Origin of the sequence: Planctomonas sp. JC2975, from assembly GCF_012985205.1 — a bacterium.
GTDB lineage: Bacteria > Actinomycetota > Actinomycetes > Actinomycetales > Microbacteriaceae > Humibacter.
Map to the genome: position 1 here is coordinate 974,117 of NZ_JABEKS010000001.1, position 115,343 is coordinate 1,089,459.

The window sequence follows — 115,343 nt, forward strand, 5'->3', positions numbered from 1 at the left end:
GGCGCTGCATCGTCGCCCTCGTCGACAACGCGGTCGGGCACTCGCCTGCAGGCGGAACGGTCCGCGTGGCCGTCGCGCCGGCCAGGGATCGCGCATCCTTCGCCGTATCGGTGCGGGACGAAGGATCGGGCATCATCGGGATCGACAGCCGTCGCCTGTTCGACAGGTTCGCACGAGGCGCCGACGCGACGTCCGGCGGCGAGCGCAGCGGCTTCGGCATCGGACTCGCGCTCGTGCGCGACATCGCCGATCGCTATGACGGACGCATCGAGGTGACGGACACGTCGTCTGCCGGGACCACGTTCACCCTGACCCTCCCGCGCCTCTGAGGACCTCTCCGCAGCCACGTGCGGTCGAAATCGCATCCGTCACGGGTGAGAACTCGAGACGACGACCCCACTGCACCCTCGCGCGTCTGAGACTGCAGACAGGGACCGGCGTTCTGGGACGAATCTGGGAGCCCGGCGCCGACCGTTGACTGCAAGAACGCGGATTGGAGCCGGCTATGCAGGCGAAATGGGCCACCGGTGTCGGAGTGGTGAGCGCATCCGTCCTCGCCACCGCACTCTTCTGCGGACTCGCTCTGCTCGGCAACGAGGCGAGGCTGCGCAACGACGAGTGGTCGCCAGACGAACCGGACGGCGCCGACGACTAGGTCGTGTCCGACCGGACTTACGCGGATCCGCGCGTGCGTCGCACCCTGCCGCGGATGGCCGGCAGCACGACATTGAGCGCGAGCGGGTAATAGATCGCGGCGACGGCGATGGCGACGACCACGCCTGCGACGGCATCCGACGGATACCCGACCGCAAGACGCAGCCGCGACCAGATGAGCACGGCCAGTGATGCCGTCGCGATTCCGGTGACCCCCCACCGCCATGGCCCGCGGCGGGCGACCACGACGAAGCCGATGATCATGGCGGCGCCGAACACCGTCGGGGTGCTCGGGAAGCTGAGCGGGCCCGACCCGGCGAGCGGATGCGCCGCGTCCAGATCGAGCAGCGGTCGGTCGACGAGGTGCGCGAGTCCGACGGAGACGGCCCAGCTCACTCCGACGAAGCCGAGGAAGACCGCTGCGGTGACGGAATCCGCGAGGAGATAGATCATGAGCCCGGCGATCGACAGCAGCACGAGCGCTGCGACGGTGCTCACCATCATGTCGAACACCAGTGCTGTGACATCCACGAGGGCGAACGAGTGCGCGTCGAGCATCCGATCGAGTGCGAACTCGGCGCGGGACCACGCCGGGTGGGCCGTCAGAAGCAACCCCGCGACGACGACGGCCGCGAGGACGAGGACGCCGGTGACGATCCACACGGCGGGGTGACCGATCGCCGTCAGGGCACGCTCGGCCCGACGCGACTCGTCGTCGGCGTCGCGCTGCGCCAACGGCCGATCGATTGCTTCCAGGTCCACGGCGCCATGCTTTCGCCGGCGCACCCATGCGCGTCTAAGAATCGATCGCCGCCCCGGTCAGAGGGGGTCCTGGGAATGCTGACAGGCTGGGCTTCGGGACACCCCGTCTTAGCCGGTTCTGGGAGTCTCGCGCCTTGACTGCGAAACATGCTCGAGTACGCCACGACACCGCTTGCACCCGCCGTGCAGGTGACGCCGAAGCGCCACCTCGGAGTCGTGGCGATCGCCACGGGGGCGTTCGCGATGGCCGTCAGTCTGCTCGGGTCATGGGTGCCCTCGCTATGGGGCGACGAGGCCGCGAGCCTGCTCTCCGCGAAGCGTCCGCTCGACAGCCTCTTCGCGATGCTCACCCACGTGGACGCCGTGCATGGCAGCTACTACGTGATGCTGCACTTCTGGGTGCAGCTGGCGGGCACGAGTCCCCTCGCGATCCGCTTGCCGAGTGCTGTCGCGGTCGGTGTGGCCGCCGCCGCCGTTGCCTGGCTGTGCGGACGGATGCGCTCGACCCGCCTCGCGGTCCTTGCGGGTCTCATCGTCGCGGTGCTCCCCCGGCTCACGGATGTCGGCGAAGAGGCCCGCCCGTACGCCTTCGACGCAGCAGTCTGCGCCGTGCTGTGCGTCGTCGTCGCCGAGGCGGTGCTGCGCGGCGGACGCGCGACACGGCTCTGGATCGCCTACGGCGCGCTGCTCGCGGTCGGCACCTACCTGTTCCTGTACGACTTCCTGATGGCGGTCGCCGTCGGCGCGTTCCTCGCGTTCACCCCGACGGAGAGGCGGCATCTTCGTGCTTGGGTGATAGCGACGGGATCCGCGGTCCTCGCCGCGTCTCCGGTGATCGTCTTCGCCTTCCTGGAACGCAATCAGGTGTCGTACCTCGAGAACCGCACACAGGTGACGCCCTCGACGGTGTTCGTGCAGATGTGGTTCGGCGAGACGGCGATCGCCATCGTGGCGTGGCTGCTCATCCTCGTCGCCCTCGGCGACCTGGTGTACCGCGTCGTGCAGCAACGCCGGATCAGCGGCTCAGCGGTGACGGCTTCCCGCCCGGACGTGGTCGTGTTCGCCGCGTGCTGGCTGTTCCTTCCGGCGGGTCTGCTCATCGCCTCGAATACCGTGATGGCGGATTACACGGCGCGCTACGGAGCGTTCGCCGCACCTGCGGCGGCCGTGCTCATGGCGGCCGGCATCGATCGGCTCGCGCGCCGCACGTGGATCGCGGTCGGACTCGCCGCCGTCGTCCTCGTGGCCGCCGCTCCGGTGTGGATCTCGCAGCGCACGGCCTATGCCATGAACAACTCGGACTGGAACGAGATCGCGGCGACGGTACAGGCGCAGGCGCATCCCGGCGACGGGATCGTGTTCGACGGGAGCGTGCGCCCGTCGCGCCGCACCCGCCTCGCTCTGGACACCGATCCGGCGGCGTTCGCCAACGTGAAGGACCTCACGCTGAACGTGCCGTATGCCCAGAACAGGACCTGGTACGACTCCACCTACTCCGTCCCCCATGCCGCTGCGCTCGGCAGGTTCACCGGAGTCGATCGCGTGTGGGTGGTCGAGTACGCCGTCCCCGGACACACTGACGCGTGGGGCATCGCCTCACTCGAGCAGTTGGGCTTCCACAAGACCGCCCACTACTCCTCCAATCGCAGCGTGACGTATCTGTTCACGCGGTGACGCCGGCCGCATCCCTCTTTCCGTCCGTACACCGACCGCGCGGTATCCGCCGTTGCAGAGAGCCCCGATGACACGAACAGCCACAGCCGCGGTGCGCACCAGAGCGCAGCGGGTACCCGATCCCACTCCCCTCTTCTGGATCACCAAAGCCGTCTCGACCGCGATGGGCGAGGCCGTTTCCGACTTCTCGATCCACGTGCTGCCGCCCGTGGTCGCCGTGCTCTGCGGATTCGCCCTGTTCGTGATCGCGCTGCTCATCCAGCTGACTCGCCGTCGATACATCCCGTGGGCGTATTGGACCGCCGTCGGCATGGTCGGCGTGTTCGGAACCATGGCCGCCGACGTGATGCACGTCGCGCTCGGCGTGCCGTACGCCGTCAGCTCGGCGTTCTACGCCGTCGTGCTCGCCCTGGTCTTCCTCGTCTGGTGGCGCCTCGAGCGCACCCTCTCGGTGCACGACATCACGACCACGCGACGCGAACTGCTCTACTGGGCAGCCGTCGTCGCCACCTTCGCGATGGGCACCGCGCTCGGCGACCTCGCCGCGGTAGGACTCGGGCTCGGCTACCTCGCCTCCATCGTGGTCTTCGCCGTCGTGATCCTCATCCCGGCGCTCGGATACCGCTTCGCGCACTGGAACTCCGTGTTCTGCTTCTGGTTCGCGTACGTCGTGACCAGACCGCTCGGGGCATCCGTTGCGGACTGGTTCGGCAAGGAGCGCGTCGACGGCGGTCTCGGGTTCGGCGAGGGATGGGTGTCCCTCGTGCTCGTGCTGCTGATGGTGGTGCTGGTCTGCGCCATGTACCTGCGCTCGCCGAGACGGACGCAGGCGATCGACGTGCAGTCCTAAGGGTGCTGAGGCCGTGACTCCGTCCCTGACCGGGAGCGGGCGATCGTGAGCCGCTGCGGGCGCTGGGACACGGGCATCCGTAGGCTCCTGCCATGACCACTGTGCTGCTCGACAGCCTCATCGGCGTGGGCGTGCTGATCGTGCTGACCACGGCGGTTCTCTGGTTCTACGGCGCACCCAAGCGCTGGGCGCCGGCTCTGGCCGTCTTGCGCGGCATGCTGCAGCTGGCGGTCGTGAGCGTCATCCTGGCCGGCGTCATCACGAGCGGATACTGGGTGGCCGTCGCGCTCCTGGTGATGTTCGGCGTGGCGAGCTTCACGGCCATCCGGCGCATCGGCTGGAGCAGGGACCACGCCTTCATGATCCTCACGGCGATGGCCACCGGCATCGCCGTCACGCTCACGGTGGTCTTCGTGACGGGCACGATCGAGTTCTCAGCGCGCTACGTGCTCGCGATCGGCGGCATCGTGATCGGCAACTCCATGACGATCGCCACGCTGGCGGGGCGTCGCTTCGTCGAGTTGGTGCGGGATCGCTGGGACCAGGTGGAGGCGTGGATGTCGCTGGGCGCCACCCCGCGCCAGTCCACGCACGACCTGGCCCGTGACGCCGTCTATGCCGCGCTGATCCCTTCGACGGATCAGACCAAGACGACGGGGCTCGTCACGCTTCCTGGTGCCTTCGTCGGAGCCATCTTCGGTGGCGTTTCACCGCTGGAGGCCGGACGATTCCAGATCGTCGTGCTCGCGTCCATCATGGCTGCGGGGGCCATCACCGCGGTGATCGTCGCGACCTGGATGTCACCGGTGCGCGTGAAGCCGGAGCCGGTGAAATGAACGGGCGGCGGGCATCCGTCCTCCTGGCTTCTCTGGCCACGACCGTCTGCCTTCTCCTGGCCGGATGCACAGCTGTGCCATCGGTCGCTGGCCGCGCCGAGGTCGGCGCCGAGGTCACGACGCCGCCGATGGGCTGGAACAGCTGGAACCATTTCGGATGCTCGGTCACCGAGGCCGACGTGCGGGCGGCCGCCGACGCCATCGCTGCGGACGGGCTGCGTGCTGCCGGCTACACGTTCGTCAACGTGGACGACTGCTGGCAGGATCCGACCCGTGACTCGAGCGGACGGCTCCGCGCGAACCGGGAGCGCTTCCCGCACGGCATAGCCGCCCTCGCCGCCTATGTGCACTCGAAGGGCCTGCACTTCGGTCTCTACGCTGCGCCGGGCCGGCAGACGTGCGCCGAGCGCTACCAGGGATATCCGGGCAGCGTCGGCAGCTTCGGACACGTCGAGCAAGATGCCAGGATCTTCGCCGCGTGGGGCGTCGACTACCTGAAGTACGACTGGTGCGCGGCGGATCGCGACGGCGTCGGTCACGAACAGGCTTTCGCGCAGATGCGAGCGGCGCTCGACGCGACGGGCAGGCGGATCGTGTTCAGCATCCACGACAAGCCGGAACAGCCAGCGCCGGCCTGGCGGCACTGGGTGGCCGATCTGTCTCGCACCACGCCCGACATCCAGGATTCCTGGTCGTCCGTCGTGTCCATCGTGCGCAGCACGCTCGCGAGCGGCACCACGCATGTCTCCGGCTACTGGAACGATCCGGACATGCTCGAGGTGGGCAACAGCGGCATGTCCGATACCGAGCAGCGCAGCCACTTCGCACTGTGGGCCGAGCTCTCTGCGCCGCTCCTGATGGGCAACGACCTCTCGAAGGCCTCGCGCGCCACGCGCGACATCCTCGGCAACACGAGAATCATCGCTGTCGACCAGGATGTGCTCGGCGCGCATCCTGTCACGGTCGCGGCTTCCTCCGACCACGCGCTCGTGCTCGCCAAGCCGCTCGCGGACGGCGGGATCGCGGTGACGATCACCGCGCTGGACGCGACCACGTCCAGCATCTCGGTGTCGAGCCGAGCGCTGGGCTTGGGCGGTGCGTCATCCGGCGACGATCTGGAGACCGGCGAGCGCGTGACATTCGGGTCGACGATCACCGTCAACCTCGACGGTCACGCCACAGCGATGTACACGCTACTGCCGCACACCTCTGTCCCGTCTTCTTGAGCGTCCGGCGCCGAGCGGCTCGACCCGGCTCAGTCGCTGAGCTCGTCGACGGCGAGTTCGCGGTGAGCGCTGTGCTCGTCGGCCGAACCGACGACCGCCACGGTGTAGAGCGCGCCGAGCCCCACGGCGGCCACGACGAAACCGACCGTCACCAGCGTCCAGATCATGTCGCTCCCCTTCCTCGGATCGTCAGCTTCGCGCGGCTGTTCACAGAAACCGCCCATCTGGGCGACGGCGACGCGGCCGGAGAGCGGATGACGTTCCGCCTCCGCCGGTCCGGTCACCGAACGCATAGCCGCCGTCGCGTAAGACTGGGGTGTGGACTCACCGGAAACCGTGAAGCGCCCGACCAGACGGCGCAAGCTCTACGAGTTGGAGGTCGTGCGCGTCCTCACGTTCGCGTGCGTCATCGGGGTGCACGTGGTGAGCCACACGGCACAGGGCAGCGCGCCGATCGTGGGAAGCCTGATCCTGCTGCACTTCACCCGCGAGGTGTTCTTCGCACTGACCGGGTTCGTGCTCACCCTCAGCTACCTTCGCAAGCCGAAACCGATGCGCGAATTCTGGCCGCGGCGGTTCCTGCTCGTCGGTGTTCCCTACCTGGTGTGGTCGCTGATCTACTGCATCATCAGCGCCATCGGCAAGCCGTTCGACCTCTGGCAGTTCCTGCAGCACTACTTCTGGGCCTCGCTCACCGGCACGGCGTACTACCACATGTATTTCCTGCTGGTCACGATGCAGATCTACCTGTTGTTCCCGCTGCTCGTCTGGCTGGTGAAGGCCACCCGCCGCTGGCACTGGTTGCTCGTTTCGCTGTCGTTCGCGCTGCAGCTGACCATCAGCGCCTTCGACCAGTACAAGCCGGGGTCGATGCACTGGATCAACCTGTTCAGCAACGTCATCAACTACCAGGCGTTCATCATCGCGGGAGCCGTCGGCGCGTACCACTCGACCGCCGTGCTGCAGTGGGTTCGGGTGCACCGCCGTCTCATCGCCGTCATCACGCCGATCGCCGCCGCCCTCACCATCGGGGCGTACCTGCTGCAGCTCTCCTGGGGGTACAGCGTGTACGCGGCGTCCACCGCGTACCAGCCGGCCGTTCTCGTGTGGTCGGCCGTGGTCGCCGTGGCGCTTCTCGCGATCGGGGCGTGGTGGGTCGACCGTCGGCCGGAGGATCCGCACCGCACCCTCGACTACCTCTCGGACCGTTCGTTCGGCGTCTTCCTGGCGCATCCGCTCGTGCTCTGGCTGCTGCTCCTGGTGGCCGGCGGGCTGCTGAACTCGTGGCCGCCGTTGGTCTCGACGATCGTGGCGTACCCGATCGTGGCGCTCGGAGCGCTCGGAATCGCGGATGTCGCGCGGCGGAGCATCCTGAGCCTCCCCTTGGCCGGGCGGCCGCGTTCCACCCGCCGCAAGAACATCCCCTGAGGCGGTGGTCGAGCTTCACCCTCGCGGATGCTCGTCTCGGTCGTTCCGCCAACCTGGCCGCCTGCCTCGAACCCTATGGATCGTCCCCGAGGTCTCTGAGCGGAGCGGATTCTTGCATCTTCCTCATAATCGCGTGAGCAGCATCGAACCATGACCACCTTCGGACAGGAGCGGGCGTCGCTGACGCCGGATGCGCCGGTGACGCACGCCTCCTGGACCGCAGCGGACGTCGAGCGCCGGCCGCCGACGGACTGGTGGCGTCTGGGCGCCGTCGCCGTTGTCTGGCTGACCAGCCTGTTCGTCGTCGCGCTGTGGGTGTCCGGCGGCGGCCTCGAGGATCTCGTGCGGTTCGACGCCGACACGCTCAACACCCTCGGACGCATCACGGGTCTCGTCGCCGCGAACCTGCTGCTGTACCAGGTGCTGCTCATGGCGCGAATCCCGCTGTTCGAGCGCGGATTCGGTCGCGACGGCATGACGCGCATGCACCGCCTCGTCGGCTTCTGGTCGTTCTGGCTGATGCTCGCGCATATCGTGCTCATCACCATCGGATACGCGGCGGAGAGCGGTACGAATGTCATCGTGCAGGCCTGGCAGTTCGTCTGGGACTACCCGGGGATGCTCCTCGCCACGGCGGGGACGCTCCTGCTGATCCTGGTCGTCATCACGTCGATGCGGCGAGCGCGCAAGCGCCTTCGCTACGAGTCGTGGCACCTGCTCCATCTGTACGCGTATGTCGGGGTCGGCCTGTCCATTCCGCACATGCTGTGGACGGGCGCCGACTTCCTGACCTCTCTGCCCGCGACCGTGTACTGGTGGGCCCTCTGGGTGGTCTCCGCGGTGAGCCTTGTGATGTTCAGGGTGCTCGTGCCCGTCATCCGCTCGCTCAGGCACAGCGTGCGCGTCGCCTCGGTCGAGCCGGACGGCGGCCGCGGCGTCGTCGTGCGCATGCGCGGTCGCGCGCTGGAGCGGCTCCGAGCCGAGTCCGGACAGTTCTTCCTGTGGCGCTTCCTGGACGGGCCGGGATGGATGCGCGGGCATCCGTTCTCGCTCGCGGCCGCTCCGCAGGGCGACGAGCTCGTCATCTCCGCCAGGGTGCTCGGTGACGGCACGCAGAGGTTGCTCGGCCTGCGCTCAGGGACGCGCGTGGCGTTCGAGGGTCCGTTCGGAAGGCTGACGGGCCGCGAGCGCCGCGGCCGCAAGCTGCTCATGATCGGCGCGGGCGCGGGCGTCACGCCGCTCGTCTCGCTGCTGGAGTCGGAGGAGTATGCCGACGGCGAGGCGGCACTCATCGTGCGGGACCACGAAGCACGCGATGCACTCCGAAGCGAGGCGATCGGCGATCTGGTGCAGAACCGGGGTGTGCGCTACGCGAGGCTCGACGGGCATCGCTCGCACGGCGCATCGCCGTGGCTGCCGCAGACACACGCGGAGTGGGCGGGCGATGACCTGATCCGCTACGTCGCGCCCGACCTCGAGCTCTACGACGCGTACGTCTGCGGACCCGAGCCGTGGATGGACAGCGTGACCAAGGATCTGCGCGCCGCCGGGCTGAGCCCATCCCGCATCCACACCGAGCGATTCTCGATCTGACGACAGCTGCAGAAGGCACCCATGAAGAAGATCATCTACGGACTGCTGGCGACGATCACCGGCATCGTGCTGCTGTTCAGTTATCGAACGTCGCTCGACGCGGTGAGTCCGACCGCCTCGACTTCCGGCACCGGTGGTGCCACCAATGGAACGGGCTCGACCGGATCGTCCAACTCGACCGGATCGGATACGACGGGTTCGGGTTCGTCCTCGGGCTCCAGCTCGAGTGGGTCGTCGTCGACAGGCTCGTCCGCGTCCGCTTCGCCTTCGGCTTCCGCATCCGCTTCATCCAACGGCCTGAAGGACGGCACGTTCACGGGCGCGTCCGCCGACACGCGTTACGGACCGGTGCAGGTTGCCGTCACCGTCTCCGGCGGCAAGATCACCAAGGTCGACGTTCCGGTATATCCGACGGAGAGCTTCCGCGACGAGGAGATCAACCGTCAGGCGGTGCCCGAGCTCGTCTCAGAGACGCTCAACGCTCAGAGCTCGAACATCGACATGGTCTCCGGCGCCACGTTCACCAGCGAGGGATACCTCAAGTCGCTGCAGAGCGCACTCGACGAGGCGCACGCGTGATGGAGCCTTCTGGGTCTGATCGCACCGGGCCGGATAGATCGGTGCGGGATCGCGCAAGGCTCGTCCGCACGGCGCCCATCATGGGAACCGTTGCGAGCATCCACGTTCTCGGGGACGCAGGAGGCGGCCCGGTCGACGAGCGCGAGGTGCAGCCGGCGATCGATGCCTGCTTCCAGGAGCTCGCCGACCTCGAGCGGATCTTCTCTCCATTCCGCGCCGACTCCGACATCTCCCGGATTCGTGCCGGCGTCCTCGCTCCGGCCGATGCGGATTGCCGTGTGGCGGTCGTCCGCGGCGAATGCGAGGAGGCGAAGCGTCTCACGCACGGCCTCTTCGACGCCTGGCATCAGGGTTGGTTCGACCCGACCGGATACGTCAAAGGCTGGGCGACCGAGACGGCCGCCCGCCACCGTCTCGAGCCGCTGCTGGAGATGGACGGCGTGGATGCGGTGGGCATCGGTGTGGGCGGCGACGTGCAGCTCTTCACTGCTCAGGGATCCGACTGGCGCTGGCACGTCGGCATCGCGGATCCGGCCGCTCCCGGCAGCGTCGCCGCCACGATCGAGGTTCGCACCGGCGCGGTGGCGACCTCGGGCATCGCTGAACGCGGATCCCACATCATCGATCCGCGGACCGGATCCCCGGCGACCACGGTCGCCAGCGCGACCGTCGTGGCCGACGGCCTCGCCACCGCGGACCTCTGGGCGACGACCGCGGTGATCGCCGGCTTCGACGACCTCTCGTGGACCGGTGCCGAGGGTGTGAGATCCGGAATCCTCATCTCACCCTCGGGCGAGATCAGGCGCTGGGCGGGCAGCATCGAGCTCGCCCGTTGGCAGGACCCGGCTCTCACCCGGCCGTCGCGTTGAACAGACGACCGATCAGGAATGTCGCGGCGAGCGCGATCGCGCCGCCGATCACGACGCGCAGCGCGGCTTTGCCGCGGGAGCTTCCGCCGATGGCCGCCGCGACGTAGCCGGTCACGGCGAGCGCCACGATCACGGCCACGAAGGTCACGGGCACTCGCCACGCAGACGGCAGCAGGATGGTCAGCATCGGAAGAGCGCCGCCGATGAGGAACGACAGCGCCGACGCGAGCGCGGCGTGCCACGGGCTCACGACGTCGTCGGGATCGATGTCCAGCTCGGCGGAGAGGTGTGCCCGCAGCGCGTCGTGGGCGGTGAGCTCTTCTGCCACCTTGTAGGCGGTCGCCTCAGAGAGGCCCTTCGCCCGGTAGAGCCCGGCGAGCTCCTCGAACTCCTCCTCCGGCATGGTGGCGAGCTCTTCGGTCTCCTTCGCGATGAGTGCCCGCTCGCTGTCGCGCTGACTGCTCACGGAGACGTACTCCCCGAGCGCCATCGACACCGCGCCGCCGACCAGGGCGGCCAGCCCTGCGACGACGATCGCGTCAACACTCGACGTCGCTCCCGCGACGCCGACCACGATGGCCGCCACCGAGACGATGCCGTCGTTGGCGCCCAGAACTCCGGCGCGCAGCCAGTTCAGGCGCTGCGCGAGTCCCGCACGATGCGGCTCATCCGGATGCTGGCCCGGCGCGGGCTCCGATTCCTCAGACATACCAGAAGCACACCACACGAGCCCCTGGCGGTCGAGGAAGGTGAGGCGTCCCTCAGCCGGCGGCGCGGCAACGGTCAGAGCACCGAGCCGAGCCAGAGGCCGCCGAATCCGACGGCGACCGTTGCGACGAGCACGAGGATGCCGTTGCTGAAGGCCATCACCCACTCGCGTTCCTGAATCAGCCGCACCGTCTCGATGCTCGCCGTGCTGAACGTCGTGTAGCCGCCCATCAGGCCAGTGCCGAGCACAAGCACCCATTGCGGCGTCAGCAGCGCGCTCGCAGCGAGTCCGGTGAGGAACCCGAGGATGAACGAGCCGGACACGTTGATCACGGCGGTCCCCCAGGGGAACGGTGAGCGCACCCGCGAGCGCACCAGCCCGTCCACCACGAACCTCATCGCTGCGCCGACTCCGCCGGCGAGGCAGAGCGCGACGAAGACTCCCGGACTCACCCGTCCCGCCTTCCCGCACCAGGCTTCGGCCCGGAGCTCCTCAGCTTGGCCGCACGCGTCAGCCGGGCACCGACCAGGATGCCCGCGACGGATGCCGCGGCGCCGGCCACCACACTCGCCAGGCCGTACCCGATGCCCACCAGCTCCTGGCCGCTGCCGAAGGTCACGGCGATCCCGACGGCCAGGGTGCTGTAGGTCGTGTAGCCGCCCATGAAGCCGGTGCCTACCAGCAGTCGCAGGGCGCGGCGTCGACCTTCGTCCGGTCCGAGTCGCAGCAGGAACTCCAGCACGACGCCGAGGGCGAAGGCACCGGTGAGGTTGATCATGAAGATCGCGGTCGGGAAAGCGCCCGCCGCCGGGATGACGAGGCTCAGCGCCTCGCGGGTTCCCGTGCCGATCGCCCCGCCGAGCGCGACCAGACCGACGAACCGCCACGTGAGGTGCACAGGACGCGGACGCGCGGGAGGGCGGGCATCGGCGACCTCGATGTCGCTGTCGACGGGGAGCGACTCGAATGCGGCGCGCGAACCGGCGTGCTGCACCTCGGCGGCGGCTTCCGCTGATCCGGGCGGCGTGCGGGGCGCGTCCTGGTCGGGGGACGTGCTGGGCATGGTTCACCTACCTTGCTCTCGATGAGTGCGGTAGGAGTCATCAGCCGTCGTGGCGGTTCGGGCGCGGCCTTCACGTGCGCCGTCCCGGGTGGATACCCCATCACCCAGGGTTAGAGGATACCGGGGCCCTCGCATCCTGGGCAAAGTCGGAGCATCCTGGTGGAGGGGGCGATGACGATGTCGGACACCGGCGAGCACGGGAACTGCCTGGTCGTCGGAGTCGCCCCGTCGCAGGCAGCCGAGGTGATCCACGAGGCCGCACGGTTCGCCAGCATGCTCGGCGCCTCCCTCGTGCTCGCCGCTGTTGACCCCACCAGATACACGACCGGACGCAACCAGGACGGGACGGTCACCGCGTTCTCCGTCGATCCTGATGCGAGCGACGTCATCACGGAGCACGTCGATCCTGAACTCGAGGAGCGGCTGCGCTCGATGCTGGCTCCGACCCGCGTGCCGTGGTCGCTGCGCGCGATGGCCGGCGATCCGGCTCAGGAACTCGCGCTGCTGGCCGACGAGCTCGATGCGATCGCGATCGTCGTCGGCACACGCAAGCCGGGGCTGCGCACCACGGCGCACGAGTTCTTCAGCGGCTCCGTCGCCGTGCACCTCGCCCATCGCCAACGCCGACCGGTGATCGTCGTTCCGATCGCGCCCGTCTCGCACGGTCAGCGCCTGCCGTGGGAGATCTGAGTCTCACGTGGGACGTCTGACCGGAGACGTTCCGTCCCTCTCGCTGCGTACTGTTACGGCCGACTCACCCCTCACGGCAGCGGCCGACAGCGGTGCGCTACCGTGAAGCCGATGTCGATTCAGGAGCAGGCCGCCACTCCCCCGGCGAGCAGGTGGCGTCCGTTGGCGTGGATCGTCCCCGTCGTGGTGGTCGGAGCCGCGATCATTGTGCTCGTCACCCGCTGGTTCATCGCGCTCCCCGCGGTCGCGGACTTCATCCGCACGTACCCGGGCACCAGCGCGCTCCCGGTATGGGCGCCCGTCGGTTTCCCCCTGTGGCTCGCGATCCTGCACTTCCTGAGCGGTGCCTTCCTCTTCTTCATCGTGTTCTCCGGCTGGTCCGTTCGGCGCACCAGGCGAGGAGGCGTTCGGCCGCGAGAGTTCTGGATCCGGGACAACGACCGTCTCGTGCGCACGAAGAATCCGCCGGTGCGGATCACCCTCACCTCGTGGTGGCATCTCACCCTCGACGCACTCTGGGTGCTCACCGGAGTTCTCTTCGTGGTGCTCCTGTTCAGCACGGGCCAGTGGGTGCGGATCGTCCCCACCAGCTGGGACGTGATTCCGAATGCCGTCTCGGCGGCTCTGCAGTACGCGTCGTTGGACTGGCCCGTCACCAACGGCTGGGTCGACTACAACGCGCTGCAACTCCTGACCTACTTCGCCACCGTGTTCCTCGCGGCTCCGCTCGCGGTCCTCACGGGCATCCGCCTCGCACCAGGGCTGTCAGTGCGGCTGCGCAGGTTCGACAAGGCGTTCCCGCTGCCGAGAGTGCGGGTCGTTCACTACGTCGTGATGATCTGGTTCGTCGCCTTCACCATCGTGCACGTGGCGCTCGTGCTGCTCACCGGTCCGCTGCGCAACCTCAACCACATGTACGGGCTGAGGGATGACTCCAGCTGGGTCGGGCTCATCGTGTGGGTCGCCTCGCTCGTCGTCATCGCGATCGCCGCGGCGCTCCTGCGGCCGCCGCGCCTCGATGCCCTGGCCGAGCTCACCGGCAGCGTCAAGCGCCGCTGAGCATCTTCGGGCTGAACGTCCTCGGGCTCGCGCTTCTTTAGGCTTGAGGGGTGTCCGCCGACCTCGCCTTCGCACGCATCGCGTTGCGCCGTTTCGCGCGCGCGACGAATCTGCTCGTGCCAGGGCGATCGTTCACCGTGCTCGGCGACGAGGGACGAGCGGATGCTCTCCGCGGGCTCCTGAGATCGTGCGGCGGCCGGGAGTCGGTCGCCTCGCCCGACTACCTGTTCGCCACGACGGAGACGTCGTGGCAGCGCGCGGCGGGGTTCGGGTCTCCGATCGTCGTCGACGTGGCGGGATCGCTGACCGCGGAGATCTCCGGCCGCGCCGCCCCTTCCACCAGGGACGGCATCCTCCGTCTCGACGGGATCGACGTCGTGCCCGCGTTCCCGTCGCTTCCCGCCCAGGCTCCGCTCCCGGCGGCACCCGGCCGGATCGCCTGGGCGGGCGCACACATGCCGCTCACCGCGTCCTTCGCGGCGGATCTGAAGCGCGACGAGCTGCTCAACGGGCGGCGGATCGCGGTCTCCATGGTGCTGGAGCCGAAGACGGCCGTCCTGGCGCTCGCGCTGCGCGACGCCGGCGCCGACGTGCACGTCTTCTCGCATCGCTACGAGACGGACGAACCCGTTGCCGCCCACCTGGGTGAACTGGGCATCCCGGTGTTCGCGGATGCGCGCGGTGACGCCGCAACGGACCGCACCCTCGCACTTCGACTGCTCGACACGGATCCCGACGTGCTCATCGACGACGGCGCGCACGTCATCCGGCTCGCGCACAAGGCCCGGCCGGAACTCGTCACCCGCATGATCGGTGCAGCGGAGGAGACGACCAGCGGGGTGCGCGCGATCCGCGCGCTCGGCGACGGACTCCGCATGCCCGTCGTCGCGGTGAACGACGCCGTCACCAAGACCCGCTTCGACAACCGTTACGGAACAGGGCAGTCCTGCGTGTTCGCGCTCGCCGACACCCTCGAATCCGTTGCGGGTCTCGTTCCTGCGACGGACTCGTTCGACGACGCCGTGGTGGCGGTGCTCGGCTTCGGACCCGTCGGGCAGGGCGTCGCGCAATTCGCGAGGGCGCTGGGCGCACGGGTGCGTGTGGCCGACGTGGACCCCCGCGCGGAACTCGAGGCTCGGTACGCGGGATATTCGACGGGTGCGGCAGCGGAGATCCTGCCCGGCGCCGACATCGTCTTCTCCGCGACGGGGGTCGCCCGCACGATCACGGCCGAGCTCGTGCGGCTGCTGGACGAGGCCGTCCTGGCCGTCGCCGGAGGCGTGGATGACGAGATCGAGGTGGACCGCCTTCGCCGGTCGGCGCACACGGCGCGAGCCGGGGATCACGTCGAGACCTTCACGTTCGACGACGGGCGCGTCGTGACCGTCGTCGACGATGGCGAGTGCGTGAACATCACGGCAGGCGAAGGCAACCCGATCGAGATCATGGATCTTTCGTTCGCCGCGCAGTTGCAGGCGCTGCGCACACTGCTCACGGGCCGTGACCTGCCGCCGGAGCTGATGCCGCTCCCGGTCGAAGCCGACCGCGAGATCGCGCGGCGTGCCCTGCCGCACCGGCGCGCCGGTCAGCTGCCCGCCGGTCCGTGCGGTGAAGGAGCGGCCTCGTGAGCAGCATCCACGTCTTCTCGGCATCCCTGGTGCTGCCGGTGACCGCCCCGCCCATCCTGGACGGCGCGATTGCGGTGCGCGACGGGCGCATCCTGCACGTCGGCGATCGACCATGGGTGCTCGGCGCACTGAGGGAACGCGGCGAGGAGTTCCGCGAGACGCACGCGGACGGCATCCTCGCGCCCGGCCTGGTCAATGCGCACACCCACCTGCAGTACACCGGCATGGCCGACGTCGGCCAGGGCAGGTATCGCGGCTTCGAGGACTGGGCCCGCGCATTCGACGCGCTCTACGAGCATCCGCACGACTGGCGGGCGGATGCTGTGGCCGGCGCGGGCCGCCTCCTCGCCTCCGGCGTCACCGCCGCCGCCGACGTGGTCACCGACCTCGAAGCCGCCGCCGTGCTCCACGACACTGGCCTGCACGGCATCGCGTACTGGGAGGTGATGAGCTGGGAGGACCAGCAGTGGCGCGACTACGGACGCGACCAGGTGCAGGCCGAGCTCGACCGGATCCCCACGACGCCTGGATCCGGACTCTCGCCGCACGCACCGTACTCGCTCGACACCGTTCCGCTGCACGAGATCCCCGACATCGTTCGCGAGCGCGGGCTGCGACTGCACATCCATCTCGGGGAATCGCAGTTCGAGGGCGAGCGGATCGCCGACGACGACGGTGAGCGTCACGAGAACTGGCGCTTCGCCGGCGTGCAGAGCTTCCGTGCCCTCCGCGAGCTCGGGTTCGGCACGAGTGCGACCGAGTTCGTCGACCAGCTCGGCGTGCTCGGGCCGGACTGCCATATCGCGCACGGCGTTTACATGACCGAACAGGATCGCCGCCTCCTGCGCCTGCGCGGTACGAGCGTCGCTCTGTGCCCTCGGTCGAACGACGTCATCGGGCTGGAGCCGCCACCCGTCGCCGACTACCTCGCCGAGGGCAACGCCATCGCCGTCGGAACGGACTCGCTCTCGTCGAGTCCTTCGCTCGATCTCATGGCCGACGTCGCCGCGTTGCACCGGCTGGCCAGGGCGCAGGGCTACCGTGGCGACGACCTGCACGCCCGGCTGCTGGGTGCGGCGACGTTGGGCGGTGCCCGCGCGCTCGGCCTCGACGTCGGCCCCCGCCGCCTCGGACAGTTCGGCGTCGGCGCCGTGGCCGACCTCGCGTTCTTCGACGTGCCCGTCACGACCGTTCCGGATGCCACGGCCGAGCTCATCGAGGCCGGCACCGGGCGTTGCGCGGCCACCTACGTCGACGGACGCCATCGATGGTCCAGGCCGGAGCTGCACGAGGCGCCCGCCGATGAGGATTCCGACGAAGTGAGGCGACGATGAGCAGTTCCGACGTTCAGAGGTCCGTATCCGAAGACCGGATCCGGCCGGCACTCGCGGAGCGGCTCGACCTCGAGCGGCACCCCGAGGGCGGATGGTTCCGCCGCACCTGGACATCGCCCGTCTCGGTCGAGCTGCCGAGAGGCGAGCGGGCTGCGGCATCCCTCATCCACTACCTGCTCGAGGACGGCGAGTCGTCGGCGTGGCACGTTGTGCAGTCCGACGAGATCTGGCTCTGGCACGGGCCGGGCAGGCTCGGCCTCCGGCTCGGCGGAACCGGTGATGCGCCGGTCGAAGGCACGACCTCGATGCTCGGCCCCGACATCCTCGCCGGCGACCGGGCGCAGGCCGTCGTCCCGGCCGGGGTGTGGCAGCGAACGCTGCCCGCGGCGGGCGAGACTCTCGTCAGCTGCCTGGTCTCGCCCGAGTTCAGCTTCGACGACTGGAAGCTGAGTTCGACCGCTGGTTGAGTCGGTCGGAACGAACCCGCGCACCCCGGCCTCCGTCGGCCCGGCTTCACCCGGCGTAACCGATTCCCGGTCTCCCAGGTGACTCTCGTAAAATCGCCGTGCATCAGAGAGGAGCGCGACAGCACGCGGCCCCTCTCTTCTCCTTTTCCCGGAAGGCCACCCGTGTCCCGCACCCCTCGTTCCCCGCGCGCTCCGCGCCGCATCGTCCTCGGCGCGGTCGTCGCCGCGGCAGCGCTCGTCGCACTGAGCGCCTGCAGCTCGGCCACCACCACGACCACGCACGGCCTGGAAACCATCACTGCGGGCAAGCTCACGGTCGCGACCGGCCAGCCCGCGTACTCCCCGTGGGTCATCGACAACAAGCCGCAGTCGGGTCAAGGCTTCGAATCGGCGGTCGCGTACGCGGTGGCGAAGAAGCTCGGCTTCTCGAAGGACGAGGTCACCTGGACGCGCACCGGTTTCGATCAGGCGGTCGCCCCTGGCCCGAAGGACTTCGACTTCAACCTGCAGCAGTTCAGCATCACCGACCAGCGCAAGAAGGCCGTTGACTTCTCCTCGCCGTACTACACGACGACGCAGGCGGTCGTTGCGTACAAGGGCACCCCGGTGGCGTCAGCGACCAGCGCCGCCGACCTCAAGCCGTACAAGATCGGCGTGCCTGCCGGAACCACCAGCTACGACGTGCTCATCAAGGAGGTTGGCGGATCACCCGCCGTGTTCAACTCCGAAGATGACGCCGTTCAGGCGCTCAAGAGCAAGCAGATCGACGCGATCGCCGTCGACCTGCCTGCCGCGTTCTACATCACGAGCGCCCAGCTGAAGAACGCCACGATCGTCGGACAGTTCTCCGACACCGACGGCGGTGACGACTACGGCCTCGTGCTGGCGAAGAACTCGCCGATCACGAAGAAGGTCACCGCCGCGGTCGACGCGCTGCGCGAGGACGGCACCCTGGCCGCGCTCGAAAAGAAGTGGCTGTCCGACTCCGTGAACGTGCCCACGTTCAAGTAGGCGATACCGTCCCAGCTGTGCCTGCTTCGCCATCTGCACCCGATCCATCGACGATGAATCCCACGTCGGTGTCCGATGCGACCCTCGGCGGGGACGGATCGGCCACGGTCGCGCATGCGCCGAGCGCCGTCGCGCTCGACCGCTCGAGGTTCCGCAAACGGCAGTCGACCCGATCCGTGGTCATCGCCCTGGTGAGCACCGTGGCGTTCGCGGTCGTCGTCTGGTTCGCCGTGGTCAACACGCCCGGCTGGGCGCTCGTGCAACAGTCCTTCTTCGATCCGAAGACGGCGTGGCAGGCGCTGCCGAGCGTGTTGCTGGGTCTGTGGACGAACATCCAGGTGCTGTTCTTCGCCGCGATCGGCGTGGCGATCTTCGCAACGCTGCTCGCTGCCATCCGCTCGCTGCGTGCGCCGGTCTGGTTCCCACTCCGGTTCCTCGCAACGGCGTACACCGACCTGTTCCGTGGGCTTCCGGTCCTCATCGTGCTGTACCTCGTGGGATTCGGGATCCCTGCGCTTGGGGTGTTCCCGCGAGTGCCGGCGGAGGTGTGGGGCACGATCGCGCTGGTGCTGTGCTACTCCGCGTATGTGGCAGAGGTGCTCCGCGCAGGCATGGAGGCAGTGCATCCGTCTCAGCGCTTCGCGGCGCGCTCGCTCGGGCTCACGCACACGCAGACGCTGCGGCTCGTGGTGTTCCCGCAGGGCATCCGCAAGGTGACGCCTGCGCTCATGAACGACTTCGTGTCGATGCAGAAGGACGTAGGCCTCATCTCCGTACTGGGCGCCGTGGATGCCGTGCGCGCGGCGCAGATCAACGTCGCCGAGACCTACAACTTCACCGCGTACGTCGTGGCAGGCCTTCTCTTCGTGTTGATCAGCTGGCCCATGATCCGTCTCACGGACTGGTACACGGCACGAGCGCAGAGGCGCGAGCAGACGGGCGGTGTGGTGTGAGCGAGCGGATGACGACTCCCTCAGCGAGCTTCGCGGACGACGCATCCGCTGCCTCGGTGCTCAGCATGCGTCGCGTGTACAAGGCGTTCGGTGAGAACGTCGTGCTGCGCGGCATCGACCTCGACGTGAACAGGCACGAGGTGGTGGTGCTCATCGGTGCGAGCGGATCCGGCAAATCCACGCTGCTGAAGACCGCGAACCTCCTGGAGCAGATCGACGACGGCCAGATCTTCCTGCACGGTGAGGACATCAGCGATCCACGTGTCGACGTGGACAAGACGCGCGCGCGCATCGGCGTCGTCTTCCAGCAGTTCAACCTCTTTCCGCATCTCACCGTTCTCGACAACGTGACCCTGGCGAATCGCAAGGTGCACAAGATGGCGAAGGACCAGGCGGAGCAGGTCGCCGTCGAGCTCCTCGGTCGCATCGGTCTCGGCGACAAGCTCAAGGCCTATCCTGACCGGCTCTCCGGTGGGCAGCAGCAGCGGGTCGCCATCGTGCGCGCCATCGCCAGCAATCCCGAGCTGCTGCTCCTGGACGAGATCACCAGCGCCCTCGACCCTCAGCTCGTCGGCGAGGTGCTCGATCTCGTGACGGAGCTGAAGGCATCAGGATCCACGATGGTCATGGCCACGCACGAGATGTCGTTCGCGCGACGTGCAGCAGATCTCGTCGTGTTCCTCAAGGGCGGCGTGCTGATCGAGCAGGGGCCGCCGGAGCAGGTGTTCGACGATCCGCAGCACCCGGAGACCCGCGAGTTCCTCGCCCGCGTGCACACGGTCGCCTGAGGCGAGAGCCGCGCGAGCTCGCTCGCATGGCCGAGCCGAGGAAGAACCGTTGAGCGACGCGAACACGGTTGCCTAAGGCAAGAGCCGTGCGAGGAAGGTCACCGTGCGGTCCATCCGCCGTCTATGGCCAGCGTCTGCCCTGTGACGAGGGATGCCGCGGGCGAGGCCAGGAAGACCGCCGCGCCCGACACCTCCCGCGGAACCCCGATGCGGTGGAGCCCGGCGATCCGCTCGAGGGTGTCGGCTCGGAACTCGGGGTCCGACAGTGCCGCCTGCGTGCCGTCGGTCTCGATGAAGGTCGGGGCCAGCGCGTTGACGCGGATCCCGTATCCGCCCCACTCCACGGCATGGCATCGGGTCATGTGCACGACAGCCGCCTTCGCCACGCAGTACGCCGACTCGCCGGGAAGGGCGACCAGCCCCGCCTGCGACGCGACGTTGACGATGGAGCCGCCGCCGGCATCCCGCATGTGCCGAGCGGCGTGCTGAGACAGGAAGTAGGTGGACTTCGTGTTCAGCGCCCAGACCCGGTCGAAGTCGTACTCCGTCACGTCGATCGCCGCGCCCATGATCCCGCCGCCGGCATTGTTGACGAGCGTGTCGAGCCGCCCGAACTCCTCGACCGCCCTGTCGATGGCGGTCCGTCCGCCTTCGAGGTCCGTCGCGTCGAGTCGCACGGGCAGCGCACGGCGCCCGAGCGCCTCGATCTCGGATGCCAGCCCCGCGTCATCCGAGACGTCGCGCAGCCCGATCGCGACGTCGGCACCGGCCCGCGCGAACTCGAGCGCGATGGCTCGACCAAGGCCCCGTCGGGCGCCGGTGACGAGCACGGCCGAGCCCGTCAGGTCGAACGGCGATGAGAAGTGGGACACGGACGTCGTCGCGTCCGGCAGCGAAGCGGTCATGCCGCCAGGCTACCGAGCGCGGGGCGGCGTCAGCCCGTTACTTGGAGCCGCCGGTCGATGAGCCGCTCTGTGCGGCGATCGCCTGCGAAGCCGCCAGGGCGTCGGCCAGGTCCTTCTTCAGCCGGGTGTCCTCGGCGCCGTACGTCGCCCAGTCCCCCGCCTTGAGCGCCGCGTCCCTGTTGGCCAGCGCCACCTTCGCGTCGTTCAAGGCGTTCTGCAGGGTCTGCTCCTCGTCCGAGGTGCCACCGCCCGTCGCAGGCGACCCGGATCCCGTTCCGGGCGACGTGGCGCCCGTCGCGCCGCTCGTTCCGTTGTCCGTGGTTCCCGTGTCACCGGCCGGCGCGCCGGAATTGCCGCCGAACAGCACGTCGAGCGCGCCGTCGAGCGTGTCCTCGAACGCGATCTTGTCGCCGAACGACACGAGCACCTTCTGCAGGAGCGGGTAGCTGGTCGAGCCGCTCGACTGGATGTAGACGGGTTCCACGTACAGAAGGCCGCCGCCGACGGGCAGCGTCAGCAGATTGCCGTTGATCACCTTCGTGGATCCGGTGCGCAGCAGGTTGAGCGCCTGCGACACGCTCGTGTCCGAGTCGAAGCTGTTCTGGACAGAGCCCGGCCCCGGAATCGTGTCTTGCGATGGCAGACGCAGAAGTCTCAGGGTGCCGTAGTCGGAGGCCTTCGAGCCAGTCTTGTTCCCCGCGTTCGAGTCGACGGCGAGATAGCCCTTGAGGATGCTGCGGTTCGACGCACTGGTCGACTGCGGGATGAACGTGGTGTACAGCGAGAACTGCGGATCCGACTGCCCCGGCATCTGCATCGTCAGGTAGTACGGGGGTTGCAGGGCTGTCGCCTCTGAGCTGTTCGGATCCGGCGGCACCTGCCAGGCATCCGTGCCGGAGAAGAATGCGCCGGGATCAGTCACGTGGTACTGAGCGAGCACGTCGCGCTGCACCTTGAAGAGGTCGGCCGGGTAGCGGACGTGGCTCATAAGAGCGCCGCTCATCTGGCTCATCGGCTTCACCGTGTTCGGGAACACCTTCTGCCACGTCTTCAGCACCGGGTCCGACGCATCCCACGCGTAGAGCGTGACCTTGCCGGTGTACGCGTCGACCGTCGCCTTCACCGAGTTGCGGATGTAGTTGACGTTGTCCATGCCGTACGTGTTGGCTGTGGCGGTCTGGGAATCCGAGGTCGCGCTGCTGTAGGAGACCTCCTGCGAGTACGGATACTGGTCGCTCGTCGTGTAGCCGTCGATGATCCAAACGATGTGCCCGTCCACGACGGACGGATACGGATCGCTGTCCAGCGTGAGGTACGGCGCAACCTGCTGCACCCGCGAGATCGGGTTGCGGTTGTACAGGATCTGCGAGTCGTTGTTGACGGCATCCGAGAGCACGATCTGCTCGTCCTGGAACTTGATCGCGTACGCCAGACGGGTGAACAGGTTGTCCAGCTTCGGGCCGCCGTTGCCGTTGTACGTGGTGTACGTCGCCTGCTGTCCTCCGGATCCGGCCGGGTAGTCGAGCTCGACGGGCTTCGATCCGGACGGGGCGCCAACGATCGAGTACTTGGGCGACTCCTCGCCGAAGTAGACCCGAGGCTGATAGTCGCCGAGCTTCCCGGAGGTGGGGATGCCCGACTCGAAGAAGTCGGGCTCGCCATCCGATTGCCGCTGGTTGCCGTACGCGGCGACCAGGCCGTATCCGTGCGTGTAGACGAACGTCTCGTTGTACTTGCCGGAGTTGCCGAGTCCGGACTGGCGCAGCTCGCGCACGGCAACGACGCTGTCCTGCTCCTTGCCATCGATCGTGTAGCGGTCGACGTCGAGATCGGACGCGAATCCGTAGTACTGGCGGAACTGCTGCAGCTGGGCGAACGCATCCGACACCACGGCCGGGTCGAGTATGCGGATGCTCGCCGTCGTCTCCGCGTCGTTGCGCAGCGCACCCTGCTTCGCATCGGTCTTCGCGTCGTACGTACTGGTCTTCACCTTGTCGATGCCGAACGCCTGCCGCGTCGAATCGATGGACCGCTGGATGTAGCTGGACTCGAGCGTCTTCTCGCTCGGGGCGACGACCAGCTTCTGCACGCCCCACGGGTAGATGACGCCGACGATGATGGCCGAAACGATGAGCAGCGCCGTGCCGACCAACGGATACCGCCAGCGGCCGACGAACGCCGTCAGCACGAAGAGCAGAGCGACCAGCACGGCGATACCGGCCAGGATGGCGCGCCCGGGGATGGTGGCCGTGACGTCGGTGTATGCGGCGCCGTTCACGCGGCCGCCGACGGAGGAATCCGTGAGCGAGGCGTAGCGATCCAGCCAGATGCTGACCGCCTGCAGCAGCAGGTACACGGCGGCGAGCACGGCGATCTGCACGCGGGCGGCCCTGGAGATGCGCACCTCGCGGCCGTTCACGCGCACCGACCCGTAGAGGTAGGCGGTCGCGATGGTCGCGAGCAGGGAGATGATGACGACCGCCGACATGAACGCGACGACGCTGCGGTACCAGGGCAGCGCGAACATGTAGAACGACGTGTCCAGGTGGAACTGCGGATCCTTCGTGCCGGATGGCACCCCATTCAGCCAGAGGGCCGCGGTCTGCCAGCGGCTCGCCGCCGCGGCCCCGGCGAAGAGTCCGAAGACGATCGGGATGCCGTAGGTCGCCAGCCTGCGCAGCGGCTCGACCACCTGCTGGTAGCGGCCAACACCCGAGTCGAGCTTCGCGTAGACCGGACGCAGCCGGTAGGCGAGGAACATGCAGAGCCAGAGCGGCACCGCCATGGCCAGGAACCCGATCAGGAACATCGCCCCACCGGCGAGCCACTGAGTGGTCAGCACGTTGAGGTAGCCGGCCTGCTGGAACCACAGCACATCGGTGTAGAGGCTCGCGAAGATGAAGAACGCGATGACGAGCACGGCCACGATGCCGATGGTGATCCAGATCGCCGCGCGGCGACGTCGGCCGGGGTGGCGTACTTCAGCGGATGTCACGAATGATCCTCTTCGGGGGGCGTTGCGGACGTGGCATCGTCCGCTCGGGCGCTAGGAACCCATCCTAGGGCGGCTAACTCGGGTGTCTGTCGAACGCCACCTGGGAGGGCGCTGCGCGCTGGAGCTATGAGCGAAGGCCCTGTCGGCCCATGCCGCGAAGCCAGCGTCGCGGCAGGTGCACTGGCGGGGTAGGTAGTGGCCACTTCGGTCTTTCACGACGCCGGGCAGGTCGGCAAGTCGGCCGTACTGCCGCCGGTCCGCACGGCATCCAGGACCTTCAGCGAATCGTCGAGCGTCGTGACGGAATAGACGTGCAGGCCGGATGGGACGTGGCCCGTCACCTCGTCGCAGTTCGACGTGGGTGCGAGGAAGACCGTCGCACCCGCCGCTCGAGCGGCGTACATCTTCTGCCGGATGCCGCCGATAGCGCCGATGTTGCCCTCGTTGTCGATCGTTCCCGTGCCTGCGACGCGTGCGCCGCCGTTGAGCGATCCGGGGGTGAGCTTGTCCATGATGCCCAGGGCGAACATCTGCCCGGCGCTGGGACCGCCGACGTTGTCCAGCTGGATCGTGACCTTGAACGGGAAGTCGTAGTCCATCGACGCGCCGATGCCGATCACCACAGCACCTGCCTCCTTCTCCGGCGTCACCGAGACGACCTGCTGCTTCTTGTCCCGCTCGATCGTGATCGATGCCGGCGTTCCCGCGCCGTTCTTCTCGAGCTGATCGCGCAGGGACTGCACGCCCTTCACGTCGATGCCGTTGACGGCCACGATCACGTCGCCGACCTCGAGGATCCCCTTCGCCGGTCCGTCCACCACCTGCTGCACGACGATGCGCTGCGGGAAGTCGTAGCCGAGCTCGTTGAGGGCGGCCGCCACGGCGTCCTTCTGCGAGTCCGTCATGAGCTGCGCGTTCTCGGCATCCTGCTGCTGCACGTTCTGCCCGGGCGGATACGCCACGTCGACCGGGAGGACAGCTCTCGAGGCCGAGAACCACGCCGTGATCACCTCGCCCCAGTTGGGCAGCTGGTCGGGGTTGCCGATCTCCGACACGGTGAGCAGGTCGAGCGACCCCTTGGTGGGATACGTCTTGTGGCCGCTCACGACGATGAGCGGCTTCTTCTCGTCCGCGTTGGTCGGGGTCGTGCCGACCGGGTGGTTGTACCCGAGCGTGTTGAAGACGGGTCCTGGCGCCTGGATCACGTAGGGCACTGGCGACAGAGCCATGACGAGGAGCAGCACGAACGAGACGACCACGAGCGCGGCGCCGATGCGACGCGACCGAGGGACGCGGGATTCGGATGCGACCGTGCCGCCGTCATCCGCTCCGCCACCGTTCGCGCGATCGCCTTCCGACCGGGAACCCGACGCGGAAGCGTCATCGGAGAAAAGCGACACCCTGAAGGCTCCTGTTCGCGACAGGCGGACGGCGGACGAGCCCAGCGTAGGCGATTTCCCACCTACGACCGCTGTGCGCCGGGCTAGCGTTGAATGTGCGTCGGCGCCATGACCGCATTCACTGCCGTCGACGACTCATAGACGCACTCCGACGACACAGCGGATCGACGAGAAGAGGCATCGCATGTCCGATGACGACCGGGACGACTCCGACGATGAGCTGCGGGACATGCTGCGCCAGTTCCTCTCCGGCAACGGCGCGTCGTTCGACCCCAGCCAGCTCGCCGGCGCGGCGGGCCTGCCCGGCGACGCCGCGAGCATCCAGGCGCTGATGGGTCAGTTGCAGAGCGCTCTGCACTCCCCGTCGGACGGCATCAACTGGGACATCGCTCTCGAGCAGGGCACGACTCTCGCCTCGAAGGAGTCCGTCGACACGACGCCCGCTGAGCGCGCCTCTCTCGACCAGGCGTTCAACGTTGCGGCCCTCTGGCTCGACGAGGTGACCAGCATCTCCGAACTGACGACGACTCCCGTGCTGTTGAGCCGTCGTCAGTGGGTCAAAGACACGATGCCGGTGTGGACCCAGCTGGCCGAGCCCGTTGCGACGAGCATCTCGGATGCCCTCACCCAGGTCATGCAGGAGCAGGCGCCCGACGAGATGCGCGGCATGCTCCAGAACGCAGGCCACGTGGTGCGTGCCGTCGGTGGCACCCTGTTCGCCATCCAGCTCGGGCAGGTCGTCGGTCAGCTGTCGGCCGAGGTGGTCTCCGGTGGAGACATCGGAATCCCACTGCTCAAGGACGGCACGGCCGCACTCCTGCCGCAGAACGTCGCCGCGTTCGGAGAAGGGCTCGACATCCCGACCGATCAGGTCGCGATCTACCTCGCCGTGCGCGAGCTGGCGCACGCCAGGCTGTCCCGTCACGCCAAGTGGCTGCGACTGCGGCTCATCACCGCGATCACCGAATTCGCCCGCGGCGTCACGATCGACACCGACCGCATGCAGGAGCTCGCCGAGAGCTTCGATCCCTCGAATCCTGAGGAGCTCCGCGAGGCCATGGTGAGCGGTGCGCTCATCCCTCCGAAGACGGAGGCCCAGCAGGCCGCGCTGAGCCGGCTCGAGACGCTGCTCGCCCTCATCGAGGGATGGGTCGACGTGGTGACCGCCAAGGCCACTGCTCGGCTTCCGAAGTCCGACGCCGTCGCCGAAACCGTGCGTCGCCGCCGCGCAGCCGGCGGTCCGGCGGAGTCGGCGTTCGCCACACTGGTCGGCCTGGAACTGCGTCCCCGACGGCTGCGGGAGGCCGCAGCGATGTGGTCTCAGGTGACGGATGCCGTCGGCGACGACGAGCGGGACCGCCTGTGGTCGCACCCCGACCTGCTGCCGACGTCGGAGGACGTCGACGACCCGAGCGCTCTCGTGGCGCGGCTGACGGCATCCGCTGCCGGTCAGGAACCGGAGTTCGACGAGCTCGACGAGGCGATCGCCGCCATGCTGAGCGGCGAGGACTTCGGAGGCACGGGGGAATCGTCCGGCGGTGACGACGGTGACGATCCGGACAGCGGTCGGGACGACGAAGGGCCTCGCCCCGTCTGACCGAGCGGCTTCCGGTCGAGGCCCGCCGAGTCGGCCACCCAGGCTGACCTAGCCCACCCTGTCGCGCATCGGGCTCAGGCCTGGTGCGCTGTGGACAACGCCGTCGCGACGTCGGTCGTCGCGAGCATGATGGCGCGCATGATCCGTCGTCTCGATCCTGCGGTACCTCTCGTCTGGCGCGACACGAGCACACTGCAGCTCGGTGTGGATCGCGTGGTGTGCGTGTTCCACGAGCCGACCCTGTCGACCCAGCGGATGCTCGCGACGCTTGTCACAGGAGCGCCGCGATCCGCTCTCGAGGTGGACGCCGTATCGACCCGAGAGGTCGACGAGCTGCTCTCCGCCGTCAGCGACGCACTGCTTCCCCCGTCACGATCGTCGGCGACTGCGGTCGCGATCGACGGCGATGGACCGACGGCCGAGCGCCTGCACCGACTGCTCCGCGAGGCGGGCCATCGGGTCGTGACCGCGGATGTCGTCGCCGCCGGTAGCGACGCCACCGCAGGCGATCTCGCCGCTGTCGTGGTGTTCGGCTCCTACGTGATCCCTCCGTGGCGTCACGGACCGTGGTTGCGACGCGACGTGCCGCACCTGCCGGTGGTGTTCGGCGACGACGGAGCGGAGCTCGGTCCCTTCGTGGACTCCGAGGGACCATGTCTGCGCTGCGTGTCGCTGGCACGCACGGATGCCGACCCGGCCTGGCCGGCGATCGCTGCGCAACTCGCCGTGCATCCGACGGCCCCCGAGCCGCCTCTGCTGGCCGCGCAGGTGGCGGCTCAGGCTGCGCGCTGGGTGGACGACCGCGTGCGCACGGGAACTCGCGCGCACGCTGCAACGAGCATCCGCATGCGCCCCGACGGCGAGGTCACGACACGGACGCATGCTCGGCACGCTCTGTGCGGATGCCGAGCTCTTCCAGAAAACGTGACGGCTCTCGTGGCCCGGCAGCGTTCGCGGACCAGCTCAGAGCCAGTCGGCGCCTCGCACGCGTGACGCCCACGTAGAGCAGTCGGCGCTCCTCGTCGACGGCGGTGGGCGTTCGGGCGTATCCGATGGGCACCAGGCCGTCGCCGAGGCCGACGATGTGCACGTCGTCCCACTCGAGCCCCTTCGCGGCATGGAGGGTGCACAGTGTGACCGCCGCGATCGTGGGCTCGTGCTGCGCGGCCTGACGCGCCAGAAGATCCTCGGTGAACTGCCGGAACGTCGTGCCAGGCGGCACGTCGTCGAGAAGCCCCATGATCGCGTTGAGCGACTCCCAGCGATCCCGCACGCTTCCTGCCGCCTGCGGCGGCTCCAGGGTCCAGCCGAGGGATCGCAGCACGTCGCTCACCGACTGGAACAGAGGCTCGTCCGTCACCGTGAGCGATGCGGCCCGCAGCGTCATGACGGCTTGCCGCACCTCCGGCAGGTCGAAGAAGCGAGCTCCGCCGCGCACCTGGTACGCGACGCCCGCAGCGTTCAGAGCGGCCTCCAGCGGTGCGGCCTGGGCGTTCACGCGGTACAGGAGCGCGAACTGCTGCGGCTTCGCGCCCTGCTGGATGCGCGCGCTCAGCTCGGCGGCGACCGCTGCGGCCTCTGCTGCGTCCGTCTCGTAGCCCGCGACAGTCGGCTGGGGATCCGGCGCGACCCCCGCCGCACTCGCCGAACCGCCCGTGCGCGCATCGTTGGAGCGCGCGGGCACGTCGTCGTGCGGATCCCTCGTGCGCAGCGTGAGCGCGCCGGGACGCCCGCGCATCAGCCGATTGGCCGTCTCGACGATGGGCGCACTCGAACGGTAGTTGTGCTCGAGACGCACGACGGCGGCATCCGGATAGCGACGCGGGAAGTCGAGGAGGAAATCGCTGGTGGCGCCGGCGAACGAGTAGATCGTCTGGCTCGCGTCGCCGACGACGCAGAGGTCCGAACGGTCGCCGAGCCAGAGGTCGAGCAGGCGCTGCTGCAGAGGCGAGACGTCCTGGTACTCGTCCACCACGAAGAAGCGGTACTGCTCGCGCACGTGCATCGCTACGGACGGCTCGGCCTCGATCATGCCGGCGCACGCGAGCAGCACATCCTCGAAATCGAGCTGCCGGCGCTCATCCTTCAGCGCCTCGTAGGCCCTGTGCAGGTCGAGAGCCTGCTGCGGCTTCAGCGAGCCGGGCGGCGTGCGGGGGGCGGCTCCCGTCGGGCCTGGGGTGAGCATCCGCTCGTAGTCGTCGATCGCGAGCTCGCTCACTTTGCGCCACTCGATGTCGGCCGCCACATCGCGCAGCGTGGCCGTGTCGATGCGGAGACGGATGCGCTCGGCCGCCTGAGCGAGCAGCCTCCCCTTGCCGTCGAGCACGCCGGGCAGCCCACCGCCGACGACGATCGGCCAGAAGTAGTTCAGCTGGCTGAGCGCCGCCGCATGGAACGTCCGTGCTGCAACTCCTGTCGTTCCCAGCTGGCGCAGTCGCGTTCGCAGCTCGGATGCGGCGCGTGTGGTGAACGTCAGTGCCATGACACGGTTCGGTGCGTACACCCCCGCGGCGACTCCGTACGCGATGCGGTGGGTGATGGCCCGCGTCTTGCCCGTTCCGGCTCCCGCCAGAACGCACACGGGACCGAGCAGCGCTTCGGCGGCGACGCGCTGGGCATCGTCCAGACCGTCGAGGAGCGCTGCTGCGGAATCCGTCACGCGGCATCCGATCGGTCGCCGCTGTCGCCACGATCGACGGGCGGCTCGTCGAGCGGTCCGCCGTACCAGTCGCGCACGATGGAGTGCGCGATGGACGATCCGCCGGGCAGCAGGATGTCGTTCCGCTCCCGCCAGATGTCGTCGCGGCTGAACCAGCGCAGGGCGAGGATCTCCTCCCCGTCCGGACGCGGTTCGGTGCGTCCGGGCACTGCCCGTGCCTCCATGCCGATCATGACGGATGCCGGGAACGGCCACGGCTGCGACCCGAGGTACACGGGATCCGCGACGATCACGCCCGATTCCTCCTCGACCTCGCGCGCGACGGCCGCCTCGAACGACTCGCCGGCCTCGACGAATCCGGCCAGCAGCGACCATCGGTTGTTCTCCCAGAGTGCGTTGGAGCCCAGCAGCAACCGGTCCTCGTCGTCGAGCACGCGCACGATCACGGCGGGGTCGGTGCGCGGGAAGATCTCGTTGTTGTCCACGAAGCAGCGGCGCATCCATCCGCCGTGCTCCACGACGGTGGGCGTCCCACAACGCGGGCAGTGCGTGTGCGACGCATGCCAGTTCGCGATGGCGACGGACTCGGTGAAGAGGCCGGCATCGCGGTCGCTGAGCCGCGTGGCCAGCTCGCGAAGCCCCCGCCAGCGCGACTCGTCCGGCTGCAGTTCGCCGGCCGCCGCATCCGTCAGCACGGCGAGGATGACGGCGGTGCCGGCCGGCTCGTCGGCTGCAGCCTCGAGAGTGCGGCCCAGGTAGACGCGGGTCAGCGCGGCGGTCACCTCGTCGGTGCGGAAGAGGGAGAGCCGGGAGCGCTCGCTCGCACCCTCTCCGGCTTCGACGGGGTCGACCGTCAGGGTGCGGCCGTTCCAGAGCGGAAGGATGCGCGTTCCCTCGTCCGCTGCCAGCTCGTCGAAGAGCGACTCCCTGGTCCGGTTGACGCCGTCACGGTCGACGGCGGATCTCGACAGCGGAAGGGGGCCGAGCGGACGGGTCATGGACGAATTCCTCACGATCGACTCGGGTTGGGCGCTCGGACGGGTCTCGACCGCGCGCATCCGTGCCGCCTCACCGGACCGGATGCCCGACCGGGCTGGCCGCGAACGCGTGGCGCAGGGCCTCGACTCCGAGGGGCGAGCCTAACCTTGACGGTATGGCCAGATCCCACCTCACTCTAGCCGCGCTGGCCACGTCGGCCGTGCCCGACCTGGACATCGCCGGAACGCGGAGCTACAGCTACGACCTGCACGGCGATTTCGAATCAGCGCTGCTCACGAGCCGCGACGGAACGGAGCTGATCATCCGCGTTCCGGCGTCGCAGGACGCTGAGACGGAGCAGAGCGCCGACCTGATCGCGCTGCAGGCGCTGACCGCTGGCGTGCGCGCCAGGCTGCCCTTCGACGTGCCCGACTATGTCGGCCAGACGCCCATCGGTGGCACACGGGCCGTGCTCTACACGTTCCTGCCGGGCAGCAAGGTGGCCCTGGAGAACGTGCAGCCGGGCGACGGGCTCGCCGCGTCCATCGGCCGCGCGGTCGCGGCCGTCCACTCGCTGCCGACCTCCTTCGCCACGGGGGCCGGACTGCCCGCCCTGAGCGCATCGGACTGCCTCGCGGCCACGAAGACCCTCATCGCGTCCGCCAACGGCACGGGCCTCGTCCCTGCCGCTCTCGCGAAGCGCTGGAAGGAAGCGGTCGACGACGACGATCTGTGGCGGTTCCAGCCGACGGTCATCAACGGTGCGCTCACGATCGACTCGTTCATCGTGCGCGAGGAGTCCGTCGTCGGGGTCATCGGCTGGTCGGCGCTGCGCGTAGGCGATCCGGCCCGCGATCTGCACTGGGTGCTCGGAATGAACGCGGATGCCGCGGAGAGCGCCATCGAGGCGTATTCGGTCGCGCGCGGGGCGGCATCCGATCCGAACCTGCTGTTCCGGGCCACGCTGTACGCCGAGCTGGAGCTCGCGCGCTGGCTGATGCACGGACGCCAGCTGCACGATCAGGTGATCGTGGACGACGCGGTGTCGATGCTCGACAGCCTGGTGGAGCGCGTGCACGAGGACGACGTGGATCCGCTCGCCCCGCACACCGGACCGATCATGGCCGTCGACGATGTGGAGGCCCTCCTCGACGCCACGCCCGTCAGCCGGGATCCGGACGACGCCTCGCGCGGCCTTCCGCCGGTGGCCGAGGAGCGCCCGCCGTCGAACGACGAGTTCGACGACCGCGACGACTGAGGCTGTCCAGCGCGGCCGCGCGAACCGCTACCGCTGGCAGCTCGTGACGGCTGGCTCGGCCGTCGGTGGCGGCCGGCTCGGCCGGCGATGGCGACCAGCGGTGAGACTCAGGCGGCGGCGAAGCCGCTTCCGTCGGCGCGCGTGCTGGACCGCCAAAGTCGGAGCAGCACGTCCTCGTCGACGAGCTCCGTCGGACGGATGATCTGGTCGTCCGCCACGTAGTAGAAGGCCGCGTCCACGAGCCGCGCATCGATGCCCCTCCAGCGGGAGAACGCCAGCCGGTAGAGCGCCAGCTGGAGCTGCTTGCTGGCGAGGTCGTCGGCATCCTTCGGCGGCTTGCCCGTCTTCCAGTCGACGATCTCGTATCGGCCGTCGCGCTCGAAGACCGCATCGATCTTGCAGATCACCAGATGGCCGTCGAACGGCAGATGGATCTCCCGTTCCACTTCCACCGGCTGCCGGTCCGCCCACGGCGACCGCTCGAACGTGCGCTGGAGTGCAAGGAGACGCTCGCGTTCCACGCGGTCCGCATCCGTCGAGACATCGCCGAATAAGGCGGTGCTCCCAGCGGCGTCGAACGCGGGTGCGTCGGACACGTCGACGTCGGCTGCAGCGATGCGGGAGGGCGCAGCGCCGGACGAAGCCGCGTCCGCGGCTCCCCCGCCGAGCCCGCCGAAGGCGCCGTCGTCGAGCTCGGTGTCGAAGGCGTCGATCACCTCCGTGCCGCCGCCGATCCCTGCCCGGCGCTCCACCCAGGCGTGGAACAGCGTGCCGAGACGCGTCGCCCGGTACGGGCGTTCCGGCATCGGGCGCCGGAGTTCCTCTGCGACCTCGGACGGGGCGTCCACGTAATCCTTGAACCGAGACGCGGGGACTCTGGTGGGCACGGCGACGTCTGTGGAGGCGCGCAGCATCCGCTCGCGTTCGGCGAGCAGAAGCTCGACGTCGCGTGCCCAGCGTCCGAGCGAGCTGCTCCGCGGTGCGGCGTCACCGCCGGAGCCGCGCACCGCAGTCGCCTCGCGCACGAGCTCGGCCGCTCGCTCGACGCGGACCCGCCTGCCGCCAAGCGGGTCGAACGGCCAGGTGATGGGTTCGTCGCCGTCGCCGAGCGGGTTCTCGTCGTAGCTCGTGGCACCCGGAAGAGCTCGGACGATGCCGACGTCGGCGAGTTCGGTGAAGTAGCGACTGGGACGCCGCGGCTTCTTCTGCGTCGACCAGAAGGATCCGGTCAGAAGCAAACGGTGCCTGGCGCGCGTGACGGCCACGTAGGCCAGCCGTCGCTCCTCGCGCTCGTAGTGCTCGCCGACCTCGGCCTTGAAGACATCGCGAGCCGCCTTCACCTCTTTGCGCGTCGTCGCCGTGCGCCACGCGAACGCGGGGAGCTCGTCGGCGTCTCCGCGGAACTCCCACGGCAGTCGTCCGAATCCGAGCCACGCGTTCGTTCCCTCGTTCGGCGACGACGGGAGTTCCTCCTCGACCATGCGCGGCACGACGACGTGGTCCCATTCCAGGCCCTTCGATCCGTGAATCGTGAGGAGCTGCACGCAGCCCGGCTCCGGCTTCTCGGGCCGTGGCGCCAGCGAATCGCGCCGTTCCGCCTCACGCAGCCAGCCGAGGAATCCGGGAAGGCCGGACGACTCGCTCACCGACAGGTAGTCGCCGAGCGCGTCGAAGAAGGCGTCCATCGCACCGCGGCCGCCGCGCGTCTCGTTGGCGGCGATCTCGATGTCGAGGCCGAGTTCGTGCTCCACGAGTGTGACGAAGTCCAGCAGGTCGAGACCGCTGCGAGCGCGAAGGCGGGCGAACAGGCGGCCTGCGTCGCGCATCCGGATCAGGCCCTCGTCGGAGATTCCCACCAGCATGCGGTGCTCGTCGGGAGCGTGCACGAGCGCGTCGAGCGCGTCGACGATGGATGCCTGCTCGCTGTCGATCACGCTCGCCCTGATGGCGGCGCGCACCTCCGCATCGAGGCGCTGCTGTCGGTAGTCGTGCTCGCTCAACCACTTCGCCGCGTCCCGCAGGCCGCGCAGATCGCGAACGCCGATGCGCCAGCGCGATCCGGCGAGAAGCCGCACAAGCTCGGATCCCGCCGTCGGGTCGTCGACCACGCGCAGCGCACAGACGAGATCCGCGATCTCCGGCTCGGCGAGCAGCCCGCCGACGCCGAGCACGTGGTACGGAACGCCGTGCGCGCGCAGCGCGGCGGTGAATTCGGCCTGCGTGGAGCGGGATCGGAACAGCATCGCCGCGCTCGGAACGGCCGGCCTCCCCTGCGCGTCGAGCGTCACCCGTCCGTCCGCGGCGCGCACCGGCTCCGCCAGGCGGTCGTGCAGCCAGCGTGCTGCGGCATCCGCTTCGTCCGGCAGCGTCTCGGTGAAGGCCGACTCGACGGCGTTGCCGGTCGCTGCGGGTGATGGCTCCAACTCGGCGACCGCCACCCTGGAGCGGGCGGTGAGCGGCACGACGATGCGGTTGGCGGCATCCAGAATGCGTGTGCCGTTGCGCCAGCTCGTGCTGAGCCCGTACCGCTGCACGACCGCCCCTTCGCCGAACGCGGCCGCGAACTGGTCGAGGTTCGCGGCGCTGGCACCGCGCCATCCGTAGATGGACTGGTGGGGGTCGCCGACGGCCATCACCCCACCCCCGGCGAACAGTGCAGCAAGCAGTCGGGTCTGCACGACCGACGTGTCCTGGTACTCGTCGAGCAGCACGACGGAGTGACGCTCGCGGATGCCGTCGGTCACCTGCGCGGACCGCTGAACGATCTGCAGGGCGAACGCGACCTGATCGGAGTATTCGACGAGTCCGCGCCGCAGCTTCTCATCATCGAAAGCATGTGCCAGCTCGACGAGCAGCGGCAGCTTGCCGACCGCTCGCGCCGGCTTCACGACGTCGTCGAGATAGGCGCCGCTCCCGCCGTTCGGAAGCTCCTCGAGCGCCGCGAACCTGCTGGCCATCTCGGCCACCGCGGCCGGATCCGCCGTGTTCTCGCCCAGCGCGTGGGCGACTTCCAGCACCGCCCTGGTGACCTGGTCGACCGTCTCGTCCAGGTCGAGCAGGCGGGGGTCGTCCGAGCCGACGACGACATCCCGCGCCAGCTGCCACGCGGATGCCTCTCCCAGCACCGCCCCGTCTCCCTCGCGTCCGAGCAGGAGGGCGTTGTCCCTGTAGATGGTGTTCGCGAAGGCGTTGTACGTGGAGACCAGCGGCGGGTCGAACTCGTCCGGTTCCTCGATGAGCCCTGCCGCGGCGAGCCGGGCGACCCTGTCGCGGATGCGGTCGCGCAGCTCTCCCGCTGCCTTGCGGGTGAAGGTGAGGCCGAGGATCCGCCCGGGTTCCACCAGCCGATTGGCGAGCAGCCAGAGCACGCGGAACGCCATGGTCTCGGTCTTGCCGCTGCCGGCGCCCGCAACGACCAGCGCGGGCGCGAGCGGCGACTCGATGACCGCGCGCTGCTGCGCGGTGGGACGGTGGGTGCCCAGTGCGTCGGCGATGGCATCCGCACTCACGATGGGCCCGTGTGCGGCGGGCGGGTACGCAGCGCCGCCGGCCGCTGATCCGTCCGATGGATGTTCGTTCGCCGTCGAGTCAGTCACTGCAGACCGCCTTCACGCGGTGCAGGCGTCGAACCGCGACCCCGCTCTTGTAGTCGTCCAGCTCGGCTTTCCCCTCGAACTCCGCGACCGCGATCGCGCGAGCCGCCTGACGGATGCGCTCCCGGAAGCTCTCCAGCCCCTCATCGTCGAGCGCACCTTGAGCGCCCTCGCGGTAGAGCTTGCCGCGCACCCCGTCCTTGACGAACAGCAGCTTCGCGCCGGCCGAGCGGTGCGGCGCGTGCGGCGCGCACAGCTCGTCGAGCTGCCCTGATGCGTACGCGAGTTGGTAGACCCCCAGCTGCGGCATCGCGGCGAGCTTGCCTGCACTCGTCTCGGGCCTGCCGGTCTTGAGGTCGACGATGGTGATGCCTCCAGACGGATCCGCTTCGACCCGGTCGATCTTTCCGTGCACCTGCGCACGCCCGACGTCGAGACGGAATCCCGTCTCCGCTGCGACGACCCGCGTGCCGGCGCGATCCGCGTCCGCAAGATACTCGGACACCCCCTGCACCAGTCGTCGCACGGCACGCTTCTCCCGGGCGGCGATCCATGGCGCTTCGAAGACGAGCTCGTTCCAGCGCGAGTCGACGGCCGCGAACAGCGCGTCGACCGCGGGGTCCTTCGCCGTCTCCATCGCCCAGTGCACGATGGTGCCGATCCCCATCGACGTGCTCGTCGTCGACCCCGCGATGTCGTCGAGGAACCAGTCGAGCGGCGAATCCTCGATCGCCTCGATGCGCGACGGAGAGACCGGAACGATCTCCTCCTCGTCATACAGCGGATCCACGCTGGTCGGTCTCGCGAGGCCATGCCAGTGCACGGGATCCGCCCCCGGAACGCCCGCGACCACGAGCTCGGCGAGCGCAGCAGCAGCCTCGGACCGGCCGGAGCCCGACGCATCGTCCCTGGTCAGTTCACGACGAAGGCGCCCGGTCAGCCCACGCAGCGTGAGCGCCGGTGCCGAGACATCCACGGTCGGGGTGCCCTGCGGTGCGAGACCGAACAGCACGCTCGGCGACTGGTCCTCGTCAGACACGGCAGCGAGCACCACCTGCCTGCTCGCACGCGACACCGCGACGGCGAACATGCGCAGCTCGTCGGCGGCGACCTGCCTGCGGGCATCGATCACGGCATCCGCTTCACCCGGATCGGAGGCGAGCGCCGCCCGCACGAGCGCGTCCGTGTTCAGCAGCGTGCCCCGCACGCGCAGGTCCGGCCAGACGCCATCCTGCAACCCGCCGACGACGACGACGTCGAATTCCTGGCCGACGACGCCGGCAGGCGTGGCGACGAGCACCGACTCGGCGATACGGGTCGGCGAGAGGGTGTCCTCGGGCACGTCGGCATCGAGCATGCGGGAGAGGAACACCGAAGGCGGCGAGTCCGGTTCCCGCTCGCCGAACCGCTTCGCGGCCGTGAACAGCGCGACCACTCCGTCGAGGTCGCGATTCGCCTCGGATGCCGCCACCCCCGTCCCCGACGCCGCCTGTCGCCACTTCGCGCCGACCCCGGTGCGCTCCCATACCGTCCAGAGCAGCTCTTCGATCCCGGCTCCGCCATCGGATGCCGCGCGCACAGCGTCCAGCGTGCGCGCCAGCCGGTCCGCCTCCCGAGCGATCCGATGGTCGATGGTCGCCAGTCGCCCCGGCGTCGCGATCGCCTCGACGAGCAGGCGGTCCGCCGCTCGCGTGCCGCCGGATGCGACCTCTTCCGTGCGGAGGGCAACTCGCAGCCGGCGCAGGGCGAGACGATCCAGCCCGCCGAACGGGCCGAGCAGCAGCTCCGTCGTCGTCTCGACGTCGAGCGGCGCACGCCCGATGCCGCAGTCCACGATCGCAAGGAGGGCTCGTGCCGCCGGATCGTCACGCAGCGCCGTTGCGGCGCTCGTGGTGCGCACCGGCACCTCCGCAACGGACAGCGCTCGCGCCGCCCCGTCGATGAGTGCGCCTGAGCGCACCACGACGGCGAGACGCGACCATGGGACCCCGTCGATCAGATGACGCTCGCGAAGCGTCCTGGCCACGGCCGACCACTCGCGGGCCGCCGTCGGTGCCTCGATGCGCACGAGCGGGGCGAGCGGGTCGTCGCCCGTGCGTGCCGGCAGCGCTCCGCGCTGTCCGACGACACCGGCCGTCCCCACCTTCTCGGTGACCTTCCGGGTGAGTTCGCGCAGCGCTGGAGGCTGCCGGTGGGCGATCCGCAGCACGTGCTGAGGCACCGCGGCCCCGAAACGGGCGACGACGTCGGCCGAGCCGCCGCGGAAGACGCTGGTCGAGGCGTCCGGGTCGCCGAACGCCACGACGGCCACGCCACGGGATCGGAGCGCCTTCAGCAGCGCGAAGCCGAGCTCCGTCGCCTCCTGCAGGTCGTCGACGGCGACGAGTCGCAGCCGCGAGACGGCGTCGCTCACCTCACCGCGTTCGAGGGCGGCGACGGCGAAGCGCACGAGCTCCGCCGAGTCGAGCTGGTCGGCTCTCGCCGAGGAGATGGACCCCAGGTAGTCGTCGATGAAGTCGGCGGCGGCGGCCCACTCGTCGTGGCCGTGCTGGCGCGCCAGCGCACGCATGCGTGCAGGTGCGATCTCGTGCTCGGTGGCACGCATCATGAGCTCGCGCAGCTCGGTGCGGAACGATCGCAGCCCCCGCACGGCCGCTCCGAGCGGCTCCGGCCATTCCGGCCCGATGCCGTCGTCGATGTGTCCGGCGAGCAGGGCTGCGACGTCGGCGTCCTGCTCGGCCCCGGTCAGCAGCGTCGGCGGCTCGGAGCCAGCGCGGATCGCCGCCTGCGCCACGATGTCGAACCCGAGCGACGACACCGTGCGGGCCAGCGGTCCGTTCACCGCCTCATCGATGCGCAGACCGAGTCTGTCGCGAAGCCGGGATGCGCTCGAGCGGTCGAACGTGAGCGCGAGCACCGACTCCGGTGCGAATCCGAGATGGTGCACTCGGTCGGCGAGCAGCTCGACGAGGGTCGTCGTCTTGCCCGTGCCCGGCGCCCCCACCACGAGAGCAGATGCCGTCGCCTCCAGCGCGAGCACCCCGCGTTGCGAGGCGTCGAGTTCGGGTTTCGGCTGCGTCACGGGGATCACCTTATGAGCAGCCGCCGACATCGCCGGGACGCCTCGCGAGACCCCGGCGACTCCCCAGCGATCGGCGCATTCATCCCGCATTCACCCGCGAACCTGCGTCGTCGTCGACTCGTTTCTGCCGACAGTGAACTGGCCGGATCCGCCCGTGCCCCTGCCGTAGTGTGACTGACGGATGCCCCACCAGCCGCCGCGGATCGACGGGGGTCGGCGCATCCGCAGCACCGAACAGGCCCGTCACACCGGAAGGCACCCCGTGGAAATTCGTATCGGCATCGTCAACGCCCCCCGCGAGCTGAGCTTCGAGTCGACGCAGTCGGCATCCGAGATCGAGAGCGCCGTGAGCGCTGCGCTGTCCGGCGACTCCGCCACCCTCGAGCTTCGCGACGAGCACGGCAGCCTCTTCATCGTGCCGACCGCCGGCATCGCATACGTGCAGGTCGGCAGCGAGGAATCGCGTCGCGTCGGCTTCGTCGCGTAGCCTGAGCCGACGGGCGGTGCGTGTCGGCATCGCCCAGCGGTCCTCGATCCTGTGATCGGGGCCACGCATCACGATCCATCGGCAAGAAGGTCACGGCAATGGAGCTTCTCTTCATCACGCTGGGCGGCGCCATCATCGGCTTGATCGCCCGGTACGTCCTCCCCTACCGCCACTCGCACGGCAGCGTGCTCATCCCGGCTCTCGGCGCCATGTCGGCCGCCGTGCTGTGGGTCGCGCTCACCTGGGCGGGCATGAAGTGGAACGGCGGTTGGATCTGGTGGATCACCCTCATCGGAACCGCCGTCGTCTCTGTCGGCGTCGATCTCGTGCTCGGCACGCTGCGCACGCGCGGTGACGAGCGTCGCCTGCACCGCCTGACCCGCACCGGCATCCCCTCGACGGGCGTGTGAGCGACACGCAGCCCGGCTCGCTGCTGCCTGCCGAGGGCATTCCCAACCTGCGCGACATCGGCGGCTACACGACGACCGACGGACGCACAGTGCGCCGTGGGCTCGTCTACCGCTCGACTGCCCTCGACCATGCGACGGATGCCGACGTGCAGCTCCTCGCAGACCGCGGCATCCGCACGGTCATCGACCTGCGGACGGCGGCCGAGCGGGATGCCCGGCCGGATCGTCTGCCGGACGGTGTCGACGTTCTCGACCTCGACGTCTTCGCGGATGCGCCAGGAGCCACCCCGGCCCGCATCGCCAAGCTGTCGTCGGAGCCGGAGAAGGCCACGAAACTGCTGGCACGCGCCGACGTGGATGCCGTGTTCGCCCAGTCGTACCGCGGACTGGTCTCGCTGCCGAGCGCTCTGGCGGCGTATCGCGACCTCTTCCAGGCACTGGCCAGGACCGACACGCTTCCCGCCCTGTACCACTGCACGACGGGCAAGGACCGCACGGGATGGGCGACCGCGGCCCTGCTTCTCCTGCTCGGCGTTCGGGAGAAGACCGTCGTCGATGACTACGTGCTCAGCAACGACTATCTGATGGTCAGCCTGAAGCCCGTGCTCGAGGCGTTCGCCGCCCACGGCGGCGACCCGGAGAAGCTCAAGCCGGTGTTGGGCGTGAAGGCGCAGTACCTGCTCACCGCGTTCGAGGAACTGCGCGAGAAGTACGGCACGATCGAGCGCTATTTCGCTGACGGGCTCGGCGTGGACGCCGACGCCCAGCAGCGGCTGAAGGACGTCTTCCTCGACTGACGAGACGTCGGAAGGCCGTCAGCCTTTCAGGCTGTCAGGCTGTCAGGCCGAGGGCATCCATCCGGCGGGTGTGGGCACCGATGATCTCACTGAACACGGGGTCGATCCGCTCCTCGTCCGATCGCTCGTTGCCCGACAGCCGCAGCGCGGAACGCGCGACGAGCAGGGTGTCGCCGACGAGCATCCGCCCCCACATGGCCAGTCGCGAGCCGAGGGTGGCGTCCGCCTCGATCTCCTGCGTCAGGATGCCGGCGATCTGCTCCGTGCCCGTCTGAGTGCCGAGCAGACTTGCTGCGCGCGGCCCGACGTCGCCGGGGATCCCCTGCGCCAGACGGATGAAGAAGTCGCTGAGCAGCCCGTCAGTGACATAGACCCCGAGCAGGGTCTCCTGCCAGTCGCGTCCGATCGTCACGGCCTGAAACCCGTCGATGGCGTGCGCGAAGGGAGCCATTACTTCATCGGGCGCCGCGTCGTGCCGTCGGATCTCGGCGAGCACCGCCTGATGCTTGCTGAGCGCCGCGCCGGCGGCGAGCGCGATCGTCTCCTTGTTCGCCAGCGACGGCACCTCTTGAACGACCCGGCTCAGGGTCTCGAAGGCTTGCAACTGCAGGTACGCAACCTGGCCCAGGTAGGGCAGCAGGTCGGGGGCGATCTCGTGCAGGTCGACACGCATCCCCGTCGCCTGCTCGCGTCTCGGCTTGAGCTTCGGAGCGTCGACCGGCGCCGCACGGCGAGAGAACCAGGATGCCACCCGGCAATTCTAGATTGAGCGGTGACTCCTCCGTTCCGCACGGCTCCGTGCCCGATTGGATCCCTGCCGTTCTGGCCGCATGTCCGCGCCCGGGACACCGACGCCGATCCCGGAATGCGTCCCGATCAGGAGTATCGTCCCCGCCCGGTAGACTGGCCTGGCCGTCGGCGCAGGATCGACGGCGCTGCGCCCTTGAAGAGACGTGATCACCCATGCGGGCGCGGACAGCAGGATCGGCCTCGATCCGCATCATCCTTTTCGATAGGCAGTAGACCAACGTGACGTTTTCCGAACTCAACATCGATGCCGACATGGTGGAGGCGCTCGCCTCCAAGGGCATCACGCAACCGTTCCCCATCCAGCAGCAGACCATCCCGCTCGCACTGAGCGGCCAGGACATCATCGGCCAGGCCAAGACCGGAACGGGCAAGACGTTCGGCTTCGGGCTTCCGCTCATCCAGCGGCTGGGTGCCGACCCCGCGCCCGGCGTGCAGGCTCTCGTGGTCGCCCCGACGCGCGAGCTCGCCATCCAGGTGGCCGAGGACCTCGAACTGGCGACATCCGGCCGCCCGACCACGATCGTCTCGATCTACGGCGGCAAGGCCTACGACGGCCAGATCGAGCAGCTCAAGGCCGGAGCCCAGATCGTCGTCGGCACGCCGGGCCGCCTCCTCGACCTGGCCGGCCAGCACATCCTCGACCTGTCGCACGTGCGCGAGATGGTCCTCGACGAGGCCGACAGGATGCTCGACCTCGGCTTTCTGCCCGACGTGGAGCGCCTCTTCTCGCTGACCCCGGCCACCCGCCACACGATGCTCTTCTCGGCGACGATGCCCGGCCCGATCGTGGCCCTCGCCCGTCGCTTCATGACGCGCCCCATCCACATCCGCGCGTCGGATCCCGATGAGGGCCTCACCCAGGCCAACATCAAGCACCTCATCTACCGGGCGCACGCGCTCGACAAGGACGAGGTGATCGCGCGCATCCTCCAGTCGGAGGGTCGCGGCAAGACCGTCATCTTCACGCGCACCAAGCGTGCTGCCGCCAAGCTGGTCGAGGAGCTCAACGACCGCGGATTCAACGCCGCGGCCGTGCACGGCGACCTCAGCCAGGAGCAGCGCGAGCGCGCCATGGCGTCGTTCCGTGCCGGCAAGCGCGACGTGCTGATCGCGACGGATGTCGCTGCCCGCGGCATCGATGTCATCGACGTCACGCACGTGATCAACCACACCATCCCCGAGGATGACAAGGCCTACCTGCACCGGGTCGGCCGCACCGGACGCGCCGGCCGCGAAGGCACCGCCATCACGTTCGTCGACTGGGACGACCTGCACAAGTGGGCGCTGATCAACCGCGCACTCGAGTTCGGCCAGCCTGAGCCGGTCGAGACCTACTCGTCGTCGCCGCACCTCTACTCCGACCTCGAGATTCCCGAGGGCGCCAAGGGCCGTCTCAAGCCGACGCCGGCACCGAAGGCCGAGCGCGCCGCGGCGAGCGAAGGCGGCAAGGCCGCCACTGCCACTGGCGAGGCATCCGGTTCGTCGTCCAGCAGTTCGCGCAGTCGTCGTCGCACCAGGAACGGCTCCGGCGCAGGCTCTGCCTCAACGCAGCAGGCCGGCGAAGCGGATGTCACGCCCTCCGCCGAGAAGGTCGCCACCGGCACCCACGACGGTCAGGGACACCAACACCACGACGGAAACAGCGCACCGCGCCGTCGTCGGCGTCGCCGTCGCCCGGCAGGTGGCGGAGCGCCCGCCGCGCAGTAGCCGGCGCTCCAGACTGCGCACACGTTCGACGCGGGGCCGGCGGATCATCTCGATCCGCCGGCCCCGCGCTCATTGCTGGATGCCTCGCCTCACGAGGTGAGGCATCCAGCGTGGATCAGTACGTGCCAACGACCTTCCATGGACCGTTGCTGTCACCCGGCTGCTCGTTCCGGGACCACCACTTCGCCTGCCACACGTGGCCGGCGAAGGCGACCTTGTCGCCCTCGTAGTAGACCCACGACGCCGTCCAGGCCGCGACAGGACCCTGCGAGGTCGCAACGGGTTCGCCGATCTGCTCCCACGCGCTCCAGGGCGAGTCGCCGGGCACCTGGTTCTGGGTGTACCAGAGCGCGGTGAAGGCGTTGCCCTTGTAGAGCACGATCGCGCCGGCCTGATAAACGGTGGCGGAATCCCATGTCGGGTACGGAACCAGGGCCGCGATCGCGGCCGTCAGCCGGGCTTGCGCCGCATCCAGCTGGTATTGATACGGATACTGCGCCGCGTCGACGGCCCTGGCCGAGGCGAGCTCATCGGAGAAGGTGCCCCAGCTGTCCAACGTGTAGTGCGACTCGGGCAACGCCTCTGCCTGTGCGATCACGCCTTCGAGACCTGCGCGATCCGCGGAAGGTGCTCCGAAGACCTGCAGTTCGCCGATCTGCATGAGCGTGCCGTCCTGTGCCGATCCAGCCGTCTTCAGCTTGCTGCTGATGACACGCACGTAGGAGGCCGATGCCGGGCTGCCGACCGGGAAGTCGCGCGGGCTCGTGGCACTCCCGTCGTCGCCGGTCACCGAGGCGATCGTCGTCCAGTCGACGCCGTTCGCCGACGTCTGCACCTTGTAATCCACGGCGAACGAGCCGATCGGATACACCTTGACGTCGTCGACGTCGAAGGGCGCTCCGAGCGCGACGGCGGCCCATTCGACGGCATTCGTCCCCGAGTGCATGCCCACGTTGCTGGTCCATCCGTCCGACGTCGAGCCGTTCACGAGGAAGCGGGGTGCCCATCCCCACTGCTCGTAGCTGCTCGGCGTGGTGGACGACACGATGACCGTCTTGTTCAGCGCGACGTTCGCGCCTGCTGTGTAGGCGGGCGGGGCGGGGATGGTCGTCGGCTTCTGCGGGGCCGGCGTCTTGCCGTCGTCGTTGTAGACCTCGAGTTCGGCGAGACCCGCACGGAATCCTTGGGCCGTCTGATTCATCGACAGCACCTGCACGCGGATGTAGCGTGCACCGACCGCGTTGAACGTCACGCTCAACGGACCGGTCGCTCGCGCATGTCCCGTCACCTCCGCCACCGGCGTGAACGAGGTGCCGTCCGTGGACGTCTGGATCTGGAAGTCCCGCGGGAACGTCGCGCCGTAGTCCATCAGAGTGCCGGCCGGATACAGGTCGGTGCGGTTCACCTTTTCCGTGCGCCCGAGGTCGACGGTCAGTTGCGCCTGGGACGACGCCGTCGACACCGGCGTCGTCCAGCCGTTGGAGGTGGTTGTTCCGAAGCGCACACCGTCAGTGGCCTGTGCGGCGCTCCAGCCGCCGGCGCTGTCGACCTGATCTGCACTCGTGTACGAGTTGGCCGCCAGATTCGTATCGGTCGGGGTCGGCCGCTTGTCGTAGTCGTAGCCCGTCGGTAACCCATACAGGACGGAGTCGCCCTTGGCCAACTGCAGGTCGAGTCCGTGCGCGGTGAGCGGCACGGATCGCGCATCGCCGCTCTGCTTGCTGATCTCGTCGACGGACCCGATGGCCGAGTCGAAGCTGAGGTGCGTGTCGATCGCCTGCGGGAAGCTGTTGTTCACCACCATGAGGAAGTTGCGACCGGTCGTCTTGTCCCGCAGGTACGAGAAGGTGAGGTTGTCAGAGGACGGTGCCTGAACGAAGAAGTCCGACGGCACCGCCTGCTGCCCGTAGCGCGTGCCGTTGAGGTACACGTCCTCTGCGTCCAGGTTCATCAGCGTCGGACCGAGTGCGTGGATCTCGGAGTTCAGCTGCTGCACCGGCTGGTACAGGTCGGTCTTGGTCCCGTCGGGCGCGATGATGGCGGTCGTGAAGTCCTCTCCCCGATTGGTCGGGGAGAACCACGTGAAGTACGAGAGCTGCTTGTACCCGTAGGCCATGGCCATGTTGGTCTCGTACCGGATCTCGGCGGCGTTGGTTCTGCGGAATCCGTTGGTCACGCCGATCGACTGGATGTACGTCGCCGTCTTCACGTCGTTACGCAGGCCCACCTGGCGCACGGCGTCGAGGTTGCCGAGGAAGCCCTGGTAGTCGAGGCTGTTCGCCGTCCACCCGAACGGATAGCGGTCGTACATGAGGTAGTCGTCGTTGCCAACGAGGTCGACCCACTTCTGCATGGCGTTCGCCTCGTTCTGATCGGATCCGTACGAGCCGCTCGGCAGGAAGTTGAGGTGGGCGTAATAGTCCGGTGCCGCCTCCTTCATGTCCTTGTACACGCGGGCGTATGCCGTGGCATCCGACGGCTCGTCGTCGACGTAGAAGCCGCCGACCCCCGGAATGTCCTTGTACTCGCCGACGATGGCCTTGATCTGGTCGTCGCTGAGGCTGAGGAGGTCGCCGAACCGATCGTCGGCTATTCCGATCTGGACGCCGTACTTCGCTGCGAGAGCGGCCATCTTCAGTTGCGTGCTCTTGTCGGTCAGGTCGCTCGTCGGCACCACCTGAAGGAAGTTCACGCCCGCGTCGGCCAGTGCCGCGAACTGCTCGTCGTTGACGTAGTCCTTCGTCATCGGCCAGAAGGCGGTGATCATGAAGTCGTCTCCCGCGCGCTTGACGTGGTCCTGCACGGTGACGGGAATGGCCGCCGTCTTGCCGGAGGCCGGCTCGGCCAGGGTCACCTGGGCGGTGCCTGCACCGACCGCGGTCACCTGACCGCTCTGGTCTACTGTCGCCACCGTCTCGTCGGACGACATCCATTGCACAACGGGCGTTCCGTTCGCGGCCGTCGCGGTGTAGGGCAGCGTGCTGGTGCTGCCCACCTGCAGCAGCAGTGCCGGCTTGTCGATGGAGACGCTGTCGACAGGCGGCACGACGACGGGCGATCCGTACGCAGCGATCTCGGAGAGCTGCACCAAATAGCCGTCGCCGGTGCTGAGGCCGCCCCGCTGCGTCACGGCGAGACGAATCGCCGTCGCCGTGACTGGCTGCGGAAGATCGACGACAACGGGCATCGTCGGCGCCTGTTGCTGGGTGAGGTCCTGGCTGAACACGGTCGCACCTGACGAATCCGTCAGCGACACCGTGTACGCAGCGGGGAAGGACGCCCCGTAGGTCTGATCGCTTCGCGGGAACAGCACGAGGCGCTGCACGTCGGCGTCACCGGTCAGTGCGATGTCGACGGTTGCGGGCTTGGACGGGTCGGTGATCTTGTCGTAGGGATTCGTGCTCCAGCCGTCCGGCTTTCCGTTGGCCGCGAGCACACCGTTGATGAGCTTGGCCGCAGCCCAGCCCTCGCCCGCCATCTCATAGGACGACGACGCGGTCACTCGAGCACCGAGCGCGACGTCCGTCGTCCCGTCCGGTGCGTATGAGGAGATATCGGTCGGATCGGGGGGTGCACTCGCCGGCGCGGCGAGCGCGCCTCCTGACGGCATCGCCAAGGTCAGCGAGAGCAGTCCTGCTGCGAAGAGTCCCAGTGCGTTGGTGCGGCGTTGCAGACGCATTGCGGTTCCTTTGTCGGCTCGTGGATTGGTGGTTCCTATGACATTCGCGAGAAAGGCGTGGCAATTGTCTATCCGAAGTCGAGTGGAAATGAAACGTTCAAATCAGAACGTGCAAAGAATTGCTCGAACGCTCACTCTTGGCGGCCGGCGCCTGAAGGGCATCGACTGCGCTGCTTGGCCGGATGCGGCGGTTCTCACAGCAGGTTCGTCACCCGCGTGCGCCGAATCGAGTCGGGCTCGCACGTCGAGACTGCGACGAAGCCCGGGACGCCCTCCCTACGCCGTCCGCGCCAGGTATTCCGACGCGTCGAGGATGCGCCGCAGCGCATCAGGCGACGTCGTGTTCTCGCCCAGTCGGTTCGGCTTGCCCGCGCCGTGGTAGTCGCTGGATCCGGTGAGGATCAGCCCGTTCCGCTCCGCGAGTTCGCGGAGCGCGACCTTGCCGTCCTCGGTGTTCTCACGGTGGTCGAGCTCGAGGCCCGCGAGACCGGAGTCGATCAGGCGGTGCAGGTAGACATCCTGGATGATGCCGTCGCGCCCGCGCGTCGCCGGATGCGCGAGCACGGGCACCCCGCCTGCCCCACGGATGAGCCGAACGCCGTCGAGCGGCGTCGGTGCGTACATCGGCTCGTAGTAGCCCCCGCGCGGATGCAGCAGCGTCGCGAACGCCGCCGACCGGTCAGGCACGACGCCGCGGGCGACGAGTGCGTCCGCGATGTGCGGCCGTCCGACGGTGGCGCCCGGCGCGGTGTGCGCGACGACGTCGTCCCAGGTGAGGTCGTAGTCCGCTCCGAGGCGGGCGACCATCGACTCCGCCCTGGTGCGTCGTCCCTCGCGGATCCGCTCCAGCTCGGCCGTGAGCGGCTCGTCCGTCGGGTCGAACAGGTAGGCGAGCATGTGCACGCTCTTCCAGCCGTACCGCGTGGAGAGCTCCATGCCGGGGATCAGGGTGATGCCCACCTCGGATGCAGCCTCCGCGGCATCCGCCCATCCCGCCGTCGAATCGTGATCGGTGAGCGCAACGGTACCGAGACCGGCACCGGCCGCGGCCCGCACGAGCTCGGCGGACGACTCCGTGCCGTCGGACACGCTCGAGTGCGTGTGCAGATCGATCGGAACGCGGAAGTCGCGGAGATCGGCGGCCATCCGTCCATCGTATTGCGACCGACCGACCATTCAGGCGACCAGGAGAGAATGGAGTCATGTCCGACACCGCCGCTCCGCAGACCGACACGACCGCTTCCGCGCAAACCTCGCAGGAGCTCGACGCATCGCCGGAACGTCAGCCTTCGCCGGCGACGGACGCTCCGCAGCCGCGTGCGACGGTCAATCGGTCGACGACGCCAGCGTCGTCCGCGTTCGCCGAGTACATCGGATCCGGATGGGCGGATCGTGACGAGAAGATCCCCGCACCGCGCCCGGCCGTCGTCTCGGCGGCCGCACATCGCGCGGCGATCTCGCAGCGGCATCCCGGTGAGCGTCTGATCGTCCCTGCTGGACGCCTGAAGCAGCGCTCGAACGACACCGACTACCCGTTCCGCGCCCACTCGGCCTTCACCCAGCTGACCGGATGGGGCTCCGACTCCGAGCCGGGCAGCGTGCTCGTCCTCGAGCCGACCGCCGCTGGACACGACGCCGCGCTGTACTTCCGCGAGCGAGCAGGGCGCGACTCCGACGAGTTCTACGCGAACCCGGAGATCGGCGAGTTCTGGATCGGCCCCCGCCCCTCCCTGGCGCAGGTCGCCGGCGACCTCGCCCTGTCGACGCGGCACATCGCCGAGCTGCAGGAGGTGCTCGACGCCGTCGACGAGTCGACGCTCATCGTGCGCGAAGCGGATGAGGTGCTCACCGCCCAGCTCGACGCCCTGCGCCTGGTGCAGCTCGACGACCACGACGCCGACGCCTCGGCGGAAGACGCGGATGCCGTGCTCGCTCGCGATCTCTCCGAGCTTCGCCTGACCAAGAACGAGTGGGAGGTCGGCGAACTCCGAGCGGCCATCGCGGCGACGGCGAGGGGATTCGACGACATCGTGCGCGAGCTGCCCCGAATCGGCGACCACGAGCGCGGCGAGCGGATCATCGAGGGCGTCTTCAACGCCCGGGCGCGCCTCGACGGCAACGCGGTCGGATACGACACGATCGCCGCGTCCGGGCCGCACGCGTGCATCCTGCACTGGACGCGCAACAACGGTCCGGTCGATCCCGGCGACCTGGTGCTCATCGACGCCGGCGTCGAGGTGGACAGCCTGTTCACGGCCGACATCACGCGCACCCTGCCGGTGAGCGGTACGTTCTCGGAGCCGCAGCGCCTTGTGTACGAGGCCGTGCGGGAGGCTGCGGATGCCGCTTTCGCGGTCGTGCGGCCCGGCATCCGGTTCCGCGAGGTGCACACCACGGCCATGGAGGTCATCGCCCGTCGCGTCGCCGAGTGGGGCATGCTGCCCGTCAGTGCCGAGGAGGCGCTGCAGGCCGACCAGCAGCAGCACCGCCGCTACATGGTGCATGGCACGAGCCACCACCTGGGACTGGACGTGCACGACTGCGCGCAGGCACGCCGCGAGTTCTACATCGACGGCGTCGTCGAGGCCGGCATGACGTTCACGATCGAGCCCGGCCTCTACTTCCAGCCGGACGACCTGACGGTGCCTGAGGAGTTCCGCGGCATCGGCGTGCGGATCGAAGACGACATCCTCGTCACCGAGGACGGCGCTGAGAACCTCTCGATCGCCATCCCCCGCACTGCAGACGATGTCGAGGCCTGGCTCGCCCGCGAGCGCGTCTGATCATCACCGCCCGGCACCGGTCGAGCCCCACCGCTGGCTGAGCTCACCGAAACCAGTAGGCCGAGTCGGCGGCCCGGCGTCAGTCGCGCCTGTCGCCCTCCGCGCCGCCATCTCTCCGCTCACCGAAGCGGGGCGGTTCCGCCGTGCGCTCCCCGTAGCGAGGCGGCTCGTCGTGCCGTGGCGCGGGCGACTGCCCGGCTGCCGACTCCCCCGAGGCCGCGTCGCCACCGGTTTCCCTGGGCCCTGACGGCTGGGTGCCGCTCGGCGCGGCGGGCGGATCCGACGGATGCTCCGGCGGCGGCGCGAACGGCACACCGCCTGCAGGCGGCACGTACGCCGACCCTGGCTGCGCGCCCACGAGGTTGCGTGCGCGGTTGGCCAGTTCCGGATCCACGATGATCGAGTAGCTCGTGGCCAGCACCTGGGTCATCGACGTGTAGTCGCGACGCCTGCGGGTGATCGCGTACGAGACAAGGCCGAACAGGATGCCGAACCCGGCGCCGAGCAGCAGTGCGGCGAGCAGCACGCCGAAGCTCGTTGCCGGGCTGAAGATGAGCAGCAGCAGGCCGAGGAAGATGCCGAGCCAGACGCCGGACGCTGCACCCGCCGCCGCCACGCGGCCCCAGGACAGCTTTCCCGTCACCCGCTCGACGGTCTTCAGGTCGCTGCCCACTATCGAAACCTGAGCAATGGGGAACTCCCCCTTGACCAGCACTTCCACTGCCGCTTGCGCTTCCGGATAGGTTTCGAAGGTCGCCACCACCTCGCCCCGAGGCAAAGTGGGGAACATCTGACGCGAACGGCCGCCGACCGGGCCCTGGCTGGTCATGCGGCCCATTGTCCCATGCGCGCTCGACGCCGCCATCAGGAACGCTCGCCGTGGTGGACGGCGCATCGTAATCTGCACCCTCCCGAACGCTCAGGCCAGTCGGCCCGGCCTGTCCAGCCCCACACCCTATCGCGGCCGCGCCGCTCAGAGACTCAATCGGGTTGGGACCCGAGCGAGCTCGAGTCCCCAACCCTCAATCGCCCCTAAGGTTTAACCGTGAGTGCAGCACGCGTGTTCGTGGCCCGATTGGCGGGGTGCACGGTATTCGACCCCGCGGGCGACCGCGTGGGCAAGGTGCGCGACGTGCTCGTGGTGTATCGCAAGAGCGATCCGCCGCGCGTCGTCGGCCTCGTGGTGGAGATCCCCGGCAAACGCAGAGTGTTCGTCTCGATCGGACGGGTCACCAGCATCGGAGCCGGCCAGATCATCACGACCGGGCTCATCAACGTTCGTCGTTTCGCGCAGCGCGGCGGCGAGGTGCGGGTGATCGCCGAGATCCTCGGCCGAACGGTCGACTTCCGCGACGGATCCGGTCCAGCCACCATCGAGGACGTCGCCATCGAGCAGGCCGGCCCAGGCGCGTGGGGCATCTCCCAGCTCTTCGTGCGGCGTCCGAAGACCAGCCCGTCTCCCTTCGCCAAGGGCGCCACGGCCTTCGTCACCTGGAACGAGGTTCGCGAGCGCACCGCGAAGGGCGAGGCGCAGTCCGCCGAACAACTCATCGCCACCTACTCCGACCTCAAACCGGCCGACCTCGCCAACACGCTCCTCGACCTGCCTGAGCAGCGACGTCTCGAAGTGGCGGGCGAGCTGCCGGACGACAGACTCGCCGACGTTCTCGAGGAGATGCCGGAGAGCGAACAGGTCGAGATCCTCGGCGGACTCGACGACGACCGTGCGGCCGATGTGCTCGACCAGATGCAACCGGATGACGCGGCCGACCTCATCGCACAGCTTCCCGTCGACCGGGGCGAGCACCTGCTCGAGCTGATGGAGCCGGAAGAGGCCGACGACGTGCGGATGCTGCTGAGCTACGCCCCCGACACGGCAGGCGGTCTGATGACCACCGAGCCCGTCATCCTCTCCGCGGACGCCACCGTCGCCGAGGGCCTCGCCCTCATCAGGCGTTCGGAGCTGGCCCCGGCCCTCGGCGCCGCGGTGTGCGTCACGCTGCCGCCGTACGAACCGCCCACCGGACGCTTCCTCGGCATGGTGCACTTCCAGCGGATGCTGCGGTATCCCCCGCACGAGCGACTCGGCACCATCATCGACCAGACGCTCGAGCCGGTCACCGCGAACACGTCGGCGGCCGAGGTGTCGCGCATCCTGGCCAGCTACAACCTGGTGTCGGTCCCCGTCGTGGACGACAACTACCGGCTCGTCGGGGTGGTGACCATTGACGACATCCTCGACTATTTGCTACCGGACGACTGGCGAAGTCACGACGAGAACGACGACGTGTTCGACGACACGCCCGGGCACGATGCGAACGCCCGGCGAACGGGAAAGAGGGTGAGCAATGGCACGAGCTGACAGGGCCGTCACACGGCTGGACGCTCCGAAGGGCCTTCGTACCCCCGTGCTCCGTCTCGGCGGCAGCGGACGGGACCGGTTCGGCCGGTTCTCCGAAGCGTTCGCGCGCGGCATGGGCACGTCCGGATTCCTGATCGGCATGACCGTCTTCGTGACGATCTGGCTCATCTGGAACATCGCCATGCCCAGGCAGTGGCAATTCGACCCGGCCGCCACGAACTTCACGCTGCTGACGCTCATCCTGTCGCTGCAGGCGTCGTACGCCGCGCCCCTCATCCTGCTTGCGCAGAACCGGCAGGACGACCGCGACCGCGTGCAGATCGAGCAGGACAGGGTGCGAGCCGAGCGCAACCTCGCCGACACCGAGTACCTGGCGCGCGAGGTGGTCGCGCTACGGCTCGCCGTGAAGGACATGGCGTCGAAGGACTTCATCCGGGCCGAGCTGCGTTCGCTGCTCGAGGAGCTGGAGCGCGACCGCACCGAACGAGACGATCTCACGCAGAGCGGACTCGGCCGTGACTGAGGGCGTGGACGCCATCCGCTCCCGACTCGCGCGCGTCATCGACCCGGAGATCCGCCGACCGATCACCGATCTGGGCATGGTGGGCGACGTCGCACTCGACGACGCGGGGAGGGCTTCGGTCTCGATCAAGCTGACGATCGTCGGATGCCCGGCCGCGGCCGCCATCGAACGCGACGTGCGCGAGGCGGTCGCCTCCGCCCCAGGCGTGACGTCCATCGACCTGGACGTCTCCGTCATGTCGCCCGCCGAGCGATCCGCCCTCACGGAGCGGCTGCGCGGATCCCGCGCCCGCACCAACCCGTTCACTGCCGACTCGCTGACGCGCGCCTATGCGGTGACCAGCGGCAAGGGCGGTGTCGGCAAGTCCACCATCACCGCGAACCTCGCCGTCGCGCTCGCTCAGCGCGGCCTTCGCGTAGGACTGGTCGACGCCGACGTCTACGGCTTCTCGATCCCCGGGATCCTTGGCCTCGTCCAGGACGGTGTCACCCAGCAGCCGACGCGCGTCGACAGCATGATCCTGCCGCCGATCGCGTACGACGTGAAGACCATCTCCATCGGCATGTTCCTCGATCCGTCCCGTGGTCAGAACGCCTCCACGGCGGTCGCCTGGCGCGGGCCGATGCTGCATCGCACGATCTCGCAGTTCCTCACCGACGTCTACTTCGGCGACCTCGACGTACTGCTGCTGGATCTGCCGCCGGGCACCGGCGACGTCGCCATCTCCGTCGGACAGCTGCTCCCCGACGCCGACGTGCTCGTCGTCACGACGCCGCAACCCGCCGCTGCGGATGTCGCGGTGCGCAGCGGCGTGGTCGCCAGGCAGACCGGTCAACGCGTCTTCGGCGTGATCGAGAACATGGCGGGACTCCCCCAGCCCGACGGCAGTGTGCTCGAGTTGTTCGGCGCTGGCGGTGGAGCAGAGGTGGCCGCACGTCTTTCCGAGGGAGCGGATGCGCCCGTGCCACTGCTCGCATCCGTTCCGCTCAGCATCCAGCTGAGGTCTGGCGGAGACGCCGGTGAGCCGATCGTCGTGTCCGATCCGGAGGATCCGGCAGCCGTCGCCATCCGCGGCGTCGCCGACCGCATCGCGGCGAGGCCGCGCGGCCTCGCCGGCCGCTCCCTGAACCCCAGCCTGGTCTGACCGCACCGCGTGGCGCGATCACCGGTCGCCGCGCAGCCGTCAGCGAGGCTCGACCACTCGGGCCAGAAGCTCGGTGAGCAGCCGCTCGGTGAGCTCGTGCGGCAACGCCTCGATGAGCGCGAGGAAGGGCGCCATGCTGTCGGGCAGCGCGCCGTTCTCTCGGCCGAGCAGCCCGAGCCCCGACAACAGCGCCGCGGCCGTCTCTGACTCGAGCAGCGCGGCACCCGACGGCAGACTTCCCTCCGGCAGGGCGGCGAGCACCTGCTCGGGCGACACAGCCGGGATGCCTCGCACGGCATCGGCCGCCGCGGTCAGCGCCGAATGGAGCTCGCCGAGCCGACTGTCCGTCACGGGCGTCACGGTCATGTGCGTGGTGTGCGGCAGCCGAACCCCGTCGGGCTGCAGAAGACCCGGCTGCTGCTGCAGCACCCATCCGGATGCCCGCACCGCGTCCGCCCAGTGGTGAGGGTCGACACGACGCTCGGGTGGCAGAGACTCGTCAACCGCCACGGCCAGCAGCGGTCCAACCGGCCGGCCGACCACGCGGAGACCTTCGATCCGATCGATCTCTTTCCGCAGCATCCGCGTGGCGTGGATGCACTGGTCGGCGAGTCCGGCGAATCCGTCGGCGCCGAGCGCCTGGATGATGGCCCACGCCGCGGCCAGCGCGCCGGCCGACTTGGATCCGAGAAGCGTCGGATTCACCACCGGATACCCCGGCCACTGCGTCGTGGCGAAGTACTGGGCGCGATGACGGTCGCGACCGCGGTGGAGCAGCACGCTGACGCCCTTCGGCGCGTATCCGTACTTGTGCAGGTCGGCGGACAGGCTCGTGACGCCGGGAACCGACAGGTTCCACGGTGGAAGCGGGGCTCCGTCGTCGTCCGCCCAGAACGGCAGGATCCAGCCGCCGATGCAGGCGTCCACGTGGCATGAGATGCCCGCGACCCGGCAGGCTGCCGCCACCTCGACGATGGGGTCGAGCGCCGCGAACGGATACGACGGGGCCGAGACCACGACCAGCGCGACGTCCGCTCCGAGTCGTTCGACGACGGCCGACGCCTCGAGTGTGCCGGTGAACGGTGAGACGGGCACGGCGTCGAACTCGACATCGAAGAGCTTCGCCGCCTTGCGGAAGGCCGCATGCACGGTGATCGGCGCCACGAGTCGAGGCGTTCCCACCCCGCCGGCCGCGCGCCACAGGTCTCGCGCGGTCTTCACCGCGAGGAGACACGATTCGGTGCCGCCGGAGGTGACGGATCCGACGACCTCGTCGTCCCCGCCGAGCAGATCACGTGCGAAGCCGACGACCTCGCGCTCGAGCACGGCCACGGAAGTGAACGTCGTCGGATCCAACCCGTTCACCGCCTGCATCTCGCAGGCGGCCGCGGCCGCGAGCTCGTCCAGATCTGCACGTCCGGAGTCGTACACGTACGACAGCACCCGTCCGCCGTGCGTCGGTGCATCCGCGGCTCGCAGCTCGCGCAGCCGGGCGATGATGTCACCGCTCCCGGTGCTCGATCGCTCGGCGGATCCCTCTTCCTCAGACGGCATCGACGTCCTCCTTCCGCAGGCGGTAGCGCACAAGCGGCACCAGGCTGATCGCCACAAGAACGGCGGGCACCACGCTGAAGCTGAGCACGATGCCGGAGACCGCCAGCGGCGACTGCGTCACGGTCTGCGTGCCGGTGCTCGCCAGGTATCCGGTGGCGGCCAGAACGATCGACAGTACCGTCGCACCGAGCGCCATTCCGGTGGTCTCGCCTGCCGTCCACATGCCGCCGAAGATCCCAGCGCGACCAGGGCCGTTCGTGCGCGCGTCGTGCGAGATCACGTCGGGCAGCATCGCCATCGGCAGCGCCTGCATGCCGGCATAGCCGGCACCGCACAACGCGACGGGCAGGTAGACCCAGGGTCCTGGCATCCAGAGCAGCAACAGCATCGACGCCGCAGCGAGACCGAACAGGATGCTCGCCAGCAGGAATCCGCGCTCCTTGCCCATCCGTCGCGCGAGCACGCCCCACAGCGGAGTCACCAGCAGCGCCGGTGCTATCAGTGCGACGAAGAGCAAGGTCACGGCATCCGTCGAGTGCAGAACGTGCTTGGCCACGTAGTTCGCGGCGGCGAGCATCTCGCCCGTCGCAACGGCCTGCAGCAGGAACGCGAGCAGCAGCGCCCGGAACGGCTGGCTTTCGCGCAGCGCCGTGATGCCCACCGCGTAGTGCCGGATCAGCGAGACGCGCTCCGGTTGCGGCATGCCCGTCACACCGGTGGGCGCGACGAACGACGACACGAGCATGCCGGCGCCTATCACGACGCCCGCGGCGACGGCCATCAGCAGGTAGCCGAGATACGGATCGTGCGGGAAGGCGTCTCGCAGCGCTGGGCCTCCGGCTCCGAAGAGCAGGATCGCCAGGGTCAGAACGACGACGCGCCAGGTGAGGAGCCTGGTGCGCTGGTCGTAGTCGGAGGCGAGCTCGGCCGGCAGCGCGATGTACGGCACCTGGAACAGGCTGAACGCCGTCGCCGTGAGCAGGAACGCGACGAACACCCAGACACCGGCCGCGAGTGGAGCCGTTCCGGCGGGAACCGCGAACGTGACGATGAAGAAGAGCGGGAGGCCGACGGCGCCCAGCACCATGAGACGCCTGCGCGATCCGTGAGCGGCAAGCCCGCGGTCGCTGAAACCGCCGATCAGCGGATCGATGATGACGTCCCACACCTTGGCCGCCGTCACCAGGATGCCTGCGGCGAGCGCCGCGACGCCGAGCGTGTCCGTGAGGTAGAACACCAGAACCAGACCGGGCAGCGTGGCGAATCCGCCCGTGCCGAGCGATCCGATGGCATACCGTGCCACGGTGGGTCGGGAGAGCGCCGTTCGGATCGGCGCCGATCGCTGCGTTGCGGTCATCCCGGAATCCTAACCGGGACGAACGACCGCTCCGTACGCACGCTGACGCACATCAGGACGCGACCAGCGCCTGGAGCGTGAGACGAGGATGCGGCCTAGGTCGCTTCGGAGTCGTAGGGCGGAACCGCACCGTCGTCGAGCCGCGGAGTCTTGGCCGGTCTACTCAACGTGGGAGCCGGCTCGTCATCGAGCAGGGCATCACGGATGATCCGTCGCGGGTCGTACTGTCGGGGGTCGAGCTTGCGCCAGTCGACGTCATCGAATTCCGGACCCAACTCCTCGCGCATCTTCTCGGTGGCGTTGTCCGCCATGTTCCGCAGATTGCGCGCCCACTGACCGAGCTGAGCCGCGTATTTCGGCAGCCGATTGGGGCCGACGAGGAAGACGGCGATCACGGCGATGATCACCAGCTTCTCAACGGTCAAACCGAACATTCGTACAGAGTAACCCGTGCAGCAGGGTGCTGGCTGCGTGCTGACCATGTCGTTACGCAGGAGATGCGCAAGCCGCACGCCAATAAGCCCTCGCGACTGATTCCCCGCCGATTCGCCGGGAACGCCTCGGAGAGCCTGGCCGTCGCCGGGCTGGCCGTATTGTTGACGGCGGGAAGGAACGTCAGTGTCTCAACACGATCAGAGCTGGAAGTTCGCCACCGATATCGTCTCGGAGTCCCCTGCCGTCCAAGCGGCGAGGGCGCAGTCCCTCGAACTGGGGATCGAGCCGGTCTCCCCGGCCATCGGCGCGCAGGCCGCCGTGATCGCCGCGGCATCCCGCGCCACGAGCATCCTCGAGGTCGGTACGGGCGTCGGCGTCTCCGGACTGTGGCTGCTTCGCGGCGCAACGGACGCCACCCTGACCTCCATCGACACCGAGCCCGATCACCTGCACAGCGCGCGAGCCAACTTCACCGACGGCGGGATCTCGCCGTCCAGGGTGCGGCTCATCACGGGACGCGCCAGGGACGTTCTTCCTCGCATGAACGAGAACGCATACGACGTGGTGTTCGTCGATGCGGATCCCGCAGGCGTCATCGAATACACCGAGCACGCTCTGCGTCTGGCGCGTCCGGGAGGCACCGTCCTCGTGGCCCACGCCCTCTGGAAGGGCCGCGTCGCCGATCCTGCCCAACGGGACGAGATCACGACCGGATTCCGCACCCTGGTCACCGAGATCGCCGGTTCTCCTGCGGTGGTCAGTGCCTTGAGCACCGTCGGAGACGGATTGCTGCAGATCACGAAGCTCGGCGACTGAGCTCGTTCCACGCTGGTCGAGCCCGAGCGATCCCCGGTCGGCCCTGCCCTGACCGCTGGTTTGCCGGCGCCGCCGGTGGCTGGTCAAGCGTGTCGGAACCGGTGACCCCAGCTGATCCAGCAGTCTTTCCACATCCATCGGCGGCCTCGACGCGCACGAGAGCGGATGCCTGACGGCATCCGCTCTCGTGCGTGTTGTGCTTGATCTTGTGGTGCTGGTGGGGCGTCAGCTGCCGGTGATGACCGCGCCGAGCACGTCGTGAAGCTCTTGAGCCTCGGCGTCATTGACCGAGACGACGAGCCGGCCTCCACCTTCGAGGGGAACGCGCACGATGATGAGGCGCCCCTCCTTTACAGCCTCCATGGGTCCGTCTCCGGTTCTCGGCTTCATGGCCGCCATGTAGCTCCCCTTTCATGGATGTCTCTCCATTATCCGCCATCGGGTGTACCCCGCGGAAATCGCCTACCCGATTCCGATCGCCCGGGTCGACGTTCACGGATCACGGCGGTGACCAGTCGGCGCCGTCGACACCCCAGCACACCAGCAGCCAGATCCACTGCAGCACGAGGCACAGCACCACGAGTCCGATGCGATAGACGCGGCTCTTCGGCGCAGCCAATGCTCCCAGCAGCGGCGCCAGCGGAGCCAGGAGCCGGAACGTGCTGGACTGCGGGAAGAACACCGCGAGCAGGTAGAGGATGTACGCCACGCACCAGAACCGGAGGTCGACTCCGAGCCTGCGCACCGACGGCGAGAACAGCCACAGCCCGGTGAGTGCGATGAGGACGACGAGGGCGATGTATCCCAGCCACGGCGAGGTGTAGAGGAAGACGCCGAACCACCATTGCGCCCCCTGGAACCAGGGCGTGAAGGGCACGAGGTTCACGTGGCCGATGTAATCGGCCCGCCACGAGAGCTCTGTGGCGGTGTACGCATCCGGAACGCCGGTGACCCAGCCGGCGATGGCCGGCCACGCCAGTCCTGCGAATCCCGCCACCGCTGTCACCACCACGGATGCCACTGCCTCGCGCACCGGGAATCCGTCGCGTTTTCGCACCCACCAGCGGTAGACGACGTGCAGCCCCATCGCGAGGGCGAATGCCAGTCCGCTGGGGCGGGTGAACGCCATCAAAATGACGGGAGCGATCATCCACCAGTACTTGCGCCGTAGCAGCAGGTAGAGCGAGAGCAGAAGCAAGAAGATGTACATCGACTCGGCGTACGCGAGCTGGAAGAGCGGCGTCGTCGGGGCGACGCAGAACAGTACGGTGGCGAAGAGGCTCGTCGAGCCAGGGAGCTTCAGCGCCATCAGCCGGTTGAAGACCAGCGCGGCGCCGAGGCCGAATCCGAACGACACCAGCACGGCCGCCGGCGACCACGGCAGGAAGGTGATCGTCATCACGATCCGAACGAGGAACGGATAGGCCGGCAGGAACGCCCACGCATTCTGCTGCACCGTGCCGTCCGCGCCGATCGGCAGCGTCGACGGATAACCTGTCTCGGCCACGATGTCGTACCAGCGGCCGTCCCAGATGGACGCGTAGTCGAAGTAGCCGGGCTGGGCGCCCGTCCACGGGTTGGGACCCTGAACGCCGGCGAGCACCAGGATCATCACCGTCGAGATGACGCGTGCCGCCAGGTACACGACGATGACCTTCACCCACCACGGGGTGAGCCGATACCGCAGCCGCAGACCGACGGGAGCCCGCAGTCGTCCGGACATCCGCGAATGCGATGCCCCTGAAGCGGATGCTGTGCGTTCTGCTGTCACGTCGATGCGTTCTGTCGCCGGGTCTGCCGTCGGTACTCTCGCCCAGGCCGCTCAGCGCGCCGTGAGCCAGCGCCTGAGCCCCTCTTCGCAGGCCACGATCTCCGAGAGCGCCACTCGCTCGTCATCCGCGTGCGCCTTGAGCGGGTCGCCGGGGCCGTAGTTGACGGCGGGGATGCCCAGTGCGGCGAAGCGTGCGACATCCGTCCATCCGTATTTCGGTCTCGGCGTTGCTCCGACCGCTGCGAGGAAGTCGCGTGCGAAGGGCGTGTCCAGACCAGGGCGCGCACCCTCTGCCAGGTCGACGACGGTCACGGCATCGTCGCCGAAGAGGTCGCGCAGGTGGGCGACGGCTTCATCGCCGGAGCGACTCGGAGCGAAGCGGTAGTTCACGTGCACCACGCACTCGTCGGGGATGACGTTGGTCGCCACTCCGCCGCGGATCAGGACCGCATTCAGCGCCTCCCGGTACAGGAGACCGTCCACCTCGACCTCGCGTGGCGTGTAGTCCGCGAGCGTCTGCAGGATCGGCGCCGCCTTGTGGATGGCGTTCTCGCCCACCCAGGGACGCGCCGCGTGGGCGCGAAGCCCGGCGGTGCGCACGTCGACGCGCAGCGTGCCGTTGCAGCCGCCCTCCACATCGGCGCGGCTCGGCTCCCCGAGTATGGCGAAGTCGGCCTCGAGCAGATCGGGACGCTGGTCGGCGAGGTGCCCGAGCCCGTTCAGATCGGACGAGACCTCCTCGTTGTCGTACCAGAGCCACGTGATGTCGTAGCGAGGCTCGACGAGTTCCGCCGCCAGCGCGAGTTGAACCGCGACGCCCGACTTCATGTCGACGCTCCCCCGACCCCACAGGTAGTCGACGCCCTCCAGAGTCTCGAAACGGGTCGGGAGGTTGTCGTTCACGGGCACGGTGTCGATGTGACCGGCGATGGCGACGCGCCTGTCGCGTCCGAGGGTCGTGCGTGCCACGACGTTGTTGCCGACGCGGGTCACTTCGAGATGCGGCAGGCCGCGCACGGCCTGCTCGATGGCATCCGCCAGTTGCTGTTCGTTGCCGGAGACGGACTCCATGTCGCAGATGGCACGGGTGAGTTCGACCGGGCCGGCCGTGAGGTCCAGAGTCACCCCACTAATCTAGAGGCATGCCCGCCGCAGAACCCGACGCCGTCCTGCCCGCCGACGCCGGAGAGGGCGGTTCGCCGACGGCAACGCACGCCTGGGGCTATGGCCTGGTCACCGTCGCAGGCGACGGCACGGTGCTCGACACCTGGTACCCGAAGCCGCAGCTCGGGCGTCTGCCGGAGGGCCGCGAACCATGGCTCGTCCCTGCGGCTCTGGAGGCGCAGACCGGAGCGGATGCCCGCCGCAACGTCAGTCTCGACGCCCGAGCCATCGAGATCGAGCTGCAGGCGCCCGTGCAGAGCACACCGGACGCCTACCTTCGCCTCCACCTGCTCTCCCACCTGCTCGTGAAGCCGAACACCATCAACCTCGATGGGATCTTCGCCCACCTGCCGATCGTCGCCTGGACGAACGCGGGCCCGATGCATCCCGCCGACTACGAACGGCTGCGGCCGGCCCTGCAGCACGCGGGCATCCAGGCGACCGGGATCGACAAGTTCCCACGCCTGCTCGACTACGTCGTGCCAGAGCGCGTGCGCATCGCGGACGCCTCACGGGTGCGTCTCGGCGCCCACCTCGCACCTGGCACCACGGTGATGCACGAGGGATTCGTCAACTACAACGCCGGAACGCTCGGCTCCGGCATGGTCGAAGGCCGGATTTCGCAGGGCGTCGTGGTCGGCGACGGGTCCGACATCGGCGGTGGCGCGTCCATCATGGGCACCCTGTCGGGTGGCGGAACCCAGCGCGTGGCCATCGGCGAGCGCTCGTTGCTCGGCGCGAACAGCGGTATCGGCATCTCGATCGGCGACGACTGCGTCGTCGAGGCCGGCCTGTACGTCACGGCGGGCACGAAGGTGGTGCTGGTCGGTTCGGCGCCGGACGCATCCGGTGCTCAGCAGACCATCAAGGCGCTCGAGCTCTCCGGCGTGCCGAACCTCTTGTTTCGCCGCAACTCTCTCAGCGGCGCAGTCGAGGTGCTCCAGCGCGGCGGGCAGGGCATCCAGCTGAACGAGATCCTTCACGCGTAGGACGTGCGTCGAGGTCTCGGTCGGCCTCGCGGCCTCGGCGGCCGCCGAGCTCAGGTCAGCCGAGCGAGCAGCTCGAGGAACTCTTTCCGCTGGGCGGCGGTGAGAGGGGCGAGCACCGCCTCCTGGATGCCGTCCAGGACTCCGTCGAGCACGCGCAGCCTCTGAACGCCCTCGTCCGTGATCGACACGATCTTCCTGGTCTTCCGAGCGGCGTCGACGTGCCGCGTCACGAGCGATCGATCCTCGAGTTCGGCCAGTGCAGCCGTGACGTCACTGCGGTCGATTCCCGTGTCGCGTCCGAGGTCTGCCTGGCTCGCCGGCCCCCATTGGTCGAGCGCAGCGAGCAGCCTGTAGTGGTATCCGCGCAGACCGTCGCCGCCGGCATCGAATCCCTCGTTCAGCAGAGCGGATGAGCGCGCGAACGCCCCGCTGATGAGCCAGGTCGGGCGGTCCTTGATGCGGTCCGGCGTGCGGCCAGACGGGTTGTGACGAGCCGGCATGCCGCCAGCATAGTCATTGTGGGCACGGCCAACATTTGTTATATTGGCTCCGCCAACGTTGGCAGTACCAACAATAGGGAATTCATCTCACAAGGAGAAATCGTGCCCGCCTCCCGCGCTCGCGTACTCATCATCGGCCGCAGCCCCACGGTGCTGACGGGCACCGTGGAACTCCTCCGTCGCGCCGGATATGCGGCCGACGCGACCAACCGATTCGACAGTGTGCTCGATGACTACGACCCCGCTCGGCTCGATCTCGTGGTGTTCGGCGGCATGGTCCCGGCCGACGCGAAGGGGTCGCTGCGCGACGAGATCGGCCGACGGAATCCGGCCGCCGCCTTCGTCCAGGGCCTCGTCGGCATCCCCGGCGTGATCGCTGCGCAGGTGGAGGCTGCCGCTGACTCAGCTGTGGAGCCGCGCGCACGTCTGGAGTACGACGCCTCGGCGCGGACTCTCCGCGTCTCTCTGGACAAGCCGGCTCGAGTCATCCTCGAGGCGTTCTGGATGACCTCGTGGACTCCGCCTGAGCCGACCAGCACCTTCGCGACAATCACCGATGGCGAGCTCGCGGAAGGCGTCCACGACATCCCGCTTCCTCCGACGGTTCCGGATGAGGCGTCGTTCGCGACCCTCCGCGCCGGAGACAGCGTGCACGTTCTCACGATCGGCGCGCTCCCGACGGCGATCGGTCGCATGGCGCCGAAGTCGATCGGCGACCAGCGCCTGCCGACGGTGGGCGACGTGACGACCCACGACGGTCGCGCCGGATGACGGGCCGCATCCGCAGCGTCGCCGCGTACCGATCCGGCCCGTGTCCGTACGCCGATTGGGCGTCCGGCTGCCGTTACGATGATCGCGGGGGCCGACACGAAGGAGTGACGTGGGCACGGATGCAGCGCGCCTTTCTCGAAGGCACCCGTTCTGGCGGTTCCTCGGCATCCTGCTCGCCATCCTCGTCACCCTCGCGGTGATCCTCGCCGTTCTCGGCTTCTGGACGGTGACCCGGTCCTTCCCGCAGACGACGGGCACGATCGCCATTCCCGGGCTGACCGGCAAGGTGGAGGTGCAGCGCGACGACGCCGGCATCCCGCTGATCACGGCATCCACGACGCACGACCTCTTCATGGCGGAGGGATACGTGCACGCCCAGGACCGCTTCTGGGAGATGGACTTCCGTCGCCACGTCACGGCAGGACGGCTCAGCGAGCTGTTCGGCGCGAGCCAGATCGGCACGGACGAGTTCATCCGCACCCTCGGCTGGCGACGCGTCGCCGAGCAGGAGGTCAAGCAGATGGACAAGACCACCCTGTCCTATTACCAGGCGTACGCGGACGGGGTGAACTCCTACCTGGCCGACCACAAGGGCGCGGACATCTCACTGGAGTACGCGGTGCTCGGGCTCCAGACGCCCGGCTACACGCCCGAGAAGTGGACGCCGGCGGATTCGGTGGCCTGGCTCAAGGCGATGGCGTGGGATCTGCGATCCAACCTCGAAGACGAGCTGGACCGTGCGCTGCTCGCCACCAAGCTCTCCGCCGGCGAGATCGCCCAGCTCCACCCGCAGTATCCGTACTCGACGCATCCCACCATCACGGATGCCGGCGGCGGCGACCCCGGCCAGCTCGCGTCGAACGCGCCGGCAGCGACGTCCGCGTCCGACGCGTCCGGATCGCAGGACTCTGCAGACGCCGGCGCGAATGCCGCAGCATCCGACGTCGCGACCCTGGCGTCGCAGCTGCAGGCCACGGCGGCGCAGGTGCCCGCGCTGCTCGGCATCAACAGCGACGACATCGGATCCAACTCCTGGGTGGTCTCCGGCGCGCACACCGCCACCGGCAAGCCGTTGCTCTCCAACGATCCGCACCTCGGCCCGGCCGCCCCGAGCATCTGGTATCAGATGGGGCTGCGCTGCGCGCACGTGAGCGCATCCTGCCCGTTCGACGTGGCCGGGTTCAGTTTTTCCGGGCTCCCGGGCGTGATCATCGGCCACAATGATCACGTCGCCTGGGGCTTCACGAATCTCGGCCCCGACGTGACGGATCTCTACCTCGAGCGCTTGAACGGCAAGGGCTACGAGTACGACGGACAGGTGCTGCCGTTCACGACACGCAAGGAGACCATCAAGGTCGCCGGCTCGAGCCCGGTGACGATCACGGTGCGCTCAACGATCCACGGGCCGATCGTCTCCGGTGGCGTGTACGACACCATCGTGAAGAGCCATCGTTCCTCGAGCGGCGACATCCCAGGCGGCAAGTACGCGCTGTCGCTGCAGTGGACGGCGCTGACGCCCGGCACGACGGCAGAGTCGATCTTCACGCTCGACAAGGCAGCCGACTGGCAGGACTTCCGCGACGCCGCCAGGCAGTTCGACGTACCGGCCCAGAACCTCCTCTACGCCGACACGAAGGGGAACATCGGCTACCAGGCGCCCGGCAGGATCCCGGTGCGCAAACAGGGCGACGGCACCACGATCACGCCGGGCTGGTCGAGCGCGTTCGGCTGGAGCGGCTACCTGCCGTTCGACCAGCTGCCCAGCGTGTACAACCCGCCGAGCGGATACATCGTCACGGCCAACAACGCCGCCGTCGGTCCTCAGTTCCCGGCGAACCTCACGATGGACTGGGATTCCGGATACCGCGCCGAGCGCATCACCGCCGACCTCACCAGCCTGATGAAGAGCGGTAAGAAGATCACGTCGGCCGACATGTCGCGAATCGACGCCGACACGTACGACGCGAACGCGGCTGCTCTCGTGCCCATCCTGAAGAAGGTCTCGCTCGACCCCGGCACGAAGAAGGCCGTCGATCTCCTCTCGCACTGGAACTATCGCGACGACGAGAACAGCGCGGCCGCCGCGTACTTCAACATCTTCTGGCGCAACCTGCTCGAGGACGCATTCGCGCGCAAGCTCCCCGCCGGCGCAGCCCCCGTCGGAGGCGATCGCTGGTTCCAGGTCGTGGACTCGATCGCGGACGACCGGAACTCCAGCTGGTGGGTCGACACCGGACTCGGCGTACAGGACCGCGACGACATGTTCGCGTACGCCGCCGATCAGGCGTATCGCGAGGCCGTTCGACTCATGGGGCCGGAGATGTCCAGCTGGAAGTGGGGCGACATCCACACCCTGGAGGTCACGAACGAGAGCTTCGGCGAGTCAGGCATCGCACCGATCGAGTGGCTCTTCAACCGGGGCCCGTACAAGCTGGGCGGCGGGTCATCCGTCGTGGACGCCGTCGGCTGGGACGCCTCTGCCGGTTATGCCGTCAACTGGGTGCCGTCGATGCGCCAGGTCGTCGACCTCTCGGACTTCGACCGGTCGACCTGGGTCAACCTCACCGGTGACTCCGGCCACGCCTTCAATCCGCATTACGTGGATCAGACCCCGTTGTGGCAGCACAACGAGACGCGCACGTGGGCCTTCTCTCCGGGTGCCGTCACCAAGGCCACCCAGGACACCCTGGAGCTGACGCCCTCCGCCGGTTGAGCTGGTCGAAGCCAGCCCTTCCCCTGGTTGAGCTTGTCGAAGGTAGTCGTAAGCGACGAACTGCTTCCGACAAGCGAAACCGGTGGGAAGGAGCTGAGTCAGCGAAAGCGCAGGCCCCGGCTCAAGCGGAATGCCGAGCTCAGCGCTCGGTCGGGTACTGACGCTCCGGCTCGCCGACGTACAGCTGCTGCGGGCGGCCGATCTTCGTGGCCGGATCCGCGTTGAGCTCGCGCCAGTGCGCGATCCAGCCGGGCAAGCGCCCAATCGCGAACAGCACCGTGAACATGCGGGTCGGGAAGCCCATGGCCTTGTAGATGACGCCGGTGTAGAAGTCCACGTTCGGGTAGAGCTTGCGCTGGATGAAGTACTCGTCGTCCAGGGCGATCTGCTCGAGTTCCTTGGCGATGTCGAGGAGCGGATCGTGCACGCCGAGTCCGGCGAGCACGGCATCGGCGCTCTCCTTGACGAGCTTCGCGCGCGGATCGTAGTTCTTGTAGACGCGGTGTCCGAAGCCCATCAGACGCACGCCGTCTTCCTTGTTCTTGACACGCTCGACGAAGCGATGAACCCCTTCGCCGGAGTCCCGGATCGCGGCGAGCATGTCGAGCACAGCCTCGTTCGCGCCGCCGTGCAGAGGGCCGTACAGGGCGTTGATTCCGGCCGAGATGGAGGAGAACAGGTTGGCCTGCGTGGATCCGACGAGTCGGACAGTCGACGTCGACGCGTTCTGCTCGTGGTCGGCGTGCAGGATGAGCAGCCGGTCGAGCGCCTTGGACACCGTCGGATTCACCTCGTACGGCTCGGCCATGGTGCCGAAGTTGAGCCGGAGGAAGTTGTCGACGAAGCTCAGCGAGTTGTCCGGGTAGAGGAACGCTTGACCCAGGCTCTTCTTGTGCGCGTATGCCGCGATCACCGGCAGCTTCGCCAGCAGACGAATGGTGGAGAGCTCCACCTGCTCGGGATCATTGATGCTCAGCGAGTCCTGGTAGAAGGTGCCGAGCGCCGACACAGCGCTGGAGAGTACGGACATCGGATGCGCGTCGTGCGGCAGCGCGCTGAAGAAGCGACGCAGATCCTCGTGTAGGAGCGTGTGACGACGGATCCGCTCGTCGAACGATCCGAGCTCGTCGGCCGTCGGAAGCTCTCCGTAGATCAGAAGATAGGCCACCTCGAGGAACGAGGAGTGGGCGGCGAGCTGCTCGATCGGATATCCGCGGTAGCGCAGGATGCCCGCGTCGCCGTCGATGAACGTGATCTTCGAACGCGTCGCCGCAGTGTTCACGAAGCCGTAGTCGAGTGTCGTCAGGCCGGTCTGCCGGTTGAGCGTTGACAGGTCGATGCTCGAGGCTCCGGCAACGCTCGGGAGGATGGGGAACTCCGCCGTTCCGCCGGGGTAGGTCAGAGTGGCTCGCTGTTCGGCGTCCGCTCCGTCGTGACCACCTGCGTTCACTCAAGCCTCCTAGCATGCGACAAAGTCCGGTTTCTACAGCCTACGGGTTAAGCGGGTCCACTGTCGTACCCGCCAACGATGGGGGCGGCCAGTGCACCGGAAGGCACAAACCTGAGCACGTTCGAAGGACAGCGGGTCGCGACTGGGTGTGTTCGAAGCACGCCGCGTTCCAGACTCAACCGGTTGCGTGGCAACCTTCGCCGCGCCGCGGCCGGCCCGCGAAGCCTCGACGCGAGCACTCGCGTCTGCGTGCGGCGCGATCCGTCAGAGAGTGCGAAGACGCTCGTCCGCGGCGGCGATGCGCTCGTCCGACGCCGTCAACGACAGGCGCACGTGCTGGGGGTAGAAGTCACCGTAGAAGACACCGGGACCCGCGAGGATGCCGAGGTCGGCGAGTCTGCCCAGCGTGGTCCAGGCATCCTCCCCCGCAGTCGCCCACAGGTACAGCCCCGCCTCACTGTGGTCGATGCGGAAGCCGGATGCCTCCAGCGCCGGCCGCAGGACCTCGCGCCTGCCGCGGTACCGCTCGACCTGTTCGCGCACGGCCTCGTCGTCGTTCAGTGCCACGACCATGGCGTGCTGCAGAGGTGCCGGCAGCATGAGTCCGGCGTGTTTGCGCATCGTGAGGAGCTTGGCGATCAGCGCAGGGTCGCCTGCGACGAAGGCGGCGCGGTATCCGGCCATGTTCGACTGCTTGCTCAGCGAGTACACGGAGAGCACGCCGGTGAGGTCTGCCGGCTCGCTCGCGTCACCTGATCCGATGACGCGGGGATCCAGGATGCTCGGCACTGCCTCGTTCGCCCATCTGCCGTCCCAGCCGAGTTCCGCGTAGCACTCGTCGTTGGCGATGACAGCGCCCAACTCGCGGGCTCTGGCCACCGCCTGTTTCAGGAAGTCCTCGTCGAGCACGCGTCCGTCGGGGTTGCCCGGCGAGTTCAGCCACACCAGCTTGGTGCCCTGCGGCCACTCTGCGGGGTCGTCGGAAGCGAACGCCCTCGCCTGCACGATGGCTGCGCCGATCGCGTAGGTCGGGTACGCCGCGCGCGGATGCACGATCACGTCGTCCGGCCCGAGCCCCAGGAGCACGGGCAGCAGGGCGACGAGCTCCTTGGATCCGATGGTGGGCAGCACATCGTCGGCTGTGAGCCCCGGAACGCCACGGCGGCGGGCATACCAGGAGGCAATCGTCTCGCGGAGTTCCGGCGTGCCCGATGTCTGGGGGTACGCGTGGGCGTCCGTCGCCTCCGCCAGCGCGCGGCGGACGGGCGCCGGCGTGGGGTCGACGGGAGATCCGATGGAGAGATCGACGATGCCGTCAGGATGCCGTCTGGCACGCTGTGCGTACGGGGCGACGAGATCCCACGGATAGTCGGGAAGCTCGGGACGGGTCACGCTCAGTGGACCTGCGGCGGAAGCGCTGCCACGAGCTGGTGGTCCTTCGCGATCACGCCCACCTTGGCCGCGCCACCCGGGGATCCGATGTCATCGAAGAACTCGACGTTGGCGCGGTAGTAGTCGCTCCACACGTCGGGCAGGTCGTCTTCGTAGTAGATGGCCTCGACGGGGCAGACGGGCTCGCACGCTCCGCAGTCCACGCATTCGTCGGGATGGATATAGAGGCTTCGTTCACCTTCGTAGATGCAGTCCACCGGACATTCATCCACACAGGCGCGGTCCTTGACATCCACACAGGGCAGGGCGATGACGTACGTCACTTCTCGAATGACTCCCTTCGGGCTCGCGCGAGCGCCCATTCAGTCTAGGGCGTGCGCCACCGGCCACCCGTCGCGCTTTGCCACACACCGTCACACTGCGACGTGGCCTCTGCCGCACGTCCCGGCACGCTGCGACGTGCCGTCGTGGCATCAGGCCTCGCGCTGCGGCTGCCTCGGGCGCGGCCAGGCGACGACGATCAGGGAGATGGCAACGGCGCCGCCCATCCACGTCCAGCCGATCACGCTCGAGGTGATGAGCACGGATCCACCGAAGCTCTTCTGCGAGAGCACTCCGATGGCCACCAGTGCACCGATCGCGGCGCAGAGCGCGTACAGCCTGCTGTCGCTGAGCAGACGGATGCCGACCAGCAGGCATCCGAGCGCCGCAAGGGCCACGACGATGCCCCACGGCAGTTGCGCTGTGCCGATCGTCGAGCTGTGCACGAGGGTGCCCAGCGTGCCGAAGACGATGCCGAGGATCCCAACGAGGACGGCATTGAGCACGCGGATCAGCATGCGCTCATCCTAAGGCGGGCGACCGGCGTCGCCCGAGGTCATCGAGTGGACACCGGCGTCGCTCGCGGATACAGTCGACCTGGGTAAGGTTAGCCTTACCGAAATCCCTCCACTCGACACGAAGGCTCCGCTGTGCTCGCAACGCTCGTGATCGGTCTTCGCGAAGGCCTCGAGGCCGCTCTCATCGTCGGCATCATCGCCGCATTCCTGAAACGCAACGGGGCGTCTCTGCGCCCGATGTGGCTCGGCGTCAGCGCGGCCCTCGCGCTGAGCATCGCGGTGGGCGTCATCCTGCAGGCGATCGAGGCGAGCCTCCCGCAGGCCGGTCAAGAAGCGATGGAGGCCATCGTCGGGGCCGTGGCCGTGGTGTTCGTCACGACCATGATCGTGTGGATGAAGAAGCACTCCCGCGGCATGAAGAAGGAGCTGGAGAAGGAAGCGGCGGCCGCGCTCGGCAACGGAACCACGTGGGCTCTGGCGGGAATGGCGTTCCTCGCCGTGCTCAAGGAGGGCTTCGAGACCTCGGTCTTCCTGCTCGCCACGTTCCAGGCATCCGCCAACGCGCTCTACGCCGCTCTCGGTGCGGTCATCGGCATCGCCATCTCGGTCGGAATCGGCATCGGCATCTACTCCGGAGGCGTGCGCCTCAACCTCTCGCGGTTCTTCACCGTCACGGGCGTGTTCCTTGTCTTCGTCGCCGGTGGCCTGGTCGTCAGCACCCTGCGCAGCGCACACGCCGCCGGTCTCTTCGACTTCGGCCAGCAGCCCACCGTCGACCTCTCCTGGTTGACACCCACCGGTTCTGTGCAGTCGGCGCTGTTGACCGGCGTGCTGGGAATCCCCGCGGATCCGCGGGTGATCGAGGTCGTCGCCTGGCTGCTCTACGTGGTGCCGGTGCTCGCGTACTCCGTGTGGCCGCAGCGACTCCGACCCAAGGGAGCCGCCGTGCCTCGCGTGCTGTTCGGCTCCGCGGCGGCGCTCGGCGCGGCGGCGATCGTGCTCGTCCTCGCCGTTCCCGCCGGCGGACAGGCGGATGTGGCCGCCTCCGCGCCGCTCACGAGCGGTGGCACCGCACGAATCGGCACGGCCAACGGACACGCCACACTCAGCGTGACCGTTCCCGAAGCGCGGTACCTGTTCGGATCCTCAACGGCGACGACCCACGCGGGCGCCGATCGTGCCTGGGCTCTGAGCGCGACGACCCATCCGACCGGCCGACCGTCGACGGTGAGCCTCGACGACCTGGTTGACCTGTCGGGCGGGCGCATCCCCGTCGGCGTGAACCAGGCGACCGCGCCCGGTCCATACGATGCGCAGTGGACGACGACCGCGAGCGTCACCGCCTATACCGTGGGCGACGGACTCGTGGATGCCGCGAACACGTCCCGCACCGTCCTCACCATCTCCGGCGGCGGCCTGAGCGCACCGCGTTCCTTCGCCGTCCCGGACGGCAACGCTTCGTGGTCGGTGAAGGCCGGCCACGTGACGGCGGCTACAGCGTCCATCGATGCTGCACGGGCATCCGCGCGCGAAGCCGTGCTGTGGAAGCTCTGGTTGCCGCTGGTGCTGCTGATCGCCGCGGTGTGGCTCGCGGTCGCCGGCATCCGCTCCCGAAAGTCGCTCCGGGTCACCGACGCCCCGGCACCGAACGCCGCCGATCCGACGGCACAGCCGACGTCGTCCGCGACGCCGTCTCCGGCGCAGTCCCCCACCCAGATCCCGACCCCCAGGAGCAAGACCTATGCAGCCAAGTAGCCGCCGACGCATCAGCACCGGCCTGGCCACTGCGGCAGCGCTCGTCAGCGCCGCCCTCTTCCTCTCCGGATGCTCCGGCACAGCGAGCGACGACGTCGCGCAGCAATCGGCATCCGGCGCCGCGCATGTGAAGATCACGCTCGCGAACGACGGATCGGGCGACGCGTGCACGCTCGACCACACGTCGGCGCCTGCCGGCCCGATCACGTTCACCGTCGAGAACACGAGCGCCACAGGGATCACCGAGCTGGAGCTGCAGAGCGACCAGAAGATCATCGGCGAGAAGGAGAACCTGGCCCCCGGTCTCAAGCCGGTCAGCTTCACCTTGACGCTCGGCGGCGGCAAGTACACGGTCTACTGCCCCGGCGCGGACAAAGAGAACCAGGCCTTCACGGTGACCGGCAAGGCGACTCCGACCAAGACCGGAAGCGTGCAGACCCTGCTGTCGCAGGGCGCCAAGGAGTACGCCACCTACGTCGACGACCAGCTCGCCGGCCTGCAGCAGGGAGTCGCGACGCTCAAGGAGGCGGTCGACTCCGGCGATGTGGCGAGTGCGGAGACGGCGTTCGGCCAGGCCCGCCACTACTACGAGCGCATCGAGACCGACGTCGACGGGTTCGTCGTGCCGGGCACGAAGGCCAACGACAACTCGGGCAACCTCGACTACCTCATCGACATGCGCGCCTCGAACCTCGACCCCGCTGTCGGCTGGCACGGATTCCACGCCATCGAGCGCGACCTCTGGCAGGGCGGCGCCATCACGGACAGCACCAAGAGCCTCGCTGCCGAGCTGCAGACGAACGTCACGACGCTCGCCGGGCTCGCCAAGAAGCTGAGCTACAAGCCCGAGGATCTCGCCAACGGCGCTGCCGGCCTTCTCGAAGAGGTGCAGTCCTCGAAGATCAAGGGCGAAGAGGAGGCGTACAGCCACACCGACCTCGCCGACTTCGCCGCGAACGTCGAAGGCGCCCAGCAGGCGTTCGAGTACCTCAAGCCAGGGCTCACCAAGATCGACTCGACGCTCACCTCCACGATCGAGACCCAGTTCCAGCGAGTGAACGCCATGCTCGACGGATACCGCGATGCCTCGGCCGTCGGCGGCTACACGCCGTACACGCCCGCCCTGCGGGCATCCGACGCCAACAAGCTGAGCCAGGGCGTGCAGGCGCTGCAGGATCCGCTGTCCCGCCTCGCGGAGAAGGTCGCGACCGCACAATGACGGATGCTCCGCCTTCCCCCGCAGACGACGGCACCCCGCGCGGCCACCAGGCATCCGCCGCTGACGCCGCGTCCGGCCGAGACGACGTCGTGCACGAGAGTGACGCCGGGCGGCCGGGCGTCACGGATCCGTCGTCCCGCACCGACCAGCCCGGTCAGGATCGATCGTCCGGCTCTGACCGCGAGGAGCGCTTGAGCCGTCGAGGCCTCTTCGCGATGGGCGCCGGCGGGCTCGCGGTCGGCGCACTGGCCGGGGTGGGCGGAACGCTCGCCGTGCAGGCGCTCACACCCAAGGACGAGGGCGACGCCATCGATGCGGCGCTCAGCTACCCGTTCTACGGCGGAGGCCACCAGGCCGGCGTGCGAACCGAGCCACAGCGCCACTGCGTCTACATGACGTTCGACATCGATCCCGGCACGACGGCGACCGACCTCCAGTCGCTCCTCGCACGGTGGTCGGCAGGGATCGCGCAGCTCATGCAGGGCAAGCCGGTCGGCCTGGTGCAGCCCAACCGGCCGGATGCCGTGCCGCAGGACACCGGCGAAGCCGCTGACCTCAGCCCCAACGCGCTGACCGTCACGCTGGGCCTCGGCCCTGGCGTCTTCGACGAACGGTTCGGGCTGAAGGCCAAGAAGCCGAAGCTGCTCGAGCATTTGCCGGCTCTGCCGAGCGACACGCTGCAGGCGGAGCTCACCGGCGGCGATCTCAGTCTGCAGGCGTGCGCCGAGGATCCGCAGGTGGCATACCACGCCATCCGCGACCTGGCGCGCATCGGCCGCGGCACTGCGAGCACCCGCTGGACGGTCATGGGCTTCGGACGAGCCTCAGCCGGCCCGAACCAGACCACCCCGCGCAACCTGATGGGCTTCAAGGACGGCACCCGTAACATCCGCACCGACGACGAGTTCGACGAGTTCGTCTGGGTCGACGACAGCGACTGGATGTCGGGCGGCACGTATCAGGTCGCACGGAAGATCCAGATGAACGTCGAGATCTGGGACGCCGACCGCATCAGCGATCAGCAGAACGTCTTCGGCCGCAGCAAGTCGGAGGGCGCCCCGCTGAGCGGGACGAAGGAATTCGACACACCCGACTTCGCGAAGACCGAGAGCGGAGCGCACGTCATCCCGCAGAACTCGCACGTGGCGCTGGCTGCTCACGAGAACAACGGCGGCATCAAGATCCTGCGTCGCTCCTACAACTACACGGACGGCATCAACCAGTACGGTCAGCTCGATGCGGGGCTGCTCTTCCTGGCGTACATGAACGACCCGGCACACTTCGTGACGCTCCAGAGCAAGCTCGGCTCATTCGACCGGCTCAAGGAGTACGTCTCGCACATCGGATCAGCGGTGTTCGCCGTTCCGCCCGCAGCGGAGCCCGGGCACTACTTGGCGGAGAAGCTCTTCGACTGAGCGGCGCGTTCTTGCGCGCTAGACACTGCGCGCAAGACACTGCGCATCGGCGTCACTTCTTCTCCGTCACGGTGTAGTTGGCGATCCAGCCTTTATCGTCATCCTTCGTGACGACGACGAGCACCGTGTAGGGATCCTTCCGGAACGACTCGGATCCGCCGTTCTCGCCGGAGTGGTCCAGATTCTGCTGGAATCCGGCGTCGGTGATCTGCTTCGCTATGGCGTCCAACGCATCGGCGCCGCCCACCTTGATCGTGACGTTCCAGATCTTGCCGTTGGTCGACCCTGCCGACACGCCGTAAAGAACCTGCCCGTGCGCGAGCGGGACCTCCGAGGGGAAGTCGGACGGCACGGCGTGCGCTCCGACCTTGACGCTGCCGTGGGTGATGTTCCGCACCAGCGTCTGCACGCTGCAGCCCGACAACGCAGCCGTGGATCCGAACACCAACGCGATCGCCAATGGCACAGCGACCGCGGCGCGACGAATTCCGCTCATGATGACTCCCGACCCGAGACGCGTCGGCACGCATCTCACCGGTACGGTAACGCTCCACAACGGGAGGTCATGAGAAATCCCAAGAAAATCTCAAGAAACAGGACGAGCGGATGCCGCCCTCGCGCCCCAGAGGCAGCCCGTGACCCGAGCCGGGACGCGACTCCGCCCGCGATTCAGGCCTGCGACTCGCGCTTGAGGCGTGCGGCGGCCCGCCCGCGAAGCTGGGCGTCGAGCTCGACCTTGCGGATGCGCACCATCTCGGGCGTCACCTCAACGCACTCGTCCTCGCGAGCGAACTCGAGGCACTCCTCGAGTGTCAGCTGCCGCGACGGCGTCATCGACTCGAAGTTGTCGGCCGTCGACTGCCGCATGTTGGTGAGCTTCTTCTCCTTGGTGATGTTCACGTCCATGTCGTCAGCACGCGAGTTCTCGCCGACGACCATGCCCTCGTAGACCTCTTCCGTCGGATTCACGAAGAAGGTCATGCGCTCCTGAAGCGCGATGATCGCGAAAGGCGTCACCACGCCGGCACGGTCAGCGACGATCGAGCCGTTGCTCCGCGTGACGATGGCCCCGGCCCACTCGCCGTAGCCGTGGGAGATGCCGTTGGAGATGCCGGTGCCCCTGGTGATCGTCAGGAACTCGGTGCGGAAGCCGATGAGGCCGCGCGACGGAACGACGAACTCCATGCGCACCCAGCCCGTGCCGTGGTTCGACATGTTCTCCATGCGTCCCTTGCGGGCAGCGAGCAGCTGGGTGATCGCGCCGAGGTACTCCTCCGGCGCGTCGATCGTCAGGTGCTCGTACGGCTCCTGCACCTTGCCGTCGACCCGCTTGGTCACCACCTGCGGCTTGCCGACGGTCAGCTCGAAGCCTTCGCGGCGCATCTGCTCGACGAGGATGGCCAGTGCCAGTTCACCGCGGCCCTGCACCTCCCAGGCATCCGGACGCCCGATGTCGAGCACGCGAAGCGAGACGTTGCCGACCAGCTCGCGGTCCAGGCGATCCTTGACCATGCGCGCCGTGAGCTTGTGACCCTTCACCTTGCCGACGAGCGGAGATGTGTTCGTGCCGATCGTCATCGAGATCGCGGGGTCGTCGACATGGATGGCGGGCAGCGGACGCACGTCGTCCGGGTCGGCGAGCGTGTCGCCGATCATGATGTCCGCGAATCCGGCCACGGCGACGATGTCGCCCGGGCCGGCGCTCTCGGCCGGATACCGGTCCAATGCCTTCGTGATCAGCAGCTCGGTGACCCGCACGTTGTGCACGTCGCCGTCGTGGCGCACCCAGGCGACCGTCTGGCCCTTCTTGATGGTGCCGTTGAACACGCGGAGCAGCGCGAGACGGCCGAGGAACGGCGAGGCATCCAGGTTGGTGACGTGAGCCTGCAGCGGCGCCTCGTCGTCATAGGTCGGCGCCGGGATGTGCGTCAGGATCGCGTCGAACAGCGGCTCGAGATCGTCGCTGTCCGGCAGCTCGCCGTTCGCCGGCTGCGTCGAGGATGCGCGCCCGGCCTTGCCGGACGCGTAGACCACCGGCACGTCGAGGATCGCGTCGAGGTCGAGGTCCGGCACATCGTCTGCAAGGTCGGATGCCAGGCCGAGCAGAAGGTCCTGGCTCTCGTGCACGACCTCCTGGATGCGCGCATCCGGTCGGTCCGTCTTGTTCACCGCGAGAATGACGGGCAGCTTCGCCTCGAGCGCCTTGCGCAGCACGAAGCGGGTCTGCGGCAGGGGACCCTCCGAAGCGTCGACCAGCAGCACGACACCGTCCACCATGGACAGGCCGCGCTCGACCTCACCGCCGAAATCCGCGTGGCCGGGGGTGTCGATCACGTTGATGGTGATCGGCGTGCCGTTCGCGTGCTTGCCCTTGTACGAGATCGCCGTGTTCTTGGCGAGGATCGTGATGCCCTTTTCACGCTCCAGCTCGTTCGAGTCCATCGCACGCTCTTCGACGTGCGCGTGCTCGGCGAACGAGTGCGTCTGGTTCAGCATGGCGTCGACGAGCGTCGTCTTGCCGTGGTCGACGTGGGCGACGATGGCGACGTTCCGCAGATCGTCGCGGTTGCGGATGGCCATGGCGGTATTCCTCGCGTGCAGGTATGGATGGATGCCTTCCCGCGACGGCGCGGTCAGACTGAAGTGGAATGCCCTGACGTCTCGCGGCGCAAGACACGGTCGCCGTCAGCGACGCCGGGCAGGACGAACGGGCGGAAGAAGCCCGCCCCTCAGTCTACCGAATCGATTCCGAGCAGTTCTGCACGCTGCTGACGGCGCTCGCGCTGAAGCCTGGGATCCGGCAGCGGAACGGCCGAGATGAGCTTCTGCGTGTACTCGTCCTTCGGGTTGCGCAGCACCTGGTCCTTCGTGCCCTGCTCCACCAGACGCCCGTTGTGCATCACGATGATGCGGTGCGCCAGCACGTCGACGACGCCGAGGTCGTGAGTGATGAAGAGGCACGCGAACTGGAGCTCCTGCTGCAGGGTCTGCAGCAGATCGAGGAATCGTGCCTGCACCGACACGTCGAGTGCCGAGGTCGGCTCGTCGGCGATCAACAGTGGCGGACGCAACGCCAGCGCCCTGGCGATTCCCACGCGCTGGCGCTGACCACCCGAGAGCTCGTGCGGGTAGCGGTTGCGGAACGACCGCGGCAGCTCAACCTCGTCAAGCAGGGCCTCGACGCGCTTGTCGAGCGCCTTGCCGCGGGCATGGCCGCCGAGTCGCAGTGGTTCGCCGATGCTCTCGCCGATCGGGATGCGCGGATTCAGCGACGAACCCGGATCCTGGAAGACGATGCCGATCTTGCGACGCAGCGCACGCAGGTTCTTGGCGCTGACCTTGGCCATGTCGGTTCCCGCGATGGTGAGCGCGCCCGAGTGCACCGGGAGCAGGCCGACGGCCGTGCGGCCGATCGTGCTCTTGCCGGATCCGGACTCGCCGACGAGCCCTACGACCTCGCCGGGATACACCTCGAAGCTGACGCCGTCCACGGCGCGGAAAGCCGGAATGCGGCCGCGCTTCGGGTACTCGATCGCGACATCGTCGAACTTGAGAACGGGAGCGCCCTCGCGCGGCACGGTCTCCACCTCGACGTCGGCGGTCGGGTCGAGGCTCAGACGCGGAACGGCCGCAAGGAGCTGACGGGTATAAGGATGCTTGGGCTCCTCGAACACCTCGATGATGTCCCCGGACTCGACGATGCGCCCGTCCTTCATCACGACGATCTTGTCGGCGAGATCGGCCACCACGCCCATGTCGTGGGTGATCAGAACCACGGCGCTGTCCATCTTCGAACGCAAGTTGCGGAGCAGGTCGAGGATTTCCGCCTGCACCGTCACGTCGAGCGCCGTCGTCGGCTCGTCCGCGATCAGGAGCTTGGGATCGCACGAGATCGACATGGCGATCATGGCGCGCTGCCGCTGTCCGCCGGAGAGCTGGTGCGGATACTTGTCGATCGCCGTCGTCGGATTCGGCATCTCGACCATCTCGAGCAGCTCGAGGGCGCGAGCCTTGGCATCCGCGGGCGTCATCGCCTTGTGGATACGCAACATCTCGGTGATCTGGAACCCGATCGTGTACACCGGGTTCAATGCGGTCATCGGCTCCTGGAAGATGACCGCGATATCCTCACCGCGCAGCCGACGCAGGTGAGCGGGCGAGATGCGGCTGATGTCGCGGCCGCTGAACTCGATCGTGCCGCTCACGCGGCCGTTCGACGGGAGCAGGCCGAGCAGAGCCATCGAGCTCGAGCTCTTGCCGGATCCGGACTCGCCGACGATGGCGAGCACCTCCCCCGGCATGACCTCGTAGTTCATGTCGATGGCGGCCGGGTACCACGTTCCGTCGACCCAGAAGTCGACGCCGAGGTCCTCGATCTTGAGCACGGGCTTCAAGCCCGCCCGTGCCTGCGTGAGTGTCGTGTCTGTCACGAGAACTGAAATCCTTTCCCCAGGGCCCTATGCCACCATTGAGCGGTGATCGAGCCCGTTGTCCTTCGCCCGCGATTCGGCCAGGTTCTGTGCGTGGCCGTCTGGGCGATAATCGTGGTCTGCCTGGTATCGCTGGCGATGGTGGGAGATGGTGGCAAGAGCCTCCGCTTCGCCCCGGCCTTCCTGCTCGTCGCGTACCTGTGCTGGATGCTCTATTGGGCGCCCGCCGTGAAGTTGGATGCCGCTGGCGTGAGCCTGGTCAACATCGCGCGAACCGTGCGCATCACCTGGCCTGCGATCGCGACGGTCGAGACGAAGTACGCCTTGACCATCCTTACGGCGAGCGGGAAGTTCACCGCCTGGGCGGCTCCCGGACCGAGCCGGTTCACGACGTACCGCGCCAGCCGCTCCGATCTCTCGAAGCTGCCGGAGAGCACGTACGGTGCCGGCGGAAGCGTCGGCATCGGCGATGTGCCCAACTCCGATTCCGGAGCCGCCGCGCTTCGCGTGCGACGCGCCTGGGCTCAGCTGCAGGCTGCCGGTCACCTCGACTCCGGCACCGTTGAAGGCACGGGAGTCGAGGTGACGTGGCACCGCTGGCAGTTGATCGTGCTCGCCGCGCTCGTGCTGCTCACGCTGGCCGGCATCCTGATCTGAGATCGAGTAACTCATCGTACGAATCTCAGGCGAGCGCCCTTGCGGCCTTCTCGCGCGCCGCTGACTTCGCCTGGCGCGCCTTGCGGTTGAGCAGTCGCCGCTGACGCGGGTCGAACGCATCGCGCAGTCCGTCACCGATGAAGTTGATCGTCAGCGCGATGACCACGATGAACGAGCCCGTCCACCAGAACAGCCACGGACGCGTGTTGAACGAGTTCTGGTACAGGCCCATCAGGCTTCCCAGCGACACGTCGGGCTGCTGGACGCCGAGTCCGAGGTAGCTCAAGGCCGCCTCGAGCAAGATCGCAGCCGCCATCGTCAGCGTCGCGGAGACGATGATCACACCCGCAGCGTTCGGGAGGATGTGCTTGAACATGATGCGACTATTCGATGCACCCGCGACTTTGGCCGCGTCAACGAACTCGCGCTCGCGCAGTGCGAGCACCTCACCGCGCACGAGTCGAGCGAGCGATGTCCAGAGCAGCAGACCGAGGATCAACGCGAACACGAAGGATCCGGCCCCCACCGCGTAGTGACCGACGATCGCGGCCAGCAGGATGAGCGGGACGATGATCACCATGTCGGTGAAGCGCATCAGCAGCGAGTCGACCCAACCACCGAAGTAGCCGGCTGCGGCACCGAGGACGGCACCGATCGTGGTCGAGACCGCGCCGATCACCACGATGATCATGACGGTCTGCTGGATGCCGCGCATCACCTCTGCGAACACGTCGCGGCCGACCTCGTCCTGCCCGAACGGATGCTCACCGAGGCTGAAGGGCCACAGCGTGAGGGTCGGCTGCGTGTTGTTGACGATCGGGTTGATCTCCGCCCACGTGTACTTCCACCAACCGTGGATGTGCAGGCCGAGTGCGTCGATCCCCACGGAGCTGAAGGCCAGGATGACCACGAGCACCAAGATCACCAAGGAGATCATGGCGCCCTTGTGCCGGATGAAACGACGGAAGATGATCCGTCCCTGGCTGAGCCCCTCGACCTCCTTCATCTCGATCGCGTTCTCGGAGTGCTCGACACCGGGCAGGTCGAGTTCCCGCTCGACGTCGTCGCCGCTGGGAAAGGTCGAGTCGCTGCGCGCGTGCGGCGGCTCGTGGAGGGCCTTGGTTTCTTCTGATTCTGATTCGGTCATGCGGAAACTCGGATTCGTGGGTCGAGGGAGGAGTAGACGACGTCGGCGAGCGCGTTGAACACGATCGTCGCGATGCCCACCACGAGGAAGACGCCCATCACCACGTTGACATCGGTGATGTTGATCGCCCCCTGGAACAGTGCTCCCATTCCCTGCCAGTTGAACACCGTCTCGGTCACGACGGCGCCACCGATCAGGGCGCCGAAGTCGAGAGTGATGATCGTGACGATCGGGATAAGGGCGTTGCGGAACGCGTGGCGGACCACGACAGTGCGTTCGGTCAGACCCTTCGATCGCGCGGTGCGGATGTAGTCCTGGTTCATCACGTCGAGCATGCTCGCGCGAGCGTAGCGGCTGTATGCGGCCAGCGACGCGAGCATGAGCGCGAGGGTCGGCAGCAGCAGGTGCGTGAACTGATCGATGCCGGTGATCCAGAAATCACCGGAGAGACCAGGAGTGACCGAGCCGATCGTCGCGATCGGACGACCGTTCGCCGACGAGCTGTTCGCATAGACGTTCCATGCCTGCATGTACCGGTCGAGCGCCGTCACCGCGGCCATCAGGAACGCCGTGATCGCCGCGGTACGGGCCGATGCCCAACGATCATGTCCGCCGTAGAGCCAGCCGACGAGGATGCCGACGCCGACTGCCACGATGCCGAGCAGGATGAACAGCCAGAGGCTCATGTACGGGAACAGGTACTGCAGTGGGTAGTACAGCGCGGCACCGATCGCGACGACTGTCAGCGACGAGTACAACGACTTGCGATTCTCCAGACCCGTTGACACCGCTGTCACCAGGAACGCGAATCCGACGCTGAGAAGCGTCACCACCACGATGCCCAGTCCTGGATCGTCGAACCATCTCGTCGCTGAGATGAACGCGAGAACCGCTCCGGTCGCAACCGTGGCGATACCGAAGACGATGAGTCTTTGTTTCGCATTCCCGCCGATGATCCCGAGCCAGACGATGCCGGACACGAGGGAGAGGACAACTATCACTACCGGCCCGATCACGGGGTTGGCCAGGAAGTTGTTGAAGCCGATTGCGACGTACTGCTTGAGCATCACGGCGAGCCAGAAGATCGGCAGGGAGAAGAAGAGGAATGAGAGGAACGTTGCGCCGTAGTCGTACGCGGTGTACTGGCGCAGCGCCGTCGTGATCCCGATGAGAACACCGAAGATGATGGCGATTACGGCGGCCGTGGTGACCAGCTGCAGGGTCGCCCACATGGCGGAGCCGAGCTCATCGGTGACCGGCTGGCCGTTGATGGCGTAGCCGAGGGTGAAGTGCCCGACGAATCCCTGAAGGATGCCGCCGAGCCAAATGAAGTACCGCAGGAACGGTGACACGTCGAGGTGGAGCAGCTCTACACGTTGCTCGATGAGCAGCTCCTTGTTCTTCGCGTGACTCTGCAGAAGGTCCTGCAGAGGGTTGCCCGAAAAACAGGTGAGCACATAAACGATGTAGGAGGCGACGGCCAACACCACCAACGAGGCGAAGAACCTCCTGGTGAGGAATGCGACCATGGACAGGCCTTTCTTGGTCATTCGGCACGCGGGCGCGCGGTAGCGCGCTCGATGCGAGCCGGTCATCCAAAACGTACTCCGGCCAGCCTGGGTGGTCACCGTGCGGAATCGGTTTTCGCTGGGGTCACCAGCGCCGATTGCTCGCGAACGGGGCGCCGAAGCAGGTTGTCTGCCTCGGCGCCCCTGTTCTCGATGACCTCAGCCGGTCAGCGCACGAGAACTTACTTCGAGGGCGTGGACTTGGAGGAGTGCTCCGAGGTCCATTCGAAGTAGTTCCAGAACACCGTCACGTTGATCGGGTTGTCCTTCACGTTGGCGACCTTGTCGGACCACGCGGTGACATCCGGGAACTGGAAGATCGTCACGCCAGGAGCATCGGCCCAGGCGTTCTTGTCGATCTCGGCGAGGATCTTGTTGTTGTCAGCCTCAGTGCCAGTGCTCGTCTCGAGCTTCTTCCACAGTGCATCGGAAGCCGTGTTGGAGTAGCCCTGGTAGTTGGACTGTCCACCGGTCTGGAATGCGGCCTGGTTGCCCGTGTAGGCAAGGCTGGTGAACTGCCACGCGAAGATCGACGCGTCGTAGGAGCCGTTGCCCAGGTTGGTGAAGAAGTCCTCACCGGGGCTGCCTGCGTCTGCGACCGTGATGCCGGCCTGAGCAGCCGAGTCGCGGATCAGGGCGAACTCGCTGGTACGACGCGGGTTGTCGTTCGGGTAGGCGAACTTGACCGTCAGGTTGGAGACGCCGGCCTTGGCCAGCAGGTCCTTGGCACCCTGGATGTCGACCTTGTCGTACGCGCTCGCGCCGTTGTTCGCGACCGACTCGTCATAGCCAGCGGCACCCGGCAGGAAGAACTGCGAGTCGTCGAGCTTGGCGTTCGGGTTGAGCGGCTTGATCAGCTTGTCGACGATCTCCTGACGCGGGATGGTCTTCAGGAAGGCCTCGCGAACCTCGAGGGCCTTCGTGGCGTCTCCGCCGTAGGTCTTCGGGTCGAACGGGCCACCGTTGTCCATCGTCAGGTCGACGTGCTCGTAGCTGGACTCCGAGGTGTTGGTCACCTTGACGCCGGTCAGCTTGTCCAGCGCCTCGACGGTGTCAGTGGTGGCCTGGCCGGAGATGATGTCGACCTCGCCATTCTGGAGCGCCTGAACCTGCGCGGTCTGGTCCGGGATGAAGCGCACCGTGAGGGTGTCGATCTTCGGGATCGGGCCCGCGGTGTAGTCGGGGTTGCGCGTCAGGGTGATGTACTGGTTCTTCACGAACGAGGACACCTGGTAGGGGCCGTCGCTGACGAGCAGCTTCTTGTCGCTCGGCATGCTCGTGACGTTCCACTTGGTGCTCCACGCCTTGGCGAGCGCCGTGATCGTGGCGGTGTCGTTGTCCTGGATCGCCTTGATGACGGCCTTGTCGGCGTCAGCGTTCGAGATCTTCTTGTCCGGGTACGCCTCCTGGTACACGATGTGCGCCGGAAGCGTCGGGGTCAGGAGGGAGACCTCCCAGTCGACATAGGGCTTCGCGAAGGTCGTGATGACCGTCTTCGAGTCCTTGACGGTCGGGACCTTCTCGATGTTGTCGAGGCCGGTACCGGCGTTGACATTGTTGAAGTTCGCGCCGCTCTTGGCGTTGTTGTACTTGCTGATGCTCGAGGCCCACTGCAGCAGGATGTCGGCCGCGTTCACCGGGTCGCCGTCGCTCCACTTGGCGTTGTCGCTCAGCGTGTACTTGATGGTCAGCGGGCTGCTCGACGTCTTCTCGTAGGTGCCGAACTTGGTGTTCTTCACCAGCTTGGGCGTGGCGTCGTAGTAGTTGAAGCCGAAACCGCCACCGGTGAGGTAGGCGATGTTCGAGTTGTAGGTGCTGTACTGATTCGAGATGAGATTGTTCAGAGTCGTCACGGCCGAGTTCTGAGCGATCGACAGCGATGTCTTCTCACTGAGTTCACTCTGCTTGGGTGCAGAGCACCCCGCGAGGACGACGCCGGCGGCAGCCACTGCTGCCAAGGCGACGACTGCTCGTCTGAGTTTCACTTTTCCTCCTGTGGGGGTTTTCGCACACGACGATCCAACGCGATCGCGGCGCGAGAGATAGAAGAAAGATAAACATCCGTCCCTCAGCGGGCAAACCGGCAGCACAAACTGTTACAGGCTAGAAACCATCGCAACGGATTGTTGCGCGGCGAACGCGAGCGGCGCGGAAATCCGTCGCGATCTGCAACATCTGAGCAATCTTGAGTGATGCTCATTATTGGTCGATCCGTACTCCCCGATCAGATCCCTGCCTGGGCCCCGTAGACGCTCCGCGCGGCCGCACCGTGAGACCTCGCGTGGGAGGATGTCTGCCATGGCAGAGGGGGCGGCGCGGACCGCAGAACCACGGGCATCCTTCCCTCTCGAGACAGTCGTCCCACGCGGGCAGCGCACCAAGCTGTGGTGGGAAGTCGCGATCGTGCTCGGCTTGTCGCTCGGGCAGTCGGCCGTGTACTCGATCCTCACGATCGTGCAGCGCCTTGCAGCGCCGACCCCGCTGAAGGACCAGAGCGCAGAGGTCAACCAGTCGCAATCGCCGACGCCGTGGCTGGACTTCACATACCAGGCGCTCGACATCGTCTTCGCCTTGATGGCCGTGGCCCTCGTCATCTACCTACTCTGGCGCCCTCAGCAGACGGGGTTCAGACGCATCGGACTCGACTGGTCGCGGCCATGGCGCGACCTGGGTTCCGGAGCGCTGCTGTTCGCCGTCATCGGCGTGCCGGGGCTCGGGTTCTACGCCTTGAGCCGGGTGTTCGGCATCACCGTCTCGGTCGGTACGTGGCCGGATCCGTCCTACTGGTGGACGGCAGGGATGCTCCTGCTCAGCGCCGTGCGCGCCGCGCTGCAAGAAGAGGTCATCATGATCGGCTACCTCTTCGCGCGTCTCAAGCAGCTGGGCTGGAATTCGTGGTGGGTGATCATCGCCTCCGCGCTCGTGCGCGGCAGCTATCACCTCTATCAGGGCATCGGACCGTTCTTCGGCAACGCCGTCATGGGAGTCGTCTTCGGCTGGTGCTACCGCCGGTGGGGACGGACTGCACCGCTCGTCGTCGCGCACAGCTTGCTCGACATCGTGTCGTTCATCGGGTACCCGATCGCCGTCGCGCTGTGGCCCGGTGTCTTCGGTCAGACGAAGTCCTGACGCCAAGCCGGCTACCCAGCGCTCACCACATTCTCCGGAGCCCGGAGCGCGCTCCCCTTCCGCGAGAGTGCCCGTTTCTCCGCCCGAAAGTGCGTGTTTCCGTTCGCGGAGGTGCCCGTTCTGCTTTCGCGTGTGCACCGTCCAGCGCCGATACGGGCAGGTTCGGGAGCACGAACGGGCGCCCTCGAAAGGAGAGACGAGCACCCTCGGGAGAAGAAACGGGCACTTTCGGGCGGAGAAACGGGCACGCTCGGGAGGAGAAACGGGGACGCTCAGGAGGATGGGCGAGCGATCGCGGCTTGAGCTAGGCGAACGCCTCGGGTGGCGGGCACGCGCAGAACAGGTTGCGGTCGCCCCACGCCTGGTCGATCCGGCGCACGGGCGGCCAGTACTTGGCCCGCACGAGGGACGGCACCGGATACACGGCCTGCTCCCGCGAGTACGGATGCATCCACTCCCCCACGACGGACTCCGCCGTGTGCGGTGCACCGCGCAACGGGTTGTCCTCGGCGGGATACGCGCCGGCTCCGACGGCATCGGCTTCCGCCTTGATCGAGATCATCGCTTCGATGAACCGGTCGAGCTCGGCGATGTCCTCGCTCTCGGTCGGTTCGACCATCAGCGTGCCCGCAACGGGGAAGCTCATGGTGGGAGCGTGGAATCCGTAGTCGATGAGTCGCTTGGCGACGTCGTCGACGGTGACTCCCGTGGCGTCCGTGAGAGGACGGATGTCGAGGATGCACTCGTGGGCCACGAGCCCTCGCTCGCCGGCATACAAGACCGGGTAGTGGTCCCGAAGGCGGGCGGCGATGTAGTTCGCCGAGACCACGGCGGCACCGGTTGCCCTGGCGAGGCCCTCGGCGCCCATCATGCGCACGTAAGCCCACGAGATGGGCAGGATGCTCGGGCTCCCATACGGCGCAGCCGAGATCGGCGCACCCTGGTGCGCGTAGCCGACGTGGTCGTTCGACTGCATGAGCGGATGGCCGGGCAGGAAGGGCGCGAGATGCGCCTTCGCCGCAACGGGTCCCACTCCGGGTCCGCCACCGCCGTGCGGGATGCAGAACGTCTTGTGCAGGTTGAGGTGCGAGACGTCGCCGCCGAAGTCGCCGAAGCGGGCGAACCCGAGCACGGCGTTGAGGTTGGCACCGTCGATGTAGACCTGCCCGCCGGCCTCGTGCACCGCGTCGATGACCGCGACGACCTCGTGCTCGTACACGCCGTGCGTCGACGGGTAGGTGATCATCAGTGCTGCGAGCTCTGAGGCGTGCTCCGCCACCTTGGCGCGGAGGTCGTCGAGGTCGACGTTGCCCGAGGCATCCGTCGCCACGACCACGACGCGCATGCCGGCCAGCACGGCGGATGCTGCGTTGGTGCCGTGGGCCGACTGCGGGATGAGGCACACGGTGCGGTGGGTGTCGCCGTTGTCGTCGTGGTACCCGCGGATGGCGAGGAGTCCGGCGAGCTCGCCCTGGCTTCCCGCGTTCGGCTGCAGGGAGACGGTGTCGTATCCCGTGAGCTCCGCGAGCCAGGTCTCGAGCTGCGCGATGAGGTCGAGGTAGCCTGCGACGTCCGAAGCAGGTGCGAACGGATGGAGCTGGGCGAACTCCGGCCACGTGACGGCGGCCATCTCGGTCGCTGCATTGAGCTTCATCGTGCACGAGCCGAGCGGGATCATGCCTCGGTCGAGCGCGTAGTCGCGATCGGCGAGCAGCTTGAGGTACCGCATCATCGACGTCTCTGAGTGGTACGAGGAGAACACCGGATGCCCGAGGTAGTCGCTCGTGCGCGCGAGCGACTCGGGGAAGCGCCGCACGCCGTCAGGCGCACCCGCGGCCGGTCCGCCGGCGTCGATCTGGTGCTCCGCTGCTGCTCCTCCGGTCGCGATGTCCGCGATGAGCGCCAGCGTCGCGATGTCGCCGTTGGCCTCGTCCACACTGAACGAGAGCGTGGTGTCGTCGACCACGAGCGCGAGGATCCCTGCGCCGTGCAGCTCAGCTGCGCGTGCTTCAGCGTCGTCGACGTGCACCCGGATCGTGTCGAAGTACGAGTCTCCGAGCACGGCCGCGCCGCGCTGAGTCAAGAGGTCGGCGAGCAGCGCCGTGTCGGCGTGGACGTTCTGCGCGATGGCGCGGATGCCTCGCGGGCCGTGGTACACGGCGTACATCGAGGCCATCACTGCCAGCAGCACCTGCGCCGTGCAGATGTTGCTTGTGGCCTTCTCCCGGCGGATGTGCTGCTCGCGCGTCTGCAGGGTGAGGCGGTAGGCGGGCTTGCCCGCGGCATCCTGGCTGACGCCGACCAGGCGCCCCGGCATTTGACGCTCGAGCCCCTTGCGAACGGCCATGTAGCCGGCATGAGGACCGCCGAAGCCCATCGGCACGCCGAAGCGTTGCGTCGTACCGACCGCGATGTCGGCACCGAACTCGCCGGGAGCCTTGATGAGGGCCAGCGCGAGGAGGTCGGCCGCCACTACGGCGAGACCGCCTGCCGCGTGCACTGCATCGACCACGGCAGACGGATCCCAGACACGCCCGGACGCCGACGGATACTGCAGGAACGCGCCGAAGGCCTCCGGGAGGTCCGACGGATCCGTTGCGGCCAGGTCCAGCTCGACGAGCTCGATGCCGACGGCCGCCGCACGGCCGCGTACGATCGCGAGCGTCTGCGGGAAGGAATCCGTGTCGACGAGGAAGACGTTGGACTTCGCACGCGAGGCGCGACGGGCGAGAAGCATGCCCTCCGCGACGGCGGTGCTCTCGTCGAGCATCGACGCGTTCGCGATGTCCAACCCGGTGAAGTCGCACACCATCTGCTGGAAGTTGATCAGGGCCTCGAGTCGGCCCTGCGAGATCTCCGGCTGATACGGCGTGTATGCCGTGTACCAGCTGGGATTCTCCAGCACGTTGCGCTGGATCACGGCCGGCGTCAGCGTGCCGTAGTACCCCTGCCCGAGGAACGAGGTGCGCATGGAGTTGCGGGAGGCGAGGGAGCGCAGTTCGGCGAGCGCCTCACGCTCGCTCACCCCCTCGATGGGCAACGTGCGGCCGGGGAGGTCGACATCGGCGGGGAGCTGGATGCCCTTGGGGACGGCGGTGCGCACGAGCTCCTCGACCGAGTCGAAGCCGAGGGTGCGCAGCATCTCGTCAGTGGCATCCGCGTCGGGTCCGATGTGGCGGTCTGCGAAGGTCGAGCGCAGGCCGGCCCGCCGGCCGTCGGCGCCAGTTGCCTCGGTGCCGGTGGTGGCGATACTCACGCGCTCTCCCCGGTCAGTGCGTCGTAGGCGGCGGCATCCAGGAGATCTTCCAGGCGTGTTGCGTCTGCGACGCGCACCTTGATGAGCCACCCTTCACCGAACGGATCCGAGTTGACGAGCTCCGGCGCGTCGACGACAGCATCGTTGACCTCGAGGACCTCGCCCGTGACAGGGGCGAAGAGCTCGCCGACGGACTTCGTCGACTCGATCTCACCGACGACGGCGCCCTCCGCTGTGTCGCTGCCGACCTGCGGGAGGTCGACGTAGACGACGTCGCCGAGCTTCTCGGCGGCGTACTCGGTGATGCCGACAGTGGCTGCGTCGCCGTCGACCATGACCCATTCGTGCTCGGCGGTGTAGCGGCGATCGGTGGGGACGGCCATGTCAGTTCTTCTTTCTCGAATAGAAGGGCAGTTCTGTGACGCTGAACGGGATGCGCGTGCCGCGCACATCCACGTCGAGTTCGGTGCCGGTCGCGGCCAGCGCCGGGTCGACGTAGGCGAGGGCGATCGGATGCGCGAGCGTGGGTGACAACGCGCCGGAGGTGATCTCGCCGACGGCGGCCTCGTCACTGGCCCTTGCGTACACCTGGTAGCCGGCGCGGGCGGCCCGCTTGCCGTCGCCCATGAGGCCGACGAGCACACGGGCATCCGATGGGACACCTTGCTCGATGGCCTCGCGGCCCACGAAGTCGTCGGGCTTGGCGAGCGCGACGACGCGACCCAGCCCAGCCTGCGAGGGCAGCGTGCGGGTCGAGAGCTCGTGGCCGTAGAGGGGCATTCCCGCCTCGAGGCGGAGGGTGTCCCGGCTGGCGAGCCCCGCAGGCACGAGGCCTGCTCCGGCTCCCGTCTCCAGCAGCGCATCCCACAGCGCGCGAGCGTTGTCGGGCGCGACGTAGAGCTCGAAGCCGTCCTCGCCCGTGTAGCCGGTTCGCGCGATGAGCACGGGGTGGTCCTGGAACGTTCCGGAGAGCGATCGGTAGTACTTCAGTGCGGCGAGCGCGTTGTCGATGTCGGGATCCTCGCGGTCCTCCGGCAGGTCGGCGCCCGCTTCGAGGCCGAGCTCCTCGACGTTCTGCAGGATCTCCAGCGCGCGTGGACCCTGGATCGCGATCAGAGCGATGTCGTCCGACTCGTCGTAGACGTCCGCCTGGAACGATGTCGCTCGCTGCACGAGCGCGTCGGCCACCGTTTGACGGTTGGCCGCGTTCGCCACCACCAGGTACCGGTCGGCGCCCGTGCGGTACACGACGAGGTCGTCGAGGATGCCGCCGGATTCGTCGAGCAGGAGCGAGTACTTCGCCTGTCCCTGCTCGAGAGCGGAGAGCCTGCCTGCGAGCGCATGGTCGAGCGCATCGGCCGCCTGCGGGCCGATGACGACGATCTCGCCCATGTGCGACAGGTCGAACAGGCCGGCTGCGGTGCGCACGGCGTGGTGCTCGGCGAGGTCGCTCGAGTAGCGGACCGGCATCTGCCAGCCGGCGAAGTCCGTGAAACTCGCGCCCGCAGCGACATGGGCGTCGTTGAGCGGCGAGAGCCGCTCCGTGTTCTCGGGCGGCGTTGGTCGCTCGGTGGTGCCGGACGACGACGGAACCTGGGCCATGAGTTCTCCGATCTGTCTCGCGGGCTGAATCCATGGAGTGGATGCAGACACGTCGAAAGACGACACACCGATGGTGTGCTGGGAACTCCCCCTCTGTCATTCGGCCTGAGAGATTCACCCCGGACTCGGCCGGGACTTTCACCGTGGGCGAGATCGTAGGGCGATGCCCTTCGATCTGCTCTCCAGAGCGGCCAGCTCGACGCGGTAGGGGTACCTGAGAGATTGTCGGGGAGGATTGCTCCTTCGGTGCCTGCTCGGGTTTCCCCGGCGGGCTCTCCCGCGTCGACCGTGTGGCCCGATGTTCTTTTGTCCGGCCAGCCTATCGTGCGCGGTGGAGGCGGGCGGCGAATGCCCGGTCTCCCGGTTGTCGGCTTCGCCTCGCTCAGGATCCCGGGCCGGCCGCGCCCCGCCTCGGCTGAGCCTCGCCCAGTGATTCAATTGGTTCAAGTCATCAGCACCAGAAGATGTAGAATCACTTCAGGTCACTGATACCTTTACTCTCATGACAGACGCGACAACGGACTTCGAACCGGCACCCGAGCCCCTCCCGGACTCGGGGCGCGACGGCGCGGCGCAGCGCGCCGGAGCGCTTCAGCTCGCCGTGTCGACCGTCATCTTCGCGCTGCGGACCGACGACAGGTTCGGCGCGCAGGGCGCCATGCCCACGCTGTGGCTGCCGCTCGTGCGGCGCATCCGCGAACCGTTCGAAGGACGCTGGGCGCTTCCCGGCGGTCCGCTGCAGACGACAGAGGGCCTCGCGGATGCCGCACGTCGCACGCTCGGCGACACGACAGGACTCGCGCCCCGTTACCTCGAGCAGCTGTACGCCTTCGGCGACGTCGACCGCACCGCGTCGGGTGAGCCGGGGGCGGCCAGGGTGGTCTCGATCGTGTACTGGGCGCTCGTCGGATCCGACGAAGCGGCACGGGCGACAGTCGGGCAGAACGTGCGATGGTTTCCGGCCGACGAACTCCCGGGCCTCGCATTCGACCACAACCTCATCGTCGACTACGCGCTCTGGCGGCTCCGCAACAAGATGGAGTACTCCCGAATCGCGCACGCCCTGCTCGGCGAGACGTTCACCCTCGCCCAGTTGCGCGAGGTCCACGAGGCGGTGCGCGGCAAACGGCTCGATCCGGCGAACTTCCGGCGAGCGATGGAATCCTCCGACGCCCTTGTCGACACCGGTGAGCGCCTCACCGGCACCCCGCACAGGCCGCCGAAGCTCTACCGCTACGACACGTCCGTCGGACTCGTCGACACCGGGCCACTCCCCCATCCGTGACCGGTTCGCATCTGCATGCTTCACCGATTCGCTCCGCACCATTCGACCCGCTCCGCTCGCTCAGGGAACTGATCACCAGAACGAGGCCGGTTGGGCCACCACGAAAGAAGAAGGCACCGAACATGACACTCACCGCCTCGGTCGATCGCACGATCCAGCTCATCGCCGCGGGAGACGAATCCGGCGAGCTCTGCACGACCGACCTCGTCGAGGCGCCGTGGAGCTTCGACCTCGGGATGCCCGGCTACGGGCCCGGCGCATCCATGGCCGATCCGATTCCCGCGGATTCGCCCCGCCAGGGCGAGCTGCCGCAGGAATACCGGGATGCGACGCCGGCTGAGCTCGCTGAGCGCATTCGCGCCGCGAAAGAGACGCTCGGCGACCGCGCGATGGTGCTCGGACACTTCTACCAGCGCGACGAGGTCGTGCAGTACGCGGACTTCGTCGGCGACTCGTTCCAGCTCGCGAACGCGGCCAAGGCGCATCCGGAAGCCGAGGCGATCGTCTTCTGCGGCGTGCACTTCATGGCCGAGACCGCCGACATCCTCACGGCCGCCGAGCAGAGCGTCATCCTGCCCAATCTTGCGGCGGGATGCTCGATGGCCGACATGGCCGACATCGACTCCGTCGAGGAGGCGTGGGAGCAACTCATGGCGCTGTACGCGGACGAAGCGGGCGGCGCGGATACCGGCGACTCGGCATCCGTGATCCCGGTCACGTACATGAATTCGTCGGCCGCGCTCAAGGCCTTCTGCGGCCGCCACGGCGGGATCGTGTGCACGTCGTCGAACGCGTCCACGGTGCTGCGCTGGGCGTTCGAGCGCGGCAAGCGCGTGCTGTTCTTCCCCGACCAGCACCTCGGCCGGAACACGGCGAAGGCCATGGGGATCCCCGTCGAGCTCATGCCGATGTGGAACCCCGCCAAGAGCCTCGGCGGCAACGACGCCCAGTCGCTGGTGGACGCGAAGGTCATCCTCTGGCAGGGATTCTGCTCAGTGCACAAGCGGTTCACGGTCGCGCAGATCGAGCAGGCTCGCGCCGAGCATCCCGGCGTGCGCGTGATCGTGCACCCGGAGTGTCCGATGGAAACGGTCGACGCGGCGGATGAGTACGGCTCGACGGACTACATCGTGAAGGCCATTCAGGCCGCACCTGCCGGGTCGACGTTCGCGATCGGCACCGAGATCAACCTGGTGCAACGGCTGGCGGCCGAGTATCCGCAGCACACGATCTTCTGCCTCGACTCGGTCGTGTGCCCGTGCTCGACGATGTACCGCATCCATCCCGGCTACATGGCTTGGGTGCTCGAAGCACTCGTGCGCGGCGAGGTCGTCAACCAGGTGAGCGTGAGCGACGAGGTCGCCGCCGACGCCAGAGTGGCACTCGAGCGGATGCTCGCGGCACGTCCCGACACGACCATGGCGGCGTGACATGAGCGTCGCGACTCTTCCGGGCCGAGAGGGTACGTTCGCGCGTCGGTCGGATGCCGCTCCCCGAGTCCTCGTCGTCGGCAGCGGGATCGCAGGACTCACCGCCGCGCTGCGGATCGCCTCGTACGCCGAGGTGACCCTCCTCACGAAAGGCGCGCTGGAGGAGAGCAACACGCTCTACGCGCAGGGTGGCATCGCCGCTCCACTCTTCGACGACGACAGCCCGGAACTGCACATCGAAGACACGCTCGCCGCCGGCGCCGGTCTGGGCGACGCGGAGGCGGTGCGGATCCTCTGCACCGAGGGTCCGGAACTCGTGCGCGAGTTGCTCCGTCACGGCGTTCCGTTCGATCGGGAGAACGGCGTGCTCGCACGCGGGCTCGAGGCTGCTCATTCGCGATCCAGGGTGCTGCACGCCGGAGGCGACGCGACGGGACGCGCGATCGAGGTGACGCTGGCCGGGCGAGTGCGGGCATCCGGCGTTCAGATCGTCGAGCGCACGATGCTGACCGACCTGGTGGTCGACGGCGGCAGGGTGATCGGGGCGCGCACGCTCGACGTCACCGGACGCCCCGGCACGATCGCCGCCGAGGCCGTCGTGCTCGCCACCGGCGGCGCGGGCCGTCTCTTCTCGCACACCACCAATCCCGCCGTCGCGACGGGTGACGGTGTCGCCGCCGCATGGCGGGCGGGCGCTGAGCTGGCGGACCTCGAGTTCTATCAGTTCCACCCGACGGCGCTGGCCGTTCCGGGCGGGACGCTGGTCTCCGAAGCCGTACGCGGCGAAGGAGCCGTGCTTCGGGATGCGGCCGGGTCCCGCTTCATGGAGCGCGTGCATCCGCTGGCGGAGCTGGCTCCCCGCGACGTCGTGGCGCGGGGAATCGCACGGCAGATGGCAGCCCAGGACGGTGCCCCCGTGTTGCTGGATGCGACTCGGCTCGGCCGCGCCTTCCTCGCGCGCCGATTCCCGACGATCCAGGCGGCGTGCGAGGCAGCGGGCTGCGACTGGGCGAGCGAGCCCGTGCCGGTCACACCGGCCGCCCACTACTGGATGGGCGGCGTGCGGACGGATGCCTGGGGCCGGGCGAGCCTGTCCGGCCTGTATGCGATCGGCGAGGCCGCGTGCACCGGCGCGCAGGGCGCCAACCGGCTCGCGTCCAACTCGCTCCTGGAGGGTCTCGTGTTCGCGGCGCGCGCCGCGGATGCGATCTCGGCAGCAGACCTTCCGCGATCGCCTCTCGTCGACGCGATCGGCACAGCATCGTCGGCGCCTCGCGTGGGATCCGCCGGCGACGGGCATCCCGGCGTCGACGAGATCGTCCGCGACCTTCTCTGGGAGCACGCCGGCGTCGAGCGGGATGCCGACGGCCTGCGCGCTGCGGCGTCGACGTTGAGCAACCTCGCCGCAGACGTCCACGCCCGCCGCGACGGCTCCCCGAGCTCGATCGCCGGTCAGGAGAACCGCAACCTCGTCACGCTCGGCTCGCTTCTGGTGCAGTCTGCGCTGAGCCGCGAGGAATCCCGCGGAGCCCACTTCCGCAGCGACTTCCCCGAGTCGGCCGCGGTTGCCGAACACACCATCGTCGCGAACAGGTTCGGCGAACCCGTACTGCGGACGTCGTCGCGCCTCGCCGGCGGGAACGTCAACGCGGTCGACGACGACAACGCGACATCCGCCCTGCAGGGCCTCATCCGAGAGGTGGTCGCCACGTGCTGACCCGACAGATCATCGACCGCATCGTCGGCGCCGCGCTCGACGAGGACGCGCCTTGGGGCGACATCACGAGCGAGTTGTTCATTCCGGCGGGGGCGACCGCGTCCGCCCGTCTGGTGGCCCGTGAGCCCGGCGTGTTCTCGGGCGGCGAGGTGCTCGTGCGAACGATGCGCGCCGTCGACGAGCGCATCCGCGTGAGCGTTCTCCTCGCCGACGGAGACCGCTTCGCGAAAGGACAGGCGCTGGCGGTCATCGCGGGGCCGGCCCGTGGCATCCTCCGCGGCGAACGCGTCGCGCTGAACCTCGTGCAGCGCATGAGCGGCATCGCAACGCTCACCTCGCGCTACGTCGAGCTCGCAGCCGGAACCGATGCCCGCATCGTCGACACTCGCAAGACCACGCCTGGCCTGCGCGCGCTCGAACGCCATGCCGTGGTCTGCGGTGGCGGACGCAACCACCGCAATTCGCTCTCGGATGCCGTCATGGCCAAGGACAACCACCTCGCCGTGCTCACCGCCGGCGGCCGCTCGGTGACGGACGCCATCCGCGCGGTCCGCGCGCAGCTCGGACACACGACGCACCTCGAGGTGGAGGTCGACCGGATGGACCAGATCGAACCCGTTCTCGCGGGCGGCGTCGACACGATCATGCTCGACAACTTCACGGTCGACGAGCTGCGCGATGGCGTCGCGCTCGTGAACGGACGGGCCATCGTGGAGGCGAGCGGCAACGTCAATCTCGACACCGTGGCCGCCATCGCCGCCACCGGCGTCGATGTCATCTCGGTGGGCGCGCTCACGCACAGCGTCCGCTCGCTCGACATCGGACTCGATGTCGACATCGACTTCGACGCCGACGCCGATTTCGAGGCGGAGGCGGTTGGCATCGGATACTCCGGAACCGCCCGGCTCCCGTACGACGACGAGGAGTAGAGCAACCGTGGGCGTGCTCTACCTCGATGCCGCCGCGACCACCCCGATGCGTCGCACGGCGCTCGAGGCCGCCTGGCCGTTCCTCACCGGCGAGTTCGGGAACCCGTCGAGCACGCACGAACCCGGCCTCCGCGCCGCCGCCGGGTTGAAGGATGCCCGCGCCCGCGTCGCTTCCGTACTCGGGTGCCGTGCATCCGAGGTCGTGTTCACGTCCGGCGGCACAGAGGGCGACAACCTCGCGATCAAGGGCATCGCGCTCGGCGACCCGCGCGGCAGGCACATCGTCACGGCACGCACGGAGCACGAAGCCGTGCTCGAGTCCGTCGACTACCTGAGGCGCATCCACGGATTCGAGGTGGACTTCGTCGCGCTCGACGACTCCGGCACAGCGACCACGGAGGCGCTCAGGGCTGTGCTGCGGCCGGACACGACACTCGTGTCGATCGCCTACGCGAACAACGAGATCGGCACGGTGCAGCCGATCGCCGAACTGGCATCCGTCGCGCACGCCGTCGGGGCGCGGTTCCACACCGACGCCGTGCAGGCAGCGGGCCGGCTCGACCTCGACGTACGTACGCTCGGCGTGGACGCGCTCACCTTCTCCGGGCACAAGGTGGGTGCGCCGAAGGGGTCTGGCGCTGCGTTCGTGAGGGGCGGCATCCCGCTCGAGCCCGTGCTGCACGGCGGCGGCCAGGAGCGCGGGCGGCGCTCGGGCACCGAGAACGTCGCATTCGCGCTCGCGCTCGCGGTCGCGCTGGAGGCCGCTGACGAGGAGCGGATGCAGCGCGAAGGCGCGACGGCCGGCGGCGCACAAGGCCCGTCGGCAGGGACCGCCGTCTTCATCGACACCGTGCTGCGTCAGCTCCCGGAGGCCCGCCTCACCGGTGAGCGCTCGCACCGGATACCCGGGCACGCCTCATTCACGATCGACGGTGTCAACGGCGAGACGGTGCTGCTCGAGCTCGAGCGTCGCGGCGTCATCGCTTCCAGCGGATCGGCCTGTGCGGCGGGGCGCACCGAGCCGTCGCACGTTCTGCTGGCCATCGGGCTCTCCGACGACGCAGCGGCCAGCGCCGTGCGCTTCAGCTGGACGGATGCCTCCCCCGACGACCTCGCGCGCGCTGCGGACGCGCTGCGCGACGCGGTGGCGGCCGCCCGAGGCCTCTAGGACGCCGCCCCGCGAACGGATTCAGGGCTCGAGCACGAAGCGCCCGTCACCCAGCCGCGACGACGGCCTCGTCACCGTGGCCGTCGTCGCGTGTGGCTTCGTCGCGTCCTGCCTGCGCCGCGGTCAATTGCCGCAGTGCGGGCGACAGGTGCGCTGCGAGATGGCATCCACGAGCACAGCCCCGAGATCCTGCGGCTTGAGCGCCTGGTAGACCCCGCCGTTGGTGGCATCCGCGATCTGCGTCATGGCCGACTGGTCGGTGTCGGGACCGAATCCGATCATGATCACCGGAACGGGACGGTTGACGCTCTCGATCGACTTCAGCTGTCCGACCAGCTGATCGAGGCTGAGTCCTCCCGCGGGATTGTCGTTCTTGCCATCCGTGATCACCAGCACCGAGCTGACCATGCCCGACACGTAGTTCGCCTGCATGTTCTTCACCGCGGCGAGAACGGAGTCGTACAGTGCCGTGTCGCCCTGCACGCGGCTGGGAAGGGACTTGATCACGTTCGAGATGTCGGCTGCGTGAGCCGGATCTCCGACCGGCGCGACCGGCGTGAGCTCCGTCCACGGCTGCGAGCCCTGCTGGTTGGTGGAGAAGCTCCACACTCCGAGCTGGGTCTGCGGCGAGAACATCGCGACCGCTCCTGCCGCTGCCTGCTGGAAGATGCCGATACGGGTCATGCCGCCGCCGACATCCTCGTTCATCGAGCCCGACACGTCGACGAGCGCCAGCATGCGGCCGCGCATCGTCATGGTCGACCACTCGTGCAGCATGTCCACCTGCGTGGCCAATCCGCCAGGGGCGGCCGTCGAATACGTCTTCAGCACTCCGGCCGCCTGCAGATGCCCCTGGCCGAGTCCCGATCGGAAGCCGCCCTGGGCGAGGTGCTTCTGGTCGGTGACGAAGGCGCTCTCCAACGCCGTCATGAGCCGGTCCTTCACGACGCTCCCTGTGGAGCGTCCGGCGACGCGGACGAAGGGAAAGGCATCCTCGTCGGTGCCGTCACCCGGGTAGATCGCGAAGAACTGCTGATCGGGATGCTGCTGGTTGTGCTGGTAGACGGCCTGCTCGGTCGTGAGGACAACGGTGGGCAGAGAGTTCTCCTGCGCCGACGCGAACGCCTTCTCGGCGGTCGCCGGGATGTTCTTGCCCAGTGCGACGAGTGCCGTGTCGAACGCGAGATCGTTGCCCGCCGGCGCGACGCCGTTCAGCTTGCTGAGGGCGAGCAGGCTCGCCCCGTTCGCCTCCGGATCGGGCAGCAGCGCGTTGAGTCCGCCAGAGTACAGGCCGGCCCATGTCGGCTTGGCCGCAGCGATCGACGATGCCTTCTTGGACGGCGCTGCGAAAACGAGCGGAGTCGTCGCGACGTAGGCCTCGAAGAAGGCGTTCGGTGTCTCGCGTCCCAGCGACAGCGCCGTCGCCGCGATGCGGCTCTGCCAGCCGGGAGAGTCCGGCACCCAGACATCGGCGCCGACGTCTCCGCCTGCCGCCACGATGGATGCCGTGTCCGCGGAGTCCTGCACCCGCACGGTCGTCTTCACGCACGGGGTCACGACGTCGAACGAGCTCGCCGCCCTGGTGAGCACGGGGGCGATTTTGGGGTCGGCCACCACACGGATCGTCGTCGGCTTGCCGCACCCGATGGCATCCGCGAAGGAAGGAACGGAGCTGCCAAGAAGACCGCCGGCCCAAGCAGCCCCACCGACGGCCACCAGGACGACGGCGACGGCGCCCGAGATGATGCCGATCAGGAAGCGCTTGCGGGAGCGTGGGCGCGGCTCTCGCGCGGCAGGCAGGGCGTCATGAGGGTGCGCAGGGGCGCTGTGTCGTCCCACTCGTACTCCATCGTCGGGTCAGGCCGCCCCCGCCTGCGATCTTCGGCCGCGTCCCCTCGAGCGGCTTCATGCGGCGATTCTATCGGACGACCTGGCACGGCGACGTCCTCGGCGAGGCGTGGTCGGCCGAGTCCGCGCGACGGCGACGACAGACCTTCCGGCGGCGATCCGACCGAGGAGGCAAGGGAGGAGATCGAGGTCATCCGGAGAGGATGCGCCGAGGGGTCGGCAGCCCGGACTACGGCCGAAAAAACGCCCCGAACGCCGCACCGTGCTGCGCGAGCACCGACACCGTGCCGGAGATCAGTGGATGAGGCAGTTCGGACGGCAGGACCGCTGCGAGAGCGCATCCACGAGCACGTTGCCCAGGTCCTGAGGCCGGGTCGCCGTGTAGACACCGCCGTCGGTCGCGTTGGCGATCTGACCCATCGCGGCGAGATCGGTGTCCGGTCCGAATCCGATCATGATGACCTCGACCGGCTTGTCCGGGTTCTCCACCGTCTTCAACTGCGCGAGCAGGTCCTGCAGCGAGAGCCCCCCGCCCGGGTTGTCGTTCTTGCCGTCGGTGATCACCAGGACGGAGTTCACCATGCCCGGGATGAAGTCCTTCTGCACGTCCTTCACCGCGGCGAGAACGGTGTCGTAGAGCCCGGTATCGCCCTGCACATAGCTCGGCAGCGCGCCGATGATGCTCGCGATCGCCTGCTGGTGCTGCGGATCCCCGATGGGCGCGATCGGGGTCATCTCCTTGTACGGCGTCGACCCGTTCTGGTTGGTGGAGAAGATCCAGATTCCGAGCTCGGCCTGCGGCGAGAACATCGAGACGGCGCCCATCGCGGCCTGCTGGAAGATGCCGATGCGGGTCATGCCGCCACCGGCATCCTCGTTCATGGACCCGGAGACATCGACCACGGCCAGCATGCGCGAACGCATCGTGATCGTCGACCACGCGTGCAGGAGGTCGACCTGCGACGAGAGGTCGGGCGAGATCATGTCGGTGTAGGAGGCGAGCACCCCGGTGGCCTTGAGCGAGCCTGTGCCGATGCCGCTGCGGAATCCGTACTGCCCCATGTGCTTCGTGTCTGTCACGAATGCGCGCTCGAGGCTGTTCAGGAGGCGATCCTTGGCTGCGTTCCCTGAGGTGACTCCCGCCAGCCGCACGTACGGATAGGAGTCGAGCACCGTTCCCGAACTCGGATACACGGCGAAGAACTGCTGGTCGGAGCTTTTTTCGGACTCGTTGTGCGCGAACACGGCCTGCTCGGTCGTGAGCACGACCGTCGGCGTCGACGCCTTCTCGGCATCGGCGAACGCCGCTGTCGCGTCAGCGGGGATGACCTTGCCGACGGCGATCATCGCGGCGTCGAAGGCGAGCGGATTGCTGGCCGGCGCGTTCGCCTTGAGCACGCTCAGCGCCAGCAGGCTGGCACCGTTGTTCACCGGATCCGGGAGCAGGGCGTTCACGGTGCCGCCGTAGATGCTCGGCCACGCCGGCTTCGCGGCGGCGAGTGAGCTGGCCTGCTTGGCCGGCGCCGCGAAGATCATCGGCGTCGTGGCCACATTCACGCCGAAGAACGCCTTCGGCGTTGCACGCCCGAGGGATTTCGCCGTCGCGGCGATGCGCGCCTGCCAGCCGGGAGAATCCGGCACCCAGACGTCGGCTTTCGGGTCGTTGCCAGAAGCCACGATCGACGCGGTCTCTGCAGACTTCTGCGCACTCACCGTCGTCGTCACGCAAGGCGTGACGGCATCGAACGACTGAGCCGACTTCTCCAGAGCAGGAGCGATGGCCGGATCAGCGACGACGCGCAGCTGCGTCGGTTTGCTGCAGCCGAGGGCGTCCGCCGGTGCCGGCAGGATGCCCCTCAGCGCGCCCGTTCCCCACGCAACGCCCGCAACGGCCAGGAGCACGATGACGACCGCACCGGAGATGATGCCGATGACGAAGCCTCTGCGCGACCGCGGTCTGTCTGAAGCGACAGGCTGATGATGCACGGGTGCGGCGCTGTGTCGTCCCACTCGAACTCCATCGTCGGGTCAGGCCCCCCGCCTTCGCTGCTGGCACCGCATCCCCTCGAGGCGGCGACGTTGGGGGTTAGCATACCCGACGCCGTGAGCGCCCGAAATGCACGACGGACCACAACGGGAGAGCCTGTGGGCCAGCTGTGCACTGTGCCTGAGCGACAAGGGACCATCCACGGCCGGAAAGTGTTCCAGCGACGCCGGGGCCGTGCCGACAGTATGGTCGAATGACCGCCTCCGACATCATTCCCGAGCATCTCGTGGCACTGCTGAACGAACCTAACTTCGGATTCCTCGGCACCATCCGTCCAGACGACACGGTTCAGGTGAACCCGATGTGGTTCGAGTTCGACGGCGAGCTGATCCGCTTTACGCACACCACGAAGCGTCAGAAGTACCGCAACCTGCAGCGGAATCCGAGCATGAGCCTCGCAGTGGTGCGCGAGCAGTCCTTCTACCGGTACCTCGAGATCCGCGGGCGACTGGTGGAGGTCGTCCCCGATCCGGACGGTGAGTTCTATGTTCGCCTGGCGCGACGCTACGGGGAGACGGATCCGCAGCCGCCGAAGGACAGGGCCGACCGCGTCATTCTCGTGATGAGCGTGGAGCACGCCGGCACCAACTGACGTCGTCGATCGGCTCGGCGCCTCACACGCACCCGAGCGCTGTTCTCGGGCTCGGGTGCGAACGTCCATGCACCCACGGCGTGTCGGCGAGCGTCGAAACGCGAGCGTCTCAGCCTGCGGCGTCGACCGCGTCCTTCATCGCCGCGCGGGCGTCATCGAGGTGATACACGCGTTCGCTCGGCTCGATGTGCGTCAGGAAGTCGTGCATCGTCACGGCGGCGCGCCATTCGGCCAGCGGACGCATGAGCTCGAGCGCGCCACGCGGATCACTCGAGGGGGCCGTTCGACGCCAGGTGCGCACCCACTCGTCGTGCACCGATGCCGCGTCGGAATCCGAGAGCACCTTTGTGAGCAGCAGGATGTCGTACGCCGGATGCGACAGCGACGCGTCTCCCCAGTCGATGACCACGGGCTCGGCGCCGCCGAGCCGCACGTTTCCTGCGTGCAGGTCGCCGTGCACCAGGGTGTCCGGGAGTCCGCACGCCGCCACCCGCTCCAGCCTTGCGGGAAGGGCCTCGATGAGCTCGCGGATGCCGTCCACGCTCTCGCTCCAGAGCCGCGCCACATCGACGAAACGCTCCGCCTTGAGACGACGATCCGGCAGCCCGGCGGCGAGCAACTCGTCCGCGGCACCCGCGTACCTCGCCTGCACCGGATGGAAGAGTTCTGTGATGCGAACGCGGGTCTCAGCATCCGCGCCGTGTCCGTCAATGCCCGGCACGTCGGCGAGGAGGATCCGCCCGTGGTCATCGGCGGCCAGCGGCTCCGGCGCCAGCGCAGGTGCTGCGGCCCGCACGAGCCGCAGCACCTCCGGCTCGTGAGCGAAGAAGGGCGGCACCTGCTTGAGCCAGGCGACGGTGCCGGCCGGGGCGTCCATGCGCCAGATGGCTGACAGGTTCCAGCTGCGCTGCTGAGCCGCGTCGATGTCGTGGAGTCCACGACGTTCGAGTGCCGCTTGCGCCCACGCGACGGACGCGGCCGGCCCACCCGGCCGCGCCCATGGCATCCGCAGGGGATGCTCGGCAAGGTCGAGGTCGCCGGGCGCCGGGATCAGCGGCAGGGGCGACGACAGGGTCCGCGTGTCGACCTGCGCGAGGTACGTCACCTCGCCTCCTGACGCCGGGCGGCCCTCTCCGTGTCCGTGCAGCAGCCGCAGGACCTGCACGTCGACGCCGAAGGCCTCGCGCGCAGTGCGCACCACCTCGTCGACGTCCTGCCACCACGGGTGCGCCACGGTGAAGGTCGGAAGCACGCCGAGCATGCCACCCGTCTGGTCGACGAGAACGAGGGTGGTGTCGCGTGGCATGCGACGACGGTAGCGGGCGTCGGCATCCGGGTGCCAGCCCGCTCAGCGAGTCAGAGGATCACGCCGCCCGTCTGGCACGCTGGACAGTACTGCGCCGTCGTGCTCGCGAACGCGAAGTCGCGGATGGTGTCGTCGCATCCGGGGCAGGGCTCCCCCGCCTTGCCGTGCACCATCATCGCAGCGACTTTCGCCGCCTTGAGCTCGGAGATGGGGATGCCGTGCCGCGCGTCGATCGCGGAGCGGATCACCCCCGTGGTCTGCTCGAAGAGCCGGTCCAGTTCATCGGTCCCGAGCTCCGACGCGTGCACGACGGGGTTGAGTCTCGCGGCGAAGAGGATCTCGTCCGAATACGCGTTGCCGATCCCCGCTATCGACTTCTGCTCCTCGAGCACCGCCTTCAGCTGCTTGCGACGACCCGCGAAAGCGCTGTCGAAGTCGGCGCGCGTGTAATGGGCTACCGCAGGATCGGGGCCGAGGCCGGCGACGGACGGCACATCGGATGCCGCATCCACGACCCACAGGGAGTGCGACACCCAGCCGCCGGAGTCGGTCAGGTCCAGCCGAATATCGCCCTCGAACTCGAGAGTGGCGAGCGCCGGTGCAGGAGTTGCAGAGTCGTCCGACGGTGATTCGCCCTCACCCCAGCGCGCCCAACCGTGGCGCCCGAGTGAGACGACGAGGTGCGCGTCGCCGATATCGAGGTCGAACATCTTGCCGTGCCTGGTCACCGAGGCCACGGATCGACCGATCAGGGTCGACGGCTGCCTCGAACGCGTCTTTATCATGCGGAATTCGAGCACGTCGACAGACACCAACGCGCGTTCGCGCAGCCGCTCATCGAGATCGTCGGCGAGTGCCTGCACCTCAGGAGACTCGGGCATATTCCGATCGTGCCACCAAGGACCGACAGTCGGCACGCCTTCGGTGTGCACGGACCTCGGGAGTCGATGACGAGCGCGCACGGACAGGAGGGCGACGACTCCGGCGTCGACGACAGCCGACGACTCCCCGGCGCGAACCGGGAGCGCTTCACCGTCGAACCTCTGCGTTCGACGGAGATCAGAACAGAACTAGACGCAGGTCATCGGCCCTCGACCAGTGCAGCGAGCCGGTCGACGGACGCCATCAGCCGTTCCGGCGTGGTCGCTCTTGCACGTTCCAGACGCCCTTCGTCGGTCAGCGCCGTCCAGTCGTAGGAGTGCGTGACGCGGGTCACGCCGTCCCCATCGTCCTCCAGCTCCCATCGCCACAGCTGACCGATCGGCGGCTTGCCGGCCTCGGCGGGCATCCAGCCGATACACCTGCCCTCCTCGAACTCCACGACGTGGTTCTCGCGCACGCTGCCGCCGCGATTCGTCATCACGAAGACGTCGCCGACGGAGCGCACGCGCTGACCTGTCGCGGCGTGGCCGAGGTTCTCGTTGCCATCCCAGCGGGGTTGCTCCGACGGATCCGCGATCAACTCGAAGATCACCGACGACGGTGCTGCGATCTCCCTGCTGGCTGTGACGAGGCGGTTCTCGTGTGCCGAATCGGTCATGGCCCCAATTCTCGCTCTCTTCGCCGGGCGGTCCGATGCCGTCCGGCGAACCCGATCCCCAGAGACATCGCGTGCCGGCGACCGGACTACACGTTGAAGCGGAACTCCACCACGTCGCCGTCCTGCATGACGTAGTCCTTGCCCTCGAGGCGCGCCTTGCCGTGAGCACGGGCCTCGTGCACCGATCCGAGCTCGACGAGATCGCCGAACGAGATGACCTCCGCCTTGATGAAGCCCTTCTCGAAGTCGGTGTGGATCACGCCTGCCGCCTGCGGAGCCTTCCAGCCCTTGTGGATGGTCCAGGCACGCGACTCCTTCGGCCCTGCGGTGAGGAACGTCTGCAAGCCGAGCGTGTCGAATCCGATGCGGGCGAGCTGGTCGAGGCCGCTCTCCTCCTGGCCGGTGGATGCCAGCAGCTCCGCGGCATCCTCCTCGTCGAGGTCGATCAGCTCAGACTCGAGCTTCGCGTCGAGGAACACGGCCTGGGCCGGCGCGACGAGTGAGGCGAGCTCGGCCTTGCGCGCGGCATCCTGCAGCACTGCCTCGTCCACGTTGAACACGAAGATGAACGGCTTCGACGTGAGAAGTCCGAGCTCCTTGACGGGAGCGAGATCCAGACCGGATGCCGACAGCAGCACGCCCCGCTCGAGCGAGTCCTTCGCTGCGTTCGCTGCCTCGAGCACGGAGGGGTCGAGCTTGCGACCGCGCACCTCCTTCTCGTACCGGGTGATGGCCTTCTCGAGCGTCTGGAGGTCGGCGAGCATCAGCTCGGCGCCGATCGTCTCCAGGTCGTTCGCGGGATTCACCTCTCCCTCCACGTGCACCACGTCGGAGTCGGCGAATCCGCGCACGACCTGGGCGATGGCATCCGCTTCACGGATGTTCGCGAGGAACTGGTTGCCCAGACCTTCACCGGTGGACGCGCCGCGCACGATGCCCGCGATGTCCACGAAGCTCACCGTGGCAGGCACGATGCGCTCGGAGTGGAAGAGGTCGGAGAGCGTCGTCAGGCGCGGGTCCGGCAGGTTCACCACGCCGACGTTCGGCTCGATGGTCGCGAACGGATAGTTCGCCGCGAGCACCTGGTTCTTGGTCAGCGCGTTGAAGAGCGTGGACTTGCCGACGTTGGGCAGGCCGACGATGCCGATAGTGAGAGCCACGGGGATCCATCGTATCCGGCCGCGGGAGCGCTCATCGTGCCCCGGGCAGCGTGCGCAGCAGTTCGGGCAACACGCGAAGATCGGAGATCACATGATCGGGGCGGCCGGCGATCGGGGCACTTGTCGATGCGCCGTGCCGGTCGACCCACACGGAACGAACGCGAGCCGCAGCGGCGCCGGCGATATCGGCCTCGAGGTTGTCGCCGATGTGCACGGCGTGTTCCGGCCGGGCACCGATCGCATCGAGCGCGGCGGTGAAGATCGCGGGATGCGGCTTCGCCACCCCTATCTCCGCCGAGACGATCACGGCATCGAAGAGGTCGTCGATGCCGATCGCTGTGAGCTTCGAGCGTTGCTGGGCACTCGGTCCATTCGTTATGAGCGCCAGGCGAAGGTTCGCGTCGCTGCGCAGGTCGGTAAGCACCTCGAGAGCCTCTGGATACAGTTCGAAGACAGCGAACTCCTCGGCTCGGTTCAGATCGACGGCGCGGCGCACGACGGCCTCGTCGTGCACACCGAGATCGGCGAGTGCGTGCTGCCAGGCGGCGCGATGCGCCGCATCCGCCGCCACCCGCCCCGTCATCCAGTCGTCGCCGATCTCTGGCCAGCCCTCCCACCAGGCGCGGCGGTTCGCCTCGGCGAGCTGCTCGGCGTCGATGCGCGCGTCATCCTTCGCGAGCGTCGCACAGACCCGTCGCACCACGCCGTCGATGTGGTCGTCGCGCAGAAGCGTGCCGTCGAGATCGAAACAGATCGCGGTGATCGCGCTCGCTGTCACGGCCGCACGTACCGGAACGCGAGCGTCATGTATGGGAGCTCGATGACCTCGTGCCCTGCGATCTGCGGATGCGTGTCGAGCAGGTCTCCGACAGCGGCGAGCGTCTCTTCCTGCTGCGCGGCATTCATGACGGCGAAGTAGCTGCGCGAGCGGACGAGGTCGAGGATTCCGTCCCGGTCGAACGGCTGGGTCCATCCGAAGGATGCCCGCTCCGGCTGTCCGAATGGTGCGTGCACGTGCGGATCGTCGTCCATCCCTTCGGTGAACTGGTCGCCGTCGGCGTGCATCGCGACGCCCAGCTTCCTGACCCAGTCGACTCGCTCGTCGCGGAAGTTCCAGATGAGGCCGAGCGTCCCGCCCGGCTTGAGCACGCGCCCCACCTCGCGCGATGCGACGGGCGGGTCGACCCAGTGCCAGGCCTGGGCGAAAGTCACGGCGTCGACGGACTCGTCGGGCAGCGGCATCCGCTCCCCTGTCCCGATCAGCGTCTCGACGCCGGACACCGTCGACCTCAGCACGCGGAGCATCTCCTCCGACGGATCGACGGCAAGGATCTCACGGCCCTCGGCGACCAGTGCACGGGTCAGCTTGCCCGTTCCGGCGCCGACGTCGACCACATGACGCTGCTCGGGACGGACCAGCCAGGCGACGGCATCTGCGGGGTATTCCGGGCGGGATGCCTCGTACACGTCTGCCACGGAACCGAACGACCGCGCATGCTCGAGCTTCTCTTCACGTGAGCGCATGCGACCAGCGTATGGGTCGGAAGTAGTGTCGCGCGTGTCGGATCCCGGGGACGGATGAGGGGCTCGGCGCCGAAGCACCGAGCCCCTCGCGGACGCACCGGGACTCAGTCCACGATCGCAGCGTCCGGTTCGTCGCTCTCGGCGATCTCTGCGGCCTCTGCCGCGAGCCGGTCGCCCTGGATGTCGGCGAATTCCTCGTCGAGGTCGGTCGCCGCCTGCTCGAACTGCGCGTTGTACAGCCGGTAGTAGGCGCCCTTCGACGCGATGAGCTGCGCGTGGTTGCCCTGTTCCACGATGTCGCCGTGCTCCATCACCAGAATCAGGTCTGCGTCACGGATGGTCGACAGGCGGTGCGCGATCACGAACGACGTGCGTCCCTGACGCAGCGCGTTCATCGCGTGCTGCAGCAGGAGCTCGGTGCGGGTGTCGACGGAGCTGGTCGCCTCGTCGAGGATCAGCACGCTGGGCTTGGCCACGAACGCGCGCGCGATCGTGATCAGCTGCTTCTCGCCCGCCGACACGTTCGAGGCGTCCTCGTCGAGGGTTGTCTCGTATCCGTCGGGCAACGAGTGCACGAAGCGGTCGACATACGTGGCTTCCGCGGCCTCGTGGATCTCGGCGTCCGTGGCATCCGCGCGGCCGTACCGGATGTTCTCCCTGATCGTCCCCGCGAACAGCCACGGGTCCTGAAGCACCATGCCGGTCTTGGCACGGATGTCGTGGCGCGTGAGGTCCGCGATGTTCTGGCCGTTGAGCAGGATGCGACCGCCGTCCAGCTCGTAGAACCGCATGATCAGGTTCACCAGCGTGGTCTTGCCGGCGCCGGTCGGACCGACGATGGCGACGGTCTGGCCCGGCTCGACGCGGAACGACAGGTCACGGATGAGCGGTCGCTCCGGGTTGTACGAGAACGACACGTGCTCGAACTCGATGGTGCCGTCGCCGTCGACCGGCGCCGGGGCGTCCGGCGCGTCCGGCTCCTGCTCGTCCTGGTCGAGCAGCTCGAACACGCGCTCGGCGGATGCCGTGCCCGACTGGACAACTGCGGCCATGCCGCCCAGCTGCGACAGCGGCTGAGTGAACTGCTGCGAGTACTGGATGAAGGCCTGCACATCGCCCAGTCGGAGCTGTCCTCCAGCGACCATGAGCGCACCGATCACGGCGATGCCCACGTACGTGAGGTTTCCGATGAACTGCATCGCGGGCATCATCGTGTTCGACAGGAACTGCGCCTTGAAGGATGCCTGGTACAGCTCCTCGTTCTCCGCCCTGAACGCGTCGCGCGAGCTCTTCTCGCGTCCGAACACCTTGACGAGCGCATGCCCGGAGAACGACTCCTCGACGCGGGCGTTCAAGCGGCCGACCTTGCGCCACTGCACACCGAACGCCTTCTGCGAGCGCGGACCGATGACGCCGAAGATCACCGCCATCAGCGGGAGCGAGACCAGGGCGACAAGCGTGAGCTGCCACGAGATCGACAGCATCATGATGAGCACGCCGAGCACGGTCAGCACGCTCGTGAGAGCGCTGGACAGCGACTGCTGCATCATCTGCGTGATGTTGTCGATGTCGTTCGTCACGCGCGAGATGAGCTCGCCGCGCTGCACGCGGTCGAAGTAGCTCAGCGGAAGACGGTTGATCTTCGACTCGACCTGCTCGCGCAGCCGCCACATGGCGGTCACCATGATGACGTTGATGATGTAGCCCTGCAGCCAGTTGAGCACTGCAGAAACCACGTACAGCGCGAGCACGATCATCAGAACCTGACCGAGCCGCGTGAAGTCGACCCCCGTGCCGGGCACCACATGCTGCATCGCCTGCACGATGTTCGCGAGGTCGTGCTGGCCGGATGCATTGAGGCCGGCGACCACCTGGGCCTGCGTTGCACCCTTCGGCAGGTTCTTCGAGATGACGCCCTCGAACAGGATGTTCGTCGCCTCACCGAGCACCTTCGGCGCGGCCACCGTGCAGGCGACCGCGAGCGCGCCGAGGATCGACGCGAACGTGAAGGCCACCGCGTTGGGCTTCAGCAGCCCGATCAGCCGACGGAACGAGGGCCCGAAATGCTTCGCCTTACCAGGCGCGACTCCGCCGCTCCAGTCGTCGGAGGAGAGTCTTGCCTGCTCGGCCTGCTCGAGCTCGAGCTTCTCCTCGGCGGTGGGCTCATCCGTCGTCGCTGCGCGCTTCGCGCCGTTCTTCGCGGCGCTCATCGGCCGGCCTCCACTCCGAGCTGGGATTCCACGATCTCGCGATAGGTGTTGTTCGACGTCAGGAGTTGATCGTGGGTGCCAACGCCCACCATCCGTCCGTCCTCGAGCACGATGATGCGGTCGGCGTCCGTGATCGTCGAAACGCGCTGCGCGACAACGATCTTCGTCACCTCCGGCAGTTCTCGCCAGAGCGCCTGCCTGAGCCGGGCATCCGTTGCGAGGTCGAGAGCGGAGAAGGAGTCGTCGAACACGAGGATGCGCGGCCGGTGCACGATGGCGCGCGCGATCGCGAGACGCTGCCGCTGCCCGCCGGAGACGTTGGTGCCTCCCTGGGAGATGCGGGCGTCGAGGCCGCCGTCCATCTGGGCGACGAAGTCGCTGCCCTGGGCGATGGAGAGCGCGCTCCAGAGTTCGTCGTCCGTGGCATCCTCACGTCCGAAGCGCAGGTTCGAGGCCACGGTTCCGGTGAAGAGGAAGGGACGCTGCGGCACGAGGCCGATCGTCTGCCAGAGGGCCTGCAGATCGGCGTTCCGCACGTCGACTCCGTTGACCGAGACGCTGCCGTCGCTCACGTCGAAGAGTCGCGGAATCAGCGAGATGAGCGTCGTCTTCCCCGCTCCGGTCGAGCCGACTATGGCGACCGTCTCCCCCGGTTCCGCCGTAAAGCTGATGCCGGAGAGCACAGGATGCTCCGCGCCCGGATACGTGAACGAGGTGTCGGCGAACTCGACGGTTCCCAGTGTGGGGAACTCGGTGACCGGATTCTCGGCACGGCCCAGCGACGTCTCCGTCGCGAGGACCTCGCCGATGCGCTCCGCCGACACGGCCGCCCTCGGGATCATCATCGTCATGAAGCTGGCCATCATGACGCCGGACAGGATGATCATGACGTACTGCATGAACGCGAAGAGCGTGCCGATCTGCACCTCGCCGGAGTCCACCTTGATGCCGCCGAACCAGATCACGCCGATCACGGTGACATTGAGGATGAACATCACGACGGGGAAAAGCAGCACGAACAGCGAACCGACTTTGCGGCCGACGACCATGATCTCGGTGTTCGCCTCACGGAACCGTGCCTCCTCGATCGGTTCGCGCACGAACGCACGAACGACGCGGATGCCGGTGAGCTGCTCGCGCATCACCCGGTTCACGGTGTCGAGCTTCTCCTGGAAGCTGCGGAACAGAGGCACCATGCGGCTGATGATGAGGACGGCGACGACGAGCAGGATGGGCACCGCCACCGCGATCAGCCACGACAGGCTGAGACTCTGCCGCAGCGCCAGGATGATGCCGCCGATGGCGAGCAACGGCGCGGAGACCAGGAAGGTCGCAGACATCATCGCGAGCATCTGCACCTGTTGCACGTCGTTCGTATTCCTGGTGATCAGCGAACCGGGACCCAACGCTGAGACCTCGCGCTCGGAGAACGCGGAGACCCGGTCGAAGACCTGGTCGCGGATGTCGCGCCCGGCGCGCATGGCGGCCTTCGCCGCGAAATAGGTGGCGATGATGGCCGCGACGATCTGCCCGAGGGAGATCACCAGCATCAGCGTTCCCGTGCGCCAGATGTATGCGGTGTCGCCCTTGGAAAGACCGTTGTCGATGATGTCGGCGTTCAGGCTGGGCAGATAGAGGCTCGCAAGCGCCGAGGCGAACTGGAAGACCAGTACGCCGAGGAGCAGCCATTTGTATGGTTTGAGATATCGGACGAGGAGCTTGAGCAGCACGAAATGCTCCGATTGAGTCGAGGTGCCGTGAAGGGGATGCCGAGTAGCGTGCACCGCACCTCCGACATTCGTCGCGGCGGTGAGCCGAACCGGCCGTATCACGATATATCGCGTTGCCCCGAACGGCAATCCCCGACCACGCCGAAGGCGCTGCCGAGGGTGTCGCCTGCTCGTGCGAGCATGACGACGTGCAACTGGACTTCACCGCCATCGACTTCGAGACCGCGAATTCCAGCAGCGCTTCCGCGTGTTCGGTCGGCCTCGTGAAGGTGCGCGACGGCAGGGTCGTCGACACGGCAGGATGGCTCATCCAGCCGCCCGCCGGGCACGACGCGTTCCTGGAATGGAACGTGCGGATCCACGGCATCCGGGCTCGCGATGTGCGACACGCCAGCGGGTGGGTCGATCAGCTGGCCGATCTCGTGGAGTTCGCCGGAGACGACGTTCTCGTCGCACACAACGCCGGGTTCGACATGGGCGTCATCCGCGGCGCGTGCTCTGCCACGGGCATCCGCTGTCCCCGATTCGACTACCTCTGCAGCCTCCAGGTAGCTCGAAGGACCTACTCGCTCGACTCATACCGGCTGCCGGTCGCGGCGATGGCGGCCGGGTTCGAGGGCTTCCACCACCACGACGCCCTTGCGGATGCCGAGGCATGCGCGGCCATCATCGTGCACGCCGCGAAGCGGCACGGCGCCGGCTCCATCGGCGAGCTCGCCGCCAACGTTCCCGTTCGGATGGGACGCATCGGCGACGTCGCGGAAGCCGCCTGACCGCTGGCACGGATTCGTATGCCGGAAGCGGCATGCGAGGCGAGCCGCCGCGGCGATGTCGGTGGCTCTTGCGACCATGAGGACATGGACGTTCTCCTCCTCATCATCGGTCTCGTGGTCGGCGCCGTCGCGGGCGTGCTCGGCGGTCTCGCCTATGCACGTCGCAACTTCGGCTCCCCCGACGCCTCCGACGTGCCGGCGGAGCATCCCGAAGTCGTCGCCGCGCGGCACCAGGCAGAACTCGCCGGTGTTCGTTCGGAGGAGCAGGTGATCCAGTCAGGGCTGCGCGAGCAGCTGGCCGCAGTGACGGCGACGGCACAGGGCCTGCGCGAGCGGATCGAACGGCAGCAGTCGCAATACGAGGAGCTCGTTGAGCGGCAGCATTCCGAGGTGATCGCGCAGCGGGAGCGCGAACGCCAGGAGAGCAAGGTGCTGCAGGCGCTGGCACCCGTCCGCGAGTCCCTGCAGGGCATGCAGAAGAAGGTCACCGATCTCGAGGAGCAGCGCAGTAGGCAGCACGGCGAACTCGCTCAGCAGCTGCGGTCAGCATCCGAATCGGAGGAGCGTCTGCGCGGCACTGCGGAGTCCCTCGCGTCCGCGCTGCGATCAAACAGCACCCGCGGCGTGTGGGGAGAAACGCAGCTGCGCAGTGTCGTCGAAGCTGCCGGGTTGATCGAGCGAGTCGACTTCGATGTGCAGTCGAGCATCAGCTCCGACTCGGGAGCCGGCCGACCCGACATGGTCGTCCACCTGCCGGGTGGCAAGAACATCGCCGTCGATGCGAAGGCGCCGTTCAACGCCTTCCTCGAGGCGAGCCAGATTCCTGCAACGGCGACCGGGGAGGAGCGTGCTCGACGCGAATCCCTGATGCGACAGCACGTCAAGGCGGTGCGCGACCACATCACGACCCTCGGCAGCAAGGCGTACTGGATGGGTCTCGACGCGTCGCCCGAGATCGTGATCGCCTTCATCCCGAGCGAATCGCTGGTGTCCGCGGCCATGGAAGCCGATCCGACCATCATGGAGTTCGCCTTCGGCAAGAAGGTCGCCCTTGCCTCCCCCGTCACACTCTGGTCGGTCCTGAAGACCGTCGCTTTCAGCTGGCAGCAAGACGTGCTCACGAACGACGCCAAGGTGCTGTTCGATCTCAGCCGCGAGCTCTACTCACGGCTCGCGACCACCGCGCAGCACATCGACAAGCTGGGCCGCTCGATCAAGGCGACGGTCAACGACTACAACAAGTTCGTCGGGTCGCTGGAACGCCAGGTCCTGCCGTCGGCGCGCAAGCTCGGTGCCCTCGACGAGTCGAAGATCATCCCAGCGCTGACGGGGCTCGAGGAGTCGCCCCGCGAGATCACGGCATTCGAGCTGGTGGGCGCGATCGACTCGGATTCCGATGACGAGGCCGCCGAGCCGATCGCCATCGGCGACCGCCGGCGCTGATCACGAGCGGCCGGCGCACGCCGATTCATCGTGATCGAGAGGTCTGTCGTCACCACCACTTCGAGACGAGGTGCTCGGCGGAGATCCGCCGCACAGTGCCCGACTTCGATCGCAGCACGATGCTGCTGGTGTGGATGACCGGACCGTCGCGACGCACGCCGTCGACGAGTCCGCCATCCGTCACACCGGTGGCCACGAACAGAGTGTTGTCACCGGCGACGAGATCGTCGAGCTCGTAGACCTTCTCGGGATCGAGCCCTGAAGCGATCGCACGATCGCGTTCGGCCGCATCGCGAGGAGCCGGTGTCGCCTGCATGAATCCACCGAGCGCCTTGACCGCGCAGGCCGTGGTGATCCCCTCGGGGCTCCCACCGATCCCGACGCACAGGTCGATCCGCGTACCCGGTCGCACGGCGTTGATGCCGCCTGCCACGTCACCGTCGAGAAGAAGTCGGGTGCCGGCTCCGGCATCCCGGATCTCCTGGATGAGGCCCTCGTGGCGCGGCCGGTCGAGCACGGCGACCCGCAGCTCGCCGACCTCACGGCCGGTGGCCGCCGCATAGGCGCGCAGGTTCTCACCGATCGGCTTGCGGATGTCGACCACGCCCTTGCCCTCGGGTCCGGTGACGATCTTGTCCATGTAGAACACGCCGGAGGCGTCAAGCATGGTGCCGCGGTCGCTGACCGCGATCACGGACAGCGCGTTCTGTCGGCCGGCGGCGGTGAGCGAGGTGCCGTCGATCGGATCCACTGCGATGTCGCACGCCGGACCACGGCTGGTGCCGACGTGCTCGCCGTTGAACAGCATCGGTGCGCGATCCTTCTCGCCCTCCCCGATCACCACGACTCCGTCGAAGTCCACCGTGGCGAGGAAGGCGCGCATGGCATCCACTGCCGCGCCGTCCGCGTCGTTCTTGCAGCCCTTGCCGATCCACGGGGTCGTACGGATCGCCGCCGCCTCGGTAGCGCGTACGAGCTCGAGGGCGAGGTTGCGATCGGGATGCAGCGGGCTGTGCTCATCTATGCCAACCGTTTGCCATCTGTTGCCATCCGGCGCTGGGCCCTGCGCGGTCGATGGGGAGTGCACGTCGTTTCCTGCTGTGCGGTTGTCTGCGGCGGATCCGGTGGTCTGTTCGGTCAACACGTCTCCACCGTGGCGCAAGAACAGCAGCCGTCTGGGGCGAACAGCCTGTGATGTTTCGCGGATCTTCACGGATCAGCGGACCACGGGGTTCTTCACATCCGCTGCGCATTCGGCCCCACCGCGCGTCAGCACGCGATAACCGGGGTACAAGCTGACTCGCATCGTCGCGGGGACAACGGATGCCGCCTCCCGCCCCGACTCGGAGACCGCATGGCGCACATCCTCTCCGCCCTACTCAACGCGATGCGCCCGGAGAACTGCGAGCGGCGCGGCGACGTGGTGTCCGCGGAGTTCCGCACCACACCTCTGTCCATTCCCGCGACCGGCTACGTCTTCCCCGAACAGCACGCGATCGAGGGCCTCGAGTACGTCTGGGACGACGACTCGAACGTCGGCGCCGAGGCGGCGCCGCATCCGCTCTCCCGTGGCAGGCATCTCCTCACGCTGCGCGCCGTCGGCGTGCCCGTGCGGCTGAGGGCGATCAGCGTCGATCTCGCCGACTAACGTCGATGGGCCGGTCGGTGCGCGCGGCTCAGCGGCTTGATCGGGTCGGCCCTACGAGCAAGCTCGTAGGGCTCTCACCTCAATCGCCTCTATCGCTGCCGCGCCGCTCAGAGGCTCAATCAGCTCGGCCCTACGAGCGAGCTCGTAGGGCTCTCACCTCAATCGCCTCTATCGCTGCCGCGCGGCTCAGAGGCTCAATCGGCTCGGCCCTACGAGCAAGCTCGTAGGGCTCTCACCTCAATCGCCTCTAGGATTGGGCCGTCACCCCAGCCCCTTTCATCGAGGAGACGTCATGCCCATTGCGACCCCTGACCAGTACGCAGAGATGCTCGATCGCGCGAAGAAGGGCGGCTTCGCGTATCCCGCGATCAACGCCGCATCGTCGCAGTCGATCAACGCCATCCTGCAGGGTCTCACTGAGGCCGGCTCCGACGGCATCATCCAGGTCACGACCGGTGGTGCTGACTACTTCGCGGGCCAGACCGTGAAGGCGCGCGCGACCGGCGCCCTGGCGTTCGCGAAGTTCGCCACGGAGGTGGCGAAGAGCTATCCGATCACCGTCGCGCTGCACACGGACCACTGCCCCAAGCCGGCGCTGGAGGACTTCGTGCTTCCGCTGATCGCCGCATCCGAAGAAGAGGTGAAGGCCGGACGCAACCCGATCTTCCAGTCGCACATGTGGGACGGCTCCGCCGTGCCGCTGGCGGAGAACCTGGAGATCGCGCAGGAGATGCTGCGTCGCACGAAGGCGATCAACGCCATCCTCGAGGTCGAGATCGGCGTCGTCGGCGGCGAAGAGGACGGCGTGCAGCACGAGGGCACCAACGACGCGCTCTACACGACCGTCGGTGACGTGACCAAGGCCGTCGAGGCCTTGGGACTGGGCGAGAACGGCCGGTACATCGCGGCTCTCACGTTCGGCAACGTGCACGGCGTGTACAAGCCGGGCAACGTGAAGCTGCGTCCCGAGCTGCTCGGCGAGATCCAGGCCGGCATCGCGGAACGCTTCGGAACCGGTGCGAAGCCGCTCGACCTCGTGTTCCACGGCGGTTCGGGATCGACCGACGAGGAGATCGCACAGGCTGTCGCGAACGGTGTGGTCAAGATGAACATCGACACCGACACCCAGTACGCGTTCACCCGGTCCGTCGCGGGCTACATGCTGAGCAACTACGACGGCGTGCTCAAGATCGACGGCGAGGTCGGCAACAAGAAGCAGTACGACCCGCGCGCCTGGGGCAAGGTGGCTGAGACGGCCATGGCGCAGCGCGTCATCGAGGCGACGCATCAGCTCGGCTCGGCTGGTCAGTCGTTGACCGTCAAGTAGGAGTCAGGCGAACGTCGCTGCCGAGGGCAGGGACAGCGCGCTCAAGCGAAGAGGGCGTCGGCCAGGTGCCGACGCCCTCTTCGCATGCCACGACGGTCCAGCCGGTCGCACACCGTTCGTCGACGTCAGCGCGCCTGGTGCAGGAACGCGATGAACGCCGGATCGTGGAACACCAGGATCAGAAGCCCTGCACTGTTCACGAGACTGGCGAGCACGCCGGCCACGAGCGGGATCCAGAAGGCGATCCGACCGCGCAGGATCGTCCAGGTCGACAAGCCGGCGGCCACGACCCACAGGGCGAGCGACACGATCGCGATCACGTCGGCGATGGTGCCGGTGAGCGACGTCACCGTGTAGTCGCCTGTGATGCCGGTGCTGCCGTAGAACACGGCGAT

At 68.0% G+C, this 115,343-nt stretch carries 96 protein-coding genes and 3 riboswitches (2 of these 99 running past the window's edge); of the genes, 48 read left to right on the forward strand and 48 right to left on the reverse strand.

The features are described 5' to 3' along the window. Together HII28_RS04565 and HII28_RS04570 are read left to right on the forward strand one after the other, a co-directional pair. Nucleotides 1-329: the 3' end of a HAMP domain-containing sensor histidine kinase gene (locus HII28_RS04565; protein ID WP_170024324.1), read on the forward strand. 670 nt of this gene lie to the left of the window's left edge; the window shows 329 of its 999 coding nt (coding positions 671-999); the start codon falls outside the window, past its left edge; its stop codon occupies nucleotides 327-329. A 176-nt stretch (nucleotides 330-505) separates the two neighbouring features. After that, nucleotides 506-655 carry a hypothetical protein gene (locus tag HII28_RS04570; protein ID WP_170024325.1) on the forward strand — a complete coding sequence of 50 codons (150 nt, stop codon included), beginning with the start codon at nucleotides 506-508 and terminating at the stop codon, nucleotides 653-655. A gap of 17 nt (nucleotides 656-672) precedes the next feature. Here the strand turns inward: HII28_RS04570 and HII28_RS04575 are convergent, their stop codons facing one another. Then, nucleotides 673-1,416 (reverse strand): phosphatase PAP2 family protein, encoded by a 744-nt coding sequence (locus HII28_RS04575; RefSeq protein WP_170024326.1) that lies wholly within the window; start codon nucleotides 1,414-1,416, stop codon nucleotides 673-675. Between the two features lie 147 nt (nucleotides 1,417-1,563). Between HII28_RS04575 and HII28_RS04580 the strand changes: the two genes are divergently transcribed. The 4 genes from HII28_RS04580 to HII28_RS04595 all read left to right on the forward strand — a co-directional run bounded on the left by HII28_RS04580 (nucleotide 1,564) and on the right by HII28_RS04595 (nucleotide 6,002). Then, nucleotides 1,564-3,090: a glycosyltransferase family 39 protein gene (locus HII28_RS04580; RefSeq protein WP_170024327.1), complete on the forward strand. Its 1,527-nt coding sequence runs from the start codon at nucleotides 1,564-1,566 to the stop codon at nucleotides 3,088-3,090. Nucleotides 3,091-3,157: 67 nt separating this feature from the next. After that, the gene (locus tag HII28_RS04585; protein ID WP_170024328.1) at nucleotides 3,158-3,940 is read left to right on the forward strand and encodes a hypothetical protein; all 783 of its coding nucleotides are present in this window, start codon (nucleotides 3,158-3,160) and stop codon (nucleotides 3,938-3,940) included. A gap of 92 nt (nucleotides 3,941-4,032) precedes the next feature. After that, nucleotides 4,033-4,776 carry an ABC transporter permease gene (locus HII28_RS04590; protein WP_170024329.1) on the forward strand — a complete coding sequence of 248 codons (744 nt, stop codon included), beginning with the start codon at nucleotides 4,033-4,035 and terminating at the stop codon, nucleotides 4,774-4,776. Further along, complete coding sequence (locus tag HII28_RS04595; protein WP_170024330.1) at nucleotides 4,773-6,002, forward strand: glycoside hydrolase family 27 protein; 1,230 nt, start codon at nucleotides 4,773-4,775, stop codon at nucleotides 6,000-6,002. The genes HII28_RS04590 and HII28_RS04595 overlap by 4 nt, the downstream gene beginning before the upstream one ends. 29 nt (nucleotides 6,003-6,031) lie before the next feature. Here HII28_RS04595 and HII28_RS04600 read toward each other — a convergent pair whose 3' ends face one another. Beyond that, on the reverse strand, nucleotides 6,032-6,169 hold the full coding sequence (locus HII28_RS04600; protein ID WP_170024331.1) for a hypothetical protein: 138 nt from the start codon (nucleotides 6,167-6,169) through the stop codon (nucleotides 6,032-6,034). A 151-nt stretch (nucleotides 6,170-6,320) separates the two neighbouring features. Here HII28_RS04600 and HII28_RS04605 point away from each other — a divergent pair, with 151 nt between their 5' ends. The 4 genes from HII28_RS04605 to HII28_RS04620 all read left to right on the forward strand — a co-directional run bounded on the left by HII28_RS04605 (nucleotide 6,321) and on the right by HII28_RS04620 (nucleotide 10,471). Beyond that, the gene (locus HII28_RS04605) at nucleotides 6,321-7,430 is read left to right on the forward strand and encodes an acyltransferase (protein ID WP_170024332.1); all 1,110 of its coding nucleotides are present in this window, start codon (nucleotides 6,321-6,323) and stop codon (nucleotides 7,428-7,430) included. A 150-nt stretch (nucleotides 7,431-7,580) separates the two neighbouring features. Beyond that, the gene (locus HII28_RS04610; protein WP_170024333.1) at nucleotides 7,581-9,023 is read left to right on the forward strand and encodes a ferric reductase-like transmembrane domain-containing protein; all 1,443 of its coding nucleotides are present in this window, start codon (nucleotides 7,581-7,583) and stop codon (nucleotides 9,021-9,023) included. Between the two features lie 21 nt (nucleotides 9,024-9,044). Next, a complete protein-coding gene (locus tag HII28_RS04615) occupies nucleotides 9,045-9,602 on the forward strand; it encodes an FMN-binding protein (protein WP_170024334.1) in 558 nt (185 codons plus the stop codon). 80 nt (nucleotides 9,603-9,682) lie between these two features. Then, nucleotides 9,683-10,471, forward strand: a complete 789-nt coding sequence (locus tag HII28_RS04620; RefSeq protein WP_240977236.1) for an FAD:protein FMN transferase — start codon at nucleotides 9,683-9,685, stop codon at nucleotides 10,469-10,471. Here the strand turns inward: HII28_RS04620 and HII28_RS04625 are convergent. The 3 genes from HII28_RS04625 to HII28_RS04635 all read right to left on the reverse strand — a co-directional run bounded on the left by HII28_RS04625 (nucleotide 10,452) and on the right by HII28_RS04635 (nucleotide 12,243). Next, nucleotides 10,452-11,180, reverse strand: a complete 729-nt coding sequence (locus HII28_RS04625; RefSeq protein ID WP_170024335.1) for a VIT family protein — start codon at nucleotides 11,178-11,180, stop codon at nucleotides 10,452-10,454. The two genes, HII28_RS04620 and HII28_RS04625, sit on opposite strands and share 20 nt — an antisense overlap. 74 nt (nucleotides 11,181-11,254) lie before the next feature. Beyond that, a complete protein-coding gene (gene crcB / locus HII28_RS04630) occupies nucleotides 11,255-11,632 on the reverse strand; it encodes a fluoride efflux transporter CrcB (RefSeq protein ID WP_170024336.1) in 378 nt (125 codons plus the stop codon). Beyond that, nucleotides 11,629-12,243 (reverse strand): CrcB family protein, encoded by a 615-nt coding sequence (locus tag HII28_RS04635; protein WP_170024337.1) that lies wholly within the window; start codon nucleotides 12,241-12,243, stop codon nucleotides 11,629-11,631. Before HII28_RS04635 ends, crcB begins: the two co-directional genes overlap by 4 nt. A 24-nt stretch (nucleotides 12,244-12,267) precedes the next feature. Further along, a riboswitch (Fluoride riboswitch) is annotated at nucleotides 12,268-12,357 on the reverse strand. Between the two features lie 57 nt (nucleotides 12,358-12,414). Here HII28_RS04635 and HII28_RS04640 point away from each other — a divergent pair. The 8 genes from HII28_RS04640 (at nucleotide 12,415) to HII28_RS04675 (ending at nucleotide 20,173) form a co-directional block, all read left to right on the forward strand. Continuing rightward, nucleotides 12,415-12,933 carry a universal stress protein gene (locus tag HII28_RS04640; RefSeq protein WP_170024338.1) on the forward strand — a complete coding sequence of 173 codons (519 nt, stop codon included), beginning with the start codon at nucleotides 12,415-12,417 and terminating at the stop codon, nucleotides 12,931-12,933. A gap of 111 nt (nucleotides 12,934-13,044) precedes the next feature. Then, nucleotides 13,045-13,992 carry a hypothetical protein gene (locus HII28_RS04645; protein WP_170024339.1) on the forward strand — a complete coding sequence of 316 codons (948 nt, stop codon included), beginning with the start codon at nucleotides 13,045-13,047 and terminating at the stop codon, nucleotides 13,990-13,992. Between the two features lie 50 nt (nucleotides 13,993-14,042). Continuing rightward, nucleotides 14,043-15,620 (forward strand): adenosylhomocysteinase, encoded by a 1,578-nt coding sequence (locus tag HII28_RS04650; RefSeq protein WP_170024340.1) that lies wholly within the window; start codon nucleotides 14,043-14,045, stop codon nucleotides 15,618-15,620. Then, nucleotides 15,617-16,954, forward strand: a complete 1,338-nt coding sequence (locus HII28_RS04655) for an amidohydrolase family protein (RefSeq protein ID WP_170024341.1) — start codon at nucleotides 15,617-15,619, stop codon at nucleotides 16,952-16,954. The genes HII28_RS04650 and HII28_RS04655 overlap by 4 nt, the downstream gene beginning before the upstream one ends. After that, nucleotides 16,951-17,421 carry a cupin domain-containing protein gene (locus HII28_RS04660; protein ID WP_170024342.1) on the forward strand — a complete coding sequence of 157 codons (471 nt, stop codon included), beginning with the start codon at nucleotides 16,951-16,953 and terminating at the stop codon, nucleotides 17,419-17,421. Before HII28_RS04655 ends, HII28_RS04660 begins: the two co-directional genes overlap by 4 nt. A 162-nt stretch (nucleotides 17,422-17,583) precedes the next feature. Continuing rightward, the gene (locus HII28_RS04665) at nucleotides 17,584-18,432 is read left to right on the forward strand and encodes an ABC transporter substrate-binding protein (protein WP_346769187.1); all 849 of its coding nucleotides are present in this window, start codon (nucleotides 17,584-17,586) and stop codon (nucleotides 18,430-18,432) included. Nucleotides 18,433-18,485: 53 nt separating this feature from the next. Continuing rightward, nucleotides 18,486-19,385: an amino acid ABC transporter permease gene (locus HII28_RS04670; RefSeq protein ID WP_170024343.1), complete on the forward strand. Its 900-nt coding sequence runs from the start codon at nucleotides 18,486-18,488 to the stop codon at nucleotides 19,383-19,385. 8 nt (nucleotides 19,386-19,393) lie between these two features. Next, entirely contained in the window at nucleotides 19,394-20,173 is a 780-nt protein-coding gene (locus HII28_RS04675) for an amino acid ABC transporter ATP-binding protein (RefSeq protein ID WP_170024344.1), read from the forward strand. 98 nt (nucleotides 20,174-20,271) lie between these two features. Here the strand turns inward: HII28_RS04675 and HII28_RS04680 are convergent, their stop codons facing one another. From HII28_RS04680 to HII28_RS04690, 3 genes are all read right to left on the reverse strand, one after another. Continuing rightward, a complete protein-coding gene (locus HII28_RS04680; RefSeq protein ID WP_170024345.1) occupies nucleotides 20,272-21,078 on the reverse strand; it encodes an SDR family NAD(P)-dependent oxidoreductase in 807 nt (268 codons plus the stop codon). A 37-nt stretch (nucleotides 21,079-21,115) separates the two neighbouring features. Further along, nucleotides 21,116-24,073, reverse strand: coding sequence for a UPF0182 family protein (locus tag HII28_RS04685; protein WP_170024346.1), 2,958 nt, complete (start codon nucleotides 24,071-24,073; stop codon nucleotides 21,116-21,118). Between the two features lie 212 nt (nucleotides 24,074-24,285). Continuing rightward, nucleotides 24,286-25,473, reverse strand: coding sequence for a PDZ domain-containing protein (locus HII28_RS04690; protein WP_346769188.1), 1,188 nt, complete (start codon nucleotides 25,471-25,473; stop codon nucleotides 24,286-24,288). 184 nt (nucleotides 25,474-25,657) lie between these two features. Between HII28_RS04690 and HII28_RS04695 the strand changes: the two genes are divergently transcribed. Then, on the forward strand, nucleotides 25,658-27,070 hold the full coding sequence (locus HII28_RS04695; protein ID WP_170024347.1) for a zinc-dependent metalloprotease: 1,413 nt from the start codon (nucleotides 25,658-25,660) through the stop codon (nucleotides 27,068-27,070). Nucleotides 27,071-27,935: 865 nt separating this feature from the next. On the opposite strand, the gene HII28_RS04700 is transcribed toward HII28_RS04695, so the two are convergent. After that, nucleotides 27,936-29,729, reverse strand: coding sequence for an ATP-dependent helicase (locus tag HII28_RS04700; protein ID WP_170024348.1), 1,794 nt, complete (start codon nucleotides 29,727-29,729; stop codon nucleotides 27,936-27,938). Then, the gene (gene nudC, locus HII28_RS04705) at nucleotides 29,726-30,727 is read right to left on the reverse strand and encodes an NAD(+) diphosphatase (protein WP_170024349.1); all 1,002 of its coding nucleotides are present in this window, start codon (nucleotides 30,725-30,727) and stop codon (nucleotides 29,726-29,728) included. Before nudC ends, HII28_RS04700 begins: the two co-directional genes overlap by 4 nt. Here nudC and HII28_RS04710 point away from each other — a divergent pair. Together HII28_RS04710 and HII28_RS04715 are read left to right on the forward strand one after the other, a co-directional pair. Then, nucleotides 30,726-30,872 (forward strand): hypothetical protein, encoded by a 147-nt coding sequence (locus HII28_RS04710; RefSeq protein WP_170024350.1) that lies wholly within the window; start codon nucleotides 30,726-30,728, stop codon nucleotides 30,870-30,872. The two genes, nudC and HII28_RS04710, sit on opposite strands and share 2 nt — an antisense overlap. Before the next feature lie 10 nt (nucleotides 30,873-30,882). Beyond that, the gene (locus HII28_RS04715) at nucleotides 30,883-31,965 is read left to right on the forward strand and encodes a phosphotransferase (RefSeq protein WP_170024351.1); all 1,083 of its coding nucleotides are present in this window, start codon (nucleotides 30,883-30,885) and stop codon (nucleotides 31,963-31,965) included. Nucleotides 31,966-32,072: 107 nt separating this feature from the next. On the opposite strand, the gene HII28_RS04720 is transcribed toward HII28_RS04715, so the two are convergent. Beyond that, nucleotides 32,073-35,561, reverse strand: a complete 3,489-nt coding sequence (locus tag HII28_RS04720) for an ATP-dependent DNA helicase (RefSeq protein WP_170024352.1) — start codon at nucleotides 35,559-35,561, stop codon at nucleotides 32,073-32,075. Continuing rightward, nucleotides 35,554-38,640 (reverse strand): ATP-dependent DNA helicase, encoded by a 3,087-nt coding sequence (locus tag HII28_RS04725; RefSeq protein WP_170024353.1) that lies wholly within the window; start codon nucleotides 38,638-38,640, stop codon nucleotides 35,554-35,556. Before HII28_RS04725 ends, HII28_RS04720 begins: the two co-directional genes overlap by 8 nt. Before the next feature lie 262 nt (nucleotides 38,641-38,902). Between HII28_RS04725 and HII28_RS20065 the strand changes: the two genes are divergently transcribed. The 3 genes from HII28_RS20065 (at nucleotide 38,903) to HII28_RS04740 (ending at nucleotide 40,334) form a co-directional block, all read left to right on the forward strand. Beyond that, nucleotides 38,903-39,127: a DUF3107 domain-containing protein gene (locus HII28_RS20065; protein WP_170024354.1), complete on the forward strand. Its 225-nt coding sequence runs from the start codon at nucleotides 38,903-38,905 to the stop codon at nucleotides 39,125-39,127. A gap of 98 nt (nucleotides 39,128-39,225) precedes the next feature. Beyond that, a complete protein-coding gene (locus HII28_RS04735; protein WP_170024355.1) occupies nucleotides 39,226-39,537 on the forward strand; it encodes a hypothetical protein in 312 nt (103 codons plus the stop codon). Further along, complete coding sequence (locus HII28_RS04740) at nucleotides 39,534-40,334, forward strand: tyrosine-protein phosphatase (protein WP_170024356.1); 801 nt, start codon at nucleotides 39,534-39,536, stop codon at nucleotides 40,332-40,334. The genes HII28_RS04735 and HII28_RS04740 overlap by 4 nt, the downstream gene beginning before the upstream one ends. 34 nt (nucleotides 40,335-40,368) lie before the next feature. Here the strand turns inward: HII28_RS04740 and HII28_RS04745 are convergent, their stop codons facing one another. Then, nucleotides 40,369-41,085 (reverse strand): ferritin-like fold-containing protein, encoded by a 717-nt coding sequence (locus HII28_RS04745; protein ID WP_170024357.1) that lies wholly within the window; start codon nucleotides 41,083-41,085, stop codon nucleotides 40,369-40,371. A 278-nt stretch (nucleotides 41,086-41,363) separates the two neighbouring features. Here HII28_RS04745 and HII28_RS04750 point away from each other — a divergent pair, with 278 nt between their 5' ends. Beyond that, entirely contained in the window at nucleotides 41,364-42,851 is a 1,488-nt protein-coding gene (locus HII28_RS04750) for a DEAD/DEAH box helicase (protein WP_170024358.1), read from the forward strand. A 115-nt stretch (nucleotides 42,852-42,966) separates the two neighbouring features. On the opposite strand, the gene HII28_RS04755 is transcribed toward HII28_RS04750, so the two are convergent. Then, nucleotides 42,967-46,530: a discoidin domain-containing protein gene (locus HII28_RS04755; protein ID WP_170024359.1), complete on the reverse strand. Its 3,564-nt coding sequence runs from the start codon at nucleotides 46,528-46,530 to the stop codon at nucleotides 42,967-42,969. Between the two features lie 276 nt (nucleotides 46,531-46,806). Further along, on the reverse strand, nucleotides 46,807-47,676 hold the full coding sequence (locus HII28_RS04760; RefSeq protein WP_170024360.1) for a PHP domain-containing protein: 870 nt from the start codon (nucleotides 47,674-47,676) through the stop codon (nucleotides 46,807-46,809). 56 nt (nucleotides 47,677-47,732) lie between these two features. Here HII28_RS04760 and HII28_RS04765 point away from each other — a divergent pair, with 56 nt between their 5' ends. Beyond that, nucleotides 47,733-49,313 (forward strand): aminopeptidase P family protein, encoded by a 1,581-nt coding sequence (locus HII28_RS04765; RefSeq protein ID WP_170024361.1) that lies wholly within the window; start codon nucleotides 47,733-47,735, stop codon nucleotides 49,311-49,313. Between the two features lie 79 nt (nucleotides 49,314-49,392). Here the strand turns inward: HII28_RS04765 and HII28_RS04770 are convergent, their stop codons facing one another. Further along, nucleotides 49,393-50,142: a general stress protein gene (locus tag HII28_RS04770; protein WP_205864562.1), complete on the reverse strand. Its 750-nt coding sequence runs from the start codon at nucleotides 50,140-50,142 to the stop codon at nucleotides 49,393-49,395. Between the two features lie 216 nt (nucleotides 50,143-50,358). Between HII28_RS04770 and HII28_RS04775 the strand changes: the two genes are divergently transcribed. The 3 genes from HII28_RS04775 to HII28_RS04785 are packed head-to-tail and all read left to right on the forward strand — an operon-like array spanning nucleotide 50,359 to nucleotide 53,342. Next, a complete protein-coding gene (locus HII28_RS04775) occupies nucleotides 50,359-51,675 on the forward strand; it encodes a CBS domain-containing protein (protein WP_170024362.1) in 1,317 nt (438 codons plus the stop codon). Further along, a complete protein-coding gene (locus HII28_RS04780) occupies nucleotides 51,662-52,198 on the forward strand; it encodes a DUF1003 domain-containing protein (RefSeq protein WP_170024363.1) in 537 nt (178 codons plus the stop codon). The genes HII28_RS04775 and HII28_RS04780 overlap by 14 nt, the downstream gene beginning before the upstream one ends. Then, entirely contained in the window at nucleotides 52,191-53,342 is a 1,152-nt protein-coding gene (locus HII28_RS04785; RefSeq protein WP_170024364.1) for a P-loop NTPase, read from the forward strand. Before HII28_RS04780 ends, HII28_RS04785 begins: the two co-directional genes overlap by 8 nt. A gap of 39 nt (nucleotides 53,343-53,381) precedes the next feature. On the opposite strand, the gene HII28_RS04790 is transcribed toward HII28_RS04785, so the two are convergent. The 3 genes from HII28_RS04790 to HII28_RS04800 all read right to left on the reverse strand — a co-directional run bounded on the left by HII28_RS04790 (nucleotide 53,382) and on the right by HII28_RS04800 (nucleotide 56,687). Further along, entirely contained in the window at nucleotides 53,382-54,896 is a 1,515-nt protein-coding gene (locus tag HII28_RS04790) for a pyridoxal-dependent decarboxylase (protein ID WP_170024365.1), read from the reverse strand. Continuing rightward, entirely contained in the window at nucleotides 54,886-56,253 is a 1,368-nt protein-coding gene (locus HII28_RS04795; protein WP_170024366.1) for an MFS transporter, read from the reverse strand. The genes HII28_RS04790 and HII28_RS04795 overlap by 11 nt, the downstream gene beginning before the upstream one ends. A 95-nt stretch (nucleotides 56,254-56,348) precedes the next feature. Next, complete coding sequence (locus tag HII28_RS04800; protein WP_170024367.1) at nucleotides 56,349-56,687, reverse strand: sec-independent translocase; 339 nt, start codon at nucleotides 56,685-56,687, stop codon at nucleotides 56,349-56,351. Nucleotides 56,688-56,871: 184 nt separating this feature from the next. Here HII28_RS04800 and HII28_RS04805 point away from each other — a divergent pair, with 184 nt between their 5' ends. Further along, on the forward strand, nucleotides 56,872-57,504 hold the full coding sequence (locus HII28_RS04805) for a class I SAM-dependent methyltransferase (protein ID WP_170024368.1): 633 nt from the start codon (nucleotides 56,872-56,874) through the stop codon (nucleotides 57,502-57,504). Nucleotides 57,505-57,729: 225 nt separating this feature from the next. Here HII28_RS04805 and HII28_RS04810 read toward each other — a convergent pair whose 3' ends face one another. From HII28_RS04810 to dapE, 3 genes are all read right to left on the reverse strand, one after another. Continuing rightward, nucleotides 57,730-57,903: a DUF3117 domain-containing protein gene (locus HII28_RS04810; protein ID WP_170024369.1), complete on the reverse strand. Its 174-nt coding sequence runs from the start codon at nucleotides 57,901-57,903 to the stop codon at nucleotides 57,730-57,732. Nucleotides 57,904-58,003: 100 nt separating this feature from the next. Then, the gene (locus tag HII28_RS04815) at nucleotides 58,004-59,227 is read right to left on the reverse strand and encodes a hypothetical protein (RefSeq protein ID WP_240977240.1); all 1,224 of its coding nucleotides are present in this window, start codon (nucleotides 59,225-59,227) and stop codon (nucleotides 58,004-58,006) included. A 99-nt stretch (nucleotides 59,228-59,326) separates the two neighbouring features. Beyond that, on the reverse strand, nucleotides 59,327-60,400 hold the full coding sequence (gene dapE / locus HII28_RS04820; RefSeq protein WP_170024370.1) for a succinyl-diaminopimelate desuccinylase: 1,074 nt from the start codon (nucleotides 60,398-60,400) through the stop codon (nucleotides 59,327-59,329). A 17-nt stretch (nucleotides 60,401-60,417) separates the two neighbouring features. Here dapE and dapD point away from each other — a divergent pair, with 17 nt between their 5' ends. Further along, nucleotides 60,418-61,428 carry a 2,3,4,5-tetrahydropyridine-2,6-dicarboxylate N-succinyltransferase gene (dapD, locus tag HII28_RS04825; protein WP_170024371.1) on the forward strand — a complete coding sequence of 337 codons (1,011 nt, stop codon included), beginning with the start codon at nucleotides 60,418-60,420 and terminating at the stop codon, nucleotides 61,426-61,428. A gap of 50 nt (nucleotides 61,429-61,478) precedes the next feature. Here the strand turns inward: dapD and HII28_RS04830 are convergent, their stop codons facing one another. Next, the gene (locus HII28_RS04830) at nucleotides 61,479-61,928 is read right to left on the reverse strand and encodes a MarR family winged helix-turn-helix transcriptional regulator (RefSeq protein WP_170024372.1); all 450 of its coding nucleotides are present in this window, start codon (nucleotides 61,926-61,928) and stop codon (nucleotides 61,479-61,481) included. Nucleotides 61,929-62,030: 102 nt separating this feature from the next. Between HII28_RS04830 and HII28_RS04835 the strand changes: the two genes are divergently transcribed. Both HII28_RS04835 and HII28_RS04840 read left to right on the forward strand, forming a co-directional pair. Then, complete coding sequence (locus HII28_RS04835; protein ID WP_170024373.1) at nucleotides 62,031-62,699, forward strand: hypothetical protein; 669 nt, start codon at nucleotides 62,031-62,033, stop codon at nucleotides 62,697-62,699. A 109-nt stretch (nucleotides 62,700-62,808) separates the two neighbouring features. Beyond that, the gene (locus HII28_RS04840; protein WP_170024374.1) at nucleotides 62,809-65,412 is read left to right on the forward strand and encodes a penicillin acylase family protein; all 2,604 of its coding nucleotides are present in this window, start codon (nucleotides 62,809-62,811) and stop codon (nucleotides 65,410-65,412) included. Between the two features lie 139 nt (nucleotides 65,413-65,551). On the opposite strand, the gene HII28_RS04845 is transcribed toward HII28_RS04840, so the two are convergent. The 4 genes from HII28_RS04845 to HII28_RS04860 form a co-directional block, all read right to left on the reverse strand. Continuing rightward, nucleotides 65,552-66,862 carry a citrate synthase gene (locus HII28_RS04845; RefSeq protein ID WP_170024375.1) on the reverse strand — a complete coding sequence of 437 codons (1,311 nt, stop codon included), beginning with the start codon at nucleotides 66,860-66,862 and terminating at the stop codon, nucleotides 65,552-65,554. Between the two features lie 264 nt (nucleotides 66,863-67,126). Next, nucleotides 67,127-68,254 (reverse strand): succinyldiaminopimelate transaminase, encoded by a 1,128-nt coding sequence (gene dapC / locus HII28_RS04850; RefSeq protein WP_170024376.1) that lies wholly within the window; start codon nucleotides 68,252-68,254, stop codon nucleotides 67,127-67,129. Nucleotides 68,255-68,256: 2 nt separating this feature from the next. Further along, complete coding sequence (gene fdxA, locus HII28_RS04855; protein ID WP_170024377.1) at nucleotides 68,257-68,577, reverse strand: ferredoxin; 321 nt, start codon at nucleotides 68,575-68,577, stop codon at nucleotides 68,257-68,259. A gap of 150 nt (nucleotides 68,578-68,727) precedes the next feature. Next, entirely contained in the window at nucleotides 68,728-69,093 is a 366-nt protein-coding gene (locus tag HII28_RS04860; RefSeq protein ID WP_170024378.1) for a DUF6113 family protein, read from the reverse strand. 132 nt (nucleotides 69,094-69,225) lie between these two features. On the opposite strand from HII28_RS04860, the gene efeU reads away from it, so the two are divergent. The 3 genes from efeU to efeB are packed head-to-tail and all read left to right on the forward strand — an operon-like array spanning nucleotide 69,226 to nucleotide 73,482. After that, nucleotides 69,226-70,848, forward strand: a complete 1,623-nt coding sequence (gene efeU, locus HII28_RS04865) for an iron uptake transporter permease EfeU (protein WP_170024379.1) — start codon at nucleotides 69,226-69,228, stop codon at nucleotides 70,846-70,848. Next, the gene (gene efeO, locus HII28_RS04870; RefSeq protein WP_170024380.1) at nucleotides 70,835-72,067 is read left to right on the forward strand and encodes an iron uptake system protein EfeO; all 1,233 of its coding nucleotides are present in this window, start codon (nucleotides 70,835-70,837) and stop codon (nucleotides 72,065-72,067) included. Before efeU ends, efeO begins: the two co-directional genes overlap by 14 nt. Then, nucleotides 72,064-73,482: an iron uptake transporter deferrochelatase/peroxidase subunit gene (efeB, locus tag HII28_RS04875; RefSeq protein ID WP_170024381.1), complete on the forward strand. Its 1,419-nt coding sequence runs from the start codon at nucleotides 72,064-72,066 to the stop codon at nucleotides 73,480-73,482. Before efeO ends, efeB begins: the two co-directional genes overlap by 4 nt. Nucleotides 73,483-73,534: 52 nt before the next feature. Here efeB and HII28_RS04880 read toward each other — a convergent pair whose 3' ends face one another. The 3 genes from HII28_RS04880 to HII28_RS04890 all read right to left on the reverse strand — a co-directional run bounded on the left by HII28_RS04880 (nucleotide 73,535) and on the right by HII28_RS04890 (nucleotide 77,912). Further along, nucleotides 73,535-73,978, reverse strand: coding sequence for a hypothetical protein (locus tag HII28_RS04880; protein WP_170024382.1), 444 nt, complete (start codon nucleotides 73,976-73,978; stop codon nucleotides 73,535-73,537). Between the two features lie 173 nt (nucleotides 73,979-74,151). Next, nucleotides 74,152-76,062 carry a translational GTPase TypA gene (gene typA, locus HII28_RS04885; RefSeq protein WP_170024383.1) on the reverse strand — a complete coding sequence of 637 codons (1,911 nt, stop codon included), beginning with the start codon at nucleotides 76,060-76,062 and terminating at the stop codon, nucleotides 74,152-74,154. Nucleotides 76,063-76,211: 149 nt separating this feature from the next. Further along, complete coding sequence (locus HII28_RS04890) at nucleotides 76,212-77,912, reverse strand: ABC transporter ATP-binding protein (RefSeq protein ID WP_346769189.1); 1,701 nt, start codon at nucleotides 77,910-77,912, stop codon at nucleotides 76,212-76,214. Nucleotides 77,913-77,957: 45 nt separating this feature from the next. On the opposite strand from HII28_RS04890, the gene HII28_RS04895 reads away from it, so the two are divergent. Further along, complete coding sequence (locus HII28_RS04895; RefSeq protein WP_170024384.1) at nucleotides 77,958-78,569, forward strand: PH domain-containing protein; 612 nt, start codon at nucleotides 77,958-77,960, stop codon at nucleotides 78,567-78,569. Nucleotides 78,570-78,594: 25 nt separating this feature from the next. Here HII28_RS04895 and HII28_RS04900 read toward each other — a convergent pair whose 3' ends face one another. From HII28_RS04900 to HII28_RS04910, 3 genes are all read right to left on the reverse strand, one after another. After that, nucleotides 78,595-79,716 carry an ABC transporter permease gene (locus tag HII28_RS04900; protein ID WP_170024385.1) on the reverse strand — a complete coding sequence of 374 codons (1,122 nt, stop codon included), beginning with the start codon at nucleotides 79,714-79,716 and terminating at the stop codon, nucleotides 78,595-78,597. Next, nucleotides 79,713-81,245, reverse strand: coding sequence for an ABC transporter permease (locus tag HII28_RS04905; RefSeq protein WP_170025960.1), 1,533 nt, complete (start codon nucleotides 81,243-81,245; stop codon nucleotides 79,713-79,715). The genes HII28_RS04900 and HII28_RS04905 overlap by 4 nt, the downstream gene beginning before the upstream one ends. Nucleotides 81,246-81,466: 221 nt before the next feature. After that, nucleotides 81,467-83,269 carry an ABC transporter family substrate-binding protein gene (locus tag HII28_RS04910; protein WP_170024386.1) on the reverse strand — a complete coding sequence of 601 codons (1,803 nt, stop codon included), beginning with the start codon at nucleotides 83,267-83,269 and terminating at the stop codon, nucleotides 81,467-81,469. A 313-nt stretch (nucleotides 83,270-83,582) separates the two neighbouring features. Here HII28_RS04910 and HII28_RS04915 point away from each other — a divergent pair, with 313 nt between their 5' ends. After that, entirely contained in the window at nucleotides 83,583-84,413 is an 831-nt protein-coding gene (locus HII28_RS04915) for a CPBP family intramembrane glutamic endopeptidase (protein ID WP_170024387.1), read from the forward strand. Nucleotides 84,414-84,717: 304 nt separating this feature from the next. On the opposite strand, the gene gcvP is transcribed toward HII28_RS04915, so the two are convergent. Genes gcvP through gcvT form a run of 3 tightly spaced genes read right to left on the reverse strand, consistent with a single transcriptional unit; the run spans nucleotide 84,718 to nucleotide 89,271 of the window. Continuing rightward, nucleotides 84,718-87,612, reverse strand: a complete 2,895-nt coding sequence (gene gcvP / locus HII28_RS04920) for an aminomethyl-transferring glycine dehydrogenase (protein WP_170025961.1) — start codon at nucleotides 87,610-87,612, stop codon at nucleotides 84,718-84,720. A 53-nt stretch (nucleotides 87,613-87,665) separates the two neighbouring features. Continuing rightward, nucleotides 87,666-88,052 carry a glycine cleavage system protein GcvH gene (gcvH, locus tag HII28_RS04925; RefSeq protein ID WP_170024388.1) on the reverse strand — a complete coding sequence of 129 codons (387 nt, stop codon included), beginning with the start codon at nucleotides 88,050-88,052 and terminating at the stop codon, nucleotides 87,666-87,668. 1 nt (nucleotide 88,053) lies between these two features. Continuing rightward, nucleotides 88,054-89,271 carry a glycine cleavage system aminomethyltransferase GcvT gene (gene gcvT / locus HII28_RS04930; RefSeq protein WP_170024389.1) on the reverse strand — a complete coding sequence of 406 codons (1,218 nt, stop codon included), beginning with the start codon at nucleotides 89,269-89,271 and terminating at the stop codon, nucleotides 88,054-88,056. An 83-nt stretch (nucleotides 89,272-89,354) separates the two neighbouring features. Then, a riboswitch (glycine riboswitch) is annotated at nucleotides 89,355-89,463 on the reverse strand. Continuing rightward, a riboswitch (glycine riboswitch) is annotated at nucleotides 89,464-89,561 on the reverse strand. 212 nt (nucleotides 89,562-89,773) lie between these two features. On the opposite strand from gcvT, the gene HII28_RS04935 reads away from it, so the two are divergent. From HII28_RS04935 to HII28_RS04955, 5 genes are all read left to right on the forward strand, one after another. Next, nucleotides 89,774-90,556: an NUDIX domain-containing protein gene (locus tag HII28_RS04935; protein WP_170024390.1), complete on the forward strand. Its 783-nt coding sequence runs from the start codon at nucleotides 89,774-89,776 to the stop codon at nucleotides 90,554-90,556. 122 nt (nucleotides 90,557-90,678) lie between these two features. Continuing rightward, the gene (nadA, locus tag HII28_RS04940; protein WP_170024391.1) at nucleotides 90,679-91,986 is read left to right on the forward strand and encodes a quinolinate synthase NadA; all 1,308 of its coding nucleotides are present in this window, start codon (nucleotides 90,679-90,681) and stop codon (nucleotides 91,984-91,986) included. 1 nt (nucleotide 91,987) lies between these two features. Next, nucleotides 91,988-93,703, forward strand: a complete 1,716-nt coding sequence (gene nadB / locus HII28_RS04945; protein WP_170024392.1) for an L-aspartate oxidase — start codon at nucleotides 91,988-91,990, stop codon at nucleotides 93,701-93,703. Next, entirely contained in the window at nucleotides 93,697-94,632 is a 936-nt protein-coding gene (gene nadC, locus HII28_RS04950; protein WP_170024393.1) for a carboxylating nicotinate-nucleotide diphosphorylase, read from the forward strand. Before nadB ends, nadC begins: the two co-directional genes overlap by 7 nt. Before the next feature lie 13 nt (nucleotides 94,633-94,645). Beyond that, nucleotides 94,646-95,800 carry a cysteine desulfurase family protein gene (locus HII28_RS04955; RefSeq protein ID WP_170025962.1) on the forward strand — a complete coding sequence of 385 codons (1,155 nt, stop codon included), beginning with the start codon at nucleotides 94,646-94,648 and terminating at the stop codon, nucleotides 95,798-95,800. A 123-nt stretch (nucleotides 95,801-95,923) separates the two neighbouring features. Here the strand turns inward: HII28_RS04955 and HII28_RS20625 are convergent, their stop codons facing one another. Both HII28_RS20625 and HII28_RS20630 read right to left on the reverse strand, forming a co-directional pair. Continuing rightward, a complete protein-coding gene (locus tag HII28_RS20625) occupies nucleotides 95,924-97,639 on the reverse strand; it encodes a VWA domain-containing protein (protein WP_170024394.1) in 1,716 nt (571 codons plus the stop codon). Nucleotides 97,640-97,942: 303 nt separating this feature from the next. Further along, a complete protein-coding gene (locus tag HII28_RS20630) occupies nucleotides 97,943-99,658 on the reverse strand; it encodes a VWA domain-containing protein (RefSeq protein WP_170024395.1) in 1,716 nt (571 codons plus the stop codon). Nucleotides 99,659-99,888: 230 nt separating this feature from the next. Between HII28_RS20630 and HII28_RS04970 the strand changes: the two genes are divergently transcribed. Further along, nucleotides 99,889-100,287 carry a PPOX class F420-dependent oxidoreductase gene (locus HII28_RS04970; RefSeq protein ID WP_170024396.1) on the forward strand — a complete coding sequence of 133 codons (399 nt, stop codon included), beginning with the start codon at nucleotides 99,889-99,891 and terminating at the stop codon, nucleotides 100,285-100,287. 109 nt (nucleotides 100,288-100,396) lie between these two features. Here the strand turns inward: HII28_RS04970 and HII28_RS04975 are convergent, their stop codons facing one another. The 8 genes from HII28_RS04975 to HII28_RS05010 all read right to left on the reverse strand — a co-directional run bounded on the left by HII28_RS04975 (nucleotide 100,397) and on the right by HII28_RS05010 (nucleotide 109,757). Further along, nucleotides 100,397-101,593: an aminoglycoside phosphotransferase family protein gene (locus tag HII28_RS04975; RefSeq protein WP_170024397.1), complete on the reverse strand. Its 1,197-nt coding sequence runs from the start codon at nucleotides 101,591-101,593 to the stop codon at nucleotides 100,397-100,399. A gap of 50 nt (nucleotides 101,594-101,643) precedes the next feature. Beyond that, nucleotides 101,644-102,474 carry a DNA-formamidopyrimidine glycosylase family protein gene (locus HII28_RS04980; RefSeq protein WP_170024398.1) on the reverse strand — a complete coding sequence of 277 codons (831 nt, stop codon included), beginning with the start codon at nucleotides 102,472-102,474 and terminating at the stop codon, nucleotides 101,644-101,646. A 200-nt stretch (nucleotides 102,475-102,674) separates the two neighbouring features. Beyond that, the gene (locus HII28_RS04985) at nucleotides 102,675-103,133 is read right to left on the reverse strand and encodes an SRPBCC family protein (protein ID WP_170024399.1); all 459 of its coding nucleotides are present in this window, start codon (nucleotides 103,131-103,133) and stop codon (nucleotides 102,675-102,677) included. 86 nt (nucleotides 103,134-103,219) lie between these two features. Beyond that, nucleotides 103,220-104,293, reverse strand: coding sequence for a redox-regulated ATPase YchF (ychF, locus tag HII28_RS04990; protein WP_170024400.1), 1,074 nt, complete (start codon nucleotides 104,291-104,293; stop codon nucleotides 103,220-103,222). 31 nt (nucleotides 104,294-104,324) lie between these two features. Continuing rightward, entirely contained in the window at nucleotides 104,325-105,071 is a 747-nt protein-coding gene (locus tag HII28_RS04995; RefSeq protein WP_170024401.1) for an HAD family hydrolase, read from the reverse strand. Further along, a complete protein-coding gene (locus tag HII28_RS05000; protein WP_170024402.1) occupies nucleotides 105,068-105,817 on the reverse strand; it encodes a class I SAM-dependent methyltransferase in 750 nt (249 codons plus the stop codon). Before HII28_RS05000 ends, HII28_RS04995 begins: the two co-directional genes overlap by 4 nt. Before the next feature lie 104 nt (nucleotides 105,818-105,921). Then, nucleotides 105,922-108,027: an ABC transporter ATP-binding protein gene (locus HII28_RS05005; protein WP_170024403.1), complete on the reverse strand. Its 2,106-nt coding sequence runs from the start codon at nucleotides 108,025-108,027 to the stop codon at nucleotides 105,922-105,924. After that, nucleotides 108,024-109,757, reverse strand: a complete 1,734-nt coding sequence (locus HII28_RS05010) for an ABC transporter ATP-binding protein (RefSeq protein WP_170024404.1) — start codon at nucleotides 109,755-109,757, stop codon at nucleotides 108,024-108,026. Before HII28_RS05010 ends, HII28_RS05005 begins: the two co-directional genes overlap by 4 nt. Nucleotides 109,758-109,945: 188 nt before the next feature. On the opposite strand from HII28_RS05010, the gene HII28_RS05015 reads away from it, so the two are divergent. Further along, nucleotides 109,946-110,530 (forward strand): exonuclease domain-containing protein, encoded by a 585-nt coding sequence (locus HII28_RS05015; RefSeq protein WP_170025963.1) that lies wholly within the window; start codon nucleotides 109,946-109,948, stop codon nucleotides 110,528-110,530. 84 nt (nucleotides 110,531-110,614) lie between these two features. Continuing rightward, a complete protein-coding gene (gene rmuC / locus HII28_RS05020) occupies nucleotides 110,615-111,973 on the forward strand; it encodes a DNA recombination protein RmuC (protein WP_170024405.1) in 1,359 nt (452 codons plus the stop codon). A gap of 49 nt (nucleotides 111,974-112,022) precedes the next feature. Here rmuC and glpX read toward each other — a convergent pair whose 3' ends face one another. Further along, nucleotides 112,023-112,997: a class II fructose-bisphosphatase gene (gene glpX, locus HII28_RS05025; RefSeq protein ID WP_170025964.1), complete on the reverse strand. Its 975-nt coding sequence runs from the start codon at nucleotides 112,995-112,997 to the stop codon at nucleotides 112,023-112,025. A gap of 330 nt (nucleotides 112,998-113,327) precedes the next feature. Here glpX and HII28_RS05030 point away from each other — a divergent pair, with 330 nt between their 5' ends. Together HII28_RS05030 and fbaA are read left to right on the forward strand one after the other, a co-directional pair. After that, a complete protein-coding gene (locus HII28_RS05030; RefSeq protein WP_170024406.1) occupies nucleotides 113,328-113,621 on the forward strand; it encodes a hypothetical protein in 294 nt (97 codons plus the stop codon). A 292-nt stretch (nucleotides 113,622-113,913) separates the two neighbouring features. Next, the gene (gene fbaA / locus HII28_RS05035; protein WP_170024407.1) at nucleotides 113,914-114,948 is read left to right on the forward strand and encodes a class II fructose-bisphosphate aldolase; all 1,035 of its coding nucleotides are present in this window, start codon (nucleotides 113,914-113,916) and stop codon (nucleotides 114,946-114,948) included. A 125-nt stretch (nucleotides 114,949-115,073) separates the two neighbouring features. Here fbaA and HII28_RS05040 read toward each other — a convergent pair whose 3' ends face one another. Continuing rightward, nucleotides 115,074-115,343, reverse strand: partial view of a DUF6264 family protein gene (locus tag HII28_RS05040; RefSeq protein WP_170024408.1) — the 3' end only. The gene runs 330 nt beyond the window's last position; only the last 270 of its 600 coding nucleotides appear in the window; its start codon lies off the right edge, out of view — the gene reads right to left on this strand; it ends in the stop codon at nucleotides 115,074-115,076.

Excerpts from the sequence above, each read along its gene's own strand:
- HII28_RS04570 (WP_170024325.1), top strand. The coding sequence starts at position 506 with ATGCAGGCGAAATGGGCCACCGGTGTCGGAGTGGTGAGCGCATCCGTC.
- HII28_RS04580 (WP_170024327.1), top strand. The coding sequence starts at position 1,564 with ATGCTCGAGTACGCCACGACACCGCTTGCACCCGCCGTGCAGGTGACG.
- HII28_RS04585 (WP_170024328.1), top strand. The coding sequence starts at position 3,158 with ATGACACGAACAGCCACAGCCGCGGTGCGCACCAGAGCGCAGCGGGTA.
- HII28_RS04590 (WP_170024329.1), top strand. The coding sequence starts at position 4,033 with ATGACCACTGTGCTGCTCGACAGCCTCATCGGCGTGGGCGTGCTGATC.
- HII28_RS04595 (WP_170024330.1), top strand. The coding sequence starts at position 4,773 with ATGAACGGGCGGCGGGCATCCGTCCTCCTGGCTTCTCTGGCCACGACC.
- HII28_RS04600 (WP_170024331.1), bottom strand. The coding sequence starts at position 6,169 with ATGATCTGGACGCTGGTGACGGTCGGTTTCGTCGTGGCCGCCGTGGGG.
- HII28_RS04610 (WP_170024333.1), top strand. The coding sequence starts at position 7,581 with ATGACCACCTTCGGACAGGAGCGGGCGTCGCTGACGCCGGATGCGCCG.
- HII28_RS04615 (WP_170024334.1), top strand. The coding sequence starts at position 9,045 with ATGAAGAAGATCATCTACGGACTGCTGGCGACGATCACCGGCATCGTG.
- HII28_RS04620 (WP_240977236.1), top strand. The coding sequence starts at position 9,683 with ATGGGAACCGTTGCGAGCATCCACGTTCTCGGGGACGCAGGAGGCGGC.
- HII28_RS04625 (WP_170024335.1), bottom strand. The coding sequence starts at position 11,180 with ATGTCTGAGGAATCGGAGCCCGCGCCGGGCCAGCATCCGGATGAGCCG.
- HII28_RS04635 (WP_170024337.1), bottom strand. The coding sequence starts at position 12,243 with ATGCCCAGCACGTCCCCCGACCAGGACGCGCCCCGCACGCCGCCCGGA.
- HII28_RS04640 (WP_170024338.1), top strand. The coding sequence starts at position 12,415 with ATGACGATGTCGGACACCGGCGAGCACGGGAACTGCCTGGTCGTCGGA.
- HII28_RS04645 (WP_170024339.1), top strand. The coding sequence starts at position 13,045 with ATGTCGATTCAGGAGCAGGCCGCCACTCCCCCGGCGAGCAGGTGGCGT.
- HII28_RS04660 (WP_170024342.1), top strand. The coding sequence starts at position 16,951 with ATGAGCAGTTCCGACGTTCAGAGGTCCGTATCCGAAGACCGGATCCGG.
- HII28_RS04670 (WP_170024343.1), top strand. The coding sequence starts at position 18,486 with ATGAATCCCACGTCGGTGTCCGATGCGACCCTCGGCGGGGACGGATCG.
- HII28_RS04675 (WP_170024344.1), top strand. The coding sequence starts at position 19,394 with ATGACGACTCCCTCAGCGAGCTTCGCGGACGACGCATCCGCTGCCTCG.
- HII28_RS04680 (WP_170024345.1), bottom strand. The coding sequence starts at position 21,078 with ATGACCGCTTCGCTGCCGGACGCGACGACGTCCGTGTCCCACTTCTCA.
- HII28_RS04695 (WP_170024347.1), top strand. The coding sequence starts at position 25,658 with ATGTCCGATGACGACCGGGACGACTCCGACGATGAGCTGCGGGACATG.
- HII28_RS04710 (WP_170024350.1), top strand. The coding sequence starts at position 30,726 with ATGGACGAATTCCTCACGATCGACTCGGGTTGGGCGCTCGGACGGGTC.
- nudC (WP_170024349.1), bottom strand. The coding sequence starts at position 30,727 with ATGACCCGTCCGCTCGGCCCCCTTCCGCTGTCGAGATCCGCCGTCGAC.
- HII28_RS04715 (WP_170024351.1), top strand. The coding sequence starts at position 30,883 with ATGGCCAGATCCCACCTCACTCTAGCCGCGCTGGCCACGTCGGCCGTG.
- HII28_RS04735 (WP_170024355.1), top strand. The coding sequence starts at position 39,226 with ATGGAGCTTCTCTTCATCACGCTGGGCGGCGCCATCATCGGCTTGATC.
- HII28_RS04755 (WP_170024359.1), bottom strand. The coding sequence starts at position 46,530 with ATGCGTCTGCAACGCCGCACCAACGCACTGGGACTCTTCGCAGCAGGA.
- HII28_RS04760 (WP_170024360.1), bottom strand. The coding sequence starts at position 47,676 with ATGGCCGCCGATCTCCGCGACTTCCGCGTTCCGATCGATCTGCACACG.
- HII28_RS04765 (WP_170024361.1), top strand. The coding sequence starts at position 47,733 with ATGTCCGACACCGCCGCTCCGCAGACCGACACGACCGCTTCCGCGCAA.
- HII28_RS04770 (WP_205864562.1), bottom strand. The coding sequence starts at position 50,142 with ATGACCAGCCAGGGCCCGGTCGGCGGCCGTTCGCGTCAGATGTTCCCC.
- HII28_RS04780 (WP_170024363.1), top strand. The coding sequence starts at position 51,662 with ATGGCACGAGCTGACAGGGCCGTCACACGGCTGGACGCTCCGAAGGGC.
- HII28_RS04790 (WP_170024365.1), bottom strand. The coding sequence starts at position 54,896 with ATGCCGTCTGAGGAAGAGGGATCCGCCGAGCGATCGAGCACCGGGAGC.
- HII28_RS04795 (WP_170024366.1), bottom strand. The coding sequence starts at position 56,253 with ATGACCGCAACGCAGCGATCGGCGCCGATCCGAACGGCGCTCTCCCGA.
- HII28_RS04800 (WP_170024367.1), bottom strand. The coding sequence starts at position 56,687 with ATGTTCGGTTTGACCGTTGAGAAGCTGGTGATCATCGCCGTGATCGCC.
- HII28_RS04810 (WP_170024369.1), bottom strand. The coding sequence starts at position 57,903 with ATGGCGGCCATGAAGCCGAGAACCGGAGACGGACCCATGGAGGCTGTA.
- HII28_RS04815 (WP_240977240.1), bottom strand. The coding sequence starts at position 59,227 with ATGTCCGGACGACTGCGGGCTCCCGTCGGTCTGCGGCTGCGGTATCGG.
- dapD (WP_170024371.1), top strand. The coding sequence starts at position 60,418 with ATGCCCGCCGCAGAACCCGACGCCGTCCTGCCCGCCGACGCCGGAGAG.
- HII28_RS04830 (WP_170024372.1), bottom strand. The coding sequence starts at position 61,928 with ATGCCGGCTCGTCACAACCCGTCTGGCCGCACGCCGGACCGCATCAAG.
- HII28_RS04860 (WP_170024378.1), bottom strand. The coding sequence starts at position 69,093 with ATGCTGATCCGCGTGCTCAATGCCGTCCTCGTTGGGATCCTCGGCATC.
- efeO (WP_170024380.1), top strand. The coding sequence starts at position 70,835 with ATGCAGCCAAGTAGCCGCCGACGCATCAGCACCGGCCTGGCCACTGCG.
- efeB (WP_170024381.1), top strand. The coding sequence starts at position 72,064 with ATGACGGATGCTCCGCCTTCCCCCGCAGACGACGGCACCCCGCGCGGC.
- HII28_RS04880 (WP_170024382.1), bottom strand. The coding sequence starts at position 73,978 with ATGAGCGGAATTCGTCGCGCCGCGGTCGCTGTGCCATTGGCGATCGCG.
- typA (WP_170024383.1), bottom strand. The coding sequence starts at position 76,062 with ATGGCCATCCGCAACCGCGACGATCTGCGGAACGTCGCCATCGTCGCC.
- HII28_RS04900 (WP_170024385.1), bottom strand. The coding sequence starts at position 79,716 with ATGACCGAATCAGAATCAGAAGAAACCAAGGCCCTCCACGAGCCGCCG.
- HII28_RS04905 (WP_170025960.1), bottom strand. The coding sequence starts at position 81,245 with ATGGTCGCATTCCTCACCAGGAGGTTCTTCGCCTCGTTGGTGGTGTTG.
- HII28_RS04915 (WP_170024387.1), top strand. The coding sequence starts at position 83,583 with ATGGCAGAGGGGGCGGCGCGGACCGCAGAACCACGGGCATCCTTCCCT.
- gcvH (WP_170024388.1), bottom strand. The coding sequence starts at position 88,052 with ATGGCCGTCCCCACCGATCGCCGCTACACCGCCGAGCACGAATGGGTC.
- gcvT (WP_170024389.1), bottom strand. The coding sequence starts at position 89,271 with ATGGCCCAGGTTCCGTCGTCGTCCGGCACCACCGAGCGACCAACGCCG.
- HII28_RS04935 (WP_170024390.1), top strand. The coding sequence starts at position 89,774 with ATGACAGACGCGACAACGGACTTCGAACCGGCACCCGAGCCCCTCCCG.
- nadA (WP_170024391.1), top strand. The coding sequence starts at position 90,679 with ATGACACTCACCGCCTCGGTCGATCGCACGATCCAGCTCATCGCCGCG.
- nadB (WP_170024392.1), top strand. The coding sequence starts at position 91,988 with ATGAGCGTCGCGACTCTTCCGGGCCGAGAGGGTACGTTCGCGCGTCGG.
- HII28_RS04970 (WP_170024396.1), top strand. The coding sequence starts at position 99,889 with ATGACCGCCTCCGACATCATTCCCGAGCATCTCGTGGCACTGCTGAAC.
- HII28_RS04975 (WP_170024397.1), bottom strand. The coding sequence starts at position 101,593 with ATGCCACGCGACACCACCCTCGTTCTCGTCGACCAGACGGGTGGCATG.
- HII28_RS04980 (WP_170024398.1), bottom strand. The coding sequence starts at position 102,474 with ATGCCCGAGTCTCCTGAGGTGCAGGCACTCGCCGACGATCTCGATGAG.
- HII28_RS04985 (WP_170024399.1), bottom strand. The coding sequence starts at position 103,133 with ATGACCGATTCGGCACACGAGAACCGCCTCGTCACAGCCAGCAGGGAG.
- HII28_RS05000 (WP_170024402.1), bottom strand. The coding sequence starts at position 105,817 with ATGCGCTCACGTGAAGAGAAGCTCGAGCATGCGCGGTCGTTCGGTTCC.
- HII28_RS05005 (WP_170024403.1), bottom strand. The coding sequence starts at position 108,027 with ATGAGCGCCGCGAAGAACGGCGCGAAGCGCGCAGCGACGACGGATGAG.
- rmuC (WP_170024405.1), top strand. The coding sequence starts at position 110,615 with ATGGACGTTCTCCTCCTCATCATCGGTCTCGTGGTCGGCGCCGTCGCG.
- HII28_RS05030 (WP_170024406.1), top strand. The coding sequence starts at position 113,328 with ATGGCGCACATCCTCTCCGCCCTACTCAACGCGATGCGCCCGGAGAAC.
- fbaA (WP_170024407.1), top strand. The coding sequence starts at position 113,914 with ATGCCCATTGCGACCCCTGACCAGTACGCAGAGATGCTCGATCGCGCG.